This window comes from Mesorhizobium sp. M0621 (genome assembly GCF_040320745.1).
Lineage (GTDB): Bacteria > Pseudomonadota > Alphaproteobacteria > Rhizobiales > Rhizobiaceae > Mesorhizobium.
Genome location: NZ_JAMYQF010000003.1, coordinates 1 through 112,984, shown reverse-complemented (window position 1 = coordinate 112,984; position 112,984 = coordinate 1). Strand labels below are relative to the sequence as shown.

General features: G+C 63.4%; 110 protein-coding genes (1 of these 110 cut by a window edge). 42 read left to right on the top strand and 68 right to left on the bottom strand.

The window, feature by feature from the left end; genetic code table 11:
* From NKI38_RS03285 to NKI38_RS03225, 13 genes are all read right to left on the bottom strand, one after another.
* Nucleotides 1-81, bottom strand: partial view of an NfeD family protein gene (locus NKI38_RS03285; protein ID WP_352654741.1) — the 5' portion only. The gene continues 384 nt to the left of window position 1, outside the view; only the first 81 of its 465 coding nucleotides appear in the window; its start codon is at nt 79-81; the stop codon falls past the left edge of the window.
* Between the two features lie 77 nt (nt 82-158).
* Nucleotides 159-1,109, bottom strand: a complete 951-nt coding sequence (locus NKI38_RS03280) for an SPFH domain-containing protein (protein ID WP_352654739.1) — start codon at nt 1,107-1,109, stop codon at nt 159-161.
* An 88-nt stretch (nt 1,110-1,197) separates the two neighbouring features.
* Nucleotides 1,198-2,442 (bottom strand): NAD(P)/FAD-dependent oxidoreductase, encoded by a 1,245-nt coding sequence (locus NKI38_RS03275; RefSeq protein ID WP_352654737.1) that lies wholly within the window; start codon nt 2,440-2,442, stop codon nt 1,198-1,200.
* A gap of 154 nt (nt 2,443-2,596) precedes the next feature.
* Nucleotides 2,597-3,661, bottom strand: a complete 1,065-nt coding sequence (hemH, locus tag NKI38_RS03270) for a ferrochelatase (protein ID WP_352654735.1) — start codon at nt 3,659-3,661, stop codon at nt 2,597-2,599.
* Nucleotides 3,662-3,797: 136 nt separating this feature from the next.
* Entirely contained in the window at nt 3,798-5,795 is a 1,998-nt protein-coding gene (locus NKI38_RS03265; protein ID WP_352654733.1) for a 5'-nucleotidase C-terminal domain-containing protein, read from the bottom strand.
* Between the two features lie 189 nt (nt 5,796-5,984).
* Entirely contained in the window at nt 5,985-6,362 is a 378-nt protein-coding gene (omp10, locus tag NKI38_RS03260) for an outer membrane lipoprotein Omp10 (protein ID WP_352654731.1), read from the bottom strand.
* A gap of 187 nt (nt 6,363-6,549) precedes the next feature.
* Nucleotides 6,550-7,995, bottom strand: a complete 1,446-nt coding sequence (locus tag NKI38_RS03255) for a homospermidine synthase (RefSeq protein WP_352654729.1) — start codon at nt 7,993-7,995, stop codon at nt 6,550-6,552.
* Between the two features lie 129 nt (nt 7,996-8,124).
* Nucleotides 8,125-9,063: a heme-dependent oxidative N-demethylase family protein gene (locus NKI38_RS03250; protein WP_352654727.1), complete on the bottom strand. Its 939-nt coding sequence runs from the start codon at nt 9,061-9,063 to the stop codon at nt 8,125-8,127.
* On the bottom strand, nt 9,060-9,347 hold the full coding sequence (locus NKI38_RS03245; RefSeq protein ID WP_352654725.1) for a YciI family protein: 288 nt from the start codon (nt 9,345-9,347) through the stop codon (nt 9,060-9,062). Before NKI38_RS03245 ends, NKI38_RS03250 begins: the two co-directional genes overlap by 4 nt.
* Nucleotides 9,348-9,361: 14 nt before the next feature.
* Complete coding sequence (locus NKI38_RS03240; protein ID WP_352654723.1) at nt 9,362-10,024, bottom strand: aminotransferase class IV family protein; 663 nt, start codon at nt 10,022-10,024, stop codon at nt 9,362-9,364.
* Nucleotides 9,973-11,118, bottom strand: a complete 1,146-nt coding sequence (locus NKI38_RS03235) for an aminodeoxychorismate synthase component I (RefSeq protein WP_352654721.1) — start codon at nt 11,116-11,118, stop codon at nt 9,973-9,975. Before NKI38_RS03235 ends, NKI38_RS03240 begins: the two co-directional genes overlap by 52 nt.
* A gap of 213 nt (nt 11,119-11,331) precedes the next feature.
* On the bottom strand, nt 11,332-12,066 hold the full coding sequence (locus NKI38_RS03230; protein ID WP_352654719.1) for a helix-hairpin-helix domain-containing protein: 735 nt from the start codon (nt 12,064-12,066) through the stop codon (nt 11,332-11,334).
* 367 nt (nt 12,067-12,433) lie between these two features.
* Nucleotides 12,434-14,266: a M3 family oligoendopeptidase gene (locus NKI38_RS03225; RefSeq protein WP_352654717.1), complete on the bottom strand. Its 1,833-nt coding sequence runs from the start codon at nt 14,264-14,266 to the stop codon at nt 12,434-12,436.
* A gap of 191 nt (nt 14,267-14,457) precedes the next feature.
* On the opposite strand from NKI38_RS03225, the gene NKI38_RS03220 reads away from it, so the two are divergent.
* Both NKI38_RS03220 and NKI38_RS03215 read left to right on the top strand, forming a co-directional pair.
* Nucleotides 14,458-15,993 carry a sigma-54-dependent transcriptional regulator gene (locus NKI38_RS03220; protein ID WP_352654715.1) on the top strand — a complete coding sequence of 512 codons (1,536 nt, stop codon included), beginning with the start codon at nt 14,458-14,460 and terminating at the stop codon, nt 15,991-15,993.
* Nucleotides 15,994-16,361: 368 nt separating this feature from the next.
* Nucleotides 16,362-18,191 (top strand): peptidoglycan L,D-endopeptidase MepK, encoded by a 1,830-nt coding sequence (locus tag NKI38_RS03215; RefSeq protein WP_352654713.1) that lies wholly within the window; start codon nt 16,362-16,364, stop codon nt 18,189-18,191.
* 114 nt (nt 18,192-18,305) lie between these two features.
* Here NKI38_RS03215 and NKI38_RS03210 read toward each other — a convergent pair whose 3' ends face one another.
* The gene (locus tag NKI38_RS03210; protein WP_352654711.1) at nt 18,306-18,944 is read right to left on the bottom strand and encodes a 2-dehydro-3-deoxy-phosphogluconate aldolase; all 639 of its coding nucleotides are present in this window, start codon (nt 18,942-18,944) and stop codon (nt 18,306-18,308) included.
* A gap of 256 nt (nt 18,945-19,200) precedes the next feature.
* Here NKI38_RS03210 and trhO point away from each other — a divergent pair, with 256 nt between their 5' ends.
* The 3 genes from trhO to NKI38_RS03195 all read left to right on the top strand — a co-directional run bounded on the left by trhO (nt 19,201) and on the right by NKI38_RS03195 (nt 22,043).
* Complete coding sequence (trhO, locus tag NKI38_RS03205) at nt 19,201-20,121, top strand: oxygen-dependent tRNA uridine(34) hydroxylase TrhO (RefSeq protein ID WP_352654709.1); 921 nt, start codon at nt 19,201-19,203, stop codon at nt 20,119-20,121.
* 124 nt (nt 20,122-20,245) lie between these two features.
* Nucleotides 20,246-20,980 (top strand): tellurite resistance TerB family protein, encoded by a 735-nt coding sequence (locus NKI38_RS03200; RefSeq protein WP_352654708.1) that lies wholly within the window; start codon nt 20,246-20,248, stop codon nt 20,978-20,980.
* Between the two features lie 307 nt (nt 20,981-21,287).
* Nucleotides 21,288-22,043, top strand: coding sequence for an SDR family oxidoreductase (locus tag NKI38_RS03195; protein ID WP_352654706.1), 756 nt, complete (start codon nt 21,288-21,290; stop codon nt 22,041-22,043).
* On the opposite strand, the gene NKI38_RS03190 is transcribed toward NKI38_RS03195, so the two are convergent.
* Entirely contained in the window at nt 22,044-22,418 is a 375-nt protein-coding gene (locus NKI38_RS03190; protein WP_352654705.1) for a YciI family protein, read from the bottom strand.
* A 151-nt stretch (nt 22,419-22,569) separates the two neighbouring features.
* Nucleotides 22,570-23,754, bottom strand: coding sequence for a pyridoxal phosphate-dependent aminotransferase (locus NKI38_RS03185; RefSeq protein ID WP_352654703.1), 1,185 nt, complete (start codon nt 23,752-23,754; stop codon nt 22,570-22,572).
* A gap of 83 nt (nt 23,755-23,837) precedes the next feature.
* On the opposite strand from NKI38_RS03185, the gene NKI38_RS03180 reads away from it, so the two are divergent.
* From NKI38_RS03180 to denD, 4 genes are all read left to right on the top strand, one after another.
* On the top strand, nt 23,838-24,524 hold the full coding sequence (locus NKI38_RS03180; protein ID WP_352654701.1) for a GNAT family N-acetyltransferase: 687 nt from the start codon (nt 23,838-23,840) through the stop codon (nt 24,522-24,524).
* A gap of 27 nt (nt 24,525-24,551) precedes the next feature.
* Nucleotides 24,552-25,529 (top strand): cation diffusion facilitator family transporter, encoded by a 978-nt coding sequence (locus tag NKI38_RS03175; protein WP_352654699.1) that lies wholly within the window; start codon nt 24,552-24,554, stop codon nt 25,527-25,529.
* Between the two features lie 81 nt (nt 25,530-25,610).
* On the top strand, nt 25,611-25,823 hold the full coding sequence (locus NKI38_RS03170; RefSeq protein ID WP_352654697.1) for a hypothetical protein: 213 nt from the start codon (nt 25,611-25,613) through the stop codon (nt 25,821-25,823).
* A gap of 16 nt (nt 25,824-25,839) precedes the next feature.
* On the top strand, nt 25,840-26,817 hold the full coding sequence (gene denD, locus NKI38_RS03165) for a D-erythronate dehydrogenase (RefSeq protein WP_352654696.1): 978 nt from the start codon (nt 25,840-25,842) through the stop codon (nt 26,815-26,817).
* 25 nt (nt 26,818-26,842) lie between these two features.
* On the opposite strand, the gene NKI38_RS03160 is transcribed toward denD, so the two are convergent.
* The 4 genes from NKI38_RS03160 to NKI38_RS03145 all read right to left on the bottom strand — a co-directional run bounded on the left by NKI38_RS03160 (nt 26,843) and on the right by NKI38_RS03145 (nt 30,857).
* The gene (locus tag NKI38_RS03160) at nt 26,843-28,006 is read right to left on the bottom strand and encodes a nickel/cobalt transporter (protein ID WP_352654694.1); all 1,164 of its coding nucleotides are present in this window, start codon (nt 28,004-28,006) and stop codon (nt 26,843-26,845) included.
* Complete coding sequence (locus NKI38_RS03155; protein WP_109659327.1) at nt 28,003-28,671, bottom strand: DUF1007 family protein; 669 nt, start codon at nt 28,669-28,671, stop codon at nt 28,003-28,005. The genes NKI38_RS03160 and NKI38_RS03155 overlap by 4 nt, the downstream gene beginning before the upstream one ends.
* Before the next feature lie 87 nt (nt 28,672-28,758).
* Nucleotides 28,759-29,658 carry a LysR family transcriptional regulator gene (locus NKI38_RS03150; protein WP_352632633.1) on the bottom strand — a complete coding sequence of 300 codons (900 nt, stop codon included), beginning with the start codon at nt 29,656-29,658 and terminating at the stop codon, nt 28,759-28,761.
* Between the two features lie 2 nt (nt 29,659-29,660).
* Nucleotides 29,661-30,857, bottom strand: coding sequence for an amidase (locus tag NKI38_RS03145; protein ID WP_352654692.1), 1,197 nt, complete (start codon nt 30,855-30,857; stop codon nt 29,661-29,663).
* Nucleotides 30,858-31,396: 539 nt separating this feature from the next.
* Here NKI38_RS03145 and odc2 point away from each other — a divergent pair.
* Nucleotides 31,397-32,530, top strand: coding sequence for an ornithine/lysine decarboxylase (odc2, locus tag NKI38_RS03140; RefSeq protein WP_027038225.1), 1,134 nt, complete (start codon nt 31,397-31,399; stop codon nt 32,528-32,530).
* Between the two features lie 96 nt (nt 32,531-32,626).
* Nucleotides 32,627-33,196, top strand: a complete 570-nt coding sequence (locus NKI38_RS03135; RefSeq protein ID WP_352654691.1) for a GNAT family N-acetyltransferase — start codon at nt 32,627-32,629, stop codon at nt 33,194-33,196.
* Nucleotides 33,197-33,279: 83 nt separating this feature from the next.
* On the opposite strand, the gene NKI38_RS03130 is transcribed toward NKI38_RS03135, so the two are convergent.
* From NKI38_RS03130 to NKI38_RS03110, 5 genes are all read right to left on the bottom strand, one after another.
* Entirely contained in the window at nt 33,280-33,564 is a 285-nt protein-coding gene (locus NKI38_RS03130; protein WP_027144782.1) for an SCP2 sterol-binding domain-containing protein, read from the bottom strand.
* A gap of 198 nt (nt 33,565-33,762) precedes the next feature.
* Entirely contained in the window at nt 33,763-34,278 is a 516-nt protein-coding gene (locus tag NKI38_RS03125) for a hypothetical protein (protein ID WP_352632637.1), read from the bottom strand.
* 85 nt (nt 34,279-34,363) lie between these two features.
* Nucleotides 34,364-34,789, bottom strand: coding sequence for a hypothetical protein (locus tag NKI38_RS03120; protein ID WP_352654689.1), 426 nt, complete (start codon nt 34,787-34,789; stop codon nt 34,364-34,366).
* 100 nt (nt 34,790-34,889) lie between these two features.
* On the bottom strand, nt 34,890-35,501 hold the full coding sequence (locus tag NKI38_RS03115) for a rod-binding protein (protein WP_352654688.1): 612 nt from the start codon (nt 35,499-35,501) through the stop codon (nt 34,890-34,892).
* Nucleotides 35,502-35,583: 82 nt separating this feature from the next.
* Nucleotides 35,584-37,566, bottom strand: a complete 1,983-nt coding sequence (locus NKI38_RS03110; RefSeq protein WP_352654686.1) for a BTAD domain-containing putative transcriptional regulator — start codon at nt 37,564-37,566, stop codon at nt 35,584-35,586.
* A 155-nt stretch (nt 37,567-37,721) separates the two neighbouring features.
* Between NKI38_RS03110 and NKI38_RS03105 the strand changes: the two genes are divergently transcribed.
* Genes NKI38_RS03105 through NKI38_RS03095 form a run of 3 tightly spaced genes read left to right on the top strand, consistent with a single transcriptional unit; the run spans nt 37,722 to nt 39,716 of the window.
* A complete protein-coding gene (locus NKI38_RS03105; protein ID WP_352654684.1) occupies nt 37,722-38,717 on the top strand; it encodes a DMT family transporter in 996 nt (331 codons plus the stop codon).
* Nucleotides 38,701-38,832 (top strand): hypothetical protein, encoded by a 132-nt coding sequence (locus NKI38_RS03100; RefSeq protein ID WP_352654682.1) that lies wholly within the window; start codon nt 38,701-38,703, stop codon nt 38,830-38,832. The genes NKI38_RS03105 and NKI38_RS03100 overlap by 17 nt, the downstream gene beginning before the upstream one ends.
* A gap of 26 nt (nt 38,833-38,858) precedes the next feature.
* Entirely contained in the window at nt 38,859-39,716 is an 858-nt protein-coding gene (locus NKI38_RS03095; protein ID WP_352654680.1) for a DUF1194 domain-containing protein, read from the top strand.
* A 283-nt stretch (nt 39,717-39,999) separates the two neighbouring features.
* Here NKI38_RS03095 and NKI38_RS03090 read toward each other — a convergent pair whose 3' ends face one another.
* Nucleotides 40,000-40,923: an AraC family transcriptional regulator gene (locus NKI38_RS03090; protein WP_352654678.1), complete on the bottom strand. Its 924-nt coding sequence runs from the start codon at nt 40,921-40,923 to the stop codon at nt 40,000-40,002.
* Between the two features lie 546 nt (nt 40,924-41,469).
* Between NKI38_RS03090 and NKI38_RS03085 the strand changes: the two genes are divergently transcribed.
* Together NKI38_RS03085 and NKI38_RS03080 are read left to right on the top strand one after the other, a co-directional pair.
* A complete protein-coding gene (locus NKI38_RS03085) occupies nt 41,470-42,552 on the top strand; it encodes a methyltransferase (RefSeq protein ID WP_352654676.1) in 1,083 nt (360 codons plus the stop codon).
* Nucleotides 42,553-42,572: 20 nt separating this feature from the next.
* The gene (locus NKI38_RS03080; RefSeq protein WP_352654674.1) at nt 42,573-43,130 is read left to right on the top strand and encodes a c-type cytochrome; all 558 of its coding nucleotides are present in this window, start codon (nt 42,573-42,575) and stop codon (nt 43,128-43,130) included.
* 188 nt (nt 43,131-43,318) lie between these two features.
* On the opposite strand, the gene NKI38_RS03075 is transcribed toward NKI38_RS03080, so the two are convergent.
* Genes NKI38_RS03075 through flhA form a run of 3 tightly spaced genes read right to left on the bottom strand, consistent with a single transcriptional unit; the run spans nt 43,319 to nt 46,541 of the window.
* Nucleotides 43,319-43,702 carry a hypothetical protein gene (locus NKI38_RS03075; protein ID WP_352654672.1) on the bottom strand — a complete coding sequence of 128 codons (384 nt, stop codon included), beginning with the start codon at nt 43,700-43,702 and terminating at the stop codon, nt 43,319-43,321.
* A 2-nt stretch (nt 43,703-43,704) separates the two neighbouring features.
* On the bottom strand, nt 43,705-44,457 hold the full coding sequence (fliR, locus tag NKI38_RS03070; RefSeq protein ID WP_352654671.1) for a flagellar biosynthetic protein FliR: 753 nt from the start codon (nt 44,455-44,457) through the stop codon (nt 43,705-43,707).
* Complete coding sequence (gene flhA, locus NKI38_RS03065; protein WP_352654669.1) at nt 44,454-46,541, bottom strand: flagellar biosynthesis protein FlhA; 2,088 nt, start codon at nt 46,539-46,541, stop codon at nt 44,454-44,456. The genes fliR and flhA overlap by 4 nt, the downstream gene beginning before the upstream one ends.
* Before the next feature lie 148 nt (nt 46,542-46,689).
* On the opposite strand from flhA, the gene NKI38_RS03060 reads away from it, so the two are divergent.
* Nucleotides 46,690-46,989 carry a putative quinol monooxygenase gene (locus NKI38_RS03060; protein ID WP_352654667.1) on the top strand — a complete coding sequence of 100 codons (300 nt, stop codon included), beginning with the start codon at nt 46,690-46,692 and terminating at the stop codon, nt 46,987-46,989.
* Nucleotides 46,990-47,101: 112 nt separating this feature from the next.
* Complete coding sequence (locus NKI38_RS03055) at nt 47,102-48,883, top strand: chloride channel protein (RefSeq protein WP_352654665.1); 1,782 nt, start codon at nt 47,102-47,104, stop codon at nt 48,881-48,883.
* 46 nt (nt 48,884-48,929) lie between these two features.
* Here NKI38_RS03055 and NKI38_RS03050 read toward each other — a convergent pair whose 3' ends face one another.
* The 31 genes from NKI38_RS03050 to NKI38_RS02900 all read right to left on the bottom strand — a co-directional run bounded on the left by NKI38_RS03050 (nt 48,930) and on the right by NKI38_RS02900 (nt 76,906).
* Nucleotides 48,930-50,573 carry an MFS transporter gene (locus tag NKI38_RS03050; protein WP_352654663.1) on the bottom strand — a complete coding sequence of 548 codons (1,644 nt, stop codon included), beginning with the start codon at nt 50,571-50,573 and terminating at the stop codon, nt 48,930-48,932.
* Nucleotides 50,574-50,820: 247 nt separating this feature from the next.
* Nucleotides 50,821-51,087 carry a flagellar biosynthesis protein FliQ gene (fliQ, locus tag NKI38_RS03045; RefSeq protein ID WP_023761707.1) on the bottom strand — a complete coding sequence of 89 codons (267 nt, stop codon included), beginning with the start codon at nt 51,085-51,087 and terminating at the stop codon, nt 50,821-50,823.
* Between the two features lie 24 nt (nt 51,088-51,111).
* Nucleotides 51,112-51,519, bottom strand: coding sequence for a flagellar hook assembly protein FlgD (gene flgD, locus NKI38_RS03040; protein WP_352632652.1), 408 nt, complete (start codon nt 51,517-51,519; stop codon nt 51,112-51,114).
* Nucleotides 51,519-51,962 carry a flagellar biosynthesis repressor FlbT gene (gene flbT / locus NKI38_RS03035; RefSeq protein ID WP_352654661.1) on the bottom strand — a complete coding sequence of 148 codons (444 nt, stop codon included), beginning with the start codon at nt 51,960-51,962 and terminating at the stop codon, nt 51,519-51,521. The genes flgD and flbT overlap by 1 nt, the downstream gene beginning before the upstream one ends.
* Nucleotides 51,959-52,306: a flagellar biosynthesis regulator FlaF gene (gene flaF / locus NKI38_RS03030; RefSeq protein WP_352632654.1), complete on the bottom strand. Its 348-nt coding sequence runs from the start codon at nt 52,304-52,306 to the stop codon at nt 51,959-51,961. The genes flbT and flaF overlap by 4 nt, the downstream gene beginning before the upstream one ends.
* A gap of 31 nt (nt 52,307-52,337) precedes the next feature.
* Nucleotides 52,338-53,381 carry a flagellar hook-associated family protein gene (locus tag NKI38_RS03025; RefSeq protein WP_352654659.1) on the bottom strand — a complete coding sequence of 348 codons (1,044 nt, stop codon included), beginning with the start codon at nt 53,379-53,381 and terminating at the stop codon, nt 52,338-52,340.
* Nucleotides 53,382-53,384: 3 nt separating this feature from the next.
* Nucleotides 53,385-54,839 (bottom strand): flagellar hook-associated protein FlgK, encoded by a 1,455-nt coding sequence (flgK, locus tag NKI38_RS03020; RefSeq protein WP_352654657.1) that lies wholly within the window; start codon nt 54,837-54,839, stop codon nt 53,385-53,387.
* A 27-nt stretch (nt 54,840-54,866) separates the two neighbouring features.
* Nucleotides 54,867-56,126: a flagellar hook protein FlgE gene (locus NKI38_RS03015; protein ID WP_352654656.1), complete on the bottom strand. Its 1,260-nt coding sequence runs from the start codon at nt 56,124-56,126 to the stop codon at nt 54,867-54,869.
* A gap of 79 nt (nt 56,127-56,205) precedes the next feature.
* Nucleotides 56,206-56,874, bottom strand: a complete 669-nt coding sequence (locus NKI38_RS03010) for a response regulator transcription factor (RefSeq protein WP_352632692.1) — start codon at nt 56,872-56,874, stop codon at nt 56,206-56,208.
* 221 nt (nt 56,875-57,095) lie between these two features.
* Nucleotides 57,096-57,683, bottom strand: a complete 588-nt coding sequence (locus tag NKI38_RS03005) for a transglycosylase SLT domain-containing protein (RefSeq protein WP_352654654.1) — start codon at nt 57,681-57,683, stop codon at nt 57,096-57,098.
* Nucleotides 57,613-58,992 carry a flagellar hook-length control protein FliK gene (gene fliK, locus NKI38_RS03000; RefSeq protein ID WP_352654652.1) on the bottom strand — a complete coding sequence of 460 codons (1,380 nt, stop codon included), beginning with the start codon at nt 58,990-58,992 and terminating at the stop codon, nt 57,613-57,615. The genes NKI38_RS03005 and fliK overlap by 71 nt, the downstream gene beginning before the upstream one ends.
* Nucleotides 58,989-60,371, bottom strand: a complete 1,383-nt coding sequence (locus tag NKI38_RS02995; RefSeq protein ID WP_352654650.1) for a MotC family chemotaxis protein — start codon at nt 60,369-60,371, stop codon at nt 58,989-58,991. Before NKI38_RS02995 ends, fliK begins: the two co-directional genes overlap by 4 nt.
* The gene (locus NKI38_RS02990; protein ID WP_352654648.1) at nt 60,368-61,708 is read right to left on the bottom strand and encodes a MotB family protein; all 1,341 of its coding nucleotides are present in this window, start codon (nt 61,706-61,708) and stop codon (nt 60,368-60,370) included. Before NKI38_RS02990 ends, NKI38_RS02995 begins: the two co-directional genes overlap by 4 nt.
* Nucleotides 61,705-62,331 (bottom strand): hypothetical protein, encoded by a 627-nt coding sequence (locus tag NKI38_RS02985; RefSeq protein ID WP_352632662.1) that lies wholly within the window; start codon nt 62,329-62,331, stop codon nt 61,705-61,707. Before NKI38_RS02985 ends, NKI38_RS02990 begins: the two co-directional genes overlap by 4 nt.
* Before the next feature lie 3 nt (nt 62,332-62,334).
* Entirely contained in the window at nt 62,335-63,981 is a 1,647-nt protein-coding gene (gene fliF, locus NKI38_RS02980) for a flagellar basal-body MS-ring/collar protein FliF (RefSeq protein WP_352654646.1), read from the bottom strand.
* Nucleotides 63,982-64,110: 129 nt separating this feature from the next.
* Nucleotides 64,111-65,175, bottom strand: a complete 1,065-nt coding sequence (locus NKI38_RS02975) for a flagellin N-terminal helical domain-containing protein (protein WP_352632664.1) — start codon at nt 65,173-65,175, stop codon at nt 64,111-64,113.
* 265 nt (nt 65,176-65,440) lie between these two features.
* The gene (locus NKI38_RS02970) at nt 65,441-66,427 is read right to left on the bottom strand and encodes a flagellin N-terminal helical domain-containing protein (protein WP_352632665.1); all 987 of its coding nucleotides are present in this window, start codon (nt 66,425-66,427) and stop codon (nt 65,441-65,443) included.
* Nucleotides 66,428-66,662: 235 nt separating this feature from the next.
* Nucleotides 66,663-67,394 carry a flagellar type III secretion system pore protein FliP gene (gene fliP, locus NKI38_RS02965; RefSeq protein WP_352632666.1) on the bottom strand — a complete coding sequence of 244 codons (732 nt, stop codon included), beginning with the start codon at nt 67,392-67,394 and terminating at the stop codon, nt 66,663-66,665.
* Nucleotides 67,391-67,885: a flagellar basal body-associated FliL family protein gene (locus NKI38_RS02960; protein WP_352654644.1), complete on the bottom strand. Its 495-nt coding sequence runs from the start codon at nt 67,883-67,885 to the stop codon at nt 67,391-67,393. The genes fliP and NKI38_RS02960 overlap by 4 nt, the downstream gene beginning before the upstream one ends.
* 19 nt (nt 67,886-67,904) lie before the next feature.
* Nucleotides 67,905-68,615, bottom strand: coding sequence for a flagellar basal body L-ring protein FlgH (gene flgH / locus NKI38_RS02955; RefSeq protein WP_352654642.1), 711 nt, complete (start codon nt 68,613-68,615; stop codon nt 67,905-67,907).
* Complete coding sequence (locus NKI38_RS02950; protein WP_352654641.1) at nt 68,612-69,193, bottom strand: MotE family protein; 582 nt, start codon at nt 69,191-69,193, stop codon at nt 68,612-68,614. Before NKI38_RS02950 ends, flgH begins: the two co-directional genes overlap by 4 nt.
* Nucleotides 69,194-69,202: 9 nt before the next feature.
* The gene (locus NKI38_RS02945; RefSeq protein ID WP_352654639.1) at nt 69,203-70,444 is read right to left on the bottom strand and encodes a flagellar basal body P-ring protein FlgI; all 1,242 of its coding nucleotides are present in this window, start codon (nt 70,442-70,444) and stop codon (nt 69,203-69,205) included.
* Complete coding sequence (flgA, locus tag NKI38_RS02940; RefSeq protein ID WP_352654637.1) at nt 70,441-70,980, bottom strand: flagellar basal body P-ring formation chaperone FlgA; 540 nt, start codon at nt 70,978-70,980, stop codon at nt 70,441-70,443. Before flgA ends, NKI38_RS02945 begins: the two co-directional genes overlap by 4 nt.
* Nucleotides 70,981-70,983: 3 nt before the next feature.
* Entirely contained in the window at nt 70,984-71,772 is a 789-nt protein-coding gene (flgG, locus tag NKI38_RS02935) for a flagellar basal-body rod protein FlgG (protein ID WP_013529795.1), read from the bottom strand.
* A gap of 11 nt (nt 71,773-71,783) precedes the next feature.
* Entirely contained in the window at nt 71,784-72,104 is a 321-nt protein-coding gene (fliE, locus tag NKI38_RS02930; protein WP_352654635.1) for a flagellar hook-basal body complex protein FliE, read from the bottom strand.
* Complete coding sequence (gene flgC / locus NKI38_RS02925; protein ID WP_352632673.1) at nt 72,104-72,520, bottom strand: flagellar basal body rod protein FlgC; 417 nt, start codon at nt 72,518-72,520, stop codon at nt 72,104-72,106. Before flgC ends, fliE begins: the two co-directional genes overlap by 1 nt.
* Nucleotides 72,521-72,522: 2 nt before the next feature.
* Nucleotides 72,523-72,903 carry a flagellar basal body rod protein FlgB gene (flgB, locus tag NKI38_RS02920; RefSeq protein WP_109659404.1) on the bottom strand — a complete coding sequence of 127 codons (381 nt, stop codon included), beginning with the start codon at nt 72,901-72,903 and terminating at the stop codon, nt 72,523-72,525.
* An 80-nt stretch (nt 72,904-72,983) separates the two neighbouring features.
* Nucleotides 72,984-73,661: a hypothetical protein gene (locus NKI38_RS02915; RefSeq protein WP_352654633.1), complete on the bottom strand. Its 678-nt coding sequence runs from the start codon at nt 73,659-73,661 to the stop codon at nt 72,984-72,986.
* A complete protein-coding gene (gene fliI, locus NKI38_RS02910) occupies nt 73,648-75,051 on the bottom strand; it encodes a flagellar protein export ATPase FliI (RefSeq protein ID WP_352654631.1) in 1,404 nt (467 codons plus the stop codon). The genes NKI38_RS02915 and fliI overlap by 14 nt, the downstream gene beginning before the upstream one ends.
* A gap of 3 nt (nt 75,052-75,054) precedes the next feature.
* Nucleotides 75,055-75,777 carry a flagellar basal-body rod protein FlgF gene (gene flgF, locus NKI38_RS02905; protein WP_352654629.1) on the bottom strand — a complete coding sequence of 241 codons (723 nt, stop codon included), beginning with the start codon at nt 75,775-75,777 and terminating at the stop codon, nt 75,055-75,057.
* Between the two features lie 7 nt (nt 75,778-75,784).
* Complete coding sequence (locus NKI38_RS02900) at nt 75,785-76,906, bottom strand: DUF1217 domain-containing protein (protein WP_352654627.1); 1,122 nt, start codon at nt 76,904-76,906, stop codon at nt 75,785-75,787.
* A 148-nt stretch (nt 76,907-77,054) separates the two neighbouring features.
* Between NKI38_RS02900 and motA the strand changes: the two genes are divergently transcribed.
* From motA to NKI38_RS02870, 6 genes are read left to right on the top strand one after another with little or no spacing between them, the layout of a single operon-like run.
* The gene (motA, locus tag NKI38_RS02895; RefSeq protein WP_352632678.1) at nt 77,055-77,930 is read left to right on the top strand and encodes a flagellar motor stator protein MotA; all 876 of its coding nucleotides are present in this window, start codon (nt 77,055-77,057) and stop codon (nt 77,928-77,930) included.
* Nucleotides 77,931-77,962: 32 nt separating this feature from the next.
* Nucleotides 77,963-78,910, top strand: a complete 948-nt coding sequence (locus tag NKI38_RS02890; protein WP_352654625.1) for a FliM/FliN family flagellar motor switch protein — start codon at nt 77,963-77,965, stop codon at nt 78,908-78,910.
* Between the two features lie 17 nt (nt 78,911-78,927).
* Nucleotides 78,928-79,314 carry a flagellar motor switch protein FliN gene (gene fliN / locus NKI38_RS02885; RefSeq protein ID WP_023761675.1) on the top strand — a complete coding sequence of 129 codons (387 nt, stop codon included), beginning with the start codon at nt 78,928-78,930 and terminating at the stop codon, nt 79,312-79,314.
* Nucleotides 79,315-79,357: 43 nt separating this feature from the next.
* The gene (locus tag NKI38_RS02880) at nt 79,358-80,368 is read left to right on the top strand and encodes a flagellar motor switch protein FliG (protein ID WP_352632680.1); all 1,011 of its coding nucleotides are present in this window, start codon (nt 79,358-79,360) and stop codon (nt 80,366-80,368) included.
* A 9-nt stretch (nt 80,369-80,377) separates the two neighbouring features.
* Nucleotides 80,378-81,460, top strand: coding sequence for a flagellar biosynthesis protein FlhB (flhB, locus tag NKI38_RS02875; protein WP_352654624.1), 1,083 nt, complete (start codon nt 80,378-80,380; stop codon nt 81,458-81,460).
* Entirely contained in the window at nt 81,457-81,933 is a 477-nt protein-coding gene (locus NKI38_RS02870; protein ID WP_352654622.1) for a BspJ family T4SS effector nucleomodulin, read from the top strand. Before flhB ends, NKI38_RS02870 begins: the two co-directional genes overlap by 4 nt.
* Nucleotides 81,934-81,938: 5 nt before the next feature.
* Here NKI38_RS02870 and NKI38_RS02865 read toward each other — a convergent pair whose 3' ends face one another.
* A complete protein-coding gene (locus tag NKI38_RS02865) occupies nt 81,939-82,709 on the bottom strand; it encodes a helix-turn-helix transcriptional regulator (RefSeq protein ID WP_352654621.1) in 771 nt (256 codons plus the stop codon).
* Nucleotides 82,706-83,416 (bottom strand): helix-turn-helix transcriptional regulator, encoded by a 711-nt coding sequence (locus NKI38_RS02860; protein ID WP_352654619.1) that lies wholly within the window; start codon nt 83,414-83,416, stop codon nt 82,706-82,708. The genes NKI38_RS02865 and NKI38_RS02860 overlap by 4 nt, the downstream gene beginning before the upstream one ends.
* A gap of 589 nt (nt 83,417-84,005) precedes the next feature.
* Here NKI38_RS02860 and NKI38_RS02855 point away from each other — a divergent pair.
* Nucleotides 84,006-85,199: a TMEM43 family protein gene (locus NKI38_RS02855; protein WP_352654618.1), complete on the top strand. Its 1,194-nt coding sequence runs from the start codon at nt 84,006-84,008 to the stop codon at nt 85,197-85,199.
* A gap of 39 nt (nt 85,200-85,238) precedes the next feature.
* Here the strand turns inward: NKI38_RS02855 and NKI38_RS02850 are convergent, their stop codons facing one another.
* Both NKI38_RS02850 and NKI38_RS02845 read right to left on the bottom strand, forming a co-directional pair.
* The gene (locus tag NKI38_RS02850; RefSeq protein WP_352654616.1) at nt 85,239-86,270 is read right to left on the bottom strand and encodes a histone deacetylase family protein; all 1,032 of its coding nucleotides are present in this window, start codon (nt 86,268-86,270) and stop codon (nt 85,239-85,241) included.
* A gap of 23 nt (nt 86,271-86,293) precedes the next feature.
* Nucleotides 86,294-87,052: a TetR/AcrR family transcriptional regulator gene (locus NKI38_RS02845; RefSeq protein ID WP_352654614.1), complete on the bottom strand. Its 759-nt coding sequence runs from the start codon at nt 87,050-87,052 to the stop codon at nt 86,294-86,296.
* A 151-nt stretch (nt 87,053-87,203) separates the two neighbouring features.
* Between NKI38_RS02845 and NKI38_RS02840 the strand changes: the two genes are divergently transcribed.
* The 8 genes from NKI38_RS02840 (at nt 87,204) to NKI38_RS02805 (ending at nt 97,842) form a co-directional block, all read left to right on the top strand.
* Nucleotides 87,204-88,904: an amidohydrolase gene (locus tag NKI38_RS02840; protein ID WP_352654612.1), complete on the top strand. Its 1,701-nt coding sequence runs from the start codon at nt 87,204-87,206 to the stop codon at nt 88,902-88,904.
* 141 nt (nt 88,905-89,045) lie between these two features.
* The gene (locus NKI38_RS02835; RefSeq protein ID WP_352654610.1) at nt 89,046-90,140 is read left to right on the top strand and encodes an ABC transporter ATP-binding protein; all 1,095 of its coding nucleotides are present in this window, start codon (nt 89,046-89,048) and stop codon (nt 90,138-90,140) included.
* Between the two features lie 2 nt (nt 90,141-90,142).
* Nucleotides 90,143-91,063 (top strand): ABC transporter permease, encoded by a 921-nt coding sequence (locus tag NKI38_RS02830; protein WP_352654609.1) that lies wholly within the window; start codon nt 90,143-90,145, stop codon nt 91,061-91,063.
* Nucleotides 91,056-91,856: an ABC transporter permease gene (locus NKI38_RS02825; protein ID WP_352654607.1), complete on the top strand. Its 801-nt coding sequence runs from the start codon at nt 91,056-91,058 to the stop codon at nt 91,854-91,856. Before NKI38_RS02830 ends, NKI38_RS02825 begins: the two co-directional genes overlap by 8 nt.
* Before the next feature lie 22 nt (nt 91,857-91,878).
* Nucleotides 91,879-92,913, top strand: coding sequence for an ABC transporter substrate-binding protein (locus NKI38_RS02820; protein ID WP_352654606.1), 1,035 nt, complete (start codon nt 91,879-91,881; stop codon nt 92,911-92,913).
* Between the two features lie 69 nt (nt 92,914-92,982).
* Nucleotides 92,983-94,179 carry a serine hydrolase domain-containing protein gene (locus tag NKI38_RS02815; RefSeq protein ID WP_352654604.1) on the top strand — a complete coding sequence of 399 codons (1,197 nt, stop codon included), beginning with the start codon at nt 92,983-92,985 and terminating at the stop codon, nt 94,177-94,179.
* A gap of 31 nt (nt 94,180-94,210) precedes the next feature.
* Entirely contained in the window at nt 94,211-95,392 is a 1,182-nt protein-coding gene (locus NKI38_RS02810) for a serine hydrolase domain-containing protein (RefSeq protein WP_352654602.1), read from the top strand.
* Nucleotides 95,393-95,517: 125 nt separating this feature from the next.
* Nucleotides 95,518-97,842 carry a Tex family protein gene (locus NKI38_RS02805; RefSeq protein ID WP_352654600.1) on the top strand — a complete coding sequence of 775 codons (2,325 nt, stop codon included), beginning with the start codon at nt 95,518-95,520 and terminating at the stop codon, nt 97,840-97,842.
* 61 nt (nt 97,843-97,903) lie between these two features.
* On the opposite strand, the gene NKI38_RS02800 is transcribed toward NKI38_RS02805, so the two are convergent.
* Genes NKI38_RS02800 through NKI38_RS02790 form a run of 3 tightly spaced genes read right to left on the bottom strand, consistent with a single transcriptional unit; the run spans nt 97,904 to nt 99,413 of the window.
* The gene (locus NKI38_RS02800; RefSeq protein ID WP_352654598.1) at nt 97,904-98,206 is read right to left on the bottom strand and encodes a type II toxin-antitoxin system RelE/ParE family toxin; all 303 of its coding nucleotides are present in this window, start codon (nt 98,204-98,206) and stop codon (nt 97,904-97,906) included.
* A 3-nt stretch (nt 98,207-98,209) separates the two neighbouring features.
* On the bottom strand, nt 98,210-98,464 hold the full coding sequence (locus tag NKI38_RS02795; RefSeq protein ID WP_352654596.1) for a type II toxin-antitoxin system ParD family antitoxin: 255 nt from the start codon (nt 98,462-98,464) through the stop codon (nt 98,210-98,212).
* 52 nt (nt 98,465-98,516) lie between these two features.
* A complete protein-coding gene (locus NKI38_RS02790; RefSeq protein WP_352654594.1) occupies nt 98,517-99,413 on the bottom strand; it encodes a LysR family transcriptional regulator in 897 nt (298 codons plus the stop codon).
* A 157-nt stretch (nt 99,414-99,570) separates the two neighbouring features.
* On the opposite strand from NKI38_RS02790, the gene NKI38_RS02785 reads away from it, so the two are divergent.
* From NKI38_RS02785 to NKI38_RS02745, 9 genes are all read left to right on the top strand, one after another.
* Nucleotides 99,571-100,767, top strand: coding sequence for an acyl-CoA dehydrogenase (locus tag NKI38_RS02785; protein ID WP_352654592.1), 1,197 nt, complete (start codon nt 99,571-99,573; stop codon nt 100,765-100,767).
* A gap of 112 nt (nt 100,768-100,879) precedes the next feature.
* The gene (locus NKI38_RS02780; protein WP_352654590.1) at nt 100,880-104,239 is read left to right on the top strand and encodes a transglutaminase family protein; all 3,360 of its coding nucleotides are present in this window, start codon (nt 100,880-100,882) and stop codon (nt 104,237-104,239) included.
* Between the two features lie 6 nt (nt 104,240-104,245).
* Nucleotides 104,246-106,657 carry a circularly permuted type 2 ATP-grasp protein gene (locus NKI38_RS02775; RefSeq protein WP_352654588.1) on the top strand — a complete coding sequence of 804 codons (2,412 nt, stop codon included), beginning with the start codon at nt 104,246-104,248 and terminating at the stop codon, nt 106,655-106,657.
* A 3-nt stretch (nt 106,658-106,660) separates the two neighbouring features.
* Complete coding sequence (locus NKI38_RS02770) at nt 106,661-107,545, top strand: transglutaminase family protein (protein WP_352654586.1); 885 nt, start codon at nt 106,661-106,663, stop codon at nt 107,543-107,545.
* A 99-nt stretch (nt 107,546-107,644) separates the two neighbouring features.
* A complete protein-coding gene (locus NKI38_RS02765) occupies nt 107,645-108,751 on the top strand; it encodes a DNA topoisomerase IB (protein ID WP_352654584.1) in 1,107 nt (368 codons plus the stop codon).
* Between the two features lie 108 nt (nt 108,752-108,859).
* Nucleotides 108,860-109,234: a YciI family protein gene (locus tag NKI38_RS02760; RefSeq protein ID WP_352654582.1), complete on the top strand. Its 375-nt coding sequence runs from the start codon at nt 108,860-108,862 to the stop codon at nt 109,232-109,234.
* The gene (locus tag NKI38_RS02755) at nt 109,231-110,505 is read left to right on the top strand and encodes an RNA polymerase sigma factor (protein WP_352634884.1); all 1,275 of its coding nucleotides are present in this window, start codon (nt 109,231-109,233) and stop codon (nt 110,503-110,505) included. The genes NKI38_RS02760 and NKI38_RS02755 overlap by 4 nt, the downstream gene beginning before the upstream one ends.
* Nucleotides 110,506-110,689: 184 nt before the next feature.
* The gene (gene amaB / locus NKI38_RS02750; protein WP_352654580.1) at nt 110,690-112,204 is read left to right on the top strand and encodes an L-piperidine-6-carboxylate dehydrogenase; all 1,515 of its coding nucleotides are present in this window, start codon (nt 110,690-110,692) and stop codon (nt 112,202-112,204) included.
* Nucleotides 112,205-112,366: 162 nt separating this feature from the next.
* Nucleotides 112,367-112,627, top strand: coding sequence for a hypothetical protein (locus NKI38_RS02745; RefSeq protein WP_352654579.1), 261 nt, complete (start codon nt 112,367-112,369; stop codon nt 112,625-112,627).
* A 4-nt stretch (nt 112,628-112,631) separates the two neighbouring features.
* Here NKI38_RS02745 and NKI38_RS02740 read toward each other — a convergent pair whose 3' ends face one another.
* Nucleotides 112,632-112,838, bottom strand: a complete 207-nt coding sequence (locus NKI38_RS02740) for a hypothetical protein (RefSeq protein ID WP_352654578.1) — start codon at nt 112,836-112,838, stop codon at nt 112,632-112,634.
* Nucleotides 112,839-112,984 lie beyond the last annotated feature (146 nt).

Here is a 112,984-nt window from a genome sequence, read left to right as displayed (position 1 = left end):
GATGATTTCCATCACCAGCAGGGCGAAGCCGAGAACCATCCAGTTCCACGGGCCAAGTTCGGAAATGATGCGGTCGATCATGGGCGTTTTTCTTCTTTTTTGAGCATGACCTTTTCCGAAAGCCGGCTTCCAGTTTTCGGGGTCATGCTCCTACGATCTCAGTTATCGGTCGGGCGAACGACTGGCGGGCGCGCGGCCTGCCTTTGCGCGCCGGTCATGCCTTCGCTGCGGAAAACCTCCTTGGCGATCTCGCCAATGCCGCCGAGCGAACCGATCAGCGACGACGCCTCGAAGGGCATCAGCACGATCTTGCTGTTGGTGGCCGTGCCGATCTTGCCCAGCGCCTCGGTGTATTTCTGGGCGACGAAGTAATTCAGCGCCTGCACGTCGCCCTTGGAAATTGCTTCTGAGACCACCTGCGTGGCGCGAGCTTCCGCCTCAGCCGAACGTTCGCGCGCCTCGGCGTCGCGGAAGGCGGCTTCCTTGCGGCCTTCGGCTTCGAGGATCTGCGACTGCTTGAGACCTTCGGCGGCAAGGATCTGCGCGCGCTTGTTGCGCTCCGCGGTCATTTGACGGCCCATCGATTCGATGAGGTTGGCCGGCGGGTTGATGTCCTTGATCTCGACGCGGGTGATCTTGATGCCCCACGGATGCGCTGCTTCATCGACGACGCGCAGCAGGCGCTCGTTGATGGCGTCGCGATTCGACAGAAGCTCGTCGAGGTCCATCGAACCCATGACAGTGCGGATGTTGGTCATCGTCAGGTTGAGGATGGCGTTCTGCAGGCCGGCAACCTGATAGGCGGCCTGCGCCGCATTGAGGATCTGGTAAAAGGCGATGCCGTCGACACCGACGATGGCGTTGTCGCGAGTGATGATTTCCTGGCTCGGAACGTCGAGCACCTGCTCCATCATGTTCATCTTGGCGCCGATGCGATCGACGAACGGGAAAATGAAATTGAGGCCTGGGCTCAGTGTCTTGGTGTAACGGCCAAAGCGCTCCACCGTATAATTGTAGCCTTGCGGGATTGTCCTGATGCCTTTGATCAGAAGCACCAATACCAGAAGGGCAAGTGCACCAACCGCAATATCGAAACCACTGAAATCCATTTGGCTCTCCCTCAGACGAAGGCCGCACAAGCCATTCTCGCGCAGCCGACTTCACCAAAGGCTTAAGTGTATTTCAGATGCGTTACAATCAGGTGATGATGGATTGTTTGCAAGCTTGCATCCTGCGGTTGAAGGCAAGCAACCTCGCATCCGCGTCGTCCAGCCCGTCGATCGAGGCCGAGACAATCTCGGAAGCAATCTGCGAGAAGGTGATGCCATTGCCGCCGTAGCCCATCACTGCATGGATGCGAGGGTGCCTGGGAATGGCACCGATATAAGGCAGGCCGGTGGTCGTGGTGCCGAAAGAACCGGTCCAGGCGAATTCAGGCCTGGTGTCGAGATGCGGAAATATCAGGCTAAGTTTTTCGGCGATGCGTGCGCTCTTGTCGCTGATCAACTCGTCGCGCCGCGCCTCGTCGAAAAAATCCTCATCCTCGCCGCCGCAGATGACCCTGCCGTCGGTAGTCGCCCTGACATAGAGGTAAGGGTCCGACGCCTCCCAGATGAAGGCTGCCTGCGGCCAGATCTTTCGCGATTGCGGTCGTGTCGCGATCGCCCATGTCGAGACGATCTGGTGGACTGCTGCCGGCACGATATCGACGAACTCGTAGCCGGTGGCCAGAATTACGTGTTGCGCGGTGATGGTCGGGCCACCCCTGGTCGCGACGACAACCGCGTCGGCACTGTCCTCGATCGCCGTCGCTTCGGCCGGAGCGTAGAAACGTGCCTTGCGCTCCACGGCCTTGAGCAACAAGCCGGCCGTCAGCTTGCGCGGGTCGAGTGCGATGTTGCCGTGGCTGAGGATGGCGCCGTCACGATCGATGCCGAATATCTCCGCCAGCGGCGCTGATGTGAGATAGGTCGCGCCGATGCCTGCTTGCCGCCGTGCCTCGGCCTCGTCGCGCAGTCCCGATGGCCCGAGCAAGGTGCCGGTCAGATAGAGCGACGGGGTGCGGCTCAGGCCACAATTGACGCCGAGTTCGGCAATGCGAGCGGCAAGGTTAGAAACGGCAAGCCGCGAGCGTCGCCAGGCCTGCTCCGCCGAGGTTTTGCCGATCATCTTCGAAAGCGTCGAAAGCGGCTGGTCGAGTTCGAATTGCACCAGCGCGGTGGTTGCGGACGTCGATCCTTTCAGCGGGCCGCGGCGGTCGATGCAGATCACCGCATGGCCTTGCGCCGTTAGTGCCTCCGCCATCATGGCGCCGCTGATGCCCATGCCGACGATCAGCACATCTGTCTTGACGTCCCGGATCAGGCTGTCCGTCGGCACCGCAGGCGCGCGATAGGCGGACCAGACTGGCCGGCCAGTTCTGAGATCGAGCTTGCGGGGCATCGAATTCTCCGGAGGGCGCGCCTTAACGCCCCGGAGCTTGTGTTGTTCCGGTTCAGAGCGGCCCACCGCTTCACGGATGCGGCGAGCCGCTCTAACTCTTGTTTGAAGCAATTCCGGGCGGAAAACCGTTTTACACTTTTCCTGGAATTGCCCCCTAGACCCAGCCGGACAGTTCGCGCCGCACCATCGCTTCGATCACCGCCATGCCCTCGGCGCTGTCGTTGAGGCAAGGGATATGGGCGAAGTTCTTGCCGCCGGCGTGATGAAAGGTCTCGGCCGCCTCGCGGCCGATCTCGTCCAGCGTCTCGATGCAGTCGACGGAAAAGCCGGGATTGACGATGGCGATCGACTTGACGCCGTCCTGCGCGAGTTTTTCCACCGTCTTGTCAGTATAGGGCTGCAGCCATTCCTGCGCGCCGAAGCGCGACTGGAAGGTGATGATCAGTTTCTTGTCATCCCAGCCAAGCCGTTCGCGCAGCAGCCGCGTCGTCTTCTGGCAATGGCAATGATAGGGGTCGCCCTTCTCGAAATAGGGTTTTGGAATGCCGTGATAGGAGGTGATGACCACCTCCGGCTCGAAGTCCAGCGTCGCCAGATGCCGTTCGATCGAGCGCGCCAGCGCTTCGATGTAGACCGGTTCGTCATAGTAGGGCGGCACGCTGCGGACGGCCGGTGCGCGGCGCATTTTCATCAGCGCGCGAAACAGCTGGTCGTTGGCTGTTGCCGTGGTCGTCGCTGAATATTGCGGATAGAGCGGGAAGGAAAGAATGCGGTCGCAGCCCTGGTCGACCAGACGCTGGGCAATGCTGGCGGTTGAAGGGTTGCCGTAGCGCATCGCCCAGTCGACGACGATATCAGGCAGGTCGCTCAGCGCTTCGGCCAGCTTTTCGGCCTGGGCGCGGGTATAGGTGCGCAGCGGCGACTCATTCTTTTCCCGGTTCCAGATCCGTGCGTAGTTGGCGCCCGACTTCTTGGGCCGCCTGGTGAGCACAAGGCCATAGAGGATCGGATACCATATTGCCCTGTTGAGTTCGATGACGCGCGGGTCGGACAGGAATTCACGGAGATATCGCCACATCGGCTTGAAGTCGGTGCCATCAGGCGTGCCCAGATTGACCAGCATGATGCCGATCTTGCCCGTCTTGGCCGGCGGATGTCCGGCGGGCAACGGGCCGAGCGCTTTCGCGGCCTTGGGATCGACAGGGGTGGAAAGCGTCATAAGGGTTCTCCGGGAGACGCGAACCTAACCATCTAGCGCGCGCTTTCAATGCAGCGTCTGGCCGCACCTTAGCTCGAAAACAGGACGCCCGCCCGGTTTCTCGGGCGGGCGGTGTCTTTCAGGCATCGAAGCGATGTTATTTCGGCGGGATGGTCAGCGTTGCGCCGACCGGAAGCCGGCGCGGCTCATAGCCCTTGTTGGCGCCCGAAATGACTTTCCACCTGGTGCCATCGCCATAGGCCTTCACCGCCAGATCCCAGTAGGTATCCCCGGCAACGATGATATGGCTGCTTTCAGCTGACGCGGCCTCGGCGGGCTTTGCCGGTTCGGCCGGTGCCGCCGGGGCAGGAGCCGGTGCTGCTTCAGCCGGTTTTGCTGGCTCGGCCGGTGCGGCAGGCGCCGTCTCTGTCGATACGGCCGGCGGTGTGTTGGCGATATCACCCGAGTTGGCCGGAAGTTCAGGCATTGCCGGGGCCGCTTCCGCAGGCTTGGCTGGTTCGGCCGCGGGTGCCGCCGCGACGGTCGCCGCGATCTCGGTGATGCGACCGTCGAGCTTCGGCGTGTACGGCCGGTGGGTGCCGAGATAGTCGGCAACCACCTGTTCAAGACCGGGACCGTAATCGTAGGCGTTCTTCGCCTTGTCAGCGAAGATCTTGTAGCCGTCGCCGCCCTGGCGGACATAATTGTTGGTGGCGACCAGATAGTCCTTGTCCGGATTGAGCGGCGTCCAGGCGCCGCCTTCCATGACCTCGACCGACTTGACGCGGCCGGCATTGGGCGCGGCGGACTTGTCGAAGGAATATTTCAGGCCGGCGACCTGCGGGAAGCGCCCGGCGCCGTCCTCGACCTGGCTGAGTCCGCTCTCGAGGCCAGCCACCAGGTCCTTACCGGAAATCTGGAAGGTCGCCAGCGTGTTCTGGAACGGCAGCACGGTCAGCACCTCGCCCATGGTCACGATGCCCTTGTCGATCGAGGCGCGCAGGCCGCCGCCATTGGAGATGACGATCTCGACACCCTGTCCCTTGACGCGGTCGAGGATGGCGTCGGAGACGAGGTTGCCCATCGCGCATTCGCGGGTGCGGCAGCTCTCGCGGCTGCCGTCGATCACGTCGGTGGTCTCGGCGACTTCCTTATTCTTCAGCGCTTCGATCGGCGCGCCAAGCTCCTTGATACGGGCGAGCACGGCCGGGTCGGGCGTGATCGACTTGTCAAGATAGATTGGGTCGCCGCTGGCCGATTTGACGACGCCATTGTCGTCGAACACCACCTTGAACTCGCCGAGATATTTCGAATAGGACGCCGCCTGCACGACCGGCACCTTGTAGCCGTCCGGGTTGTCGACCATCGTCGGGTAGGGGCCTTCCGCCTTCGGGTCGGTGTTCGACAGCAGCGAATGGCTATGGCCGCCGACGACGACATCGATGCCCGGGATCTTGGCGATGACGTCACGCTCGCGCTTGTAGCCGATATGGGTCACGGCGATGATCTTGTTGACGCCCTCTCCCCTCAGCTTCTCGACTTCAGCGGTGATCGACTTGACGTCGTCCTCGATGGCGACATTGGGGCCGGGGGAGGCGAGGTCCGGGGTGTCGTTGGTGATCGCGCCGATGATGCCGATCTTCTGGCCGCCGACCTCGACGACAACAGACGGCTTGACGCGGTCGCCGAGCTTGGATTGCGCGTTGGCCTTCACATTGGCACCCAGCACCGGGAACTTGATCATGTCGAGGAACGGCGCCAGGGCGACTTCGCCGTCGTCGAATTCATGGTTGCCGAGCGCCATGGCGTCGAACTTCATCTGGTTGAGGAATTCGCCTTCGACCTTGCCCTTGTAGGTCGTGTAGAACAGCGAGCCCTGGAAATTGTCGCCGGCGCTGAGCAGCAGCACATTCTGGCCTTCCAGCTTCTTGCGCTCCTGGGCGATAGCGGTGATCAGCCTGCCCGCGCCGCCGATGCACTCACCCTTGGTCTCCTCGTCGGCCGAGCAGGTCGATTCATATTTGTTGTTGCCCTCGATGCGGCTGTGCCAGTCGTTGATGTGCAGGATGTTCAGTGTGTAGTCGGCAAAGGATGCGCCGGCCGACAGGCCGAGGGCTGAGGCGGACAGGGCGGCAATGGCAGCAAGCTTCTTCATCTTCGTCTCCCGGAAAGCTGATCAGAGGCCTTTAACGCTCTTGCTTGACTGGAACATAACAGTCGGCGCTTTGACCTATGTTCCCATCGCGTTCCGGATGACGCAAGCGGAATTCCGGAACCTTTGCCGGCATAAAAAAGGACGGCAGCCAACCGGCCGCCGTCCTCAGGCAAGCGAATGCTCGCTGGTTCAGACGCGCCGGGTCAGCACGAAATTCTGGCCGCTGGAGCTGGTGCAGTTGAGCTGGCTTGTCGACACCATCAGGCAGTTGAAGCTGACCGCCGTCTGGCGGATCAGCGACGTGCCGTTGATCTGCACCGACGTGGCGCCGGTCATCGTGTAGCTGCCATCGGCGAGCTTCTGGCCTGTGTCGGTGGCGACGGTCGTGAAGGTGCCGCCGGCGAAGGTCGAAAGGCCGGTGCCCTTGGCGTCGATCCAGGAGCCTTCAACGCCTTTCGGCGACGCCGCCATTGGCGGCTGATCAGGGCCGCTGGTCGCACAGGCAGCGAGCACTGCCGCAATGGCCCCCGCCAAACTCATAGAAAGAACTTTGCGCGCAATAGTCATGTGAAAATCCTCTCCTCTCGCATCGGCCGAAAAATCGGAATCGATTTTCGGAAAGCACGATGCGCGCATCCAAGTTTCCAGAGCGTACGCCGTGCCTTCAAACGGGCACGTGTCGCTCTCGTCCGCATCCCTTCAATCGCCCGATTTCCGGGCGATTGCAAGGCAATGGGGCCTATGGAACGCACCGCTATCGAACGAGGATGTTGCGGAATTGCCACGGGTCGTCCCGGTCGAGGTCTTCCGGGAACAGACCGGGGCGGTTATCGAGCGGCGTCCAGTCGGTGTAGTGGCCCTTGACCGGTCCGAGATACTGGGACTGCACGTCCAGGCAGCGCTTGTAATCCATCTCGTCGGCCTCGACGATGCCAGCCTCGGGATTCTCCAGCGCCCAGACCATGCCCGAGAGCACCGCCGAGGTGACCTGCATGCCGGTGGCGTTCTGGTAGGGCGCCAGTTTGCGTGCCTCGGCCAGCGACAGCTGCGAGCCGTACCAGTAGGCGTTCTTGTCGTGGCCATAGAGCAGCACGCCGAGCTCGTCGACACCGTCGACCAGCTCGTTCTCGTCGAGCACGTGGTGCACGGGCTGAGGCTTGCCGGCGGCGCCGAACATCTCGTCCAGCGACAGCACCGCGTCATTGCAGGGATGATAGGCATAGTGGCAGGTCGGGCGGTACTGAACCTTGCCCTTCTTGGAGCGCACGGTGAAGAAGTCGGCGATCGAGATCGCCTCGTTGTGCGTGACCAGGAAGCCGTACTGCGGCCCTGGCGTCGGGCACCATGAGCGCACGCGCGTGTTGGCGCCGGGTTGCTCCAGGTAGATCGCGGCCTTCGAACCATGCTTGTGCTTCTTGGCGTTCTTCGGCATCCATTTCTCATGCGTGCCCCAGCCGAGTTCGGCGGGCTGCAGACCCTCGGAGATGAAGCCCTCGACCGACCATGTGTTCCAGAACACATCCATCGGCTTCGGCTTCTTGGCGCGCTGGGTGTCACGTTCGGCGATGTGGATGCCCTTGACGCCGGCCTTCTTCATCAGCTTGGCCCAGCCCTCGCGGTCGTCCTGCGCCGGCTCTGAAAACTCGAGGCCGAGATCGGTGGCGAGATTGACCAGCGCCTGCTTGACGAACCACGAGACCATGCCGGGGTTGGCGCCGCAGGTGGAGACAGCCGTTGGGCCGCCGGGCTTGTCGTGCTTTTCCTTGAGCAGCGATTCGCGCAGCGCGTAGTTGGTGCGGCTGGCGTTGTCGGCCTTGGCGTCGAAATAGAAGCCGAGCCATGGCTCGACGACGGTGTCGATGTAGAGCACGCCGAGCTTGCGGCAGAGCCGCATCAGGTCCACCGAACCGGTATCGACCGACAGGTTGATACAAAAACCCTGGCCGTCGCCCCCGGTCAGAAGCGGCGTCAAGAGCTTCTTGTAGTTCTTCTCGGTAACCGCTTCCTGCATGAAGGTGATGCCGCGCTCGTCGAGCAGCTTGCGGTCGGTGTCGCGTGGGTCGATGACCGTCATGCGAGACGTGTCGAACTTGAAATGGCGTTCGATCATCGGCAGCGTTCCCCGGCCGATCGAACCAAAGCCGATCATCACGACAGGGCCGGTGATTTCACCGTAAACGGGCCAGTTTTCAGTCGCCATTTTATCGAACACTCCTTCAAAACCCAGGAAACCGGGAAAAACGCACACAAAACCGGGCATCTTTGCCCGGCGGCCATGCGCTACATCACAGATCATTGTCACAAACCAGCGAAAAGCGCCAACCAGCGACTAGCCGTCATTGGCCATGTGGTTAAGGACCGACATCAGCCGATCGCGGTCTGCGGTCAGGCCCTTGTAGTCGAGCTGGGCGAGATCGAGCGCTTCGAGCTGGGCGGCGAAAGACACCGCCAGCTTCGCCCGATCCGGGTGCCGGGCGAGCACGGCGAGAGGGTCGAGATGGATGCGAATGGTGAACAGGATATCGCGTGCAACTGGCAGTTTTCGCAGGGTTTGCCGTTCGACGCGGATGAAGGCGTGGGCGTTGATGTCGCCATCGGAAAAGCGCGACGGCCGGTTGGTGGCGCGGTCGATGCGCTGCAGGTCGGAGAGCGGATGGTAGAGCGCGTTATCAGACTGGATCGACCAGTTGTAGCGCTCGACGGCCTGCCCCTGGAGGCCATCGAACATGCGGTTGATCAGCTCGGCCGGACGCGTGCCCGGGCCGAAACCCGGCACCGGCGCGTGGATATCCTGCAGCGGCTTGCCGAACTTTTCCTGGAGCGACCAGGACGAGGGAAAGCACAGCGAGCCGGCGACCAGCCGCCAGCCATTGTCGCTGCGACGCATCAGGACCAAGTCTTCCTGTACCAGCAGCGAGGCGGCGACAAGCGGGGCATCCTCGAAACCGGAAGGGTGGGTGGGATGGTTCGCGGCGCCCATGACCTCCAGGTCCGCGCCGATGCGCCGATAGGTTTCGGGGTACCGCTCCAGCAGATGCGCGCGGAGCAGATCGAGCACTTCCTGCTGGGCGTCCCGCGTGCCGTCCTCCCCGACGAAAACGCGCTCGGGGATTTTGGCATAGAGCCGGCGTTTCTCGGCGAGATACGGCAGCAGATGGTCGTCGACCTCGATCCAGTCCGCCGGATCGAGCGGTTTCAGCCCGATGCTGAAGAGTTTCGAAGAGCCGTCATAGGGCGTGTGGGTGGGCAGCGCCTTGGCCAAGCTCATGCTTCCTTGAACTGCTCGAGGCCGGCGGCGGTCATCCTCGCCAGGAATTCGGTGACATCATAGTCGGCCGCGCCTGCCTTGGCGAAAGGGTCGGCGGCCAGCCTGGCGTCGAGCGCCTCGCGCGGACATTGCGCGATGATGATGCCGCCAGTCCTCGGCTTCTTCGGCCCGGAGGCAACGAAGATGCCGTCCGCGTAGCAGGCCTTCAGCCACTCGACATGCGCGGCCTGGAGTTGGTCGATCTCGGTCACCGGCACCTTGTAGTTCAGCGAAACGACGAACATCGTTATGGACCCTCTCAGGCAAGTTTGGCCGGAATCAGTCCGCGCAGCGAATTGCCGACGAACAGCGCCCTGGCAGATTTCAGATCGTCCAAGCTGTAGATCGCTTCACGGGCGCGGCCTTCATCCAGAAGCTCGGCGCGCAATACGCCAGGCAGCAGGCCGCAGTCGAGCCGGGGCGTCGCCAGCATGCCGTCGCCAAGATCGGCAAAGACGTTGGTGATGGTGCCTTCACAGATTTCGCCGCGCTCGTTGGCCAGGATCACCTCGTCGGCCTGGGTGATAAGATATTCAGCGCGGGCATGCGTGTAGAGCTGCCGCCGGCTGGTCTTGTGGCGCAGCAGCGTATCGTGCGAATCGAGCCTCGTTCGCGCCAGCCGCAGCGTCCAGACCTTGTCGGCGGCGAGCGGTTCGTAGGGTTGTGCCGAGGTGGTCGCCTCGCCGTTGCGGGAGAGAGCGAGGCGGGTGCGCAGGGCAATGCCGGACCCGCTAACCGCATCGCCCAGCACGTCGCCGATCGTCTGCGGATCATAGCGGAAGCCGAGTTCCGCCGCCGAATCATAGAGGCGGGCGAGATGGCGATCGAAGCGCTGGAAGCCCGAGCTGGGTTCCCAGCGCATGGTCTCGATCAGCTGGAAATCGGCGGTGTTCCCGTCGCGAAGCGCGCTTTCAGCAGACACTCCTGATACTCCTCCTGCGCCGTCGAATCGAAGACCACGCCGCCTCCGACATTGTAGATGGCCTCGCCGCCGGAAAAGAGCGAGATGGTGCGGATCGCCACGGAAAAGCGCATCGTGCCACCGGGCGCGATCCAGCCGATGGCGCCGCAATAGACGTCGCGGGGCGTGCCTTCCAGATCGTGCAGGATTTCCATGGCGCGGATTTTTGGCGCGCCGGTGATCGAGCCGCAAGGAAACAGCGCCGCGAAGATCTGGCGGATCGAGAGACCCGGCAGCAGTTTTGCCCTGACGTCGCTCACCATCTGATGGACGGTCGGATAGGTTTCGATGCGGAACAGCGCTGGCACGTCGAGCGTGCCGACCTCGCTGATCAGCGAGATATCGTTGCGCAGGAGATCGACGATCATCCGGTTTTCGGCCTGGTTCTTCTCGTCGTTGCGCAGGAAGATCTTCTGCCGTTCGTCCTCGGCCTTGGTGGCGCCGCGCGGTGCCGTGCCCTTCATCGGATGCGTCTCGATCATGCCCCCGGCGTCGATCTCGAAGAACAGTTCGGGCGAGCGCGACAGCACAATGGGTTCACCGAGCGCGACCAGCGCGCCATATTTCACCGGTTGGCGTTCGGTCAGCGCATCGAAGGCGGCCAGCGGGTCACCCGACCACTGCGCATGCACCGGAAAGGTCAAATTGCCCTGGTAGCAATCGCCCTGCCTGATGTGCTGGTGCAGCCGCGAGAACCGCTTCTCGTATTCCTCGGGCGACCAGGTTGCCCGGGCGTCGAAGATCGGACCATTGGTCGCCACGGTATTGCGTGGCGGCACCGCCTCTTCGACCGGCGCATCGAAAACTCCAAGGCACACGAGTGGAGCGCGGCGCCCGTCCGGAAGCAAGGGAACGAGTTTTGGCTCGAGCAGATACCCCGCCTCATAGGAGAAATAGCCGGCAAGCCATTTGCCGGCATCGTGCGCGGCTTGCGCTGCTTCCAGCGCCGGCAGGAAATCCTTTGCCTCATGCGCCACGATGACATCGACCGGCCGGTCGAAAACGAGCTGGCGCGCGGTTTCGTCGTTGCGGAAAATGGCGGCGGGCAGGGACATGGGCACCGGATGCTGCGGTCAATGAAGCCGTCGACCGCTCTATATGGGGGGCCGCTCGCGCGCAATCGAGGGAACGGCACGCTGCCACTCAAAGCCGACCTTTGGGCCGACCTTGGGGCCGACCTGCAGGCTACCTCCGCGTCGATATTGCCGGCCAAAAACAAACGGCGGCGCCCAGGGCACCGCCGTTTGCAACAATAGTGCCTCTGCCGCTCAGGTGTTGCTGGCGGTTCCAGCTGTCGGAAACTGCTTGGCGAATTCCTTTTCGTTGCCGGCGGCGAGCAGCTTGGCCTGCTCGATCCAGCGCTCGCGTGCGATGCGGCCGTCAAAATTCATCACGTCCTCGATCCGCTTGACATCGGCTGCTGTCCAGCTGGCGATCTGGGCGAAGCTGGTGACGCCTTGCGCCTTGAGCAGCTTCTCGTTGACCGGCCCAATGCCGATCAGCCGGCGCAGATTGTCGGGCTTGCCGGATGCTGGCTTGGCCGGTGCCGGTGCAGCTTTCTTGGCCGCTGCGGGCTTGCTCGTCGCGGATTTGGCTGGAGCCGAGGCTTTAGCGGTGGCGGGTTTCGCCGCCGGCTTGGCGGTGACCGCCTTCGCTGCGGCCGGTTTGGCCGGCGCGGGTTTTGCGGCGGCGGATTTGGCCGTCGCGGAAGTCGACATCAGGGCTGCGGACGCCTGGCCCGCCGGCTTTGCCGCGCTGCTCCCGGCAACGGGCGTTGCCTGCGCGTCGCGCAGCCGGCGCTCGAGGTCGGCGCGGGTCTTGCCGCATGCATCAAGTTCACCGGTCAGCCGGTCGCTGTCGGCGCGCAGCCTGTCGCGCTCGCTGCGTGTGCGATCGACGTCGCCACGCAAGCTGTCGAGCTCACCGCGCAGGCGTCCCCAGAGGAACCAGCCCACCAGCACGCCTACCAGGAACGCCAGGAGCATGTAGAAAAAAGTGCCCATTGTCTCTCTCCAGTCAGATCCGTCTGCCGCGGCATGGGTCCATGACCTCGGCGAAGGATTACTCGATGGTGGTCCGCGGTTCGCAGAACAGCCGGCTTCGGTGGAGCTGTCGGCGATCGGCTTTTTGCTTGCCCATGGCCAACGGCCGTTGTCGCGTTCGCCTGAGCGCCACGGCCGGCTGAGATTTTTCCTCGCCGATCCGCATGCGCTCCGGCTGAGCTTGGAGCGAAGGCTATCATAGAGCTTTTGGAAAGCTATCGGAAAACTTCGGTGGAGAGTACTTCAAGAACAGATATTTAGGGCGATAGTACAGCTATCCCAACATGCATTCCGGCTAAACTGTTCGGCGACGCCTGCGGGATGTGTTTCAGGCGTCGAGCGCTTCCAGCTCGTCGATCAGGCCGCTGATGACACCAAGCCCGATCTGCCAGAAGGCGGGATCGGTGGCATCCAGGCCGAAGGGCGCCAGAAGCTCGGAATGATGCTTGGTACCGCCGGCGCGCAGCATTTCGAAATACTTGTCCTGAAAGCCGCGCTCGGCGTTCTGGTAGACGGCGTAGAGCGAATTCACCAGGCAGTCGCCGAAAGCATAGGCATAGACATAGAAAGGCGAATGGATGAAGTGCGGGATGTAGGTCCAGAACACCTCGTAGCCTTCGCGCAGCTTGATCGCCGGACCCAGACTTTCGGCCTGCACTTCGAGCCAGAACTGGCCGAGCCTGTCGGAGGTCAGCTCGCCGTTCTTGCGTTCGGCATGCACCTTGCGCTCGAATTCATAGAAGGCGATTTGGCGCACGACCGTGTTGATCATGTCCTCGACCTTCTGGGCGAGCATGGCCTTGCGCTCGCGCCTGTCGGTGGTCTGGTCGAGCAGCGAGCGAAAGGTCAGCATCTCGCCGAAGACGGACGCCGTCTCGGCCAGCGTCAGTGGCGTCGAGGCCATCAACGCTCCCTGGCCGCTGGCCAGCACCTGATGCACGCCGTGGCCAAGTTCGTGCGCCAGCGTCATCACATCGCGCGGCTTGCCCATGTAATTGAGCAGCACATAGGGATGCGCCGACGGCACGGTCGGATGCGCGAAGGCGCCGGGCGACTTACCCGGACGCACCGGCGCGTCGATCCAGTTGCGGTCGAAGAAGGTTCGCGCGATCTCCGCCATGTCGGGCGAAAAACGCTGATAGGCGGACAGCACGGTGTTCCTGGCTTCATCCCAGCCGATAATCGCCTGGGGCGTATCCGGCAACGGCGCGTTGCGATCCCAGTGGTTCATCACATCCATGCCCAGCCAGCGCGCCTTCATCGCGTAGTAGCGATGCGACAGGCGCGGATAGGCGTCGCGAACGGCGGACGCCAGGGCATCCACCACGCTGCGCTCGACGCGGTTGGCGAGATGGCGTGAATCGGCGATGTCCTCGAAACCGCGCCAGCGGTCGGATATTTCCTTGTCCTTGGCCAGCGTGTTGGTGATCAGCGTGAAGGTGCGCAAATTCTTGCGGAAGGTCGTGGCCAGCGCCTCGGACGCCCGGCGGCGCACCTCGCCATCGGCGTCCTGCAGGCGGTTCAGTGCCGGCTCCAGCGTCAATTCCTCGCCGTCGATGTCGAAGCGAAGGTCGGTCATCGTCTCATCGAACAGGCGGTTCCAGGCGCCGCGCCCGGTGATCGATTTTTCGTGGAAGAGCTGCTCGACACGGTCCTCGAGCTGGTAGGGCTTGTCCTTGCGCAGATCGAGCACCCACGGCCTGTAATGGCCGAACGCGGGATCGCCGGCGAGCGCGCCTTCGATGGCGGCATCGTCGATCAGGTTGAGTTCGAGCGCGAAGAACAGAAGGTGCGCGCTGGCGTCGGTCATCTTCTCCTGGATGTCGCCATAGAGCTTGGCGCGCTGCGGGTCGGCGGTGTTGCCGGCATAAACCAGCCCCGCATAGGAGACGATGCGGCCGATCAGTTCCTCCAGGGCCTCGTAGGCGACAAGCGCCTCGCCCAGCCTGCCGGCGCTGCCGCGCTCGGCCTCGGCGGCCAGCGTGCCCTTCCAGCGGTTCTCGAAGCTGATTGCATCGGTGGCCGCCTTGGCGATATCGCGCTTCAGTTCCGGCGCGTCCATGCCGGCATAGAGGTCGGCAAGATTCCATTCCGGCAGGTCGCCAAGCTCGGCCGCGCCCTGGCCGGACGCTGGCGCCGCAAGCTGCCGAACAGAAACCATGTGCCCAGAAACTATGGGCCCAGAAACCATGTGCATTGCCGACACCTTCCGTAGCCAAAGATTCAAGGGGAAACGAGAAGCCGGTCAAATCCTAAGGAATTCATTCACCGGGTTTTTTGAAACCTTATTTAGAACCCTGTGCCAAGATGGTCCACAGGGCAGAATTCCTCGGGCGGGCAGTCATACCAGTCATGACAGGTTCCATACTCATAGTCGATGACGATCCCGTGCAGCGCCGGCTGCTCGAAGCGGCGGTGACGCGGTTCGGTTATAGTGCCATCGTCGTCGACGGCGGCGCGGCGGCTCTCGATGTCCTCGACGGGCCCAGCGCCCGCGAGGTTTCGGTGGTCATCCTCGATCTGGTCATGCCCGGTCTCGACGGCATCGGCGTGCTGAAGGCGATGCGCGAGCGTGACATAAATGTCCCGACCATCGTGCAGACCGCTCAGGGCGGCATCGAGACCGTGGTCTCGGCGATGCGCCACGGCGCCTTCGATTTCGTCGTCAAGCCGGCGTCTCCCGACAGGCTGCAGGCGTCGATCGGCAATGCGCTCAAGGTCGAGGCCGTCGAGGGCGAGGTCAAACGCACGTCGCGCCGACGCAACGGCCTTCTGACCTTCAAGGATATGATCACGCGCAGCCCGGCCATGGACAGGGTGATCCGCCTCGGCCAGAAAGCGGCGGCATCCAACATCCCGATTCTGATCGAGGGCGAGTCCGGCGTCGGCAAGGAGCTGGTGGCGCGCGCCATCCAGGGCAGCGGCGACCGCCGCTCGAAACCCTTCGTCACCGTCAATTGCGGCGCCATTCCCGACAATCTGGTCGAATCGATCCTGTTCGGCCACGAGAAGGGTTCGTTCACCGGCGCGACCGACAAGCACACCGGAAAATTCGTCGAAGCGCATTCGGGAACGCTGTTTCTCGACGAGATCGGCGACCTGCCGCTCGACGTCCAGGTCAAGCTGCTGCGCGCCGTGCAGGACGGCGAGGTCGACCCGGTCGGCGGACGCTCGACCGTCAGGGTCGACATCAGGCTGATTTCGGCGACGCACCGCAACCTCCTGCAGCAGGTCAAGGACGGCAAGTTCCGCGAAGATCTGTTCTATCGGCTGAACGTCTACCCGATCTTCGTGCCGCCGCTGCGCGACCGCCGCGACGACATCCCCTATCTGGTCACCCATTTCATGGACAAGGTCGCGCCGGCCGACCCGCGTCATCGCCTGCAAGGCATTTCGGCCGCAGCGCTTGCCGTGCTGCAAGCCTATGACTGGCCTGGAAACATCCGGCAGCTCGAAAATGCCGTCTTCCGGGCCTCGGTGCTTTGCGAAGGCGATGTGCTGACCACGGAGGACTTCCCGCAGATCCGGGCGCAGGTGGAAGGCACTGTCAATCTCGACACCGACGGTGGTGCGCTGTCGCCGTCCCTGCCTTTGGATGGGCGAGAAGAAGTAGCCGTGCCCGGCGAGGGAAGCCCGGCAACCGAACCCGATTCGCCGGCCAGGCTGCAGCCCCGCTTCGGCACGTTGCGGGCGCTCGACGAACGCGGCAATGTGCGTGCGCTGGCCGATGTCGAACTCGAGATGATCAAGCTCGCCATCGATCACTACAACGGCCAGATGAGCGAAGTCGCCCGCCGACTCGGCATCGGCCGCTCGACGCTTTACCGCAAGCTCAAGGAATACGGCATCGACCCCGAAACCGGCCGCGTCGACCGGCTCGCTTCCTGAGGCACAAGGCCGGCGCCAGCTTGCAATGCCACAACAGCCCGTATACCGGGCCCTTGGTGGATTGTGGCGAGCCTATGGACAGCTCTGTTCACGCATTAAGGCTAACGGTAACAGATCGTGTTCCGGGCGAAGGCGGAAACATGATCTAAACCAGCGGTTTACCAAGAAACCCTGTGCACAATTTTTGACGGGATATCGCCACGGTGTTACCGCATTTCGGCTTCAATAAGCGATGATTAACCATTAGGATCGATATTCGGATGTGATAACGACACATCCGTTTGGGCAAATCCGGGGACAAACGGCAGCCTGCAAGGCCTTTTGATTTGAACAGAATCGAACGACACATAAACGGGCGGCATTATCACGTGAGCGTCTGGCCGAAGTGGCTGGCAGCGTTGATTGTCGCATTTGGTTTTGTTGCCGCGGCTGCGACCGGAGCCAGCGCCGAAACACGTTCGCTGAAGCTCTATCACCTCCACACCCACGAGAAGGCCGAGATCGTCTACAAGCGCAACGGCCGCTACGTCCCGGAGGGTCTCAGGAAGATCAACATCATTCTGCGCGACTGGCGTCGCAACGAGCCGACCAAGATGGATCCGCGTCTGCTCGATCTGGTCTGGGAAGCGTATCGGGAAGCTGGCGCCACGGACTACATCCAGGTTGTCTGCGGCTATCGCTCGCCGTCGACGAATTCGATGCTGCGCAGCCGCAGCCGGGGCGTCGCCGAGAAGAGCCAGCACATGCTCGGCAAGGCGATGGACTTCTACATTCCCGGCGTGCCGCTGAAGAAGCTGCGCAACATCGGTCTCAAGATGCAGGGCGGCGGCGTCGGCTACTATCCGTCCTCCGGTTCGCCGTTCGTCCATATGGATGTCGGCAATGTGCGCCACTGGCCCGGTATCAGCCGCCAGGAACTGGTCAGCCTGTTCCCCAATGGCAAGACGCTGCATGTGCCGAGCGACGGCAGGCCGCTGCCCGGCTTTGAGCAGGCGCTCGCCTCCTACAAGGCGCGCAAGGGTTCGGGCTCGCCGGCCATCGAGTTGGCCAGCGCCGGTGGCAGCGGCAAGAAATCAGGCGGGTTCCTGTCGGCCTTTTTTGGCGGCGGCGACGACGAGGCCGACGACAGCGCCGATGTCGAGACCGCTTCGGCTGCGCCTCCGCCCAAGGCGAGAAACCTGAAGCCGGCCGTGGCAGCCAAGGCCAGCAACCTTCCGGGCATCGCCATCGTGGCGCCGGAGAACGCGCAGCGCGCCGAAATTCCGCAGATTGCCGACGAGCAGGCTCCGGAGCCGGAACAGGACACGCCGGAGACGATCATCGCGGCATTGCCGGCACGCAGCATTCCGTTGCCTGATTTCGCACCGCGGCCGAAAGCCGATGTCGGCGCGCAGCCGCCTGAGAACGTTCCTTTTGCGATGGCGGATGCGACAGCCACCACCGAGCAGGCCGTGGCGACAGCACATGCGCCGGCGACCGTTCCTTTCGGCATGGCCGATGCAACGGCTTCGGCTGATCCGGCCCAAATTGCCGTCAACAACGTACCGTTGCCGACTTGGCGCCCCGAAACTTCGCTGCCGGCCGCTCTGGCTGCGCCGCCCAGCAAGGATGTGCTGATGGCGCTGGCCGATACGGCTGAGCACGGCAAGACCGCGACCGATGCGTTCTCGGTGCTGCCGACGGCGCGCCCCGAGATGGCCAGGCCGGACGCTGTCAAGGCCGTGCTCGACGAGGCCAATGCCCAGGTCGGCGCGGCCGACGAATATCAGATTGCTTCCTTGTCCGAGTCCGAGCCGCGTTCGGCGTTCAACGATCCGTCGGGCACTGATGCCGCATCGCCGCGCGACGCTGTCGTTGCCCGCCCGGCCGGCTCCGATCCGGCCGCCGCGATCGGCGCCGGCGTGAAGACGACCCGCAAGGAATCGAGGGCTACGGCCCGTGACCTGAAGCCAGGCCCCAAGGCGATGGTGGTTGCCGCAGCACCTCAGGCCGCCCGCTGGGCGCTGACCAGCGGCGAGAATGTCGCCGCTGTTTCAAGTTCCACGACGGCGCCGGGCTACGCCTACAATATCGTGCACACGCCGCCGAGCGAGGTCTACACGGCCGGTTTCCAGCCAGGCAACGATGTGGCCGATGCCAACCGCTTCACCGGCAACGCGGTCAAGTTCCTGTCGGTCGCACGCTTCCAGACGAAGTAACGGACCGATCAATCGACAAAGCCGCGCCGGGCAACCAGCGCGGCTTTTTGTTGCGCGGCAAGGCGCGGCCACACTGCGACGCAAGTCGGCCGGGTTATTTCATGCCGCGAAGCCTTATTTCGCGAGCTCGCTCGCCGCGCGCGCTAGGGCTTCGATCTCGTCCCATTTGCCGGCCTTGACCAAATCGTCCGGCGCCACCCAGGAGCCGCCGACGCAGACGACGTTGGGCAGGCTGAGATAATCGGCCGCGTTCTTGCCGGTGATGCCGCCGGTCGGGCAGAATTTCACATCGGCCAGCGGCGAGGCGAAGGCCTTCAGCGAAGCGATGCCGCCCGACTGTTCGGCCGGGAAGAATTTCAAGAAACGCAAGCCGGCTTCCCGCGCCGCCATGATCTCGCCTGGCGTGACGGCGCCGGGCAGCAGCGGAACATCGCTGTCGGCGGCTGCCGCCAGAAGCTCGCGGGTGATGCCGGGGCTGACTATGAATCGCGAGCCTGCGCTCGCTGCCTCTTCGAACTGCCTGATATCGAGAATGGTGCCGGCGCCAACGACGGCCTCCTCGACCTCACCAGCCACCCGCCGGATCGCTTCCAGTGCATCGGCGGTCCTCAGCGTAATCTCGATTGCCGGCAGGCCGCCGCGTGCCAGGGCGCGTGCCAGCGGCACGGCGTCGGCGACATCAGAGATCTTCAGCACCGGTATGACCGGCTGGCCGTTGAGGAGCGACAGGAGGTTTTCGGTCTTGCTGGGCATCTGTCTCTCCGTATCCTAGTGCATGTCGCCCAAAGTGACCCGGTTTTGGGAAACGACATGCATAAAACAAAGACCTAAAGCGCATCGCATGAATTCGTTTCGGCGCGACGCGCTTTAGGACAATTCAACCGATTAGCAGACGGGTGTTTTTCTGTCCATGAAACGAAGCGTGTCGCGATGTCACGCGCAGTCGACGCTTGCCGGGATTCCGGCTCTGCCTTGAATCGGCTTGCGTGAGCGTTTAGTGGCTTCGGCAATGATATCACTTCTGCCCTTTCGCGTCGCCGCGCTCTACCGGTTTGCCCGGCTCGACGCCTTCGAGGAGCTGCGCGCGCCGCTCGCTGCCTTCTGTTGTGGGCGCGGCATCAAGGGCACGCTGCTTCTGGCGCATGAAGGCATCAACGGCACCGTCGCCGGCAGCGAAACGGCGATTGCCGAACTGATCGAGTATCTCGAAGCCATCGAAGGGCTCGCCGGCCTCGAGGTCAAATACAGCGTAGCCGCGGAAATGCCGTTCCATCGCATGAAGGTGCGGCTGAAGCGCGAGATCGTCACCATGGGTGTCGCGGATATCGATCCGGCGACGAGCGCCGGCACCTATGTCGCGCCGGCCGACTGGAACGCGCTGATTTCCGAACCCGATACAATCGTTATCGACACGCGCAACGCCTATGAGGTGTCGATCGGCACTTTCAGGGGCGCGATCGATCCGGCAACGGCGAGCTTTCGCGAGTTCCCCGCCTGGGTGGAAGCACACCGGGCGGAACTCGAAGGCCGTAAGGTCGCGATGTTCTGCACCGGCGGCATACGCTGCGAAAAGGCGACCGCCTATGTCAAATCGCTCGGCTTCGAGGACGTGTTCCACCTCAAGGGCGGCATCCTCAAATACCTCGAGGAGGTTCCGTCCGAACAGAGCCTGTGGCAAGGCGAGTGCTTCGTCTTCGACGAACGGGTTTCGGTGTCGCACGGCCTTGCCGAGGGCGAGGCTGAACTCTGCCGCGCCTGCCGCCACCCGCTGACGCCGAGCGACCTGACGTCGCCCAAATTTGCCGCCGGTGTTTCGTGCCCGCATTGCTTCGATGCGCGTTCAAACGAGGACCGCCAGCGTTATGCCGAGCGTCAGCGGCAGGTCGAGCTTGCGCGGGCGCGGGGCAGGGACCCGCACATCGGATCCTAGGTTGGCGCTGTTATCGACAGCTGCGGCAAAGCGACGGTTTGTCATTGTAATGCAAGGGTTCGGGACCTACGTCTTCGACGTTCGAAACCTGCCCGTTCGGCCGGGCAAATCCTGGAGGCATTGAATGTTCGATCCCAAGAAGCTTCTCGACGATCTGCTCGGTTCGCAAATCCCCGGCACCAGCGGCACCGTTCGCGACAAGGCGGGTCAGGCAGTGCAGATGGCCAAGGACAATCCGCTGGCCGCCGGCGCGCTCGCTGCAGTGCTGCTCGGAACCGGTGCCGGCCGCCAGGTGACGGGCACCGCGGTGAAGCTCGGTGGATTGGCCGCGATCGGTGGCCTCGCCTACAAGGCCTACCAGAACTACAAGGCCGGCAATGCACCGGCCGAGGCGCCGGCCGCCGAGCCGGAACTGTTGCCGCCGCCCAAGGACACCGCCTTCCACCCATCGCAGGCACCGCAAGGCGAGGATGAATTCACCCTCATCCTGGTGCGGGCGATGATCTCGGCAGCAAAGGCCGACGGCCATATCGACGATGACGAGCGCCAGAAGATCGCCGGCAAGTTGAGCCTTTCGGGAATTGGCTCCGATGCCGAAAAATTCCTGATGGCGGAGCTGGCGAGTCCGCTTGACCTCGACGCGCTGGTGGCCGGCGCCCAGACCGATGCGCAGAAGCTCGAACTCTACACCGCATCGCGCCTGACCATCGATCCCGACACACGTGCCGAGCGCGGCTACCTCGACCTGCTGGCCGGCCGGCTTGGCCTGCCGGATGCGCTGGTCGATCATGTCGAGGCGACGGTTTCGGCAGCCAAGGTGCCGGCCAAGGCCGGAACTTCACCCAATCCGCGCTGGTAGGCCAAAACGGCACAGGCTGCCTGTTTCGCGTTAACCTTTCGTTAACCCAGCAAGCGCATCATTCTAACCAGTCGGATCGGCTTTCCTCCTCCCAAGCCCGGTTCAGATCAGGGCGGTCGCCAATGACCGCCCTTTTTGTCGGCACGATCTGGTCGCCTGAGCATGATCTCCAGCAAAATCGGATCCCAATTTCGGATCATGCTTTGTGCTTCGGCTTGCCATCGCCGCCGTCATTTGCGATGCCTTTGCTTCTTGCGCAAACCCGGAAAATAGTGCGAGCGCGCGTCATTGCCGGAGGACAACAGCCATGATCGTAAAAAGAACCGCCATCGTCACCGGCGCCGGCACCGGCATCGGCAAGAGCGTCGCCACGGCGCTGCTCAAGGCCGGCTGGAACACGGTGTTCTGCGGGCGCCGCAAGTCGGTGCTGGATGCCGCGGTCGCCGAAGTTGGCCGCACCGATGCCAAGGCATTGGCGGTTGCCTGCGATATCAGCAGGCCCAGTGAGGTCGATGATCTGTTCGAGACGGTGGCGGCGGCCTTCGGTCGCGTCGACCTGCTCTTCAACAATGCCGGCATGGGCTACAAATCGACGCTGATCGACGAGATCCCGATCGAGGTGTGGAACGATATCGTCGGCGTCAATCTCACCGGTTCGTTCCTGTGCGCCCGCGCCGCCTTTGGCGCCATGCGCAAGCAGCGGCCGATGGGCGGCCGCATCATCAACAATGGCTCGGTGTCGGCCTACGCGCCGCGTCCGGGCTCCGTGCCTTACACCGCGACCAAGCACGCCATCACCGGATTGACGAAGACGTTGGCGCTCGACGGAAGACCCTATGACATCGCCTGCGGTCAGATCGACATCGGCAATGCGCTGACCGACATGGCACAGCCGATGACGGTCGGCGTGCCGCAGGCCAACGGCTTGATCGCCGCCGAGCCTGTGATGGACGTTCAGCGCGTTGCCGACGCCGTCGTCCACATGGCCAGCCTGCCGCTCGACGCCAACGTGCTGTTCATGACGGTGATGGCGACCAAGATGCCGTTTGTGGGGCGTGGGTAGTTATTTCCCGGCCAACGGCCCGCCCGGAAGGTAGAGCGCGACGGGACGGATCTCGTAGACGGCGGTCGGATTGACGCGGCGAAAGTCGCGCGCGATGGCGATCACATCGTCGCGCGTCGCGCAGTCGACGATATAGAGACCGAGAAGCTGTTCCTTGGTCTCGGCGAATGGCCCGTCAATGACGGTTCCCTCGCCTGGCCCGCGCAAAGTGAAGGCGGATTGTGTCGCCCCAAGCCGCGCCGAAGGTCCGAGGCTGCCGTCGGCGTAGAGCCCATCATGTATCTTGAGCAAGTCGGCCATCAGAGCGGCATCTTCCTGCGGCGTCAGCGCCTTGATGGCATCTTCCACGTGATAGGCAAGGATTGCATAGAACATCTGAGGCACCCGCTTCGATCCTGATCCAGGGGAGCGTAGCTGTTCCCAGCACGCACGCCCAGCCCTGGCCGTGCGTCTCCGGACGGATCATGACACCATCATGGTCGCCAGTCGCAACAACCGGAAAGAGCCCATCGGCGCGCTGTGACGCTCATTTCGCCAGGAATGCTCCGATCCGCTCCAGCGCGCGCAAAATGTTCTCCTCGGAATTGGCGTAGGAGAGCCTGATATAGCCTTCGCCGAGAATGCCGAAATCGGGGCCGCCGATGAGCGCCACGCCGGCCTCGTCGAGCAGCGCCGAAGCTAGCTTCTTTGCTTTCCAGCCGGTCTTCGAGACGTTGGGGAAAGCATAGAACGCGCCCTTGGGCGTGATGCAGGAAATGTTGGGCAGGGCGTTCAATCCCTCGACAACGATCTTCCTGCGGCGGTCGAAGGCGCGCATCATTTTGTCGACATCGTCCTGCGGGCCGTCGATTGCCGCGATGCCGGCAAACTGGCTCGGGGCGTTGACGCAGGACCAGCAATTGACCGCCAGCTTGCGCACCTTGTCGTAGAGATGGGCACCCTCGTCGCCATTTGGCCAGATCGACCAGCCCATGCGCCAGCCGGTCATCGCCCAGGTCTTCGACCAGCCATTGAGCACGATCAGCCGGTCGCGGATCTCGGGAAAGCCAAGCAGAGAGCAATGCGTCTCGCCGTCATAGGTCATCACGTCGTAGATCTCGTCGGAGAGGATGGCGACCTGCGGATGCGCCTCCAGACCCTGGACCAGTTTCTCGATCTCGGCGCGCGGCGTGACGCCGCCGGTCGGATTGGCGGGCGAATTGAGGATCAACAGCCTGGTCTTGGAGGTGATCAGCGCCAGCGTCTCCTCGGCGGAGAAGGCAAAGCCGTTTTCCTCGCGCATCGGCACTGGAATAGGTGCTGCACCGGTGAACTCGATCATAGAGCGATAGATGGGGAAGCCAGGGTCCGGATAGAGGATCTCGGCGCCAGGCTCGCCGAACATCAGGATCGCTGCGAACATGGTCGGCTTGCCGCCGGGCAGGATCATCACCGCTTCGGGCGACACCTCGACGCCGGTGGTGGTCAGCGTGCGCCGCACCACCGCCTCGCGCGTCGCCAGCAGGCCATTGGCCGGCGTGTAGCCGTGATGGCCGTCGCGTAGCGCCTTGATCGCCGCCTCGACGATGTGCTGCGGCGTCTTGAAGTCGGGCTGGCCGATGCCGAGATTGACGATGTCGCGGCCTTGTTGGGCCAGTGCTGTGGCCCTCGCGAGCACGGCAAAGGCGTTTTCTTCGCCGAGACGGTCGAAGGCCGAAATCGTGTGGAGCATTTTTCCCGTCCGTGTGGTTCTTGCTGTTGGGTCGCGTTTTTGTGAGCCTCAGGCCGCAAAAGTCAAACGGATTGGAGCTTTCGGTGTCGGAAAATCTCAAAGACTGGCAACCGCGCCCGCGGCCCGAACGCAAGGCCATCGACGGCCGGTATGTCCGGCTTGAACCGCTGAGCGCCGCAAAACATGGCGATGGCCTGTATGAGGCGTCGTCCGTGTCCGATGTCGATGGGCGCTTCGCCTGGCTGCCCGACTATCCGCCGGAGACCCGTGCCGCCTTCCAGCCATGGCTGGACAAGGTGGAGGCCAGCGAGGATCCGCTGTTCTTCACGGTCATCGACAAGGCCAGCGGCAAGGTCGCCGGACGCCAGACGCTGATGCGCATCGATCCGGCCTACGGCGTCATCGAGATCGGCAACATCTATTGGGGGCCACTCATCTCGCGTAAGCCGGGAGCGACCGAAGCGCAGTTCCTGTTCATGAAATACATCTTCGACGAGCTTGGCTATCGCCGCTACGAATGGAAGTGCAACAACCGCAATGAGCCATCGAAGCGGGCTGCCGAACGGTTCGGCTTCAAGTTCGAGGGCATTTTCCGCCAGCATCTCATCGTCAAGGGTGAAAACCGCGATACGGCATGGTATTCGATAATCGACAAGGAGTGGCCGGCCTTGCGCAAGGCCTATGAGGCGTGGCTCGATCCGGCCAATTTCGATGGCGACGGCCAGCAGAAGCGACGGCTTGAGGATTTTCGCGCGCAGTTCGGTGCGTGAGATCAGGCGCGTAACGGGAGTTTGCCATTGGCCCACACCCACGATCATAGCGGGCATGATCACATTGGGCACGATCATGGGCCGGGTCATGTGCATGGCTCGACCGACAAGAAACGCGTGCTTATCGCGGCCTGCCTGACCGGCGGCTTCATGGTCGCTGAAGCGATCGGCGGCATCCTCACCGGGTCGTTGGCGCTGCTGGCCGATGCCGGCCACATGCTCGCCGATGCGATCGCGCTCGGCCTTGCCTGGTATGCGTTTCATCTTGCCGGGCGTCCGGCGACCGTTCGCCTCACCTACGGCTTCGGCCGGGTCAAGACGCTGGTGGCCTATACCAACGGCATCGCCATCTTCGTCATCGCGCTATGGATCGTCTACGAGGCCTGGGGGCGCCTGCAGGCGCCGGCACCGGTGCTTGGCGGGCCGATGCTGGTGGTGGCGATCCTCGGCCTGCTGGTCAATATCGGTTCGTTCTTCGTGCTGCATGGCGGCGATCGCGAAAACCTGAACATGCGTGGCGCCATCCTGCATGTGCTGGGCGACCTGCTTGGCTCGGCCGCGGCCATCGCTGCCGCGCTGGTCATCCTGGCGACCGGCTGGACGCCGATAGACCCGATCCTGTCGGTCCTTGTCTCGCTGCTGATCCTGTATACGGCATGGTCGCTGATGCGCGCAGCCGCCCATGTCCTGCTTGAGGGCGTGCCGCCCAGCCTCGACCGCGATCTCATAGCCAGGGATATCGAGGCGACGATCCAGGGCGTGCGCGAAGTGCATCACATGCATGTCTGGTCGCTCGACGGCACCAGCAACATGGCGACGCTGCATGCCTGCCTCGACGAGGGCGTCGACGCGCACCAGGCGGTCAGCGCCGTCAAGAAGCGGCTTGCCAGCGAGCACGGCATCAGCCATGCCACCGTGGAACCGGAATTCGGACAGTGCGCCGACGATGGCGACGACCACGACCACGGGCATGAAGCGGCCGCGTATCACGACCACCATCACTAGGACCGATCGATTGGTCGTCCTGCCTTAGGAGTTCCAAACCTTGAAAACCAGCTTGATGAACGCCCACTGCCCGGACGCGGCGTGATGGATCGCGACACCAGGAATGCGGCCATCGCAGCGGTGTGGATCATGCTTCTGTTCGGCATCGGCGCCTACTATCTGCCGACCATGATGCTGGCGCTTGGCAGCCTTTCGACCGTGCTGGCCGGCGCCTTTGGCATCGTCTTCGTGCTGGCGTTCTTCTCGGTGTTCTGGCTGCGGGCCCGCAACCAGCGCAAAAACCAGGGTAAATAGGCAAGGGATTTTCGACATGCGCATTCTGATCACCGGCGCCGCAGGCATGGTCGGCCGCAAGCTCATCGCCCGGCTGGCCAAGGACGGCACACTGCGCGGCGGCAAGATCACCGCGCTCGACCTGCACGATATCGTGCCGCCGCAGGCACCTGTCATGGACGGGGTCAGCGTCACCCTCCACACCGGCGATCTTGCCGAGGCGGGTGCCACCGAGCGCCTGGTCGCGTCGCGGCCCGATGTCGTCTTCCATCTCGCCGGCATCGTATCCGGCGAGGCGGAGGCGAACTTCGATCTCGGCTACCGTGTCAATCTCGATGGCACCCGCGCCCTGTTCGATGCCATTCGCCTGGCGGGCTTTGCACCGCGCGTCGTCTTCACCTCGTCGATCGCGGTGTTCGGCGCGCCGTTCCCGGATGTCATTCCGGATGACTTCCATCCGACGCCGCTGACCTCCTACGGCACCCAGAAGCAGATGAGCGAAGCGCTGCTGGCCGACTATTCCAGGCGCGGTTTCTTCGACGGCATCGGCATCAGGCTGCCGACCATCTGCGTGCGGCCAGGCAAGCCGAACAAAGCGGCGTCGGGCTTCTTTTCCGGCATCATCCGCGAGCCCTTGAGCGGCCACGAGGCGATCCTGCCGGTGCCGCGCTCCGTCGTGCACACCCACGCCAGCCCGCGTTCGGCGGTCAATTTCCTGATCCATGCGGCGGAGATCGATGGCGCCGCTGTCGGACCGCGCCGCAATCTGACGATGCCCGGCGTCGCCGTCACCGTTGGCGAGCAGATCGAGGCGCTGGAACGCATCGCCGGGCCGAAGGTGGCAAGCCTGATCCGCGAGGAGCCGGACGAGACGATCTGGGCGATCGTCAAGGGTTGGCCGACCCGGTTCGAGGCGCGGCGGTCGAGGGAACTCGGCTTTGTCGCCGAAAAGAGTTTTGATGAGATCATCCGCGCTCACATCGAGGACGAACTCGGCGGCAAGATCGCGAGTTAAACCTACAGCACTACGGCGGGGAAAATCACCCGCCTGATGTCAGGCTCGCCGACAGCAGCAACAGTCCGAACAGGAAGACGAAGGCCGCGCCGCCGATCTCGACGATCGAGTGGATGCGGTTGCCCATGCGGCCGTCGCCGGCGAAATACACCGCCCAGTTCTTGGCGGTCACCGCGAGTGTGGCCAGGGCCGAAACGGTGATCGCGGTGCCCAGCGACATTGCCAGAACCGACAGCAGGCCGCCCAGCCAAAGTCCGTTGAGCAGGGCGAAGCTGAGCACGATCAGCGCGCCGGAGCAGGGACGAATGCCGACAGCGGCCACGGCCGACCAAGCCGTGCGCCAGTCGAAGCGGTCGCCCGACAGCAACGCCGGATCGGGTGCATGCGAATGGCCGCAGGTGTCGCAGACCTCGCCTGCCGCGTGATGCGCATGACCGTGTTTGCCATGATCATGATCGTGCGCATCGTGATCATGCGAATGGCCATGCGCATGGTCGTGATTGTCATGCGTGTGCAGGGCGTGCGAATGGGCATGTGCCGAATGGTCATGGGCTGCATGCGAATGGCCGGCATGAGAATGGCCAGCATGAGCCGCCGACAGGCTGTAGGCGGGGCCTTTGCCAAACAGGCGCAGGACGGCGGGGCCGAGCTTGCGCCACAGCAGCCAGGCGCCAAACAGGGTGACGAAGACAAAGCTCATGATTTCCATGAACCAGGCCGCGTCTGTCATCGACACTGAGGTGCCGCGCAGGACGAAATAGGCGACCCCCATCACCGCGATCGCCGTCAGGCCCTGCAGCAGCGCCGAGACGAAGGACAGCAGGATGCCGCGCCGCAGCGCCACTTCGTTGGCCACCATGTAGGACGAGATCACCGCCTTGCCGTGGCCGGGGCCGGCGGCATGGAAGATGCCGTAGGCGAAGGACAGGCCGACGAGTATCCAAATCTTGCTGCCGTCCTGCCGCATCGCCTTCATCGCGGTCGCCAGCGCGCGGTAGAATTCCTGCTGCCTGAGATTGATCCACATCAGGATGTGGGCGAAGGGGCCGGTGGTGGGCGCCATGCCGTCATTGACGCCGATGCCGAGCGAACTCTGGGCATGGGCGGCGTTGGCAAAATGCATCATGGCGACAGTGACGGCCAACAGGCCAAATGCCAAACGCAGGGACGGTTTCGTCACCGGCTTCATCCTTCTGGCTGACAGGTCAGTTCGAGCTTGGTGGCAAAGATCTTGCTCATGTCGGTGCCTGTCGGATCGTTGAAGAAGGCATCGGTGAGCGTCTTCTGGTTTTCCTTGATCGCTTCGTCCGGGTCCGGACGGATCACCTTGCTGGTGCAGTTCGACGGCAGGCCTTCAACCGTGATGTTGGAATCCTCGGTGAAGTCGATCGCCGTGTAGAAGGTCGGATCGTAGACGCCGATATCGATCTTGCCGTTGAGCTTGATCGGTACCTTCGGCTCGGATTCGAACAGGATGATCAGCTGGTCGTTGTCGAAATTGGCCATCAGATGCGGCGGCGGCGTCATCGCCACGTCCTTGCCGTCGACGGTGACGAGCTGGAAGTAATTGAACTCGGCCAGCGAGGCATGGACGGTGTCGGCGACCTCCTTCAACTCCTTGTCGTCGAGCTTCAGGTCGGAGTTCTTGTCGAACTCCATCATCACCGTCGAGGAAAACAGATCGTCGAAGCGCCAGAGGTGACGCAGGGCTTTCACACTTTGGTGATCCGGGGAGAGGATCACATCAAGGCGGGCTTCGGCGAAGACGTGCGGGTGCACCTCAGCCGGTCCGGTGGCGGCGAATGTCGCCGCCAAGGCCGAAGCCAGCATGATTGCGTGCCGTTTCAGGTGCATTCTCGGTCGCGATTCCATTGGCCTCGGAAAGATGTCGAGAGTTATCAGAAAGGGGGCGAAATTGGGACCGGACGCGGCCGAAGTGGGTCAGGCAACCTCACGCGTCCTGAACCACTGCACCAGGAAGTCGACGAAAACGCGGACCTTGGCCGGCAGATAGCGGCGGTGCGGGTAGACGGCGAAGATGCCGCCGCCCGATAGGATGCGGTCATCCATCACCGCCACCAGCTGGCCGCTGGCGAGGTCGGGCGCGGCAATGAAATCCGGCAAGACGGTGAACCCCAATCCGGCCACGGCCGCGGCTCGCGCCGTCATCGGGCTGTTGACCTCGACTGGACCCGACACCGAAACGCTCACCGGATCGCCATTATCGCCCTTGAACGGCCAGTTGTTCAGGCCGCGGCCATTGGTGTCGACGATGCAGGGCATGCGGCTGAGATCCTGCGGCCGTGTCGGCATGCCATGCTTGGCTATCAGTTCCGGGGAGCCGCATAGCTTTATCGAAAACGGCGCCAGCCGCCTGGCGATCAGCGACGAGTTCTCCAGCCGCGAGATGCGCACCGCGAGGTCGAAGCCTTCCTCGACCAGATCGACGAAGCGGTCGTCGAGTTGGATGTCGAGCACGATGTCGGGATGCTGCTTGGCGAAATCGATCAGCGACTGGCCGATCGGTGCATCGGCGAAGGTGCGCGGCGCCGACAGCTTGATCCGGCCGCGCACGTCGCCGGAGGATTCGCGCACGGCGTCGGCCAGGCTGTCGACCTCGCGCACGATCTCCGAGGCGCGCCGGTAATAGGTGTGGCCTGCTTCGGTCATGGAGAACTGGCGCGTGGTACGGTTGAGCAGCAGCGCACCGAGCTCGTCCTCCAGTTCGCGCACATATTTCGACAGCAATGCCTTGGAGCGGCCGATCTTGCGTGCCGCCGCCGAAAAGCCCTCGGCCTCGACCACGTCGATGAAGGCACGCATGCGGGTCAGTGTGTCCATGGTCAGGCCTTTCGTGCGGCGTCGAGAAGTCTCCGGCCGAGCCGTATCAGGGCAATGTCGCTGCCGGAAGGGCCAAGCAGCGACAGGCCGAACGGGGCGCCGGCGACCGAGCCGATGGGCAAGGTGATCTGTGGAAAGCCGGACAGGCCGGCCAGGCACAGAAGCTGGAGCGCCCGTTCGCGATAGGCCTGGAACTGCTCCGGCGTACTGTCCACGTATGGCGCCGGGCCCGGAACCGTAGGCAGGATAAGGAACCCGTCCTTGCCGAGCAGGGCGCCCAGTTCGCCGCGAAACGTCAGCCGGCGCCCCTTCTCGGCCTGCGCTGTTTTGTCGTCGACGGCACGGCCAAAGCCGAAACGTTCTTCGACACCGGGACCGAGCTGGCGCTCGCCACTGGTGATCCATTCGCCATGCACCGCCCAGGCCTCCCTGGCCTGCAGCCGGCGAAAGCACCAGTAGAGTTCATCGGGAGACGAGGTGAAGCGCACTGCCGGCGTCGCCGTAGCGCCGAACACCGCACTCGCCAGCGCCTTCATTCCGGCATATTCGGCAAGCGCCGGACGAGCAACCAGTGCGTCCAGCCATTCCAGCGCCAGCGGGCGGTCCAATGTGTGCTGGTGCGGGTCGCGACCGAGCAGCAGCTTGCCGACGGTCTCGTAGGTCTCGATGTCGTCGGCGAACCAGCCGAACGTGTCGAAGCTCGGCGCCAGCTCCATCGTGCCATCGAGCGAAATGCGCCCATGCGTGGTGCGCAGCCCGATCAGACCGCAAAAGCTCGCCGGGGCGCGGATAGAGCCGCCGGTGTCGGAGCCGGTGGCAATCTCGGCCAGCCTGCCCGCCACCGCCGCCGCCGACCCTGATGACGAGCCGCCGGTGACGCGGTCGGGCGCTGCCGGGTTCACCGGAAACGAAAAATGCGCATTCTGACCGAACAGCGCGAAGGCAAGTTCGTCGGTCTGGGTCTTGCCGACGAAGCGCGCGCCGGCATCGAGAATCACCTGCACGGCCGGTGCCGTGCGCGAGGCGGCGTGGCTGTCAGTGAATTTCTGCAAGTTGCCGCAACCGGTGCGGTAGCCGGCGACGTCGTAGATGTCCTTGACGGCCAGCCGCAGGCCGGCCAGCGGGCCCAGCTCGGCATGTGCGACCGGCATCTGGCGAAGATCGAGAAAGGCGTTGAGAGGGCCGTGCGTGCCTGTCATCGTTCGATATCCGGATACGGTTGCCGCAACATCGTTCGATGTCAGAAATTTTACAACCTGGGATACGATTTTTATTGATTGTGACGGCAACCAGCCATATATCGCGCTTGCCCAAAGTCGCACGTGCCTGTGGGTGTCCGCCGATCCTCGAATGGTGAGGGAAATCGGTAAGGTAACTGGAGCCAACCCCTCCAGTCGGTCTAGCGGCCAACCGCCAGCCCGAGGACACCTTGAAGCAACGACGGTGCGGGCCTTTCTGGTTCTCTGCCGGTTGTCCAAAGACCGGGGTTACTGAAGAGGCACACCTTCATTGCCGGCAGTGCGGACGGGTCTCCCATCCAAGCCAAGGCAGACAAAGCGAATCGAGGCCGGGCAAGGCCAAGGTTCACCGCCGCGAGACGGCGCTTCATGGTTCCGGGGTCTCCACCGGCTGGTTCCATGGATTTCCGTCCCGCCTTTGTCCACCGCGTGTTCGCGAGGCTGACAGCCCGCGTCCGCAGCCTTATTGCGCGCCGAAAGGCGCTGATGGAGAGACCCCGATGGCTACCCAGCGCATCCTTGACTTCCTCGCCACCCGACGTCCGTCCGGCCCTTGCCTCGTCGTCGACCTCGATGTCGTGCGCGACAATTTCCGCGCCTTCGAGAAGGCGCTGCCCGATTCGAAAATCTACTATGCGGTGAAAGCGAACCCGGCGCCGGAAATCCTGCGCCTGCTTGCTGCGATGGGCTCATCCTTCGACACCGCTTCCGTTGCCGAAGTCGAGATGGCGATGGACGCCGGTGCGCCGGCGGACCGCATCTCCTTCGGCAACACCATCAAGAAGGAGCGTGACATCGCACGCGCCTACCAGCTCGGCATCCGCCTGTTCGCCGTCGATTGCGTCGAAGAGGTCGAGAAAATCGCCCGCGTCGCTCCCGGCGCGCGCGTGTTCTGCCGCGTGCTGACCGACGGCGAGGGCGCCGAGTGGCCGCTGTCGCGCAAGTTCGGCTGTGTGCCGGCGATGGCCGTCGACGTGCTGCGCCACGCCAAGGGGCTTGGCCTAGACGCCTATGGCGTGTCGTTCCATGTCGGCTCGCAGCAGACCGACCTGACCGCCTGGGACCGCGCGCTGGCGGACGCCAAGGTGGTGTTCGCGACGCTCGCCGAGGAAGGCATCGTCTTGAAGATGGTCAATATGGGCGGCGGTTTCCCGACGCGCTACCTGCGTGACGTGCCGGCCGCCCAGGCCTATGGCCAGGCGATCTTCTCGGCGCTGCGCAAGCATTTCGGCAATGCGCTTCCCGAGACCATCATCGAGCCGGGCCGTGGCATGGTTGGCAACGCCGGCGTCATCAAGTCGGAAGTCGTGCTGATCTCGAAGAAGGCCGCCAACGACAATGTGCGCTGGGTGTTCCTCGACATCGGCAAGTTCGGCGGTCTGGCCGAGACGATGGACGAGGCGATCCGCTACCCGATCGTCACCGCGCATGACGGCACGGAGACCGCACCTTGCGTGCTCGCCGGCCCGACCTGCGATTCGGCCGATGTGATGTACGAGAAGACGCCGTATCCGCTGCCGCTGTCGCTGACGATCGGCGATGAGGTGCTGATCGAAGGCACCGGCGCCTACACGACCACTTACTCGGCGGTCGCTTTCAACGGCTTCGAGCCTCTCCGATCCTACGTGATCTGACGGTTCGAAAGAACCGATCAGATCATCCCAGGTGGGCGTCTGTCGTCCACCCGGGCTCGCCTGTGGAACAATCTCCGCTCGCCAGGGATGACGGAAATGGAAATGTCAGTTGAAATCGTGGGCCACGCACCGGCCTTTGTGATGGTCGCCGAAACCGCTGCCGATGTCGCGGCGCGCGAGGCGTTGCTCGATCGGGCCATGGGGCCGAAGCGGCGGAAGAAATCGTCGGAGAAGCTGCGGCTTGGCCGGCGGCCTTCGGAAGGCCTGGCCTTCGTTGCCCGCGATGCGGCGGGCGGCGTCGCCGGCACCGTGCGGCTGTGGGATGTGCGGTTGGGCGAGGGCGGCCCGGCAGCGCTACTGCTTGGCCCGCTCGCCGTCGATCCGTCGCTCAAGAGTGTCGGCATCGGCTCGGCGCTGATGCGCCACGCCATCGCCGAGGCGGCGCGTCTTGGCCATGCCGCGATCCTGCTGGTCGGCGATGCGCCCTATTACGCACGCTTCGGATTCTCGGCCGCCAGGACCGGTTCGCTTGCCATGCCGGGGCCCTATGAGCGGCACCGCCTGCTGGCGCTGGAACTGGTGGAAGGCACGCTGGACGGCGTCGAAGGCACGCTGAAGGCGGCAGGGCGCAAGCTGAAGGCGCAGGAACTGAATTCGGCGGCCTGATGCCTCAAGCCGCCTGAAGCGGCGCATCTTCATTCAAAACAATACGCCGCCCATCGGGCGGCGTTTTGTGTGACCGAAAGTGGTCAGCCGATCAGCTGGCTGAGCGCCATGGCGACGGTCATGTCGCCTTCGACCTTTATCTTGCCGGTCATGAAGGCCATGGTCGGGTTCAGGTCGCCGGCGATCAGCGAATCCAGGTCGTCGAGCGAGAGCTTGATGGTGCAGTCGGCGGGCGCATCGGTGGTCGAAACGGTCGCGCCGTCGATGACGATGACGCCGTCGCTGCCGGTGTCGAATTTCACGGAACGATCGAACCCGCTGCTTGCCACGCGCGACTTGATCTTCTCGGCAATCTCCTGAACGCTCACGCTGTTCTCCTTGTCTGGTTGCATCTGTCTCGCAACGGCGCTTCGATCCAGCCGAAGCCCATGCCGCGGTTTCGCGATCACGGTCGCTGCCGCATATAGCTTTGGGTTGACGTTTACGTCAACGCGGATTCCGGCGGCTGGTTCCTGCCCTGGCGGCAGGTGAGGCTCGATGTGATCGGGGCCTATGAGCAGGGCAACTCAGTGTTCCTTGAACGCCTTGGTCATTTCCGCCGCGGTCTCGCTTTTCTTGCGGCGCAGCCAGTTGTCGCGGATTTCGTCCTTCGACAGGAAATTGACCTGATCGATCAGAACCTCATGCACCAAAGGGGTGCCGACACGCGTGTTGACGGTATCGCGGATCGCGGCGCGGAAGGCATCGAGATCAATCGTCGCCTCCTTGGTGAAGTCGATCTGCGGATTGGAATAGAGGTAGGAATAGACCTGGTCGGTGATCAGCGCTTCCGCCGGAATGGACAGCTTCTTTATCTGCTCGGGTTCGACCGTGTAGACTAGCTTGGTCAGAAAGTAGCCGCCGATCTGGGAATCGCGGATCAACGGCACCGAAATGATGTCGGTCTTGACGTAGTCGAGGCCGCCCAGCATCGGCTTCGGCGTTTCGCCGACGCCACGCTCACCGGCCGCCTGGAACGAATAGAACACGGCGCCCAGCGTGGCGGCGCAGATCCAGACGGCGATGGCGATGACCTTGATCATCGGGCCCTGTCATTCCCTTGCGATGGCGCCATGACGCTGCCCTGTTGCCTGATCAGCCTCACTGATGTGTCCTTTGTGCCCGACATCATGCCTTTGCCCAGCCGAATTCGCCGGCCGAATAGGTGCCATCGGTTTCCGCGCGCTGGATGGCGTGCCGCAGCAGGCTGGCGACTTCATTGACAGCGCTGAGGTGCGCCAGGATCGCCGCCTCGTTTTTCGCCAGCTTCTGGCGCAGCCGGGTCAGGCCCTCGCGGTGCTGTTCGAGGAATTCGGCTTCGCTGCCGCCCTTCATGGCGCGGGTCAGCTCATAGAGATAGCGGCTCTTGCGGGCGTTCGATGCCTTGAGATCATAGTTGGTGGCGTTGCGGATGCCGGCCGTCTCTTCCTCGACCACTTCCTCGATACGGCCGATGATGGCGGCGAGATTGCCAGGCCGCGCGAAGGGGATCGGCGCTTCCGACGCGGTCGTGCGTGCTGGCAGGTTGGCGGTGAATTCCGAAAAGTCGGCCATGAGAAATCCCGGTCTGGTTAGATTGAACTCGGATACGCACTATCTGCTTGGTTGAGCGGGATCTTTCCCAAAACCGGGTTTCCGGTTCCGGGGCTATGCCCTAGATCTTGATATCTGTCTTGACGGTGGTCTCGTCACCGGTGATCGACCGCGCCGCCCTGCGCTGCAATTCGTGGACCAGCGAGGCCGACAGGCTGTTCTGTTGATCGATCTCGGTCTTTTCCGGCCCGCCCGAAACCGGACCCACCGGCACGATGCGCTTGCCCTCGACATAGTGGTCGGCGAGCATCGACTTGGCGATGCCGATGCCGCCGCGTTCGGCCATCACGTCGGCCACGCGCTCGGCAAGCTGCGATTTCCACATGTCGCCGGCCAGCCCCTTGCCGTAGACGCCTTCGGTGTCCTTGGGCAGCATGTTCTGGATGAAGGTCTGCAGCACCATCGCCTCGAACTTCTTGAATTTCTTGGCGGGATCGGTTGCGGCGGCTGCCTTGTCGGCAGTGGCGCGCGACAGGATCGAGCCGGCATCGACCGAAGCGGCGCCGTCGACCGAAAACGCGCCCGCAGCACTACTGGCCCGCTTCGTCAGCGCGGCACGGGCGGCCTCGATGTCCGTCGGGTCGACGGCTCGAGCCACATCCATAACGATGTCGCTGGGTGGAGAAATCGCCAAGAAAGTCCGCCTTTTGTCGGTTTTCCTTAGCCAGACCATGCCTCAGCAAGCTTGTGGCAGGCTTGCCAAGCGGCAGGCTTGATCTGGTTTCTCCGGATCCCGGTCGCGTAGTCAGGTTCCACTAGGACGCAGGAAGGCCAGCCCTCGACAGCATTTCAAGGAATCTCGCGTGATGATGATCCTTCACATAGCGCGGCACAAAACCGGGGCAGACATTACCCAGGTTGAGATGCGGAAGTTGCGACAGGCAATGATGAATGGCCCGCGAGGCCTCTTCGTTGTTTCCGGTTGCCGACGCGGCAGCAGCCCAGTAGAGGGCGCCGCGAACGAATCCCGGCTTTGTCCTGACCACCCTGCGGGCGGCTTCGAGCGCCCGCCGATCGTCTCCGCCGGCGAACAGTGCAACAGCCAGGCCATGGTGACGCCAGAAGTCGATGACGTCATGCGTTCCGAGCCGGATTGCCTCGTTGGCTTCACGCACTGCTTCACCGACCTGTCCGCGCAACGCAAAGAGCATCGAAATGTCGCCATGGCCGGTCGGATAGCTCGGGTTGAGGCTGATCGCATGTTGGCACTCGGCGATCGCCTCGTCGATGCGACCGGAACTTTCGAGAGCGAATGACAGGATGCAGCGGGCAATTTCGTCGTCAGGCACTGCCCGTACCGCTGCTTCCGCAAGCTCGACCGCACGCTCGATCTGCCCTGGCTCCCGGGGCAGCGAGCCAAACGCCACGCCCATGGAAATTACGATCGAGAGCGTTCGCTTCGCACGAGCGTTGTCGGGAGCTATCGCGACAGCCTTCTCGGCAAGCTCTATCCCGACCAACAGCGAATCCCGGGTCATTTCAAAATATTTCATGAGAGCTTCGTTCACCAACCTGCGCACTTCCGGGGGACCGGGCGGGCTCTTGTCGCGGACTTTCCAGTTGGTCAGTTGAAGGTCGAGGATCACGGCCAGAACGACCGATTGTGCGATCCTGTCCTGGAATTCGAGCGCGTTCTCGGAGTGGCCGTCGAACTTCTGGGCCCAGACATTATGGCCGCTGGCGGCATCGACAAGCTGGATGTTCACCCTCAACCCATTGCCGGATCTCTGGACGCTGCCGCTGAGCACATATTGCGCCCGGAGCATTCCCGGGATTTTGGTTTCTTCGGCAGGGCCGTTCTTCTCCACGGGTGGAAATGCGGAAAGCACGATATAGTCGGCGACCTCGGAGAGGGCCGTGGTGATGTCCTGGACCAGTCCCTTGGCGAAAAAATCGTCGCCTTGCTTTCCGGTCAGATTGATGAAGTCGGCAACGCTGATCGATGGGTGCCCGAGGCGCTGGCTGGCTGGAACCGTATTTGCCGACTGCACATTTGACGCCGTGGCGACGGCAGACAGCACGGATTGCCAAAGCGCTCGCGTCTGCGGGCCAACGTCGACGCCGAGATCCTTCTTCAGCATGCTTCTACAGGCCTCGTATGTCCTAATCGCCCTGTCGTGTTGACCACATGCGAGTAGCAATTCCATCTTGAGCCGGTAGGATTCTTCCCGCGTCGGCTCCATGGCCAGAACACGATCGACCAGGATGACCCCGGTTTCCGCGTCGACGAGGCGGGCCAATTTTTCGAAGGCCTCGAGTGCGCGGCTCAGCAGCCTGTCGCGTTCGGATGCGACCCAGTCATCGAACCCACTGCTTCCCAGATAAAGCCCGTCGAGGAATGGCCCGGTGTAGTTCGCCAGAGCCTTTTCGAGTTCCTGCACGGAACGGGCCGAGAGGCCTGCTTCGAATTCCTCCACGTCAACCCGAACCGCGTCTGGCGCGAGGCCGATTAGGTCCCCGCGGGAATGGATAAGATCCACACCTGCGCGCGACAGATCCCGACGCAGGACGCTGAGCGTTTGCCGCAGGCTGTTGCGCGAGTGTTCGCCATCGCTGTCACCCCAAAACAGATCAGCCAGTCTCTCCCGTGTCGCCACCATGCCTGGACACCGGGCCAGATAGGCAACGATCGCAGGACCTCTTTTCCCTGTCAGCCGGAGCGGATCCGCCGATCCATTTTCGATCCGGAAACCACCGAAGAGTGAGATTATATTGGCGCCGCTGCCCTCATTTTGCATTTGCTCTTCCAGCCTGACGAAATTCTAACTCAAAACTAACGCTTCGGAACTCTAGCGCCCCGCACTCAAGCGCTGTCGTGACGCAAGGTCAATTAGCCTTCGCTGAATTAGGGCCAACCGAGTCAGCAACAGGCTTTGGCTCGAGGGGGTGGCGGGTGTCCAAGACTAGAGCCAATTTGCTGCTGCTGTTTGCAGCCGCTTTGTGGGGCCTCGGCAATGTCGCGCAAAAGACGGTGCTTTTTCATCTCGACCCGCTGAGTGCCGTCGGCCTGCGCTGCCTGATCGGTGGGCTGCTTGTGCTGCCTTTCGTCTTGACCGAAAGGCGACCGCCCGCCGGGCCGGGCTATCTTTCCAGCCTGGCCAGGGTGGGCGTTCTGTTTGCCGTCTCCATCACGCTTCAGCAGCTTTGCTATCTCGGCGCCACGGTCACGAATGCAAGCTTCCTGGTGAGCACGGCAACGGTGATGACACCACTGGCCGCCTGGCTGCTCATCGGCGAACGTCCGACAGCGAGCCTTACCGCTGCCGCCGGGCTGACCGTGATCGGTGCCATGCTCTTGTCCGGCGGGATCGCCGGTCTCAGCAGCGGCGATCTTACCGCCATCCTGTCGGCTGCCTGCTATGCGCTCTGGATGGTCGAGCTTGGCCGCCACATGCAAGCCCATGCGCGGCCGTTCACTGCCGCGGCGACACAGTTCCTCGGCGCCGCCGCCTTTGCCCTGCCGCTCGGGGCACTGCAAGGCAACCTGTCGCTGGCCGCTGCACTTGCGGCCGGCCCGGAACTCGCAGTCCTCGGCGTGTTCTCCACCGCAATCGCATTCGGCATGCAGATTGCCGCCCAGCGCTTCACCCCGGCCAGTCATGCCGCCGTGATCGTCAGTGCCGAAAGCGTCTTCGGGGCGTTGGGCGCGGCGATCTTCCTCGGCGAACGGAACTCACCCGCGGGCGCACTGGGTGCCGCGATCATTCTCGGCGCGATCCTGTCCGTCGCAATGTCGAACCGAACGCCGCAGGCACGCACGCCCTTGCTGGCCGGTCCGATTCCCTTCGACGCGGCGTCTGCCTTTGCGGCTGTGCCTGCGGCCTGGGCGGGGAATCGTTCCGCCCTCAATTCAGGTCCAGTGGAGGAATGCGATGACCCTTGCCGGTGAAGCGAATTTGTTCCCAACCCGACCGCCGCCCGGCATGGCGCCGACCGCTTCGATCGACCCGTCGGCGGTCGCCGTGTCGATGGCGACCGGACGTGTCGCGAGGCCGCTGCGATGACCGCGCGGGCTGAGATGGAGAATAACATGTTGGGAAGTGTGCATCAGGACGCAGCGGCCTCCTTTCGCGGGCAGGTGCGTGCGACACGCAGGGGCATTCCGACACCGCCGACAGAGCGATCGGCCGGAGGGCCGGCAAAGCGTGCCGGCTCATTCTTGATGCTGGCGGGGACACTTGCAGCTTCGGTGTTTTGGGGACCGCAGGCACACGCAGCCAAGGTTGATGTTGCCGTTGTATTCGCTGTCGACTTCTCGTCCTCGATCGATCCAGAGATTGCCGATTTACAGCGCAAGGGTCATGCTGCGGCGCTCACTTCGCCAGAGATCATCGCGGCCATCACGCGGAACTACGTTGGCTGCATCAGTGTGGCCTACTTTGAATGGTCGAGTCCCGGGCACACACGCATTGTGCTGCCGTGGACAAGCATCTGCGGGCTGGAGGATGCCAGAGCGGCCGCGTCGGTGATCAGCAAGAAAGGCGATACAGGCTTCACCCGTAGAGGGCGAAGAGGAACATCCGTTTCCTCAGCCATCGACGTTGGAAGTCTGCTGCTCGACCAGTTTCCCGGAAAAGCGGCCAAGAAAGTAATCGACATCTCTTCCAATGGTGAGAACAACGACGGACTTCCTGTTCAACCGAGCAGGCTGAACGCCATTGCCAAGGGGTACACGATCAACGCGATCGCCATTCCAACGCAAGATGAGAATCCCGATCGACCGTTGGCATCCTATTTTGCCAAATCGGTCATTGGCGGTTCCCAAGCCTTCGTCATAACGCCGAAGGGGCCAAACGACTACGCCATGGCCCTTCGCCGCAAGCTGGTCACTGAAGTAAGCATGGACGTCGGCCGGCAATTCCCGCAGCAGGCGGATGGGCGCTTTTAGCAACCGCAATTCCGGACATTGAGAGGATTGGCTCGATGGATTTGGGGCCACATCCATAACGATGTCGCTGGGTGGAGAAATCGCCAAGAAAGTCCGCCTTTTGTCGGTCTTCCTTAGCCAGACAATGCCTCAACAAGCTTGTGGCAGGCTTGCGCGGGAGAGAGGCGGGGATGCGGTGTGTGGATCGGGTGTGTGATACGCGCCACGAGGGCAGATTTCCTACCGTCGCCTTTGGGCCGTATACAGTCGGTCCGGTTCGGTACGAATTCAGCGATAAGCTGCTTCAAAGATTCTCAATCCCGACGCGCTCGACCAGGGACCGATCATGAACGCAGCGGCCAAATTGGCGCGGAGTCAGTCCGGTTACCTCTCGGAAGCGGGCGGAAAAGTGGCTCTGGCTGCCAAAGCCGCAGGCATGTGCCACGTCGGACAACGGAGTCTTTCCTGCTGCAATAAGCCGCTTGGCACGCTCGGTACGTCTCCGCAACACGTAGCGATAGGGGCCAAAGCCCGTCGAGCGTTTGAAGGCGCGGGCGAAGTGATAGGGGCTCAGACCGGCCACGGCAGCCAGGTCCTCAATCGTCAGGTCCTGCTTCAGATGGGCTTCGACATACTCCTGCAACCGCCGCAGAACGACTGGCGCCAAACCCCCACGGATGAAGAGCGCTCTCGGTGGGCGTTTGCTGCAGCGGACCGCGAGATAGGTGGTCAGCATTTCGCCGGCCTGCGTTATGGCGATGCGGTCAGCCGGCTCCTCCCACGACAGCGGCAGCACCGTGGAGCGGATTATGTGTTCGAGCGACGGGTCGCGTTGGAGGCCCTCTTCGCGCAGCCTTATCAGGCTGGGGTCGGCATCGAGCGTCTCCACCACCCGGGCTTCAAACACCGGCGTCGGGATGTAGAAGTGGAGCAGCCGGCCTTTCCCGGCAGCCTCCCATGCGGTCGGTGCGCCCGCCGGCACAACCCAGAGGCTGCTTTCGCCATGGATGGGGTCGTAGCTGCGTCCGCGCAGCCGGCGAAAGCCCGCACCCTCGGCGACCCAAAAACTGAGCGTATGGTGATTGGCCGGGTTGTAGCGGTAATGCCCGCGTCCCTCCCGCTCCCAGAGCGCGGCCGCCAAGCCCTCCCCGAAGCGTGCCGAGGCCCGCAAAGGAACACCCGACTGCTGCAAATGGTTGAAGATGGCGTAGTCCTGCAATCGCAACATGCCAATCAGGTAAACAAAATCTGCCGACCATCAAGACCGCTGTCCATTCCGCAGCAAGATCAGAACAAAACCCGGAGCTTTTGGGCTGACAGCGCCGCAGTGCCTGCGCTATGCGTCGACTGGCGGAGGGCTTCGCAAAGCGAGGCAAGAACATGCGGTTACTTGACGACGCAATTGCTATGCTTGGCGGCGAAGCTGAACACCGCCGACGAACTGGCCGGCGGGCCGCAAACCTCCGAGGAACTCGGACGGATGGCTGGAAATGGGAGGCTGAAATGCCTCGCGCGGAAACTCGCGTCGATCACTCGTCGAGAGTGCGACTGCTTGGATTGAAAACCACAGCGACTGCAATTGCAGCTCTCAGGACTTGGCAACGGACCGTCTCAAGACGGCGAACGATCGCGAATTTGACCGCCGATCAGTTGAGAGACATCGGTCATGCCGAGGCCCCCGCGCCTGTGCTTGAAGTCAAGGCAGGTCTGATCACGAACCTGATATCGGCAAGGTAGACGCGGTGTTCGAACGCACTCTGAAAGGGAGATGATCATGGTCAGTCAGCTTTCGCGGACAGCGCGTCCGGCCAACCATGCAAACGTTCAGCCGATTGCCGCCACGCCGGAGCTTCCTTCCGCCGTCCCGCTGATGGCGCTTTCGACCGGTTTCTGGGCCTTCAAGACTCTGGCCGCAGCACACGAGCTGGACCTCTTCAGCAGCCTTGCGGGCAGCGGCGGCACCACGGTTGCAGAGCTGGTGGAAGTGCTCGGCCTGCATCCACGCCCGGCCGAGATGCTGTTGACCGGCTGCGCTGCACTCGGGCTTCTGGAGAAAACGGACGGCCGCTATCGCAATACGCCGTTAAGCGAAGCCTATCTCGTGCGCGGGAAGCCGTATTACTTCGGCGGCTTCGTGCAGATGGCCGACAAGCGGCTCTACGCGGGCTGGGGAAGGCTTACAGAGGCGCTGCACACGAACCGGCCGACCACATGGGACCCGGCGGTGCAATCCTCGATCTTCGACGGCGAGGATCCGGTGATGCTGGCACTCTTCTGGGAAGCGATGCATTCGCTCTCCACGATGACCGCGCGCAAGCTCGGCGAAGCCGTGGATCTCAGTCGTTTCCGCCGCCTTCTCGACATCGGCGGCGGATCGGGCGCGTACGACATCGAGCTTTGCAAACAGTATGGGGCGCTACGCGCGACCGTATTTGAATTGCCGCATGTGGCTGCGATCGCCGCAGGAAAAATTGCCGAGGCCGGCTTGACCAACCGGATCGAAACCATAGGCGGCAGCTTCTTCGAACAGCTTCCCGGGGATCACGACGTGCATCTCCTGTCGATGATCCTGCACGATTGGGACGAGGCGAAGAACCGCGCCTTGCTGCGCCGGTCCTTCGAGGCTTTGCCGAGCGGCGGCGCAGTCGTCATCAGCGAGCTCCTCGTCAATGACGAAAAGACCGGGCCGGCGCCGGCCGCGCTGATGAGCCTCAACATGCTGATCGAGACGGAAGGGCGAAACTATACGCCGGCCGAATATTCGGCGTGGCTCGAGGAAGCCGGATTCCGGCAAATCGAGACGGTCTGGTTCGACGCACCCGCCGCGAACGGAGCCGTGATCGGCCGCAAGCCCTAGAGCCACGGACGGAGGAAAGCATGAGCATTCACGACTTCGGATCTGCCGCGGCGTGCGTGGCGTCGCAGGCGGCCAGGCGGGCGTTGCCCGCAGCGTTCACAGCGCTGGTGGCGGCGATCGGATCGTCGCCTGCCGGCGCGGCCGACCGCGAGCTGGTCGAACGGGGGAAATACCTGGTGACCATCGGGAACTGCACCGATTGCCACACGCCGGGACATTTCCTCGGCAAGCCGGACATGACGCGTCACCTCGGAGGCTCCGAGGTCGGCTTCGAGATCCCGGGGCTCGGGGTCTTCTACGGCCCCAACCTCACGCCCGACGAGGCGACGGGTCTCGGGCGCTGGAGTGAGCGTGATATCGTCACGGCAATCCGGACAGGCAAGCGCCCCGACGGACGCACGCTCGCGCCGATCATGCCGTGGGCTGCATTCGCGGAGCTCACCGATTCTGACGCCAAGGCGATCGCGGCCTATCTCAAGAGCCTGCCGCCGGTGAGCAACAAGGTCCCTGGACCGTTCGCCCCGGGCGAGGCGCCGACTTCGTTCGTGATGAAGATCGTGCCGCCAGCGAAGCAATAGGGCGCGTTGCAGGGCGGCGCCCGTCCCTTTACGCCTTTACGGCCCACGACTCGCGCGGAGTCGCCCCGGACGATTGCGCCAGTGCATTGCCATCGGCAGCTCGGGGGCCGAAAGCGAACAGACGGCTTCTGGCATCATGCGCGCTTCACCTCGGAGTGTCTGCTTCGAGTCATAAGCAAACTCCCCAACTACTCCTCGCCCCGCTTCTGCGCGATCAGGTCCAGCCGCTCGCGGTCGGAGCGTTCGCGTTCGTCGCGGTTGCGCACGTCCTTGTAGGCGCGCTCGACCATGTTGGTGCGCGCGGTCGCTGCGGCGATGAGGCTGGCTTCCTGCTTTGCGCTTGCCAGGTTCGCCTCCTGGCGCACGACCGCCTGGGCAATGCGGCGGTGGTACAGATCGGGGAACAGGCCGGAAAGCGAATCGGCCTGGTCGAAATGTCCGACCAGATCGCGGGCTTCGGCCTCGGCGGCGCTGGCTGCCGCAAGGAAGGTGGCGTGACGGGTTTCGTGCAGCGCCTTCAGCTGCTCCTGCACCTTGACCAGTTTCCTGAGGCGGTCCTTGCGCGTGCTCATTTCTATCTCGCCAACGTCAGGTCGACAAAGCCGTCGACGAACAAAGACAGCATGGTTCCGATGGCAAAGTAGAAGATGATCATGCCGCCGGCGATGATGAAGGGCTGGGAGATGAAATAGATCGGGATCTGCGGGGTCAGCTTGTTGACGAAGCCGATCGTCAGATTGACGAGAATGGCATAGGCGACGAACGGGCTGCCGAGGCGGATGACCAGGAAGAACGTGTCCGACACCGTGTCGGTGACATCGATCAGTGCGGCCTGGGGATTGAAGAAGATGTTGACCGGCGCGACGGTGTAGGAGGAAACCAGCGCGCGCACGATCTCGTGGTCGAAGTCGAACACGAACAGCATCAGTAGCGCCGAGAACGAGATGATGGCGGCAAGGGCCGCCTGGGGTTCGGGCTCTTCGATTGCCGGTCCGCCGGTGCCGCCATAGCCGATCAGCATGGCGATGGCCGAGCCCATGAAGCGCAGGGCTTCCATGTAGAGCCTAGTCATGGCGCCGATCAGACCGCCGACCAGAAGTTCCGAGATGATCATCGGCACCAGGATCTGCGGGCGAGGGTCGACGAACGGAAAGATCTTGTCCCACAAGAAGGCGAGCAGGCCGCCGGTGGCGGCGACCGCCACGAACAACCTGACCTGCACCGGAATGCGGGCGCTGGACAGGCCCGGCATCAGCATGAAGCAGGCGCCGATGCGGCAAAAGGCGAGGAACGCCGCGATGACGACGCCTTGCGAAAGCACGCTCACGATATGGTTCCGAGCACCCTGATCTCGACGCCCTTGGCGATTTCGACGTGGCTGAGCACCGGCAGCGTGGTGAACAGCCGCTCGATGATCATGCGCACATAGGGGCGGGCATCGGGCGCGGTGACCAGCACGAAACGCTCGCCGGCTTCGAGAAATTTCTTGATCGCCTTGGTCGCGTCCTGGCCGAACTCTTCCAACTGGCGCGGGTCGATGTCGAACTCGCGCACCTCGCCCTTGGCGTCGCGCTTGAGGCTCTGGTGAAAGGCGAGGTCCCAGCGGTTGCCGAGGCGCAGCACCTTCAGCACGCCGCCCTCGGAGAGGTCGCCGCAGATCTGCTGTGCCATGCGGATGCGGACATGCTCGACGATCTGCTCCGTGCGGCGCACATGCGGCGCGATCTCGGCGATCGCCTCGATGATCAGGTGCAGATTGCGGATCGAGACGCGCTCGGCGAGCAGCAGCTTCAGCACCGCCTGCAGGCCGGGATAGGAGATGTGCGTGGTGCAGATCTCGTCGGCGAGCTTGCGATATTCCTGGTCCTGCCGTTCGAGCAGCGCCTTCATGTCCTTGTAGGACAGAAGCTGCGGCAGGTTGTTGCGGATGACCTCGGAGAGATGGGTGAGCAGCACGGACATGTTGTCGGCGAAGGTGTAGTTCTCGCGCTTCAGATCCTCGGCGAAGGCTTCGACCACCGAATAGGCGCGCATGCCGAAGGCCGGCTCGCGGATTTCCTCGCCCGGTATTTCGGGGACGTCGCGGTTGCCGAGCAGCACCATGATCTCGCCGACGCGCATCTGGTATTCGGCGACCACGGTGCCGTGCACCTTGATCTGGTAGCTCTTCGGCGGGATGGCGAAATCGTCGGCGACACGCACTTCCGGAACGACGAAGCCATATTGGGTGGCGAATTTCTTGCGCATCTTCCCCATGCGGAAGACCAGTTCCTGATGCGACGTCAGCAGCCTTGTCGACAGCTGCTTGCCGATCAAAAGCTCGATCTCGGCGGTAGCGAGCGAGGCCTTGACCGAATTCTTCTCCTCCTCGACCTTGGTCGCCTTTTCCTGATCCTTGATCGCTTCGGCTTCGGCGAGGACGCGGTTGGCGCGCATCGGGATGATGTAGCCGAGGCCGGCCATGCCAGCGGCGAGCGCAAAGAACGGAAACAGTGGCAGGCCGGGCATCAGGCCCAGCAGCACCAACAGCGATGCCGCCACGTACAGCGCGCGCGGGTGGGCGCCGAGCTGGCCGAACACCGCCTGGTTGGTCGAGCCGCGGGTGCCGCCCTTCGAGACGAGCAGACCGGCGGCGAGCGACACGATCAGCGCCGGGATCTGGGTGACGAGGCCGTCGCCGACCGACAGCTTGATGAACACGTCGGCGGCTTCGCCCATGCCCATGCCGTGCCTGATGTAGCCGATGGCGATGCCGCCGACGATGTTAATGGCGGTGATGATGAGGCCGGCGATGGCGTCGCCGCGGACGAATTTCGAGGCACCGTCCATCGAGCCGAAGAAGGAGGACTCTTCCTCCAGTTCGCGACGCCGAAGCTGTGCGGTCTTGTCGTCGATCATGCCGGCAGAGAGGTCGGCGTCGATCGACATCTGCTTGCCGGGGATGGCGTCGAGGGTGAAGCGGGCGCCGACCTCGGCGATACGGGTGGCGCCCTTGGTGATGACGATGAAGTTCACCACGATCAGGATCATGAAGACGATGAGGCCGATGACGAAGTCGCTGGCCATCACCAGCTTGGAGAAGCCGGCGATGACATAGCCGGCGGCGTGCGTGCCCTCATTGCCATGCGACAGGATCATGCGTGTAGTGGCTATGTTGAGCGATAGCCTGAGCATGGTGGCGATCAGCAGCACGGTCGGGAACGACGAGAAATCGAGCGGCCGCTGGATCCACAGTGCCACCATCAGGATCAGCACCGAAAGCGCGATCGAGAAGGCGAGGCCGATGTCGATGAGAAAGGCCGGGATCGGCAGGAACAGCACGGCCAGGATGATGACGATGCCGATGGCGAAGAAGACGTCGCGACCGTTCTTGGCCACCGCGCCGGGCTGAATGCTTTCGCTGATCGCCATGTCGTCCCCAAAATTGCAAGCCTGCCGAGCGCGCGACAGCCCTGTGAGGGTAGCCCGCCAAGCTTGCGCGAGGGTGGGAGACTGGCTAGTTCAAACGATCATGCGCGGGTGGCCGTGCGGGCCGGCTTCGCAAAGAAAGGGAAAACGCATGCTTCTGATCATCGGCACCATTCGCCTGCCGCCAAACAAATTGGAGGAAGCGAAGCCCGCCATGGAACGCATGGTTTCCGGCAGCCGCGCGGAACCCGGTTGTATCGAATATTCCTACGCGCAGGATGTCTTCGACGCCGGACTCATCCGGGTCACAGAAGTCTGGAGCGACAGGGCAGCGTTGGACGCGCATTTCCGCTCGCCGCACATTGCGGACTGGCGTGCGAGTTGGGCGGCACTTGGCATCGGCGAGCGCCACCTCGTGCTCTATGAAGCCGGCGAGCACAGGCCGACCTGATCGGTCTGCCATAATGGCACCTCCTCTGTCGCCATTGTGGTTGCCATGCCGTGCCGCCGGGCGTATCAGGCGGGCTTTCCACTGCCTTTTGTGATATCGGCGAGCCGCCCCGGTGCTTTCCAGAAACCACAGCGAAGTCTACGCCCGCCGGCTGCGCGCGGTGCTGATCAGGTCGCTGCCGCTGCTAGAGGCGCGCGGCATAGCGGTCGTCATCCTCGCCGGAATCGTCGGGGCAATGGCGGGCATCCTGGTCACGGCGATGAGCCAGATCGTGCAGGACCTGCACGGGCTGTTGTTCGGCGTCCAGCCCGGCGGCCGGCTTTCCGGCATGTTCTCGCTTGCCAATCCGATGCAGGCGCTGGTGCCGGCGATCGGCGGCATCCTGCTTGGGCTGACGGTGATCTGGCTCCGGATACGGAAATTCCGCACGCCGATCGACCCGATCGAAGCCAACGCGCTCTATGGCGGGCGCATGTCGTTGACCGACACCTTCATCATCGCCGGCCAGACGATGATCTCCAGCGGCTTTGGTGCGTCGGTCGGGCTGGAGGCCGGCTACACGCAGGTCGGGTCCGGCCTGGCGTCACGGCTGGCGCGCTTCTTCAGGCTGCGCCGCAACGATGTCCGCATCCTGGTCGGCTGTGGTGCGGCCGGCGCCATAGCGGCCGCCTTCGATGCACCGCTGACCGGCGCCTTCTATGGCTTCGAACTGATTATCGGCATCTACTCGGTCGCCAATGTCGCGCCGGTCATGACAGCCGCGATATCAGCCTCGCTGGCCGCCGAGATGTTCGGCGGCGTGCCGTTTCCGCTCGAGCTTTCGGGCCTGCCGGCGCTCACCGCCAGCCAGTACGTGCCGTTCCTGCTGCTTGGCCTGCTCGGCGGGGCCGTCGCGATCGCCATCATGCATCTGGTGACGCTTATCGAACGCGGCTTTGCCAAGCTGTCGATCGATGCGTCGCTGCGCCCCGTCATCGGCGGCGTCATCGTCGGCTTGTTGGGGCTGATCACGCCGCAGGTCTTGTCCAGCGGCCACGGCGCGCTGCATCGCGAATTCTCGATGAACTACGGGCTGGCCGTCGTGGCCAGCGTCTTCGTGCTCAAGCTGGCGGCATCGGCGGTCTCGCTGGGTTCGGGCTTTCGCGGCGGGCTGTTCTTCGCCTCGCTGTTCCTCGGTGCGCTGCTCGGCAAGGCATTTGCGGACGTGATGGTCGTCGTCTCGCCGGCTACGGGCATCGACCCTGCGGTCGCCGCCGTCGTCGGCATGACGTCGCTCGCCGTGGGCGTCGTCGGCGGCCCGCTGACGATGACCTTCCTGGCGCTGGAATCGACCCGCGACCTGACGCTGACCGGTGTCGTGCTGGCGGCCTCGATCATGTCGGCCATCCTGGTGCGCGAAACCTTTGGCTACTCCTTCTCGACATGGCGCTTCCATCTGCGCGGCGAGACCATCCGCAGCGCCCACGACGTCGGCTGGATGCGCAGCCTCACCGTCGGCTCGATGATGCGCAAGGATATCAAGACCATCCATGCCTCGACGACGCTGGCGGCCTTCCGCAAGGAAGTGCCGCTCGGCTCGGCCCAGCGCGTCATCGCCGTCGACGCGGGCGACCATTATGTCGGCGTGCTGATCGTCGCCGAACTGCATAGCGATCTCTCCGATGGCGAGGTGCCGGTGCGCGATCTCGCCAAATACAAGGACGCGGTGCTGGTGCCGAGCATGAACGTGCAGGCCGCCGCCGAAACCTTTCAGCGTGCCGGCGCTGAAGAACTCGCCGTTGTCGAGGATTTCACCGACCACATCGTGCTGGGGCTGTTGACCGAAGGCCATCTGATGCGGCGCTATGCCGAGGAACTCGACAAGGCACGTAGGGACCTGTCGGGCGAGGGGTAGCGGAAGCCAAGCTGGATGCCAGAGAGGGCAGGCGCGGTTGCGAGGCCTAATGCTCGATCGGCCCCTTGGCCATCACAAGAGCCGTGCCGGCGGTCGTCGGACGCTCGATCATGCGCCGCACGCGCGGCGGCTCGTCGCCGCTGTGCAGCGCCCGCACGCGCTCGCCGATGACGGCGTCGGCATGGGTGATGCGTCCATTGTGGCGCACATATTCGATCCAGGTTGGCGTGTGATAATGCTCGATCCAGATCGCCGGATTTTCCAGGTCACGCGCCAGTGTCCAGTTGCGGGCGCCGTCACGGCGGCGGATGCGGCCGCGTTCGGCCATGGTGGCGAGGAACTCCTGCACGTCCTCGTCGCGGATGATGTATTCGATCATGATGGCGATCGGCCCGCTGCGCGGCTTCAGGTCGAGCGCGAGGTGTGGTTCCCTGAAGCGGTTGAGCGGGTCGAGGTTGAGCACCTGCTGTTGCGGCAGCGGCAACAGCAGGCCGATGGCGCCGCCGGCCAGCATGGCGATACTGGCGGCGATCAGCGCGGTTTCGGCGCCATGCGCATCGGCGACGACGCCCCAGATCCAGCTGCCGAATGCGATGCCACCGAAGGTCGCGGTCTGATAGACTGACAGCACCCGGCCGACCACCCAGCGCGGTGTCGCCATCTGTACCGTGACGTTGAAATGCGACAGTGCGATCACCCAGCAGGCGCCACCGACAAGCAGGCCGAGCGACGTCTGCCAGGCATGATGGCTGACGGCGGCATTGAAAGCGCAGACGGCAAAGCCGGCGAAGGCTGAGCGCACCATCGTCTCGCTGGACAGCAGCTGCCGCAACCGCACGCTGATCAGCGCGCCGCCGACCGCGCCGATGCCGAAGGCGCCGAGCATGATGCCGTAAGTCAGCGCGTCGCCCTTGACGACATCGCGTGCCACCAACGGCAGCAATGCCAGCACAGCACCTGCGCTGAAGCCGAAAGCGGCACCCCTGACCAGCACCTTGCCGATGTTGGGCGACATGGCGACATAGCGCAGGCCGGCGCCCATGGCGGCACCCAGCGACTCGCGCGGCAAGGTCGATACCGGCACGTCCGGCTTCCAGCGGGCCAGCACGACGATCAGGCCGATATAGCTCACCGCGTTCGCCGCGAAGGCGGCCGCTGCGCCGGCCGCGGCGACGATGATGCCGCCGATCGCCGGGCCAACACTGCGCGTCAGATTAAAGCCCAGGGAATTGAGCGCGACGGCGGCCGGCACCTTGTTGCGAGGGACGATGTCGCCGACGGAGGCCTGCCATGACGGGCTGTTGAGCGCGGTGCCGCTGTCGATCAGGAAGGTGAAGGCAAGCAGCGTCCACGGCGTGATCAGGCCCGAATAGGTGAACAGGGTCAGAAGTACCGAGACGACCAGCATGAAGGTCTGGGCGACCAGCATCACCTTGCGCCGGTCGAAACTGTCGGCGATGGCGCCGGCCACGAGCGCAAACAGCATGATCGGCAAGGTGGTCGAAGCCTGGACCAGGGCTACCTGATAGGGCGAGGTGGCGATCGTGGTCATCATCCAGGCGGCGCCGACGCCCTGGATCAGGCCACCGAAATTGGAGACGAGACTTGCGCCCCATACGGCGCGGAAGATGCCGTGCCGGAACGGCGCCAGCGCCGAGACGCTCTCGCTGTCCGGCTTTTCGTCAATCATCGGGGGTTCCTGCCATGTCGTGCCGATTCGTCAGACGATCCGTTTGCTCAGACCGTTTGCCGAAAGTAGGGCATGGCGCCGCAAAGGGCGAATGTCTTTCGAAAAAGCCCATGGTCCAACAATGGGATAGAGGAGGTCCACGCCCTGTCTCCCGGCATGCCCGGTGCGGTTAGGGTCGGCGGACATCTGTCTTCTGTCTTCGCGCAATGCGGACGGCATGTCGCGGCACACTTTCCTGGAACTGGCTTCAGAACCCGTTCTGGATGCGCTCGAAGATGACGTTGGTGAAGGCCGATATCTGGCTGCCGATGAAGGGGCCGGTCAGCGCCACCACCAGCATGATGGCGACGATCTTCGGAACGAAGGTCAAGGTGATCTCCTGGACCTGCGTCAGCGCCTGGATGAGGGCGATGCCGATGCCGACCACCATGGCGACCAGCACTACCGGGGCGGACGCGGTCAGCACCGTCCACACCGCGTACTGGACGATGTCGAGAGCGTCGGCCTCGTTCATGGGACTGGCTCTCTGTCGAAAGCGTCAGCTCGCTGCCTTGACCGAGACTCCCGGGCCGACCGCGACTTCGGTGCCATTCTGCAGCACCGCGATGAGACCGCTGCTGGCAAGGCGCACCGACGCCACCGTGCCCGTCGTCTTGCCGTCGGCGGACGTTATCGAGCGCCCGATCAGCGCGTCGGCCTGCGACAGCGCCGACGACTGCATGATCTGGTCGAGCTTGGTGTTGCTTTGCACCGATTGCTCGACCTGCGAGAAGGTGGCGAGCTGGGCGACGTACTGCGTCGAGTCCATCGGCTTGGTCGGATCCTGGTTCTTCATCTCGGCGATCAGAAGCTTAAGGAAGGACTGGTAGTCGACCGCGGTCTTCGAAGTCGACGCGGTAGCCTGGTTGGCGCCGGTCGGTATCGTCGTCGTCATGTCCACATTCATTAGTATCGTGCTCCCACAGCCAGCGGGCGCTCGGCACCCGGAACGTCGTCATTGCCACCCAGCGCGCGGCGTTCGAGCGGATAAAGCGCACGGATCGCCTTCAGCGCCTCGTAGATATGATCCTCACCGACCATGCGGTCGATCTGTTTCAGCGCGCCGCAGATCTGGGTGTCCTCGAAGCTTGCCAAAAGCAGCGGCAGCGAACGGCGGAACATGTCGCGCGCGGCGGCCGCGCCGGCCGGGTTCATCAGCATGACCTGCAGGATGAAATACAGCTGCTTGAGAGGCGTCGAGGCATCTTCGGCCTGGATCACGTGGCTTTCGAGCAGGAACTGTACGTCGTTCATCAATTCGACCGTGACCTTGCGGTCGACACGGATGACGGCGCCGTTGATGTAGATCTTTTCGTTCGGCTTGAGCGATATCTTCAGCGTGTTGGTCATTGAATGCCGTCCCTGATGATCTGGGACACTTCGATCAGCCCTTCGAAATTGTTGGTGCGGCCCTGGCGAACGTCTTCCGCCTCGCGCAGCAGCCACAGGCCGATGGAAATCAGGTTGGCGCGCAGTTCCTTGGGCAGGGCGTTGTCGCTGGAGCCGAGATCCTCGACGAAGGCGGTCCAGACGCGGTTGGTGAAATGCAGCGCCTCGATCGCTTCCATCGAACCGTGGCCCGCCGCCGCCGCCGCCGCCAGCATGTCGATCGAGCGGGTCAAGAGTTCGCGCTCACGGTCCTTCGCGTCGGCAACGGAGGTGCTCTGGATGTCGGCGTAGGAGAATTGGTACATCGTTGGGGCTCTACCGTTCCGTTTAGAGTTGTCAGGTCAGGTAATTCAACAGGCTGAGTTGCTGCAGGCGCGCGGTCAGCGCGAAGGATGTTTCGATGTGCTGTGTCAGGTCGGCGACCCGGGTCGCGGCTTCTGCCGGATCGACGGCTTCCAGATCGAGAATGTGCCGTTCGAAAAGATCGACCTGCGTTTTCATGCGGTCATTTGCATCAGAAACCCGCTTCTGGACGATGCCGGTCTCGGACTGAACCTGGGCAATGCCGCTCAGCGCTTCGCCGACGATTGCCGTCGAGCGGCTGACGACCGTATTCTTCGCCGCCTGGCTGATGTTGCTGGACATCAGGCTGGAGACCATGGCTGCGGCCATTGCGAGCTTTTGAATGCCGTCGCTGTTGGCGCTGGTCGAGGTCGGCGTGGTTTCGTTGAGGGCGATGCGGCTGACGATCTGCTGGTCGGTGGCATTCGACCAGTTGCCTTGCCAGCCCGCGCCCATGAATTGCGGGACGACGTCGTTGGTGATGAAATCGTCCATCTGGGCGGCGGTGATGTCGGCCGCGAGCGGGTCGTCCTGGGTGAAACCAAAATTGGCGACGAAGGAAGCATCGAACGCCGCCTTGGCGGGCGAGCCGGCGGCGGTGAAGTCGTTGATCGGCTTGACGTCGGTATTGGTGCCGGCGAACAGGTATTCGCCATTGACGCTGGTGTTGAGGATCGAGGTCAGCTGCTGGATGGTCGCCTTGCCGGAGGATTGGGTGAGATTGTTGGAAGAATCGCTTGATGAAGCGGTGGTCAGGGCGGACAGAAAGGTCTGCGCTGCGCTGGACAGCTGACTAAGCGAGGTCTGCGTCGAGGAGAGCCGGGCGCCGACCAGGCCGTTTGAATCGATGATGACATTGAGCCGGTCGAGATCGCGCGAGAATGTGACGGACTGGGCTGTGCGCCCCCCGAGAGCCAGGCCGACATCGGCGACCCTGCCGGTCGAGGCTTCCTTCGTGACTTTGACAAGTTCTGCCTGCATGCGCATCTGCTGGGAGCGCATCGCGTTCGATATGGCCGCTGACGAGACTGAAGTCATGGATTATCCCACCGCGTTGAGCAAGGCAGTCAGCATGTCGTCGACGGTTTTCATCATCCGGGCCGATGCCTGATAGGTGTGTTCGAGGTCGAGCAGCAGCGACATTTCCTGGTCGACATTGACGTCGGTTGCGTTGGACAGCGCCTCGGCGCTGCGCGAGGCCAGCGCTTCCTTGGCGTCGGAAGCGGTCGACGCCTGCTGACGCACGCCCTCGAACCAGCCGATCGAATTGGCGGCGTAGTCGGAAACGCTGGACGTTGCCGAAACCCCCGCGGCGGGGTCGAAAGTCATCGGCTGGTCGAGCCGGTCGCCATAGGCAACCAGAAGGGTGGAATAGGACGCGCCGCCGCCGGTGTTGGCGACATAGGCGGCACCATTGGCGCCGCCGTCACGCAGCAACGTCGGATTGCCACCGCTGCTCGGGTCCATCGCCGCATTGACGCTGATGGACGCGGCAAGGCCGTTGACCAGCGTGCCCGCGGCCGGGATGGCCGGCGCGCCCGACCAGGTGAACAGGCCGGTTTTGTTAGGCTGCGATGGCGCCGTTTCGGCAAAGGCGGTGATCAGGCCGCGCGCGGTCTCGTCGAGCTGGCTCTGCATGGTCGAGGCGACGCCGTCGCGCAATTGCAGCAGGCCGGCGAGTGTGCCGCTGGCGCTGGTGTTACCGCCGGCTCCCGCCGAGATCGGCACATTGTCGATATAGACGGCATTGCCGGCGGCACCCGCGGTATAGCCGGCCGACGCTGCGAAGGTGACCGTGCGCGGTATCGTCTCGAACAAAGTCGTGCCGTCGCCGGTGGTGATGACCATGTCATTGTCGCCACGCGTGAAGGTCGACACCGGGACATAGTTCGAAATCTTCTTCAAAAGCGCGTCGCGCTGGTCGAGCGCGTCGGAAACGTCGGTGCCGGAACGGGTTCCGGACATGACCGCGGTGTTGGCATCCTGGAACTGGCTGAGCAGCGAGTTCAGGTCGTCGACCGCCGTGGCGATCTGGCCGTCGGTCTGGGTGCGGAAATCCTGGACGGCCTTGGAGCCCTCATTGAGCGAGCGCACGACCTGTTTGGCTGCGTCGATGACGCTGGCGCCGAGGTTCTGGTTGGACGGCGAGGTGGCGTAGAGCTGCAGCGCCTGCTGCAGGTTGCCGATAGCGGTCGAGGGCGAGGACGCATTGTCGACGCCGTTGACCGCAACGCCCAGCTGATCCATGCCGCTGTAGAGCGCGTTCTGGCCGCTCCAGGTAGACAGCGCGGCGAGGTTCTGGCGGAACAAAAGGTCGTTGGTGGCGCGCTGGATATCGACCGAACGCGCGCCCGGCGCCGTGCTGGTGACGACGGCCTGGCGGCGCGAATAGTCCGGATTGGAGGCGTCGGCGACGTTGCGCGAGACGACGCTGGTCTGTCGCGCGGTGTTCATAAGCGCCGACTGGGCGATACTCAATGCGGTAGACAGTGACATGCGCGTCTTTCGCGGGCGGTGCCCGTCTTATCTCTTCAGGTTGACAAGGACGTCCATCAGATCGGAACCGGTCTGGAAGACTTTCGAATTGGCGGTGTAGCTGCGCTGCGCCGCGATCATGTTGGTCAGTTCTTCGGCGATATCGACATTGGAATTCTCGAGTGCGCCGGAGATGATGGAGCCGAGCTTGCCCTCATTGGCAAAGCCGACACGGACCGCGCCGGATTCGGTGCCCTGCGAGTAGACATTGCCGGGTAGTGCGGTGAGCTGGTCCGGGCTCTGCACGTCGGCTAGCGGAATCTTGTAGAGCGGCTTGGTGGAACCGTCCTTGTACTGGGCGTAGATGGTGCCGTCCTTGCTGATCTGGACCTTGTCGATGGTGCTCGGCGCGTTGCCGTTGACCTGGGCGTCGGAAACGGTGAAGCCGGTGCCGAGCTGGGTCAGCGCCGACAAGTCGAGTTTGAGGGTGGCGCCGTTCGGTACGGGGAATGAAACGCTGGTGGGCGTGCCGGTGAGCTTGCCGGTGGTGGTATCGAAGGTCAGGTTGGCCGAGCCCAGAAAGCCGCCGGCGGTATAGGGGAACGATGTTCCGGGCGTGGCCTTCGACTGATCGAAGACCGCCACCTGCCAGGTGCCGGTGCCGGTGTTGGTGAAGTAGACGTCGAGCAGCTTCTTGTTGCCGAGATTGTCATAGGCGACCATCGAGGACTTCGACGTGTATTGCGCGCCCGCAGCATTGGCGGCGGGCAGGTTGGCGGTCGCGACCGGTGTCGCGCCTGCCGGCAGGTTGCCGGCATAGCTAGCGTCGGTGCTCGGCGTTGCGGTCATTCCCTGGTCGGAGATGACAACCGGAACCAATCCCTCGAAGCCGTTGACCGTCGCTGCCGGCACACCGTTCTCGTAGCTATAGGCCATCAGCTGGAAGCCGGCCGAGTTGACCAGCCTGCCCTGCCCATCCGGAACGAAGGCGCCGGCGCGGGTCAGGTAGGGCGTACCGCTCGGATCCTGAACGACAAAGAAGCCATCGCCGCTGACGGCTAGGTCGGAGACCGAGGTCGTGTACTGAAGGACGCCTGGATCGCTGACCGCCTGACGGATCGTCGTGGTGACGCCGCCGGAATTGTAGGCGCCGCCCGTCGACGGCATGACCAGCGTCGAAAATTCGGCGGAGGACCGCTTGTAACCGGTGGTGTCGGAATTGGCGATGTTGTCGGCGACCGTCGATAGGCGGTTCGCCTGCGCGTTCATGCCGGAAACGCCGGTTCGCATCATTCCGTAAAGGCTCATCGAAACGTCTCCGCTGTGTCCATGCCACTGGCGACGAGGCTACGCGTGTTTTCTTGCGCGAGGCTGGCGCGGCGCTGCATCAGAAGACGAGCCGGTAGCCAAGGAAACGCTTGGAATCGATCGGGTCGGTGCCCAGCTTTTCGCGCAGCTTCTTGCGCAGTTTGCTGATGTGGCTTTCCACCACGTTCTCCTCGACCTCTTCATCGAAGATGCCGTAGATGGCATTGAAAACCTGGGTCTTGGTGACGCGACGCCCGCGATTGCTCGCCAGATATTCGAGGATGCGGCGCTCACGGCGCGGCAGGGGCAAGGGCTGACCATCGATCTCGGGGTCGCGCCCGTCCATGAAGATGCGCATGGCGCCGATCTCGGTGTAGGCGACGTCTTCCTGGGCGCGGCGGCGGATGGCGGTGATACGGGCCAGGATCTCGCGGATGTGGACGGGCTTGCGAATGACGTCGTCGACGCCGCTCTCGAACAACCGCAGCGTGTTCTCCAGCGAATGCTGTTCGCTGAGCGCAATGACCGGAGCGCCGGTGCGGTCGCGGATCTGGCGGGGAGAGATGGAGCCTTCGCGGCAGTCGCCGATGAGGAAGGCTCGGACCGAGCGCAGATCGGTGTCGGCGGCCGAGCTCACCCACTCACCGAACTCGCCGGACGCAAAGCCCGCACAGGCGATGCCTTCACGATCGAAAAGTGAGTTGTATCCCTCTGTTACGAGCTCGCGCTCGTCAACGATAACAATCATCGGCCCCGCCTTCCGAATCAAATCATTTGCCCGTGAAGAGAGGCGTATCCGCTGGCGAGAATCCTGAACAACCGTCATTTCTTGTAGCTAGTTTCTTGGGAGTCTGGAATCGTATCGGTTGCATTAGCGTGCAGCCAGATATGTTTTCGGGGGCAAGTTTTGACCAAGTGAACCGACAATTCCGGGTTGTGCGGTTGCTTTATTAGAAGCGAAAAATACGCTTATGGGTTGCAGAAGCCGCGGGCGTTCGCGGTCCATTTTCCAAAGCCGGTAGCGACCATGTTGGCAATGACACGGCAGACATAGATCTTCTGCGCCGGATCGTTGTCGGGACCGGCATGATAGCGGGCGACGGCCATCGACCAGGTCTCGTGACGGGCATGAAGGCTGGCCAGGAAGCGCGCCGCATAGTCGACGTTCTGACGTGGGTCGAGCATGTCCTCGACGCTGCGAAAATGCGACGCGTGGTAGTGGTGATTGATCTGCATGCAGCCCAGATCGATCAGCGTCTTGCCCTCGCGCCGCGCATTGGCGAAAGCGGCAAGGGCCTCGGTCCGGCTCCTCGGGAAGACTGCTTTTCCCTCTATATTCAAGGCGTTGGGCTGAAGGCTTCCCTTGTTGCCGGTCTCCGTCAAGCCAACCGCATAGAGGATGCCGGCGGGCACGCCATAGCGATCGGCGGCGCGCAGGATCTCCGGCTCGCAAGGGTTGTTAGCGGCTGCGGCAGCGCTTGCCGCGCTAGATAAAGATATCGCCGCCAGCGCGCTCGCGAGAAGGCGAAGTGCCGCGGCCGTAGTCCTGCGCGTCATCGTTGCGTTTCCCTGCGGATTGCTGACCCGGTTGCTGGCTGCCCGCTCCACCATTGCCGCCGCCCGAATTCCCCGGCTGGAAAGATGATGGATCGCGGCCTGCTGCCGCCGGCAAAGGGGCGGTTGCATCGGCGCGGGTTGCGGCTGGAATTGCTACTGAAGGTTGCAAGATTGTGACCTTGTCAACCTCGAAGCCGAGCCCGCGCAGCGATTTGATGATGGCCTCGCTGTCGGCGGACAGCCGACGGTAAGCTTCGTGCGTTTCAGGCTTCAGCTCAATCGAAAGTTGTTCTCCGGAGAGGCGGAGATGGGCAGTCACCATGCCGAGTTCGGCGGGATGAAGTTCGATCTTCAACACATGTGTCGGAACGGCAACAGGGCTGGCCAGCTGGGCGGCCGCGGATGAGACCGAAAGCGCCTTTTGCGGGCCGCTTTCGGCGGCTATGGCGTTGATCACATTGAGGGCTGCCTGGCTGACGGGACTCTGCGGCGGTGCGGGAAAGCTCTGTTCGGACACCACGTCCATGCGCGCGGACAGGGACTGTTTTCCCGCTTCGGGCCGTATCGCGGACTGGACGTCCTCGATGCTTTTCATCGCCGGCTCGACGTGCTTCGACTGTACGCCGGGCACGTCGGCAGCCGGGGCGTCCGGCAGCTTCAGGGCCGCCACGGTATTGTCGCGTTTCGGCGCGCTGGAGGCAGCGCCTGGCGGTTGACTGTCGAGTTCCGTCAGAGGCCCGTCGACGATCGAGGCCTGCTCTGGCTTCGACACGGTGTCGAGAGCCTCGCGTCCGGCCGTAGACTTCGACCGGTAGGTCTTTGGCAGTGGAGCCTGCCCGCCGAGTGCCGGGTCCGACGGGCTCTCGCCGGATGCCGCGTCGCGCCCGGATGCCTTGGCCGTTGTCGAGAAATGGCGCAGGTCATGAAACGCGATCAGCAGCGGCAGGTCGTCCTGAAGCGGCACGGCATCGGCGTCCGGCGCCGTCTCTTCGGCGTCGGCTTCGTCCTTGTGCGCCTTTGCTTCCAGGCCGTCCTTGCCGATTTTCACGGTCTGCGCTTTGGCTGAGATAACCTTTTCAGGCTCGGCCTTGCCGCCATGCCCGGCAAGGCCGGCGGCGAGCTTGCCCCAACGCTGCTCGCGCGATCCCGCCTCGGTCGTCGGCTGCCGTTCAGGGCGAGCAGGCGCCGTGTCGCCGCGCAGCATCTTGCCGAAACCGGCGTCATCGTTCCTGCCATTCGCGGCAGGTTGATCCGACGTCGCGCGCGCGGAGGCAAATCCCGGCAAGGCCGAGCCGAGGCTAGTGGTCATTTGGGGGCGGCTCCAAGCATCTGGTCGATCAGGTCGAGCTGTCGACGTGTTCTGGTCATGGCGGCGTCGGTCGGATCGGCGGGCTCCGGCCCGGCAGCGGGCGCCGGTGCCGCGGCCGGCATGACGGTCGCTGCGCCGGCGGATGCGGCTGCAACCGCCGGCGCGTCCGGCGCATTTGTGGCTGGTCCGCCGGAGGCCGCAGTGACGGAAGGTTGTTCCGAGATCGCGCCTTCGACCGGTGGCAGTCCGCTGTCATCGGTGCCTTGCGCCGTGGCGATCTCGGGCACCGGAGGTTGCTCGGCCGCAGCAGGGACAGGCTTTTCCTCGGGAAGGGCGGCTGGCGGCGCGACGACTTCGCCGGCAATGGCCTGCGCGGCGTCGAGCAAGGCGCGGTCGCCTTCCGACAACCTGCCGCGGTCGATCTTGCCGAGCCTGGCGCGGACGTCCTCGATGGTGCCCGAGGTGACGGTGGAAAGGCTGGCATAGAGCAGGGCGCGTGGGTCGTCCTGGTTGGTGTTGCCGTTACGACCCTGCTCGGCCCGCGCCGAAGCGAAGGCCGACAGGTCGTTCAGGCCGTCGATCGCGGCGCGGCGGGCAATGCGCAGATAGATCACTTTCTCGCGTTCGGGATCCATCATCGAGGTGATGTCGGCGAGCTTGTCCTGGCTGATCGACATGTGCAGCGCGATGACGCCGGAGACGAAAGAGTCGGCGAACTGGCTGGCATAGGGCGAATAGAGGTAGCGCTCGACATACTGGGTGGAAGCAAGCGCAAAGCGTGCCGCATCACCTTGCGCGACCGCAATGCCGACCGAACGGCGAAGTGCTGCTTCCTCGACCAGCGTGCCGGGGCTGAGCAATCTTGCCTCATCGAGCAGACCGAGTGCGGCCGCCGGCTGGTCGCCGGCAAGCAGCGAGCCTTTGACCAGGGCAAGGAAAGCGCCGAGATCGGGAGGCAGCGCCATCGGATCTATCGGCCTCAAGGCTTCGATCGCCTCGCCGGGCCGGCCGTTGAGGTAGTCGATCACCCCCTTGGCTATGGCAAGGCTTTGCGGGTCGGTCGTGGCGCGCGACGTGGCGGCCTCGACGGTCACCGGGTTGCCGCCGCTCATGCCGTAGACAAGCAGGGCGCGAAAGTTCTTTGGGTCCTTGTAGTCCTCGGCATCCGCCGCGCGCAGGCGCGCATCCGCCATCTCCAGCAGCTTGGCCTGCATCGGCAGGGCGGCATGATCACCGGCGGCTATGCGGTCCTGGATGAGCTGCAGCGAGCGCACCAACTGATACGGCTGCAGCGCATCCTGGGCGAAGCCGGCCGACGGATGTCCGCCGGCCAGCAGCAACAGGCCAATCAGCCGGCTGGTGACGGCCGCTCGCCTCATCCGCCGGTCGCCATCAGGATTTCGATGCGGCGGTTCACGGCCGCCAATGGATCCGCGGGGTCCTTCGGCTGGCGGTCGGCGAAGCCGGCGACCTCGGTGATGCGACGTTCGTCGACGCCGCCACGCACGAGCATGTAGTAGGCGGAATGCGCGCGCGCCGTCGACAGTCGCCAATTGTCGTAGCTGTCGCTGCGGAACGGCCGGGCATCGGTGTGGCCGTTGATGCTGATGGTACCCTTCTGGCTGTTGACGATGCGGCCGATCTTTTCCATCGCCAGCACAAGTTCGCGGCGCGGCAGCGCCGAGCCGACCTCGAACATGCCGAAGTCGAACTGGTCGGTGATCGAGATGACGACGCCCTTGTCGGTGGCTTCGACCGAGACGCCGTCGTGCAGCTTGTCGCCGGGTTTGAAGGCATCGGCCAGCTGCCGCTTGACATCGGCCGCGGCCTTGATGGCGGCGGCGGTCGGCGCCTTCTCCTCGGTGTCGGGCTTGGCGGCCTCTTGCGCGTCGGGCTCGGCCTTGGCCGCGTCCGTGGTTTTTGTCTCGTTTGGCTTGGTGTCGCCGGCCTTGGCCATTGCCGTGGCGGGGTTCGCGGCCTGCTTGCCGGTTGCGTCCTTGGCCAGCGGCTCCAGCGGTGCGGCCGCGACAGGCGGCACGGCTTTGACTTTGAGCGCTTGCGTTTCGGCGGTCTTGTCGCCGGGCTTGGCCGGATCGCCCTCGATCCTGGTGCGTTCGGCACTAGCCTCGGCGCCGGGCGCCGCCACCTGCTGCGACCAGAAATCAGGCTCGAAGGGATCGCGATAGGAGGCGCCGCCAGAGGCGCCTGTCGCCGGGCCGGCGGCCTGCACGCCGCCGTCGCCCTTCTGGCTGACATTCTGCATGACACCGGTGTCGGTGGCGATTTCCGAAAGCACCGCGTAGGGATCGGCGAACAGATGCTCGTCGGAGTGTTCCGCCTGCGGGAGTTCTTGCTTGTCCTGTTTGCGGTCCGCCGAGCCATCGCCGTCCTGGCCGGCCTTGTTGGTCGCCTTTTGCGGATTGTCGGCCGTCGTCCCGATCGCGCGCGGACCGTCGCCGAGGTCCTCCAGGCCCTTTCGGCTCGAATTGCGGTCTACCAGCTTGACCGGGTTGAAGTAGCTGGCGACGGCTGCCTTGGTCTGTTCGTTGGCGGCGTTGATCAGCCACATGACCAGGAAGAAACACATCATGGCCGTCATGAAGTCGGCAAAGGCGATCTTCCAGACGCCGCCATGGTGGGCCTCGTCGTGGTCGTCATGACCGCGCCGCACGATGATGATTTCGTGGGGTGTGTGTCCAGCCTCGGCGACGCTCATGCCAGGACCTCTGAAAGGGTCGTCGACCATTCGGCCATTCGCGTCTCGAACACCGCTTCGTCGATGGCGACGGTGAGGTCGAAGCCCGGTGCCTCGACGAAGTCGAGATTGGCGGTGCGGGGCCCGAGCGATGCCTTCAGTGTCTCGAACAGCGAGAGCGGCCCGCGCACGACGATGCGCACCGCTTCGGCATCGCCGACCGCCTCGCGTATCGCGCTGGCGAGCACCTCGATCGAGCGTTTCTGCAGATCGTCGCTGACGATGCCGCCGATGATGCGGGCGACCGTGGTGGCGACAAGCCCGGTCACACGCGCCTCCATGGCATCGATGCGCAACGAGACCGCCTTGCCGACATCGTCGCCGAGGCTTTCGAGAAATACCCTTGCTTCCTCTGCATGGGCCTGGCGTTCGGCTTCAAGCGCGGCTTCATGCGCGATCGACAGGCGTGTCTCGAGCGCCGCCTCGGCCTGGACGACCGCTTCCGCGATCAGCGTGCCGATATCTGCTTGCGGGGCAGGCGTCTCGGGTTTGTGTTGGGGATCGACTGCTGCCCGGGGCTGACCGGCACGTTGCGTGCGGGTACCGAAATCAGGCAGAAGGTCGAAGAGGGCTGCGGAGACCATGGTTTATACCGCGACTTCCTGGGCAGCCCATTTGCGCAGGATCTGCGCGGTGCGTTCCTCGTTGAGGTCGACCATTCGGGCAAGCCGATCCTGCGGCGCCGGCCTGATCTTCTGGCGAAGATCGTCGAGCGGTGTGGGACCTGGGCGCGAGCCGGGCAAGGCGGCAACCGTGGCACTCTCGGCGGCGGTCGTGGCTTCCGGCGTCGGCAGCGAGCGCTGGACATCATCGAAGCTGGGGCCTGACAGAGCCGGTGACGCCTTTGCCGTCAGCGCCGACGCCATCGGCCTCAGGCCAAAGAAGGCGACCAGGAACACCACGACGATGAAGGCCCCGGCGTTGATCAAAGTGCCGGCGTGCTGGCCGATGGAATCGAGCATTCCAGCCTCCGGGATCGCCTCGCCATCCAGCCCGTCGATGAACTCGACTGCCGAGACGTCGATGACGTCGCCGCGCTTTTCGTCCAGGCCGGTGGCGGAGGTCACCATCTTCTGGATGTCGGCGACACGCTTGGCAATCTGCTCCGGGGTGGCGTCCTTGCCAAGGATGGCCGTCAGCCGCTGCTGGTTGACGACGACGGCGATCGACATCTTGGTGACGCTGTAGCCGTTGGAGACGGTGGCGATCTTCTTCGAATTGATCTCGTAATTGGTGATCTCTTCCTTGCGGTCGTTCTGCGAGGAGGATTGCGGACCATCGGTGGCGGTTGCCTGGGCCTCGGGCAGGTTCTGCTCGACGCTTGCCGGGGTGGAGGCCTGCTTCTGATTGTTGTTTTCGTTGGCGCGCACCGACTGCACCGAGCGCTCGACGCGGGAGTTCGGATCGAAAATGGTTTCTTCGGTCTGACGGGTGTCGGTGTTGACCTCGGCCTTGACGCTGGCGCGGAAGTTGTCGGGGCCAAGATAGGCCGTCAGCGCGCGGCGGATGTTGTCGCCGATCTGCGCCTCGACGGTCTGCTCGACGCCGAGCGTACGGGCGGCGCTGGTGTTGGAGGGATCATCGCCCGCGGCCAGCAGATTGCCGCTGGAATCGAGCACCGTCACCTTGTCGGCCGACAGGCCGGGGACGGCGGCGGCTACGAGATGGCGGATCGACATAGCGCTCTTCTCGGCGTCGATGCCGGCGTAGCGGATGACCACCGAGGCGGAAGGCTGCTGCTCATCGCGGCGGAAATTGGCGCGTTCGGACATGACGATGTGGACGCGCGCCGCCTTGATGCCCGATATCGACTGGATGGTGCGGGCGATCTCGCCTTCCAGCGCGCGCACGCGGGTGATCTGCTGCATGAAGGAGGTGAGGCCGAGCGAGCCGACATTGTCGAACAGTTCGTAGCCGGCATTGGCGCTCGTCGGCAGACCCTTTTCGGCAAGCAGCATGCGCGCCTGTGCGGTGGTGCCCGCCGGCACCAGCACGGAGGTCCCGTCGGCGCCAACGTCGAAGCCGATGCCGGCTTCGCCCAGCACCAGCCCGATCTGATTCACGTCGGCGCGGTCGAGCCCGACATAGAGCGTGTCGTAGGCGGGGCGGTTGAGATAGACCGAGGCGATGCCGATGACGCCCATCACCAGAACGGCGATGCCCGCCAGCATGGCAAGGCGCTTCACGCCAAACCCGCGGAGATTCGAGATGATGCTCTGGATCTGTTCCGGCACGGTTCAACGACTCCCAGCATGATTGTCCGCCGGAACAGTAGTCCTCGAAGCTTGTGCGAAAATGAAAGCGGGCCGCGCTTGCGGCGCGGCCCGTCAATCGAGCAGGGATCGCGCCGATGGCGCCCGCGATCAGCTCTTGAACAGCGACAGGATCGACTGCGAGGCGCTGTTGGCGATCGACAGCGCCTGGATGCCGAGCTGTTGCTGAACCTGCAGGGCCTGGAGGCGGGTCGATTCCTTGTTCATGTCGGCATCGACGAGCTGGCCGACGCCGCGGTCGATGGAATCGATCAAGCTCTGGGTGAAGGTCTTCTGCAGGTCGATGCTGCTCTTGGCCGAACCGAGGATGGTGGCGGAATCGGTCAACTGAGCCATGACCTTGTCGATCCTGGTCACCATCTGCGTGATGATGTCGTCGGTTACGCCGGCCGCCGTGATGTCGAGGTTGTAGGCGGAAATATTGTCGACCTTGGCGACTGCTCCCGCCGCCGTCTGGCCGGCGGCGTTTGCGGCGATGTCCGTTCCTCCGCCCGCGATCGAGGCCGTATAGGCGGTGTCATAGAGGGTCTGGGCGGCTCCCGTGGCATAAATGGAGGTCTGGCGATCGAGGGTGCCTTGGTTCTTGACGTCGGTGGCCAAGCCGTAGTCGAAAAGCTTGGTGCCCTCGACATCGATATTGATCGTTCCGATCGAGATGGCGCCGGATGAGGAGCGATTGAACGAGGACACGATTTGGGAGTCGGCCTGGACGCCATCGTTGGCGGCGGCGACCTGCTTGGAGGTCACCGCGAGGAAATTCGAGCCCGAGAAGGTCGCCGCATCGGCAAATGACTTCATCTGCGCCTGAAGCGCCTTGATCTCGGTCTGGGTTTTTGCCTTGGCGGCATCCGTTTGACCGACCATGGACAGCACCTTGGTCTTGATCTGGCCGATCGTCGTCAGCACATTGTTCATGCCGGTATAGGCGGTATCGACTTTCGAGGCGCCGAGGCCGAGTGCATCCTGCACCGTCGACAGGGCCTGGTTGTCCGAGCGCATCGTGGTGGCGATCGACCAATAGGCGGCGTTGTCCGAGGCCTGCGAGACCCGGTAGCCGGTCGATATGCGGGCCTGCGTCTGCTCGAGCGATTTGTTGGTGGCGCTGAGGCTTTGAAGTGCGGTTAACGCCGAAGCGTTGGTCATGATGCTCGCCAAGAAAGTCGCTCCTTCTCAAAAGCCGACATGCTCAGACATGCCGGATAGGCCTGTTCAACGGGTGGCATTCTGCCGAGAGGCCGATTCGCCAACTGTCGTAAGCTATTGGTTAACCATAACTAGCGCGGCATGGTTAACAGCCTGTTAAAAGCTGGCTTTTGAGAGTTAAGGAACGAGGATTGCGCGAGGCTGGAGCAAACGCAAATCGGGCCGCGCTTTTGGCGCGGCCCGATTTTTAGTGCGAACTGTGGTTGAGCGGAAGCGATTAGCCGCGGAAGAGCGACAGGATCGACTGCGAGGAACCGTTGGCGATCGACAGCGCCTGGATGCCGAGCTGCTGCTGGACCTGCAGCGCCTGCAGACGGGTCGATTCCTTGTTCATGTCGGCATCGACGAGCTGGCCGATACCGCGATCGATGGAGTCCATCAGGCTCGAGGTGAAGGTCTTCTGCAGGTCGATCGAGCTCTTGGCGGCGCCGAGCTTGGTGGCGGCGTTCGTCATATCCTTGAGTGCGGCATCGACGACGTTCATCATCTGCTGGATCTGGGTGTCGCTGGCGGCAACGCCGCCCACGGAGATGGCCAGGCCGGCGACCGAATAGGTGTCAGTGGCCGCCGCGGCAGCACCCAACGTCGGGGCCGAGGCGGTGGCGACGGCAGCGCCGGTGGTGCCGAGGCGGGCCGTGTCGAGGATGCCCTTGGCGGTCGGCGCGGCGCCGGCATCATAGAGCTTGATGCTTTCCACGTTGACGTCGATTGTCGAGATCGAAACCGCACCGGTGGCGCTGCGGTTGAAGGCCGAAACGATCTTGATGTCTGCCGCCGTGCCCGAAGCCGTGGACACCGACAGCATGTTGGTGCCGGAGAAAGTGGCGCCGTCGGCGTAGGCCTTCAACTGCTTCTGAAGAGCGGCGATTTCGACCTGGGTCTTTTCCTTGGCGGCGTCGGTCTGACCGTAGGAGCCGGTCAGCTTCTGCTGGATCGCGTTGATGGTGGTGATCGCGCTGTCCATGCCGGTGTAGGCGGTGTCGACCTTCGAGGCGCCGAGGCCGAGCGCGTCCGAAACGGTGGACATAGCCTGGTTGTCGGAACGCATCGTGGTGGCGATCGACCAGTAGGCGGCGTTGTCGGAAGCCTGCGAGACCTTGTAGCCGGTCGAGATGCGGGACTGGGTGGCTTCGAGATTCTTGTTGGTGGAGTTCAGGCTCTGCAGCGCCGTCAACGCGGCGGTGTTCGTCATGATGCTGGACATGGCTACTCGTACCTTGATTTTACAGGTGTTCTTTTTACATACCGGGCTTCCCGGTATGACGGTGCGGCATCATGCCCATGATCTCTGAAATCGATCACCCGCCATCTGCGAGCGAATATGCGGGCAAGTCCCTACCAAAGGGATAAACCGGACGGTTAATCGAAAATATATTGCTTGAAATTCCGCGCCTGACCAGCGAGGCAGCGACCAGTTGCCAGGGATACGTTGCCGGCGGTCAGTTGAACGAGCGCACCAGGCTGCCGACAAGCAGATTCCAGCCGTCGATCAGGACGAAGAACAGGATCTTGAACGGCAGCGACACCACCGTCGGCGGCAGCATCATCATGCCCATCGCCATGGTGATGGTGGCGACGATCAGGTCGATGACCAGGAATGGCAGCACGATCAGGAAGCCGATCTCGAAGCCGCGCCGGATCTCAGAGATCATGAAGGCGGGCACCAGGACACGCAGGTCGACAGTGTCGCGCGAAACGGTCTGGCCGCGCTCGCGGGCGAGATCGGCGAAGAGGTCGAAGTCCTTGTCGCGCACATTGCGCAGCATGAAGGTGCGGAACGGATCCGAAATCTTGTCGAAGGCTTCGGTCTGGGTGATCTGGTTGTCCATCAGCGGCTTGACGCCGGTGTTCCAGGCCTGATCGAAGGTCGGCGCCATGACATAAAAGGTCATGAACAGCGACAGTGAAATCAAAATGAGGTTTGCCGGCGTCGACTGCAAGCCGATGCCAGCGCGCAGGATCGAGAAGGCGATGACGAAGCGAGTGAAGCTCGTCACCATGATCAGCAGGCCCGGCGCCACCGACAGCACGGTCAGCAGGCCGAACATCTGGATGATGTAGCCGACGGTGGTGCCATCAGCCTTGCCGATGCCGCCTAGATCGAGCTGCTGGGCCGTCGCGACGGATGTGGCGGCGGCGATCATCGCCGTGGCGAGAAGGAACTTTCTCATTCGAGCAGCAATGTCCTGATGAGAACCTGTTTGGCGTGACCCTGGCTGCGGATCGAGGCGCGTTCCTCGAGATCGGCCTTCAGGTGCTGGTAGCCGCTGGCGCCCTCGATCTGATGCATCTTCAAGGTGCGCACCAGGGCCAGAAGATCCTGGTGGATGTCGTCCGACATTGCCTGTGGCTGCGGCCCGTCATAGACGACGGACACCTCCATTCTGATCCAGGTATCGGCAGGCGAGGCGATGTTGGTGGTGATCGGCGCCAGTACGACGAGCGTCGGTCCCACGCCTGGCTGCTCGGCCGCAGCCTGCTGCTCGGTCTTGCCTTGGTTCTCGGGCGCGACCGGCACCGTCGGCGGTGCGCCGACGCCCTTGAGGTACCCGCCGGACATCCAGCCCATGCCGATGGCGGCCGCCGTCACAACCAGCAGCATGCCAGCCTGGATGGCGAGCGAAGGACCCTTGCGCGACTGAACCTGTTCGACATTTGCCACGGTGCCGTGTTCCCCAATCCTAGAACGGAAGAACCTGGTCGAGAATCTGCTGGCCGTAGGCAGGTTGCTGGACCTCGGTGATGCGGCCGCGTCCGCCGTAGGAGATGCGGGCTTCGGCGATGCGTTCGTAGGGAATGGTGTTCTCGGCGCCGATATCGGCCGGCCGCACGATGCCGGCGAGTGTCAGCACCCTGAGCTCGGCGTTGACGCGCACTTCCTGCGACCCCTTGATCATCAAGTTGCCGTTCGGCAGGACATCGATGACGATGGCGGCGACATTGAGTTCCAGGGTTTCCGATCGCTTGATCTCGCCATCGGCCGTTGTGTCCGTGGTGGAGTTGAGAGAGCCAGCACCCTTGCCGGCGGTGCTGCCAACCTTGTCCCATTGCGCGCTGATGTCGAAACCGAGCTTGCGGTTGGCGGTGCGGCTCCTGTCGTTCTGGTTCTTGAAGTTGGCCCGGTCATTGATCTTGATCTTGACGGTCAGGATGTCGCCTTGGGACAGCGCCCGCGGGTCGGTGAACAACCGGCTCTGGCGGTCATCCCACAACGAGAATTTCCTGGGCGGCGCCGGCGGCGTTTCCGGATAGCGATAGAGGGAGCCGGAGCTGGCGTCGTCGATGCCGGAGCCGACCGGCGACAAAGCCGGCTCCCTGCCGACTTCCTTCAGGTTGGTTCCGCAACCGGACAGCATGGCGACCGCGCACAGGACGAGCATTTTGCGGATCATGACGGATCTACCCTTCGGGCTGCGCTGGCCATGATGCCGGTGAGCGTCGCCGCAGCCTTCTGGTCCATTTCGTTGAGGATGACGCTCGCCTTGCGTGAATCGAGCTTCATCAATATGGCCGCCGCCAGATCGGCGTTGACGATGGCCAGCCGCTCGGCAGCGGCGTCGGGTTTCATGCCGGCATAGATCTGGACGACGCCGTCTTCCGCCCGGGCCAGGAAAACCTCGCGCCGTTTCAGCCAGGTCTCGTATTCAGCTTTCTTTGCATCCAAGGCTTTCATGCGCTCGTCAATGCCGGCCTGGAGTTGCTTCAGTTCCTCAGCCTGCAAGACATAGCGGCGGTCGCGGGCGGCGTCGGCGATGTTGGAGCAGAAGCGCTCGATCTCGCTTTGGTCGGGTGCCTTTTCCCGCGTCAATTGCTGCGGCGTCGCCGCGACCGGTGCTCCCGGCAAGACCTGGCGGACCGTTTCCTCGCCGCGTGCGGCATCGTCGGCAAAGAGCAGAGCCGCGAGAACGGCGGTCGCGAGCAGAATCGCGCCGGGGCGATGTCTTTCATGGCGTGAGAAGGAGCGCGTCATCGGCATCGCCTATTGCAGAACCAGGTCGGCCTGCAGGGCGCCGGCCGATTTGATCCCCTGCAGAATGGCAATGATGCCGTCCGGCTTGACGCCGAGACGGTTGAGGCCGGAAACGAGGGTCTGGAGATCGGGTCCGTCAAGCACGGCGACGCTGGCATCGGGCCGGCTGGCTTCGATGGCGGTGAACGGTTCGACGGCGGTCTCGCCCTTGGAGAAGGGCTCGGGCTGGACAACGCGTGGTGCTTCGGTGATGCGCACGGTGAGCGTGCCGTGGCTGATGGCGACCCGCGAGATCTTGACGTCGTTGCCGATGACGATGGTGCCGGTGCGCTCGTCGATGACGACACGGGCCGGCGTGTCGGATTCGACCACCAGGTTCTCGATCTCGGCATAGAAGCGAGCCGCCGAAACACCCTTTGGCCTTCTGATCTGCACGGTGCGCGAATCGCGCTCGGCCGCCACCCGCATGCCGAAGCGCTGGCTGGTGTAGTCGTTGATGGCGTCGGCAATGCGGATCGCGGTCGAGAAATCGGGATTGCGCAGTTGCAGCGTCAGTGTCGCCTGGTCGTCGAACTCGGCCTGGACAGCTCGCTCGACGATGGCGCCATTCGGCACGCGGCCGGAGGTCGGCACGCCTTGCGTCAACTGCTCGGCCTGGCCCTTGGCGGTGAAGCCGGACACGATGACCGAGCCCTGACCGACGGCATAAATTTCGCCGTCCGCCGCTTTCAAAGGCGTCATGATCAGCGTGCCGCCGGAAAGCGAGGTCGCGTCGCCCATCGAGGAGACGTCGATGTCGATGCGGGCGCCCGACTGCACGTAGGGCGGCATGTTGGCGGTGACGATGACGGCGGCGACGTTCTTGGCGCGCGCGCGACCGCCTTCGGTGGCTATGCCGAGATTTTCGAGCATGGCGCGGATCGACTGTTCGGTGAACGGCGAGTTGCGCAGACTATCGCCCGAACCGGCAAGGCCGATGACCAGGCCGTAGCCGACCAACTGGTTGTCGCGCGAACTCTGCAGCTGGGCGATGTCCTTGATGCGCGACGCGACCTGGCCCGGCGGCAGCGAACTCGGCCCGGACGAAACCCGGAACATGCGGCTGGTGGCGGCCGGATCATATTCGGGATCGTCGTAGACGCCGCCATTCTTGGCGGCGAGCTCGCGCTTGGCCTTCGGCGTCAGGCCGTCGGCCAGCGCCGGCTGCAGGCCAATCACGGCGGCCAATATCAGGGCAAGGCCGCGCATCATGAAGCGCTGACCTGGATGGTTCCGTCCGCCATCACCGTGCCGGACAGGATCTTGCCGCTGTCGATGTTGCGAACCTTGACGAGGTCGCCCGCGGCACCTGGCTGCAACGTCACGGCGGTTGCCGAGATCGTCAGTCCGCCGGCGATGAAGAAGACCTGCACGGACGCACCCTGTTCGACCAGCCAGGCTTCGCGGATGGCGGTGGAAGGGATGTAGCGGCCGGGCAGCAGCGTGCGCTTGGCGATCTTGCCGTCGAGATCCTCGGCCCGTGTGACGACCGCGTCCGGCTTGTGCTTGCCGGCGATGAGGGTCACCTGTTTCAGGGCTGTGAGCCCGATGGTCTCGCCGGGATAGATGACCCGGTTGGGAATCAGCACCACCTCGCCGACAGGTTGATTGCTGGCGATCTGAGTGGCCGATTGGCTTGTCGATTGGTTTGTCGATTCCTGGGCAAAGGCCGGCATGCCGCCGGTCACCAGCGCAAGGACGAGCGCGGTGCGGCGAAATGCGGACAGGAGGCCGGGCGTCGACATCATGCGTTACCGGATGTTCTTGGAGACGACGGAGGCCATATCGTCGGCGGCCTGGATGACCTTGGAGTTCATCTCATAGGCGCGCTGCGCCGAGATCAACTCGGTGATTTCCTTGACCGGGTCGACGTTGGAGGCTTCGAGATAGCCCTGCTGGATGGTGGCGAAGCCGGGGTCGCCCGGGACACCGACATTCGCCGGCCCCGAAGCCGTGGTTTCCTGGAACAAATTGTCGCCGAGCGGCGCCAAGCCTGCCTCGTTGGCGAAGTTGGCGATCTGAAGCTGGCCAAGGTTCTGCAGGTCGGTCTGGCCGTCGATGCGGGCGAAGACCTGCCCCGTCTTGTTGACGATGACCTCGACGGCATCGACGGGGACGTTGATGGCCGGAATGACGGCAGCGCCATCGACCGTCACCAGCTGGCCGGTGGCGTTGGTGTTGAGCGCGCCGGCGCGGCTGTAGAGCGTGCCGCCGTCTGCACCCTCGATCTGGAACCAGCCCCTGCCGGTCAGCGCCAGGTCGAAACTGTTGCCGGTGCTGGTCAGTTCGCCCTGCGTGTGCACGTTGCGCACGGCCGTCGTCTTGACGCCGAGGCCGATCGAGACGCCCTCCGGCACCAGCGAGGCGTTGGAGCGGTTGGGCACACCCTGCGTGCGATCGACCTGATAGAGCAGGTCGGAAAATTCGGCACGGGCGCGCTTGTAGCCGGTGGTGTTGATGTTGGCGATGTTGTTGGCGATGACTTCCAGATTTGTCTGCTGGGCATTCATGCCGGTGGCGGCGATGGCGAGTGCTTTCATGGCGGGATTCCTCAGATGCCCATTCGACTGACTTCGAGATAGGCGGAAACCACCTTGTCGCGGATGGCGACGGCGGTCTGAAGCGCCTGCTGCGCGCTCATCACGGCGTCGACCACCTGACGGGTGTCGGCGTCGCCCCTGAGCGCCTGCATCGACACCTGCTCGGCATTCTGCAGCGTGCTGACGGTCTTGGAGGCCGCCTGGCTCAGCGCCTCGGCGAAGGAGGTGCCGACATTACCACCGGCCGTCGCGCCGCCCTGCAGCAGGCTTGTCACCGCGTCGTCACCGCCGATCGACGACTTGAACTGAAGGGCTCCGATACCGCTGATCATTACTGGTTCCTCATCAGGTCGATGGTCATGGAAATCAGGTCGCGCGCCTGCTTGACGACCTGAAGGTTGGCCTCGTAGGAGCGGTTGGCCTCGGTCATGTCGGCCATTTCGATCAGCACGTTGACGTTGGGCATCTTGACGTAGCCCTTCTCGTCGGCGGCCTCGTTGCCGGGCTGGAACTCGACCGGAAAGTCGCCTGGATCACGGTCGATCGAGTTCACTGCAACCGTCGAGCTGCCGGAGGTCCGGTCGAGTTCGGAGACGAAGCTGATGGTCTTGCGACGATAGGGGTCGGAGCCGGGCGCGGTGCCGGTCGACTGGGCGTTGGCGAGGTTTTCGGAAACGACGCGCAGGCGCTCCGATTGGGCGCCGAGGCCGGATGCTGCGACTTTGAGGGCTGCGGTGAGCGCGTCCATGGTCAGCTCTTAACCGCCATCATCATCATCGAATGGAACGCCTTGACGATCGCCGTGTTAAGCTCGAAGGAGCGGCGTACCTCGCCGGCCTTCAGCAATTGGTCTTCCAGCACGACCGAGTTCTTGGACGGCATGACGACGCCGTCATCTTCCTGCGGCTTGATGGTGAAGCCGGCATTGGTCGCGGCGTTGCCGAGATGGCCGGCCTGCGTGGCCTGCAGCGACACAGCGGTACGGTCGAGCACCTTTTCGAACGGCTCGACGTCGTTTGCCGTGTAGCCCGGCGTGTTGGCATTGGCGATGTTGCCGGCGACGGCGGACTGGCGCACGGCCAGCCACTGGGCTTGCTTGGCGGCGAGGTCGAAAAGGGAAACGGGCTCCATGGGAATCTCCGAGCAGGTACTCAGAGACTAGGCCGCGAGTCTTGCGCGGGCCTTGCGAACGACCAGAGGCCGGAGGGCTGTTATCGCGAAAGCTCGATCACCTGGTCGGTGCTGGTGACCATGACCCATTTGCCTTTGCGCTGCTCGATGGAAGACACCAGGCTGGAATCTGGCAGTATCGAGCCGCGCTGGACGATCCAGAGGCCGGCATCGTCCTCGATCATCGCGCGGCCATTGGCGACATGGACCATGCGAAATTTCGCGGCGTCGGCCGGAAAGGGTTGATCGTCGGGTGCCGACGCGGGATCGGCATTGTCCTGCACCGCTCCCGTGGCGAGCAGATCGAGATTGGCCGCGGGAACGTCCTTCGCCGTCAGCGGCGCACTGCGTTGGGCGACCACACCGCCGCCCGCCCGTCCCGAATTGGTTCCGGAGCCGCCGAACTTCATTGCCTGGACGCCAAACTGTTCCTGGTTGAAGAAGATGTACCAGGGAAACAGGGCGCAGATCAGCCCGAGCGTGATGCCGAGCGCTGCAATGACGACATCGCTGCGTCGGTCGGACTTTTTCTTCAGCCTGGGAAACTGCGCCTTTGGCGGCTGCGGCCATTCGTGCCCGGAAGACTGCTGCCATTTCCGCGGCGAAAACAGGTCGTTGATGGCCGAGTCGCGGCTGGCCTCGGTCTCCTGGGCGGCCTTGGCTTCGGCGATCATGTCGCGCAGGACGCGCTCGGTGTACTGGCGTTCAGTCTCCGGCATCGGCGTTCAACTTGCTCTTGAGGTGGCGGGCGAGGTCGGAGAACGGATCGGCTGACGGGCGGTCCTTCGGCGATTGCGTCAGCGCTTCGTAGATCAGCGGCACCTGGCGCACGGCAATATCGAGTTCGGCGTCGACACCGCCCTGATAGGCACCCAGCAGGCGGATATCGCGCGTGTCCTCGAAGCGCGAGATCATCGACTTCAGCCTTGTCACCAGCGCGCGCTGTTCGGTGCTCCAGGCCTTGCCGGCCAGCCGCGATATGGACGACAGCGGATTGACCGGCGGGTAGCGGCCCTGTTCGGCGATGCTACGATCGAGCACGACGTGACCGTCGAGGATGCCGCGCACGGAGTCGGCGACGGGGTCGTTGTGGTCGTCGCCGTCGACCAGCACGGAAATAATGGCTGTGATTGATCCTTTGCCTTCGGTGCCTGGTCCGGCGCGTTCAAGCAGCTTGGGCAGTTCGGTGAACACCGAAGCCGGATAGCCGCGGGCGATCGGCGGCTCGCCGGTTCCCGTCGCCACCTCGCGCAACGCGTGGGCGAAGCGGGTGATAGAGTCCAGCACCAGGAGCACGCGATGGCCCTGGTCGCGAAAATGCTCGGCGACGCGCATAGCGGTGTCCGGCGCGCGCCGGCGCATCATGGCGCTCTCGTCGCTGGTGGCGACGACGGCGACAGTCTTGGCCATGCTGTCGCCGATCGTGTCCTCCAGGAACTCGCGGACTTCGCGGCCGCGCTCGCCGATGAGCGCCACGACGACGGTGTCGAATGCGTCGGCGCCGGCAAGCATGGCGAGCAGCGTCGACTTGCCGACGCCAGAACCGGCGAAGACGCCCAGGCGCTGGCCGAAGCAGAGCGGCGTGAAGATGTCGATGACCTTGACGCCGGTCATGAAGGCGGTGCCGACACGCTGCCGCGACATGGCGCCGGGTGTCTTCTGGGCGCCGCTCGATGCATCGTCACCCCTGACGAGCGGCATGCCGCCATCGATCGCCCTGGTGAGCGCGTCGATGGTGCGGCCGCGCCACGAGGCATGCGGCGCCACCGCAAGCGGACCGCGGCGGAACACGGCATCGCCGATGCCGGCATCGGCACTGCGTTCGAAGGGGGCTACTACAACCTCGTCGCGGCTGATCTTGACGATCTCGCCGCGGCGCGTGCCGCCATGGCCGCGCTGCTCGACGATGTCGCCCAGCCTGGCGAAGTCGGAAAGGCCGTGCACCTTGTAGTGCGTGGGCGTGACTTCGGTGACGCGGCCGCCGCGCTTGAGCAGCGCCTCGGCGTCGGCGAAACGCCGCCATATGCGCTCCAACGCGGCAAGCCGGTCTTCCGGCCCCGGCTGGAGCTGTTTTTCGAGAGCGCGGATGGATGGCTGGCCGAGCGACATGGGCTATTTCGAGCCGAGCGTCTTGATCGCCTCGTCGGTGGAGGAGTCGGTCTGCCGCATCAGTGCGGCGGTGTTCTCGAAGGCGCGCTGGACCATGATCAGCCGGGTGATCTCCAGCACCGGATTGACGTTGGATTCTTCGAGAAATCCCTGGGCGACACCAATATTGGAGCGATCGGTGACAGGCTCGGGCGTACGCGCCGGAACGATGCCGGAATTGCCGTAGCGGACGAAATTCTCGCCTGGATCGAAATTGTAGAGGCCGATGGAGCCGACAAGCTGATCGTTCTGGCGCAGCGAACCGTCGGCCCCGGCCTTGGGCGGACCGTTGCGGGGGTCGAGTTGGATCGGCGAGCCGCCGGCGTCGAGCACCGGGTGACCCTCGATCGACATCAGCTCGCCGTTCTCGTTCATCGAAAAGCGCCCGTCACGGGTCATGACGGTGCCGACCGGCGTCTCTATGGCGAACCAGGCATCGCCCTGGATGGCGAAATCGAAGGGATTTCCGGTCTCGCTCAAAGCACCGTGGGCGCCGGAAAGATAGGTCTTGCCGGAGGACGCGAAGGACACCGATTTCTGCCCGGTGCCGGAGACGACGTCCTCGAACTTCACGCCGGTGGCGCGAAAGCCGATCGTCGAGGCGTTGGCAACGTTGTCGGCGATCGTGTCGAGGCGGCGCTCGAGCGCGATCTGCGAGGAAAGGGCGACGTAGAGGCTATCCCGCATGATGTTCTCAGAACCTCAGTTTCTGCATGGCCATCATCAGGTCGGTGGAGATGCCGACCGTGATCGGCTGCGCGAAGAGCACGCTGACCGAGGTCACGGCCGATGAGGTCGGGTTGTTGATCTCGTACATGCTGGTGAAGCGCGTCAGGAACTTGCCGAGCTTCTCGGGGTCGGAGAAATCCGAGATGTCGAGTTTCTGCTCGAACAGCTGCGCCTGCTTGTCGACATCGGCAGTGGCGAAGGAATCGGGCAGCCCGAGCACGGTGCGCACGACGGTGGCCAGCGCGGTGTCGGCCAGCACGTCGTACCAGCTGGTGATAGCCGATGCCTTGCGGTCGAAATACAACGCCAGCCGCACGCCCTGGTTGGTCTTGCCGGCGTCCTCTTCGAGGGTCTGGCGCATGTATTTGTCGACGGTAGGCTGCTGTGCCGGATTGATGGTGGTGGCCGCTTCGCCGTATTGTTCGAAGTTGAAGGCGGAGGCAAGTGCGGCGTAAGTTTTGTCCGTCATCTTGTTGGCGACGCTGCCAGGATCGCGGACGCCACTTTGCAGAACCCGCTTGATGAGGGCCTTGTCCTCCGTCGCCGAATCGAGACCGAATGACGCCAGCGCGTATGTGTAGAGCCGATTGTTCGACATCAGATCGTCGATCGACTTCACCTTGGTAATGTTGGCGAGATAGTATGTCGTCTCGCCTTTCACATAGTCCGAATTCGGATCGAGGCCGGCGATTTTCGCCTGGATGGCGTAGTTCTTGGTCACCATCTGCTGCGTCTTGTTGTAGGTGGTCGTATCGGCACCGTTGGCGGCGAAATTGAAGGCGCTGACGAAATCGGCGTAGCGCTTGTCGGTCAGCTTGTTGGCGAAGCTGTCGGGATCGGAGACGCCTTCCTTCAGTGCCTTGACCATGAAGGCCTTGGCGTAGGCCATGTCCTCGAGCCCGTAGGCCTTCATGGCATATTTGAACAAACGGTCATTCTTGACGAAATCGTCGATCGATTTCACCTTGGTGATGTTGGCGAGATAATATTTGGTGTCGCGATCAACCACAGGCTGCTGCTCGATCCTGTCGAGCGACTTTGAAATGTCCTTGGTGATGAGCTGGTAGCTGGTAAAGGTGTTAAGCAAAAGACGTGCCTCCGGCCGAAGCTATGTCGGGACAATACCCCTACTTCCTTGCGCGAAACTGAATCGGATCCAGTGGCTTCGATTCAAGCCTCACACAAGGCACGGGGGCTATCCCTTGCTCGCGATGTGAAATGCGGAAGGACCTGTCGTGGGCATTCTGATTGGACTGGTGGTGACGCTCGGCTGCGTCCTTGGCGGCTTCATGGCCATGGGCGGTCATCTTCGCGTGCTGATACAGCCATGGGAGGCCGTGATCATCTGTGGCGCGGCTTTTGGCACCTTTCTCGTCGCCAATCCGATGAAGACGGTCAAGGACACCGGCAAGGGCATTCTCGAAGCCTTCAGGCAGGCGGTGCCGAAGGAGCAGGACTATCTCGAAACGCTCGGCGTGCTGCACTCACTGATGCGCGAGTTGCGGTCGAAATCCCGCAGCGAGGTCGAGGCGCATATCGACAATCCGGAAGAGTCGGCGATTTTCCAAGCGTTTCCGACTGTGCTGCATAACCATGACCTGACACATTTTATCTGCGACTACTGCCGCATCATCATCATCGGCAACGCCCGCTCGCACGAGATCGAGGCGCTGATGGACGAAGAAATCCAGACCATCAAGTCCGACAAGATGAAGGCCTATCACGCGCTGGTGGCGGTGGGCGATGGCTTGCCGGCGCTCGGCATCGTCGCCGCCGTGCTCGGCGTGGTCAAGGCGATGGGCGCGCTCGACCAGTCGCCGGAAATCCTCGGCGGTCTGATTGGTGCCGCACTTGTCGGAACGTTCCTCGGCATCTTCCTGTCCTATTCGGTGGTCGGGCCTGTCGCCACCAAGATCAAGACGGTGCGTGAGAAGAAGAATCGCCTCTACATCATCGTCAAGCAGACGCTGCTGGCCTACATGAACGGTGCGCTGCCGCAGGTGGCGATCGAGTTCGGCCGCAAGACCATATCGTCGTATGAACGGCCGACGATCGACGCCGTCGAGCAGAGCACGATGAACACCGGCGCCGTCGAAAAGAAGGCCGCCTGAACGATGCGCGACAGAATGGTCCCACCACTGTCATGACCAGTCCAGGCAGCCCATCGGAAGCGCGTTCGCTGATCATCGAGCGCCTCGTCGGCGACAGCGGCGAGGCCGCGCAGGTCATCGATGCAGGCCGCGCCATGGCCGAGCGCGCTGTGCCGCTGCTGCAGAAAAGCCTGACTGGCGAACTTGGCGTTCCGGTCATTGTCGATCTCAAAGCGATCGAGATCAGCCGCGTACCCGAGGCGCGTTCCCGCGCCGGTGAGAATTTCGCGATGACCGTCGTTGCCTCGCCAGCGTCTTCCGATGCAGTGACCCTCGTCATCGATGGCGCCGCGATCGCCATCATGGTCTCGACGCTGTTTGGGGGTGACCCGGATATGCCGGTGTCGCCGATCGAGCGTGATCTGTCGCCGATCGAGACCGACGTCTCGACGATGGTGTTTCAGCAAGTCGCGCAGGCGCTGAACGGATCTGGTCGGCGCTCGCTTGAGCTACGGCTTCCGGCGCCGCGGGCGATGTCTGGCATGGAGGCCAAGCGACACGTGCTGCGCGACGGCGCCGCACTGCGCATCGTCCTCGGCATCTCGACGCCGGCCGACAGCGGCAGCATCACCGTGACGATGCCGCAGCGCATCGTGCTGGCCGGTCGGGACAGCGTTGCCGCCGTCAGCGAGAAGGATCAAAACGCCAGCTGGCGCGCGCGCTTTTCGGAAGAGGTTATGCGCTCAACGGTAGCGCTCGAAGCCACCATGCCGCTGGCCCGGCTGACGCTCGGCGACCTCGCCAACTTCGACGTCGGCCAAGTCATCGAATTCGAGGAAACGGCGCAATCCCAGGCGCGTCTCAGTGCCCACGGCAAGACGCTGTTCGTGTGCGAGTTCGGCAAACTGGGACAGAATTACACCGTCCGAATCAAGCATCCCTACGATGCAGGGCAGGACTTTATCGAAGCGCTGATGCCGGCTTCTGCCGGCCGCGCCTGACATTTGGAGACGATTTGATGGCCAAGACCAAGGTGGAAGCCGACCTCGACCAGCCGGACGAGCAGCTCGATCGTGCCATCGAAGAGTTGCGCGGGGTCCTGCACGAAGAGGAACAACGCCCAGACGCGGCGTTCAGGGCCGCTTCCGGCGCCAATTCGAGCGTCATCATGAACATCCCCGTCGATGTCCAGATCATCCTCGGCAGCACCGAGATGCCGGTCTCCGATCTGATGGCGCTGCAGAAGGGGTCGACGGTGGCACTCAATCGCCGTATCGGCGAACCCGTCGACGTCGTGGTCAACGGCCGCAAGATCGCGCGCGGCGAGATCACCGTGCTGGAGAGCGATCCGTCGCGCTTCGGCATCAGGCTGACCGAGATCATTGCCGGCACGAAGGGCGCCTAGATATGGATTGCGGAGCTTGCCGGTGGCAGCAGAGGCGAGTGGCATGACGACGCCGGTTACCTTGACCCGCGCGCAGAAAGCAGCCGCCATTCTGGTGGCGATGGGCAAGCCATCGGCCAGCCGCCTGTTGAAATTCTTCAAGCAGGAAGAACTGAAGGCGCTGATCGAGGGCGCCCGCCTGCTGCGGACGATTCCGCAAAGCGATCTCGAGCGAATCGTGGCCGAGTTCGAGGCCGAGTTCACCGAAGGGGCGGGATTGCTCGATTCCGCCGATAGGATGGACACCATCCTCAATGAGTCGCTGTCGCCCGAAGAGATGAGCGCGATCATGGGCGACAAGAGATTCGAGGTCGCCCCGGAAGGCCCGCCGCCGATCTGGCCAGAGCTCGAAAAGCTCGAACCGGCGCGGCTTGGCGCCTTCCTGGCCGGCGAGCATCCGCAGACCGCGGCCATGGTGCTGTCCAAGCTGGCGCCGCAGGTTGCGGCGAGCGTGCTGCTGACACTGACCAAGCCGATGCGTGGCGAAATCATCAAGCGCATGGTGACGATGGCCAATGTTCCGGACACCGCCAGCAAAATCGTCGAAAACCGGCTGCGCACCAGCGTGCTGGCGGAAACCTCGACCAAAGATACTTCTGCAGGGCAGGCGCGTGTCGCCAGCGTTCTCAACGAACTGGACAAGCCGCTGCTCGAGGAGGTCATGCAGGATCTGGAGGCTGCCGGCACGCCCGACCTCGATGGTGTGCGGGCCCGCCTGTTTGCCTTCGACGACCTGCCGCTGCTCACCCAGAAGGCACGGGTGCTGCTGTTCGACGGACTGTCGACCGAACTGGTCACGCTGGCCCTGCGCGGCGCGCAAGCGGGACTTGCCGAATCCGTGCTGTCGGCGATCGGCGCGCGGTCGCGGCGCATGATCGAAGCCGAACTCGGACAAGGTTCGGAAGGGATTCCTCTCGCCGATATCACAGCAGCACGCAAGACGATCGTGACGACGACGATCCGGCTGTCGCGCGAAGGCGCCTTCGAACTTCCGTCGACCCAAGACGCCGCCTAAAGCCGCGCCATGGCTGACGCGGTCGACAAGGATTCGAAAACCGAAGAGGCGACGGAAAAGAAGATCCGCGACACTGTCGAACAGGGCAAACTGCCCCATTCGCGGGAAACGGCGCTCCTTGCATCGTTCGTTGCCATACTGGTGTTCACCGTTTTCTACGCCAAGGACGCGATCATCGATCTCGGCATGTTCCTGTCGATGTTCCTGGAGAAGCCGGAAGCCTGGCCGATGGACACCGAGACCGATGTCATCGCGCTCTACAAGATCGTCCTCCTCGAAGTGGGTCGCGCCGTCCTGAGCCTGATGGTGCTGCTGACTGTCGCCGGTATCGGCGCCTCGGTGTTCCAGAACATGCCGCAATTCGTCGGCGAGCGGGTGCGGCCGCAACTGTCGCGTATCTCGATCGCCAAGGGCTGGAACAGGCTGTTCGGCATTCAGGGTTGGGTCGAGTTCCTGAAATCACTCGGTAAGGTCGGCTTTGCCATCGTCGTGCTGAGCTTCACTTTGTCGGAAGATCACCGCAAGCTGCTCGCCGGCATGATCACCAATCCGGTCGCTTTCGGACTCGTCATCCGCGGCATTGCCGTCGACATACTGGTGGCGATCGTCTTCGTCATGGGGCTGATCGCGGCGGTCGACATCGTCTGGTCGCGCTTCCACTGGAAGCAGGATCTGCGCATGAGCAAGCAGGAGGTCAAGGACGAGTTCAAACAGTCCGAAGGCGACCCCATCGTCAAGTCGCGGCTGCGCTCGCTGGCGCGTGACCGGGCGCGCAAGCGGATGATGACAGCGGTGCCGCGCGCGACGCTGATCATCGCCAACCCGACGCACTTCTCGATCGCGCTCAAGTACGTGCGCGACGAGGACTCGGCACCAATGGTGTTGGCCAAGGGCCAGGATCTGGTGGCGCTGAAAATCCGCGAGATCGCACGCGAAAACAACATCCCGATCTTCGAGGATGTGGCGCTCGCCCGCTCCATGTACAAGCAAGTTTCGGTCGATAGTGTGATCCCATCGCAATTCTACCAGGCCGTCGCCGAACTGGTGCGGATCGTCTACTCGAAAAAGGCTGAGCGCAGACAGATTTCATGAACCGTCAACCGCACGCAAAATCCCGCGAGATCATCGTTGCCAGCGCCATCGAGCAAGTGGTGGGGGAACTGAGGCTGATCGATGTCGCCGACTATATCGCCTTCATCCGGCTGGAGCATTTCGCGTGCCTGTCGGATCTGGTCGATTCAGCGGTGGAGCTGTTCTTCCTGCCAGGCACGCTGCGGCTCGGCCATGGCGGCGAGGCGCATGTCGACTGGAGCGGCAACCCGCGCATCGTGCTCGATCTGGAGCTGAGGCCGCCTGGCGTCACCGTCTATTTCCAACTGACGCTGAGCGAGAACGGCGCTTCGGTGGTGGTCAACTACGTGTCGTTCGAGAAGCCGGGCGAAGACCCGGAGCACAACACGGCGCTGCTCGAGGCGGTGATCGAACAGGCGCGTATCCGCAAGGTCGAGCCGCTGGCCTTTCGCGGAACATCGATCGCTTCCGACGGCCGCCGGCCAATCCTATAGTTGCCTTATTCGATCAGGCCAAGCCGCAGCGCCTTGGCAACGGCCTGGTTGCGGTTGACCGCGTTGAGCTTTTGGGTCGACTGGGTCAGATACTGGTTGGCGGTGTGCACCGACAGTTTCAGCAGCCGGGCGATCTCCTCGCTGGTGTTGCCATTGGCGGTCAGTTTCAGGCATTCGAGTTCGCGCTTGGAGATCGCGCGCGTCCTGCCGGCATCGCCAGGGCGGATGCGGGCGACGGCGGCGAACAGCGAGAAGCAGCGGGCGTGGATCTCGTAGAGCGCGTCCTGCGGCAAGGTGATCTCCGATCCGAGGAACACGACAAGGCCGCACTGCCCACGGTCGGCGTGGACGGGAAACGCGATGCCGCTGGTGCCGGGCGCCAGCGGCGCCATCTGCTCGGTCCAGGCGAGATTGCCGAACATCTCCGCCATGGCGGCGAGGCCATCGTCTGTCCACCAGCGCGGTTCGGTCGAGATGCGGGTGTGGCGCACGACCTCCTCGCCATTGGCGCCTGAAATGAATTTCGTCGCCACCGCAATGCCGGGGTAGTCGGAATCAAGGCAAGGGACGAGCCGTGCGCGTTCGGGCGAGGGGCTGACGAAGAACAGGCCAAAGGCGGAGGCGTTGATGTCGACAGCGATCCAGCGGCAGCGTCGCACGGCATCGGGAATGGTGACGGCGTGATGGGTTTCGGAGCCGAGCGAAAAGGCGCCGAACGGATTGCGCTGCTCGTTGAAAAGGGCTTCGGCAGCCTCCTTGATGTCGGCGTGTTTCAAATGATGCCGCTCCTGATCGCCGTGGCGATGGCCATCGCGCGGTTGCTGGCCGCGAACTTCTGGATGGCGTGGGTGATGTAGCTGTTGACGGTGTTGGAGGAGACGCCAAGGATAACGGCGACCTCGTCGGTGGTCTTGCCCTCGGAGACCCAGAACAGGCATTCGCGCTCGCGATCCGACAGCGGATCCTGCATGGCGGCGGCGGCAATCAATTGCGGGATATGCGAAAGCGCGTAGCAGCATTTCAGCTGCGCCCTCATCAGCGCCGGCTGGTCGATGCTTCCGGCGGTCGCCGCGGAGAACAGGGCGAACAGGCGCTGGCGGCCGACATTGAGGCGCAGCGAATAGATCTCGGCATGGCCAAGCACGTCGAGAAGGCGCGCTTCCTCACCGGTGATCAATCCGTCAGTCTCGGGCGCCTGGGATGCCACCAGAGCGATCGGACGGATGCCGGGCGCGACGGTGAGCGCGCCTTGTGCAAGCCCGGCGATCAGCCGCTTGCCGGTCAGCTCGATGGCGTCGAAAATCCAGTTGGACGAGACGATGCGCGCATCGTTGCGGTCCTGGTCATGGACGATCGCGACCAGCATATAGCTGTCGGCGCCGATCTCGGCGGTCAGTTGCATGAAAAAGCTGGTGAGATCGCCGCGCGACGTCAGGCGCGAGCCCAATGTGTCGGATTGAAGTAGCGCGGCGGGACTGCTCATTCTTGTTGCTTTTGGCCGGAATCGTTTCTGCTGTCCGGATGCTGGAAGCCAGCCGCCGAACCCGAATACGCATTACTTTGACGAAGACACACGCGTGGCGCAGGGCTGCGCCAACCAGATCCGAATCCATTCGGGGAACGCGAAGCCGTCCGCGTCTGGTGCCGGAAAAGCTCCGGAACAAGAGACTTTGGGTGGTCGCCGCGCCCCCCGAGGACCGGCTGATTCGGGTCTAATCTACCCGCAGTTGAATCCGACATCAAACGCGATTTGACAAAATCGAATCCGGTGGACTCACGTACGACTCAGAGGCGGACTCCAAGCCGTTTTTGCCGCCCTGACGCACCTGAAACGTCGGCACAAAAAAACCCGGACCTTGTTGCAAAGCTGCCGTATCGAAGACTGATCGATTCCGATAGTTTTCGCTGATCGACAGGGATGGGGCGTCCCTTCGATCCGACCGGGCGAGATGGGTAGCCCTTATTGGCGGCCATCGGCATGGGGCGGTACGCAGATCCACGCTGATTGATAGGTTCAATGCGCGGCCGCCGGCCGCGCACAAATTTTAGCACTAGTGGTTTCGGGGGAAACAATGAGCGATTCATTTCGGGAAGTAACATCCGTCTCGTGGTTCGGGCGGATCAAGCGCGCGGTCGGCGGGGTCGTCTTCGGCCTGCTTCTGGTCGTGCTGATGGTGATCGGGCTGTTCTGGAACGAGGGCCGCGCGGTGCAGACGGCACGCTCGCTGGCCGAAGGGGCCGGCGCCGTGGTTTCAGCCAGCGCTGACAGCGTCGATGCCGCCAATGACGGCAAATTGGTGCATGTCAGCGGCCCGGTGACGGCGGACAGTGGTCTCGCGGATCCGGATTTCGGCATTGCGGCGCAAGGGCTGCGGTTGTCGCGCGGCGTCGAGATGTATCAGTGGAAAGAGGAGTCCAAATCCGAGACCACGAAGAAGCTTGGCGGCGGCGAGGAGACGGTGACCACCTACAGCTATTCGAAGGTGTGGGACGACAGCCAGATCGACTCATCGGATTTCAAGAAGCCGGACGGCCACCAGAATCCGCCGATGGCGATCCACAGCCGGACCTTCCAGATTCCGGAGGGCAAGCTTGGCGCTTTCACGCTTGATCAGCCGGTGCTTGATCGCATCGAGGGCGACAAGGACTATTCGCTGTCGGCCGACCAGTCAGCCGCGATCAAGGCCGCCTATACAGGCGCCAGGCCGCTCAGCGTCGTTGACGGCAAGATCTATCTCGGCGCGGACACGACGACGCCGACGCTGGGCGACTACCGCATCGGCTATGAGCTGGCGCCGCTCGGCGTGATCAGCATCGTCGCGCGCCAGGCCGGCAGCCGGTTCGAGCCCTACCAGACAGAGGCGGGCGATGCGTTGCTGATGGTCGACGCCGGCACTGTCCCGGCCGACAAGATGTTCGCCGAGGCGGTCAGCGCAAACACGCTGATCACCTGGCTGCTGCGCGCCGCCGGCCTTTTGTTGCTGACGATCGGCTTTGGCCTGTTCCTCAGCCCGATCGGCGTGATCCTCGACGTCATCCCGTTCCTCGGCAGTATGGCGCGGATGGGAACCGGCATCATCGCCTTCTTCCTGGCGATCCTGGTCGGCACGACGACGATCGCCATTGCCTGGTTCTGGTATCGGCCGGTTCTGGCGGCGGGTATCCTTGCGGCCGGTGTCATCGCGGCGGCGGCGGTCTACTACTTCGGCCGCTCGCGCAAAGCAGTTGCGCCGGTTGCAGTGCCGAACACCGGAGCGGCAACCTAGGTCGAACGCCGAACGGCTACCGCCGTTCGGCGCTCATTCTTACCGATCCTCGAAACCGGTCAGCACGCCGACGGCGTTGACGCCGATCTCCTCGACGGCATAGCCGCCTTCCATGACGAACAGCGTCGGCAGGCCGAGCTTGGCGATGCGGCGGCCGATCTTTGGGTAGTCTGATGTTTTCAGCTTGAACTGGCTGATCGGGTCTTTCTCGAACGTATCGACACCGAGCGAGACGATGACGATATCCGGTGCATAAGCGGCAAGCTTGGCGCAAGCGTTCTCGAGCGAGGCGTTCCAGGCGTCCCAATCGGTGCCGAAGGGCATCGGATAATTGATGTTGAAGCCTTCGCCGGCACCGGCACCGCGTTCGTCGGCATGGCCGAGGAAGAACGGGTACTCGACAAGGGGATCGCCATGCAGGTTGAGCACCTGGACGTCGGCACGGTCATAGAAGATCTCCTGGGTGCCGTTGCCGTGGTGGTAGTCAACATCGAGGATCGAGATGCGTTTGGCACCCTGGTCGCGGAACCATTGCGCGGCGACGGCGGCGTTGTTGATGTAGCAATAGCCGCCCATGAAGCCGGCACCGGCATGGTGGCCGGGCGGACGGCAGAGCGCGAAGGCGGAAGCCTCGCCGTCCTTGACCAGGCCGGCGGCGGTCAGCGCCACGTCATAGGACGATTTGATCGCGGCCCATGTGCCTTCGACGAAGGTGGCACCGGCGTCGAAGGAATAGTAGCCGAGCAGGGCGTCGACGCGCTTCGGCGGCACGTCGCCGCGCAGGCCGCGCGTCGGCCAGGTGAAGGGCATCGCCGTGCCCGTCAGGCCGGCTTCCACCCATAGCGGCCAGACCGTCGGCAGGAAGTCGATATAGTCTGATTTGTGGATGCGCTTGGCGGCGGCGAGATCATGCTCGAGCGGCAGGACGATCGGCCCCAGTTTCTCGCTTTCGACCCGCGCCTTGATGAATTCGGCCCGCGAGGGCTTTTCGAAACCCGGAACGATGGCCGAGGTGACGAGTTCCATCTGGCCGGCATGGCCAGCATGAAGCGGCGAATAGACAGTCTTCATGAAATTCCTCTCGAAGTGCGAAGTCAGTCAAGGTTGAGATAGGGGCTCACCAAAGCGAGCCACATTCTTTCCACATCGTCCTCGATGAGGTCGTATGTCTTGCGGTCTCTTTTCAGCCCGACAAGCCGGCAGGCGTGCCCGACGTCCATCATCAGCACACCCAGCCGGCTGGCGATCTTGTCTTCAAGAGCCGGGTTCACATGCTGCAGCCAGGCGGCGTAGAGGGCGATGATCTGCTCGTCATATTCGTCCTGGATCGGCCTGAGGTCGGCATTGCCAGATATGGCCTCGATCACCGGCATCAGGGTGGCGTTTTCGAGATATATCCTGGAGGTATCGACGAAGAGCTTGCGCACTTCCCGCCGAAACTCTTCGCGGTTGGTGGGCGGGGCGGCCTTGATGCGCCTCGCGATGACCTCGGGAAAGGATGACAGCCAGCGCCGGGCGAGGTCCAGAAGAATGGCTTCCTTGTTGGGAAAGTATTGGTAGACCGAGCCGACCGACAAGCCTGCGCGCTGCGCAATAGCGAGCGTCGTCGGCGTCCTGGTTCCTTGCTCCCGCGTCAAGATCAGCGCCGCGTCGAGAATCCTGTCGACCACCTTGCTCGACCGTTGTTGCCGCGGCTGCTTGCGCGGTTCGAGCGCTATCCTGGTTTTGCGGTCGAGACTGCGCTTCACGGCTTGATGTCCTCGTTCCCCGCCCGGTCTCAACATGGGCAGAGCGTGCTGTCCACAATACATTCCAGATTCCGCATGTTGACAAACGCGAATAATCAGTCGCATTCTTTATCCCACGCTGCCTCTTGGGATGACAAGGGGAATTTCCAAGACAGCGCACTGGCATTCTTTTTCGTCCGTGGCGCCGCTCCGGTGGAGTGGCAGGTCGTTGGACAAGTCTGTCGGTCCAGTCAGTCGTCAAAAGCGCGGAGTCGCGATGTCTGTCACAGGTGCGGGGCACAATGCGGATCTGATCGTCATCAACGGTCGTGTGCAGACTATGGACGACGACAACCCCGCCGCCGAAGCCGTTGCCGTCAAGGACGGCGCCGTTGCCGTCAAGGACGGCGCCATCGTCGCCATCGGCAGCCGCGCCTCCATCGAAGAGCTCAGGGGACCGGCTACCAAGATCATCGACGCCAAGGGCGGCTCGGTCTTGCCGGGCTTCATCGAAGCCCACATGCATCTGTTTTCAGGCGGGGCAGAGCTTGCTCATCTCCAGCTTGTCGGGGTCCACGGCTTCGAGGCGCTGCAAAAGGCGATCCGCGACTATGCGCCGACGCGGCCTGATGCTCCGATGCTGGTCGGCCAGGGCGTTGACTACACCGTACTCGGCAACGAGCGGGTGACGCGCCATCACCTCGACGCCATTTTGCCTGATCGCCCGTTCTGTATGGCCGCGCCCGATCATCACACCATGTGGGCCAACACCAAGGCGCTGGAGATGGCCGGCATCCTGCACGGGCGCACGCTCGGTCCGGGCAATGAGATCGTCATAGGTGATGATGGTCTGGCCGCCGGTGAATTGCGCGAAGGCGAGGCCTTCGGCCCGGTGCTCGACCTTGCCGGCGAAAGCCGGGTGCGGCTGGGGCTGTCGACCGGCGGCGAGCCGGATCCGATGCCGACGGCGGCCGAGCGGGCCGCCGACCGCGATATCATGCGGCGCGGGCTCGCCTGGTGCGCGCGCCATGGCATCACCTCGATCCAGAACATGGATGGCAACCTCTATCAGCTTGAGCTGCTGGCCGAGATCGAAGCCGAGGAAGGCTTGCCCTGCCGCGTTCAGATCCCGTTCCACTACAAGAATTTCATGACGCTCGACATGCTCGACAAGGCATCTGATATGGCCGAACGCTACAACAGCGAATGGCTGTCGTCGGGCATGGTCAAGGTGTTCTACGATGGCGTGCTCGATTCCTGGACGGCTGTCATGGTCGAGCCCTATGCCGACCGGCCCGACTGGGTCGGCGAGCCTTTGTTCACGCCGCAACAATTCATCGACCTTGCCGTCGCGGTCGACAAGCGCGGGCTGCAGATCGCCGTGCATTCGATCGGTGACGGCGCGGTGCGCGCGGTGCTCGACGGTTATGAGGCGGCGCAGAAGGCGAACGGCAAGCGCGACAGCCGCCACCGGGTCGAGCACATCGAGGTCACCACCACATCAGACGTGCCGCGTTTCGCAGAACTCGGCGTCATCGCCTCCATGCAGCCGCCGCATCCGCCAGGCGCCATGGACTTTCCGCTGGAGCCGACGGTGTCGCGCATCGGGCCGTCGCGCTGGCCGCTGAGCTATGCCTGGCGAACACTGAAGAATGCCGGCGCGCATGTCGTCTTCGCATCGGATTGGCCGGTGTCGCCGATCGATCCGATCCTGGGCATTCAGGCGGCAGTGTTGCGCAAGCCGTGGGCAGAAAGCGACCCGGACCAGAGTTTCTCACTGCATGAAGCGATCGCCGGTTACACGGTCGAGGGCGCTTACGCCGAATTTGCCGAACGCCGCAAGGGCACGCTGAAGTCAGGCTACATGGCCGATCTGGTGGTTTTGTCGATGGATATCGAGAAAACCGCCCCGGCCGATCTGCACAAAGTCCGACCGGTGACGACGATTTGCGGCGGCAAGATCACCTATCAGGCCTGACTATGGCATGGGGCTTGCAGGCCTCGATGACTGACTGAACTGTGACCCAATGCCGGGCTTGCCAACCCACCGGCCATGTGGTCACATCGAACAGGGGAAGAACTCCGCCAGCAAGAGCGGGGTCAACAGTGAGGCGTAATCGTGCCGGACAAACCGGATCGGAATGCGATTGAAGTAGTAAATGTCAGCAAAATTTTTGGATCAGGTGAGGGGCAGGTCGCTGCCCTCGATACGGTCTCGGTATCCATCCGCGAGAACGAGTTCTTCACGTTGCTGGGCCCATCCGGCTGCGGCAAGACGACGTTGCTCAGGCTGATTGCCGGCTTCGACTTCCCAACCGCTGGTGAAATCCTGCTCTATGGCCAGGACATCGCCCTGCTGCCGCCGTTCAAGCGGCCGGTCAACACTGTTTTCCAGTCCTATGCGCTGTTCCCGCACATGACGGTCGCCGACAATATCGGCTTTGGCCTGGAAATGCTGGGCAAGCCGAAAGCCCAGATCAAGGCGCGCGTCGCCGAGATGCTGAAGCTGGTCAAGATGGAGGCACTCGCCGGCCGTCGCACCAGCCAGATCTCCGGCGGCCAGCAGCAGCGCGTGGCGCTGGCGCGGGCGCTCGCACCTCAGCCGAAAGTGCTGCTGCTCGACGAACCCTTGTCGGCGCTCGACTACAAGCTTCGCAAGGAGATGCAGATCGAATTGAAGCGGCTGCAGCACGAAACCGGCATCACCTTCATCTTCGTCACCCATGACCAGGAGGAAGCGCTGACCATGTCGGACCGCATCGCGGTGATGTCGTCCGGCAAGATCCTGCAGGTCGGTTCGCCCTGGGATATCTACGACAAGCCTGCCGAACGCTTCGTTGCCGACTTCATTGGCGAAACCAACTTCCTTACGGCCGCCATCAGCCAGATGGCCAACGGCAAGGCGCGCGCGACGCTCAAATCCGGAGCGACCATCGAGGCGACCGTGGCCCAAGGTTTCCAGCCTAAGGCCAACGCCACGGTCGTGGTTCGGCCCGAACACGCCAAGCTGACCAAGGGCAAGGGCGAATTGTCCGGAACAGTCGACAACATTGTCTATTTCGGCACCGACACCCACATCCATGTTCATCTCGAGAGCGGCGAACTCTTCACCGTACGCCAGCAGAACACGCGCAGCGCGGGTTGTGGTTTCGAGAAGGGCGACACGGTCGGCATCCTCATCGGCAGCGATGCCGCCCAGGTCCTGAAGGACTGACGATGGCGACCGCGGAAGAAGTCGCCAAGGCAGCGGAACGGCGCGATATCCGTGACCGCTGGCTTTTGTCAGCCCCGGCGCTGTTGACCATTTTTCTCGCCGCGACCGGCCCGTTGCTGATCGTGCTCGTCTACTCGTTCTTGACGCCAGGCTCCTATGGCGACGTGAAGTGGCAGTTCTCGCCGGAAGCATGGATAGCAGTGTTTCTGGAACGCGATATCTTTGACGATACGCTTTCGATTGCCGCCGCCCATGTCACCATCTTCCTGCGCTCCATCAAGCTCGCAGTGGTGACGACCATCGCCACCTTGGTGCTTGGCTTTCCGACCGCCTATTTCATGGCGACGCGCAGTGAAAAGACGCGCGATCTCTGGCTGTTCCTGATTACCATTCCGTTCTGGACCAACCTGCTGATCCGTACCTTCGCGGTGCTGCAGATCATCCGCAACGAAGGCATCATCAACACGATCCTGCTCAAGCTCGGCATCATCTCGGCGCCGATCCAGATCCTCTACACCGACACGGCGATACTGATCGGCATGGCCTATGTCTATCTGCCGCTGATGGTGCTGCCGATCTACGCCAGCATGGAGAAGCTCGATTTCCGCCTAGTCGAGGCGGGCTATGATCTCTACGCGACACGCTTCCAGGTGCTGCGGCGGATCATCTTTCCGCTGGTCAAGCCGGGTGTCATCGCCGGCTCGATCTTGGTCTTCATTCCGGCACTTGGTGCCTATGTGACGCCGAGCGTACTTGGCGGCGGCAAGAACATGATGCTGTCCAACCTCATCGAATTGCAGTTCGGGCAGGGCCGCAACTGGCCGCTCGGCTCGGCGCTGTCGATCGCCGTCATGATCATCGTCATGGTGGCGCTGCTTGCCTATGTGCGCAACGCCGGCAAGTCGGGGGTGCGACATGGCTAAGAACTTTTCCATCAAGCACCAGCCTGGGTTCACCGCGATCGCCGCGACCTGCTTTATCGTGCTCTATCTGCCGATCATCGTGCTGGTCATCTATGCCTTCAACGCGGCGAGCTCGACCTCCGAATGGGGCGGTTTTTCGCTGAAATGGTTCCAGTCGGCATGGCAGAACACGCAGGTCATCGATGCCACGCTGCGTTCCTTCCAGATCGGCTCCGTCGCTGCGGTGCTTTCCACCATCTTCGCCACCATGGCGGCGCTCGCCACCACGCGCACCGCACCCTATCCCGGTCTCACCTTCAAATATGCGGCGATCAACCAGCCGCTGATGGTGCCCGAGATCGTCACCGGCGTGGCGCTGCTGATCTTCTTCTCGCGCATCAAGATCTTCACCGGCTATTCCGGCATCGGCTATCTGATCGCCGCGCACACGGCGTTCTGTATTCCCTTCGCCTACCTGCCGATACGGGCGCGGCTTGAGAATATGGACCTGACACTGGAGCGTGCCGCCGCCGACCTCTACGCGACGCCATGGAAAGCCTTCCGCCGCATCACGCTGCCGCTTTTGTGGCCCGGCATCCTGGCCGGGTTGATGCTGGCCTTCGTCATTTCGCTCGACGATGTCGTCATCACAGAGTTCGTCAAATCGGGCGGCCAGGATACGTTGCCCACCTACATGCTCGGCCAGATCCGCCGCGGCATCACACCCGAGATCAACGCGATATCGACCGCCTTCCTGCTGCTTTCGGTCGCGATCGTCACGTTGTTTTTCTTCGTCAGCAGGAAACGAGACTGAACCGACAATGGGAGTTAGAACCATGAACTGGAAGACAACAGCAACCGCCATGGGGTTGGCATTGCTCGCTTCGACGAGCCTGGCTCGCGCCGACGGCGAACTGAACATCTACAATTGGGGCAACTACACCAGCCCCGACGTGATCAAGAAGTTCGAGGCCAAATACAACATCAAGGTGACCATCACCGACTATGATTCCAACGACACCGCACTCGCCAAGGTTCGCCAGGGCGGCACCGGTTTCGACATTGCGGTCCCGTCGCAAACCTACGTGCCGATCTGGATCAAGGAAGGCCTCGTCCAGGAGACCGATCCGGGCAAGATGGAGAACTTCAAGAATGTCGCGCCCGAGTGGGCCAATCCGGAATTCGACCCGGGCCGCAAATATTCGGTGCCGTGGGCTCTGGGCACGGTTGGTGTCGTCGTCAACACCGACGCCTACAAGGGACCGGCCGACAGCTGGGGCATCATCTTCAACGTCCCCGACGAGCTGAAGGGCAAGGTCAATGTCGTTCCCGAAATGAACGACGTCATCTTCGCTGCGATCAAATATGTCGGCGGACAGCAATGCACCACCGACAAGGAAGTGCTGAAGAAGGTGCGCGATACGCTCGTCGCGGCCAAGCCGAACTGGATCGCGATGGAGTACAATACCATCGAGAAGATGGGCGCCGGCGACTTCAAGGCGACCAGCGACTGGAACGGCTCGGCGCTGCGCCAGCGGCTGGCCAACCCGGCCATCCACTACAACTATCCGAAAGAAGGCTTTGGCCTGTGGAGCGACAACGTCGTCGTTCTGAAGGAAGCCAAGAACGTCGAGAACGCCAAGCTTTTCCAGAACTTCATCATGGACCCGGAAAATGCGGCAGGTCTCTCGGCCTTCCATCGCTATGCCAACGCTATCACCGGATCGGACAAGTACATGCCGGCAGACATGAAGGACGCGCCGGAAGTTGTCATCCCGGCAGCCGACAAGCCGCATGCCGAGTTGCAGCAGATGTGCTCACCGGAAATCCAGGAGATCTACACCAAGATCTGGACCGAACTGCAGAAGTAACTGCGTTTTCGACGGACCCGGCGGCGTGCGCCGCCGGGTCCGTTTTTACGTTCAAGGGGCTCGGCTGTCATGGAATCCTACCGCAACTCCGATCCGCGGCCGCCGATCATGCAGGGCTCGCCGCCCGCCATGGTGCCGCCGAAGCTCGACTGGGACCGGCCACCGTGGAACCGTTGGGCGTTCCAGCACATCCGCGAAATTCTACCGACCGCCGAAGTCTGGCGCGGCAATGGCCATCGCCACCGGTTTGAACGCGCCGAGGTCGATCTCAATGGGCTGGCGGTCGAAGACAGCGAGGGCAAGCCGACAACGCTCGCCGAGCTGCTCGACGAGACCTATACGGACGGCTTCCTGGTGCTCAAGGACGGCAAGGTTGCCTATGAGCGCTATTTCAACGGCATGGGCGAGCGCACGCTGCACCTGTCGCAGTCGATGGCGAAGTCCGTCACCGGTTCGGTGTTCGGCATACTGGCGGGACGCGGCCTGATCGATCCTGCCAAGCCGGTCACTGATTATTTGCCGGAACTCAGCTCCACCGGCTGGGCCGGGGCCAGCGTCCAGCATGTGCTGGACATGACCAGCGGCGTCCGCTTCTCCGAGGAATATACCGACCGCTATTCGGACATCGGCCAGGTCGATGTCGCCACGGGGTGGAAGCCGGTGCCGCCAGACAGCGATCCGGCCTTTCGCTGGCCCTCGCACATGTTCGAACTGATCCTGGGCTTGAAGGAAACGATCCGCCCGCATGGTGCTGCCTTCGAATACCGCTCGATCGAGACCGACGTGCTTGCCTTCATCATGGAACGGGTGACGGGCAAACGGCTGCCGCAGCTGGTTTCGGAAGAACTCTGGCAAAAGCTCGGCGCTGATGAAAGTGCCTGCTTCACGGTCGACAGCGCCGGCTATGCGGTGGCCGACGGCGGCTTCAACGCGACGCTGCGCGACTACGGCCGCTTTGGCCAGCTGATCGTCGACAATGGTGGCGGCGTCGTGCCGGCCGAATGGATCGAGGCGACACGCAACGGCGCGCATGGGCCGGATTTCAGCCCCAGCCTGCCGGAGGGCAGCTATCGCAACCAGTTCTGGATCGAGGACCCGCGCTCGCGCGCGCTGATGTGCCGCGGCGTGTTCGGGCAGATGATCCATATCGACTGGAACACCGGTATGGTCGTGGTGAAGCTTTCGACCTATCCGGATTTCAGCAATGTCGCCTATTCCGTTGCGACGCTGAAGGCCGTGCATGCCATCGCCGCTGCACTGAGCTGACCCCACAAGAAACGACCCGGAAGGAACGGCCATGACCGGCAAGACCGCGTTCGAGACCCGCTACGGCTTCCGTCGCAACGAGGTGCTACTCGCCAACTGGCGCGAGAACCCGTTCAACCGGTGGTCGTTCCAGAATCTCGGCGAACTGGTGCCAACCGCCCGCGTGGCGGCGGCACCGGCTGGTGTCGAGACGACGGTCCGGGACATGGGCGGCCTGCTTGACGAGAAGGTCACGATCGCCAGCGTGCCGGAGACGGTGGCTGAATTTCTCGGACGTTCGAGCACCGATGCGCTGACGGTGATGAAGGGCGGCAAGATCATCGGCGACTGGTTCGCTCCGCATATGGATTTCGGCGCCCGCCACATCATCTTTTCGATCAGCAAGTCGCTGACGGCGATCGTCGCCGGCATACTGGAAGGCGAGGGTGGGTTCGACCCAGAAGCGCCGGTGACGCATTACATTCCGGAAGCCGCCGGCTCGGCCTATGGCGATGCGAGCGTGCGGCATGTGCTCGACATGAGCGTCAGCCTTGATTTCGAGGAAGCCTATCTCGATCCGGAGAGCGCTTTCGCCCGCTATCGCCGCGCCACGCTGTGGAATCCTGGCGGCGGCACGGAGAGCCTGCGGGAATTCATCTTGACTCTGCAGCGCCTGGCCGAGCCGCATGGCCAGACCTTCCGCTACCGTTCGCCCAATTCCGACCTGCTCGGCCTGCTGCTCGAACGAGCATCCGGCCAGCGCTTCGCCGACCTGATGCGCGAGAAATTGTGGCTGCCGCTTGGCGCTATCAGCGAAGCCTCGATCGGCGTCGATATGGAAGGCACAGCGCGCACCGCCGGTGGCATTTCGGTGACGCCGCGTGATCTGGCGCGTGTCGGCGAGATGATGCGGCAAGGCGGCACGGCCAATGGCCGCCGCATCGTGCCGGAAGCCTGGGTGCGCGATACGGTTGCTACCGGCGGCAGTGCGGAAGCCTGGCAGCGAGGCACGATGCTGCCGCTGTTCCCGAACGGCCGTTACCGCAACAAATGGTACCAGACTGGACACGAGAACGGCGCCTATTGCGGCATCGGCATCCACGGCCAGTGGCTCTATGTTGACCCAAAGGCCGAAGTGGTGATCGCCAAGATGTCGTCGCAGCCGGAGCCGGTCGACGATCCGCTCGATGTCGAGATCGTCGCCTTCTTCGAGGCGCTGAGCCGCATGGTCTGAGCGCCTGGGTCGCCGCATTAGCATGCGCATTCCTGTGGACCCGCCGGGCTGATCAAAGCGCGGCGGTTGGCTGACCGAGCGTCTGCGCCTATGGTCGCCGCTCTTTCGACGAGGGCAGGAACGACATGGCATCCGACATCAAGCGCATTGCAGCCATCATCGCGGCCGAGATCGCCGCGCGGCCTGAACAGGCAGCGGCGGCGATCGGCTTGCTGGATGAGGGCGCGACGGTGCCATTCGTGGCGCGCTACCGCAAGGAAGTCACCGGCGGACTGGACGACACACAGTTGCGCGACCTTGCCGAACGGCTTGCCTATCTGCGCGAGCTCGATGCGCGTCGCGACACCATCCTTGGCTCCATCCGCGAGCAGGGCAAGCTGACCGCGGAACTCGAGGGCAAGATCGTCGCCGCCACGACCAAGGCGGAACTGGAAGACATCTATCTGCCCTACAAGCCCAAGCGACGCACCAAGGCCGAGATCGCCAGGGAGCGCGGGCTGGGACCATTGGCCGAAGCCATTCTTGCCGACCGTTCGCTCGTCCCGGCCGAACTGGCGCTGGCCTATGTCAGCGAAGAGGTGGCCGACGCCAAAGCCGCCCTCGATGGCGCGCGCGACATCCTGTCGGAACAGTTCGCCGAGAATGCCGATCTGGTCGGCAAACTGCGCACCCACATGAAGGAACGCGCCTTCATGCGGGCCAGGGTGGTCGACGGCAAGCAAGAGGCCGGCGCGAAATTCTCCGACTATTTCGACCATGTCGAGCGCTGGGCAAATGTGCCGAGCCATCGCGCGCTGGCCATGCTGCGCGGCCGCAACGAGGAAGTGCTGTCGCTCGACATCGAGGTCGATGCCGACGACACCTCCCCGGTGAAGCCGGTCGAACGGATGATCGCCAATGCCTATGCCATCGGCGGCAGCCTGCCGGGCGATCGCTGGCTGATGGAGGTCGCCGGCTGGACCTGGCGCATAAAGCTGTCGCTGCACCTGACGCTCGATTTGATGCGCGATCTGCGTGAACGGGCGGAAGAGGAAGCGATCCATGTCTTTGCCCGCAATTTGAAGGATTTGCTGCTCGCGGCCCCCGCCGGCTCGCGCGCCACGATGGGGCTCGACCCCGGCATCCGCACCGGCGTCAAGGTGGCGGTGGTCGATGGGACCGGCAAGGTGCTGACCACGACGACGGTCTATCCATTTCCGCCCAGGAACGATGTGCGCGGCACGCAGGCGGAACTCGCCAAGCTCATCCGCCTGCACAAGGTCGAGCTGATCTCGATCGGCAACGGCACCGGCAGTCGCGAGACGGAAAAGCTGGTGGCCGACATGCTGTCCGACATGCCGACAGATGGCGGGCCGAAACCGCTCAAGGTGATCGTCAGCGAAGCCGGTGCCTCGGTCTATTCGGCATCGGCGACGGCGGCAGCGGAATTCCCTGGCCTCGACGTGTCGCTGCGCGGCGCCGTGTCGATCGCGCGGCGGCTGCAGGATCCGCTGGCCGAACTGGTCAAGATCGAGCCAAAATCGATCGGCGTCGGCCAGTATCAGCACGATGTCGACCAGTACCGGCTCGGCCGTTCGCTGGAGGCGGTGGTGGAGGATGCCGTCAACGCCGTCGGCGTCGATCTCAACACCGCCTCGGCGCCGCTGCTGGCGCGCGTGTCTGGCCTTGGCGCATCGCTCGCGGACGCCATCGTTGCGCATCGCGATGCGACCGGCCCCTTCGCCAGCCGGAAGGACCTGCTGAAGGTGCCTCGGCTCGGGCCACGCGCCTTCGAGCAAAGCGCCGGCTTCCTGCGCATTGCCAATGGCAGCGAGCCGCTCGATGCCTCGTCGGTGCATCCCGAAGCTTATGGCGTGGCGAAGAAGATCGTCGCCGCCTGCGGGCGCGATGTCCGTTCGCTGATGGGAGACAGTGCAACACTGAAGGCGCTCGACCCGCGCGTCTTCGTCGATGAGCGTTTCGGCTTGCCAACGGTGCGCGATATCCTGGCGGAGCTGGAAAAGCCCGGCCGCGATCCGCGTCCCGGTTTCAAGACGGCGACCTTTGCCGACGGCATCGACGACATCAAGGATCTGAAGCCCGGCATGCTGCTGGAAGGCACGGTCACCAATGTCGCCGCCTTCGGCGCCTTCGTCGATATCGGCGTCCATCAGGACGGGCTGGTGCATGTCTCGCAACTGGCCGACCGGTTCATCAAGGACGCGCATGAAGTGGTCAAGGCAGGCGACGTGGTGAAGGTGCGTGTTGTGGACGTCGACATCAAGCGCAAGCGTATCGCGCTTTCGATGCGCAAGGATGGCGGCGAGGGTGGTGCATCGAAAGGTGGGCCGCGCGACAATGGCGGCGGCAGGCCGGCGCCGCGCTCGCCGGCACCTCAACGCCAACCGGAGCGGCCCGCACAGCAAGGCGCGTTCGGCGCGGCGCTGGCCGATGCCTTGAAGCGGAAATGACTATTCTGCGACCAGCCCCTTAGCACGTCCGCGTTTGATGAGATTCATGCGACGCGGGGGTTCAAGAATCATTGCGTCCCTCAAGAATGGCCGGGATGTCGCGGGCACCATGCAAAATGCGCTCGATACGCACGTCATCGCCATCGGCGGTGTAGAAGATCACATAGCGCTGAAATGCGATGGAGCGCAGGCCGGGCCATAGACTCAGCTGGGGAACGCCACCGCGTGGCGCGTTTGCAATGCGGCCACAGCGTTCCCTGAGCGCAGCTATGAAGCGTCGAGCCGCGGCGGGATTTTCAGCGAGGATGTAATCGCCGATCTCTTCGACGTCCTGCGCGGCGGCTGGCGCAAATATGACCGCCATTGTTCACGGCTTTCCGCCGCTGTATTTTGCTTCCAGTCGCTTAAACACCTGTTCGGCCGGGATGCCCGGGCCACTCTCCACGCCTTTTCGAATGTCCTCTCGTAGCGCCGCAAGCTTTGCCTCGCGCTGTTCTTCGCGCTCTTCCAGCAGGCGCAGGCTATCGCGCACAACTTCGCTGGCGCTGGCATAGCGGCCGCTCTCTACCAACTCGCGCACCAATGTCTCATAGCGGGGGCCGATGCTGTAACTTGCAGGCACGAGTTATCCTTCCTTTTATCCAATATTATCAATTTTTGATAAATCTGCCAAATCAAATCTGATGGCCTACATGCTTGACAAGCCAGTCGCGAAAGCTGGCGACCGGCGGATGGCCGCGCTTGTCGTGCGGCACGACGAGATAATAGGCACTGCGGCTTTGCATCGGCTGGCCGGGCGCCAGTACGAGCTGGCCGCGATGCAATTCGCCTGCGATGAGGATCAGCGGCAACAGCGCCACGCCGAGGCCAGCCATGCAGGCCTGGGCAGCGGTGCCTAACTGTTCGAATTGCATGCCGGGCCCGGTCGGCGCGCTCAGCCCCTGATGCTCGAACCATTCGGTCCAGGCGCCGGGCCGCGTCGCCATATGCAGCAGCGGCAGGCGGCCGATATCGGCCGGAGAGGCGATGGCGCGGCCGGTGAGGAATTCGGGCGACACCACCGGCGCCACCGTTTCGCGCACCAGAAGCGTCGCGTCCGCGTCCGGCCAGTCCGGCAGCCCGTAGTGGATGGCGGCGTCCAGCCTCTCCCTGGCGAAGTCGAAGCGACCGACGCGGGTGACGAAGTTGATGGTGATATCGGGATTGTTTTCGACGAAGTCGGGGATCATCGGCATAAGCCAGCGCGTGCCGAAGGTCGGCAATATGGCAAGGTTCAGGATGCCGCTATGCCGATTGCTCATTAATCCAAGCGCCGCGTCACGCAACTGGCCAAGGGCCGAGCGCACCGCCTCGGCGTAGATTTCCCCTGCCGTCGACAGCCTGACATTGCGGCTGTCGCGTTCGAACAGCCGGCGGCCGAACTGATCTTCCAGCAATTTAATCTGCCGGCTGACCGCGCCCTGCGTCAGATCCAGCTCCTGGGCAGCAGCGGTGAAGCTGCCGAGCCGGGCCACAGCCTCGAAGGCGGCAAGGGCGCTGATGTTGGGCAAAAGGCGGCGCTGGACATTCATGATCCATTACTAACGCTCATTGATCGGTGAAGCAATTTCGTTTGATTTTTTCGGGGCGCGGGCCGATAAGCCGGACCAAGATTTTGCTTCACGCATGTCGTCATCCCAAAACCGCTGGATACTTTTTGGGCGACGTGCATTGGTTTGGGAGAACGCCATGGCCGCCGACAAGAATGCATTCGTCTGGGAAGACCCGTTCCTGATCGAGGACCAGCTTTCGGAAGACGAGCGCATGGTGCGCGATGGTGCTGCGGGCTTTGCCGCCGACAGACTGGCGCCTCGAATCGAGGACGCCTATCTCAACGAGACCTTCGACACCGCGATCTTCCGCGAAATGGGCGAGGCCGGCCTGCTCGGCATCAACATTCCAGAGGAATTCGGCGGGCTCGGCGCCAACTATGTGACCTACGGGCTGGTCGCGCGGGAAGTCGAACGCGTTGACTCCGGCTATCGCTCGATGATGTCGGTGCAGTCGTCGCTGGTGATGTATCCGATCCATGCCTATGGCTCGGACGAACAGCGCAAGAAGTACCTGCCCAAGCTCGCAAGCGGCGAATGGATCGGCTGTTTCGGCCTGACCGAGCCGGATGCCGGCTCCGACCCGGGCGGCATGAAGACGCGCGCCGAGAAGACCGCGAACGGCTACAGGCTCTCCGGCTCCAAGATGTGGATTTCCAACGCGCCGGTCGCTGATGTGTTCGTCGTCTGGGCGAAGTTGAAGGGCGAGAACGGCAAGGACGAGATCCGCGGCTTTGTGCTGGAAAAGGGCATGAAGGGGCTTTCGGCGCCGACGATCGGTGGCAAGCTGTCGCTGCGGGCATCGATCACCGGCGAAGTGGTGATGGAAGGCGTCGAAGTCGGCGAGGATGCGCTGTTGCCCAACGCCAAGGGCCTTGGCGGCCCGTTCGGCTGCCTCAACCGGGCCCGCTACGGCATTTCCTGGGGCTCGATGGGTGCGGCGGAAGATTGCTGGCATCGCGCCCGCCAGTACGGCCTCGACCGCAAGCAGTTCGGCAAGCCGTTGGCCGGCACGCAGCTTTACCAGAAGAAGCTCGCCGACATGCAGACCGAGATAGCGCTTGGACTGCAGGCATCGTTGCGCGTCGGACGGTTGCTCGACGAAGGCAAGATGGCGCCGGAAATGATCTCGATCGTCAAGCGCAACAATTGCGGCAAGGCGCTCGACATCGCCCGCCAGGCCCGCGACATGCATGGCGGCAACGGCATCCAGATCGGCTACCACGTCATGCGCCACGCGCAGAACCTGGAGACGGTCAACACCTACGAGGGCACGCACGACGTGCATGCGCTGATCCTGGGACGGGCGCAGACGGGGATACAGGCGTTCTTCTGAGCCTTCGGTAGCTGCTTAAATTAGGTGCACCGCAACATCTCTGCTTGGAGAATGCCCGCCTGATGTGTCAGGGTTCAGCGAAATCATTTGAAACGCTGAATTCCGGGGCCCCATGGCAATTCTGGCAGCCGTCTACCACCTGACCCATTACAAGTACGACCGGCCGGTGGTTCTCGGGCCCCAGATCATCAGGCTGCAGCCTGCGCCGCATTCCCGCACCAAGGTGCTCAGCCATTCGCTCAAGGTCGAGCCGGCGAACCACTTCGTCAATTTGCAGCAGGACCCCTACGGCAACTTTCTTGCCCGCTTCGTCTTCCCCGAGCCGGTGACGGAGCTGAAGATCGAGGTCGACCTTGTCGCTGACATGACGGTCTACAATCCGTTCGACTTCTTCGTCGAGCCGTCGGCCGAGGCCTTCCCGTTCGAATACCCGGAAGAGATACGCGACGATCTCGCCATCTACCGGACGCCGGAGCCGGCCGGTCCGTTGCTTTCGGCCTTGCTCGGGACAATCGACCGCAGCGCGCCGAATACCGTCAATTTCCTCGTCGACCTCAATGCGCGGCTGCAGCGCGAGATCGCCTATATCGTGCGCATGGAGACCGGCGTGTTCTCGCCGGAGGAAACGCTGGCCGCCGCCAAGGGATCGTGCCGCGATTCGAGCTGGCTGCTGGTGCAGATCCTGCGCAATCTCGGCATCGCCGCGCGCTTCGTTTCCGGCTACCTGATCCAGCTCAAGCCCGATCTGGTTGCGCTGGACGGTCCAGCCGGAACCGCCGTCGACTTCACCGACCTGCATGCCTGGTGCGAGGTTTATCTTCCGGGCGCGGGCTGGATCGGCTTCGATCCGACCTCCGGCCTGCTAACCGGCGAAAGCCATGTGCCGCTGGCGGCAACGCCGCATTTCCGCAACGCAGCCCCGATTTCCGGCATGGCGAGCTTCGCCAATGTCGAATTCGGCTTCGAGATGCGGGTCGACCGCATCGCCGAGCATCCGCGCATCACCAAGCCGTTCTCGGATGAGAGCTGGCAGGCGCTCGACGCGCTGGGCAACAAGGTCGATGCAGCCCTTACGGCGGGGGACGTGCGGCTGACCATGGGCGGCGAGCCGACCTTCGTATCGATCGACGATTTCGAGTCGGCCGAGTGGAACACCGCCGCCGTCGGCCCGACCAAGCGCGAAAAGGCCGACGAACTGATCCGGAAACTGCGCGAGCGTTTCGCGCCCGGCGGCTTTCTCCACTATGGCCAGGGCAAATGGTATCCGGGCGAAAGCCTGCCGCGCTGGACCTTCTCGCTCTACTGGCGTACCGATGGCCAGCCGGTGTGGAGCGATCCGTCGCTGATCGCACGCGAAAAGAGCGAGGCCGATATCGGCCCCAAACAGGCCGAAAGCCTGCTCACCGCGATTGCCGGCGAACTCGGCATCGACAAGACCATGGTCAGCGAAGCCTATGAGGATCCGGCTGAGTGGCTGCTCAAGGAAGGCAAGCTGCCCGACAATGTCGATCCGTCCAACTCCAAGCTGGAGGACCCGGAAGAACGCAGCCGCATGGCGAAAGTGTTCGAACGCGGGCTGACCAAGCCGTCGGGTTACGTGTTGCCCGTGCAGCGCTGGAACAGCCAGGCGTCAGGGCCGCGCTGGCGCTCGGAAAAATGGCAGACGCGGCGCGGCCGGCTGTTCCTGGTGCCGGGCGATTCACCCGTCGGCTACCGCTTGCCGCTCGGCACGCTGCCTTATGTGCCGCCGGCGCAGTTCCCCTACATCGTGCCGGTCGATCCATCGCTGCCGCGGGGACCGCTGCCCGCGCGTGAAGCCATATTGCCGGGGACGGCGCCGGCCGAACTGGAAGGCGCCGACGAGATGGCGCGCCGCCAGCAGGCGGCGTCCTTCACGGCGGCGACCGGCCAGCAGGATCGCGTCGAACAGAAGATCACCGAGATTGGCGGCGCGGGGCGCCCCGCGCTTTCGGTCGAACCGCGCGACGGCCGGCTGTGCGTGTTCATGCCGCCAGTTGAAGCGCTTGAAGACTATCTCGAACTGGTTGCGGCGGCCGAGAACGCGGCAAAGGCGATCGGCCTTCCCGTGCATATCGAGGGCTACGGCCCGCCGCACGATCCGCGCCTCAACGTCATCCGCGTGGCGCCCGATCCCGGCGTCATCGAGGTCAACATCCATCCGGCGTCCAACTGGCAGGATTGCGTGGCGACGACAACAGCGATCTACGAGGAGGCGCGGCAGACACGGCTTGGTGCCGACAAGTTCATGATCGACGGCCGTCACACCGGCACCGGCGGCGGCAATCATGTCGTGGTCGGCGGCGCGACGCCCAACGACAGCCCGTTCCTGCGCCGGCCGGACCTGTTGAAGAGCCTAGTGCTGCAATGGCAGCGGCGTCCCTCGCTATCCTACCTGTTCTCGGGCCTGTTCATCGGCCCGACCAGCCAGGCGCCGCGCTTCGACGAGGCACGTCATGACTCGCTCTACGAGCTCGAGATCGCGATGGCGCAGGTGCCGCATCCGGACCAGGGCGCGGCACCCTTGCCGTGGCTGGTCGACCGACTGTTTCGCAATTTGTTGACCGACGTCACCGGAAATACGCACCGTTCGGAAATCTGTATCGACAAGCTGTTCTCGCCGGACGGACCCACCGGCCGGCTGGGTCTTGTCGAGTTCCGCGGTTTCGAGATGCCGCCCAATGCGCGTATGAGCCTGGCGCAGCAACTGCTTGTCAGGGCGATCATTGCCCGTGCGTGGAAGAGCCCGCTCGACGGCCGTTTCGTGCGCTGGGGCACCTCGCTGCATGACCGCTTCATGCTGCCGCACTATGTCTGGGCCGATTTTCTCGACGTGCTCGAGGACCTCCAGCTCAATGGCTTCGAATTCAGACCCGAATGGTTCGACGCTCAGCTCGAATTCCGCTTCCCGTTCTGCGGCGAGGTTCAGCATGCCGGCATCAAGCTGGAACTGCGGCAGGCGCTGGAGCCATGGCATGTCATGGGCGAGCAAGGCGCGATCGGCGGCACCGTGCGCTTCGTCGATTCCTCGGTCGAGCGGCTGCAGGTCAAGACCGAAGGTCTCAATCCGGAACGCCATGCGATCGTCTGCAACGGTCGCATCGTGCCGATGAAGGTCACCGACAACCGCGAAGTGGCGGTGGCGGGCGTCCGCTTCAAGGCCTGGCAACCGGCCTCCGGTCTGCATCCGGCACTGCCGGTCAACACGCCGCTGGTTTTCGATATCTATGACCGCTGGTCGGGCCGGGCGGTCGGCGGCTGCGTCTACCATGTCGCGCATCCGGGCGGGCGCAACTACGATACCTTCCCGGTCAACGGCAACGAGGCGGAGGCCCGGCGTCTCGCCCGCTTCGAACCGCGCGGCCATACGCCGTCCGCTTATGTGCTGCGTGAGGAACAACCCGCCGAAGATTTCCCGATGACCCTTGACCTTCGGCGGCCGGCAAGACTCTGATCAACGATGGCAAAGGGGAATCACAAGAGGGTACGCGGCAAGCCGCAGATCCACAGCCTGCTGGAGCACTACCAGCCGATCGACGGGGTCGTCGACGAGATGGTCGATCCATCAGGCAATCCCCGTCCGGCCTGGAAGTACTTTATCGAGGCGCTCGACGAACTGGGGCCTGAAAAGCTTGGCCAGCGTTTCGCCCGCGCCGACCAGTATCTGCGCGATGCCGGCGTCTACTACCGCGTCTATGACAAGGCCGGCGCCAATGAGCGCGAATGGCCGCTGGCGCATGTCCCGGTTCTCATCGAGGAGAGCGAGTGGGCGGCGATCAGCGCCGGCCTCGTGCAGCGCGCCGAACTGTTCGAGGAAACCATCGCCGATATCTACGGGCCGAACCGGCTGGTCGAGAAAGGCATCCTGCCGGCGGGATTGATCGCCGCCAGCCCCGAATATTTGCGGCCTGTCGTCGGCACCAAGCCAGCCGGCGGTCATTTCCTGCATTTCTGTGCCTTCGAACTCGGCCGCGGGCCTGACGGCCAATGGTGGGTGCTTGGCGACCGCACCCAGGCGCCGTCCGGCGCCGGCTTTGCGCTGGAGAACCGTGTCGCCACCACGCGCGCACTGTCCGATATCTATGGCGAGATGCATGTGCACCGCCTTGCCGGCTTCTTCCGCCGTTTTCGCGACGCGCTGATCGGTATGGCCAAGGAAACCGACGGCCGGGTCGCCATCCTGACGCCGGGGCCGCTCAACGAAACCTATTACGAACACGCCTACATCGCCCGCTACCTCGGCATCATGCTGCTCGAAGGCGAGGATCTGACCGTTTCCGGCGGCAGGCTGATGGTGCGCACGGTTTCCGGCCTGATGCCGATCAGTGTGTTGTGGCGGCGGCTCGACGCCGCCTTCGCCGATCCGCTCGAACTGCGCGCGGATTCGCAGATCGGCACGCCGGGCCTGGTCGAAGCGATCCGACAGGGCGCGGTTGCGACCGTCAATGCGCTGGGCTCGGGCCTGATGGAGACGCGCGCGCTGCTCGCGTTCCTGCCCAAGATTTCACGCGCCTTGCGGGGCGAGGAATTGTTGCTGCCAAGTGTCGCGACATGGTGGTGCGGGCAAGCGACCGAGCGCGCGCATGTGCTGGCCAACATCGACCGCATGGTGGTCGGCCCGGCGCTGTCGACGAGGCTGGCCTTCGAGGATGACGACCAGACGAAGCTTGGCTCAGCGCTGTCCGCCGGGGAGCGGGCGGAGCTTGTGTCGCGCATCGAACGCGATGGCGGCGACTTTGTTGGCCAGGAAGCAGTGACGCTTTCGACGACGCCCGTCTATGTCGGTGGCTGGCTGGAGCCGCGGCCGGCGAGCCTGCGCGTCTACCTGGCGCGAACACCCGAAGGCTGGACGGTGATGCCGGGGGGATTTGCCCGCGTCGGCCTGTCGCTCGACCCGACGGCGATCGCCATGCAGCGTGGCGGCCAGGCAGCGGATGTCTGGGTTGTCAGCGACAAACCGGTGGAGCGAGAGACGCTGCTGCCGCAAGAAGGCGACAGTTTCACCCGCACCAGGCCCGGCAGCCTGCCCAGCCGTGCGGCGGAGAACCTGACTTGGCTCGGACGCTACATCGAGCGCTCGGAAGACACGGTGCGTATCCTGCGCGCCTATCATGTGCGGCTGGCCGAGACGTCCGATCCGGACATGCCGCTGCTCGCCGACATCAGGGATTATCTCGAACCTTTCGGCATCGACGTCGAGACGGCGATCCCGTCAGGACTGATCGGTACGCTGGACAGTGCGGTCTACAGCGCCGGGCAGATCCGCGACCGCTTCTCGCCCGATGGCTGGCTGGCGCTGAAGGACCTGTCGAAGACCATCCATCAGTTCGCAACGACGGTGGCGCCGGGCGACGACGCGACCCGGGCGATGACGGTCATCCTGCGCAAGCTCGCCGGCTTTTCCGGCCTGCTGCACGAGAACATGTACCGCTTCGCCGGCTGGCGCTTTCTCGAGATCGGCCGCCGGCTGGAGCGCGGCATCCAGATCGCCCGCACTTTATCCCGGCTGACCAGCGCCAAGGCGCCGGACGGCGCGCTCGACATGATGCTGGAGATCGGCGACAGCGTGATGACCCACCGCCGGCAATATCCGGTGCAGGCCGGCCGGCGCACGGTGATCGATCTCTTGGCGCTCGACCCGCTCAATCCGCGCTCCATCCTGTTCCAGCTCGAAAGGCTGAAGGCCGAGATCGGCCTGTTGCCGTCGCTCGGCGGGGAGGGGCACATGTCGCCGGCGGCGAAGGAAATCCTGCAGCTCAACACCCAGATCGCCATCAAGGAGCCTTCGGACATGACGGCGAAGGCGCTGGACGATCTCGCCCACGAAATCGGCGGCCTCTACAACAGCCTCGCCAAAGCCTATTTCGGATAAAGCATGCTTTACGACATCAGGCTTCATCTGCATTACGACTATGCCGCGGCGGCCGGTGGCGGCCGCCATCAGATCCGTGTGCTGCCGTCGACGATATCCGGCGTTCAGCGCGTCATCGCCGCATCCCTGTCCTTTGCGCCGGCGCCCAACGAGCGTTCTGATTTTTCCGACTTCTTCGGCAACAACGTCACCTCGATCGCCTTCCGCGAGGCGCATGAGACGCTCGACATAAGGATGAGCGCACGCGTATCGGTGTCGCGGCCCGAGCCTGGGCTCGACGTGTCACCCGATATTAGCCGGCTCAGGCAGGAACTCGCCGCCGTGCGGTCGCTGGCACCTGATACACCGCACCATTTCCTGACGGCCAGCACTCATGCCGGCATTGATGCTGCGATCACCGGCTATGCGCGCGACAGCATCGGCGGCTCTGCCGCCGGCACGGCGATGAACCTGTGCAATCGCATCCATCGCGATTTCACCTACGACGGCGAAGCGACAACGGTGCGAACCCGGGCCAGCGATGCCTTCAAGCTGAAGCGCGGTGTCTGCCAGGATTTTTCGCACATCATGATCGCCGGCCTGCGCGGACTCGGCATTCCGGCCGGCTATGTCAGCGGCTTCCTGCGCACCATCCAGCCGAAGGGCAAACCCCGGCTGGAAGGCGCCGATGCCATGCATGCCTGGGTCAAGGTCTGGTGCGGTCGCGACGCCGGCTGGCAGGAATTCGATCCGACCAACGGCATGCGGGCCAGCAACGACCACATCACCGTCGGTTACGGCCGCGACTACTCGGACGTGGCACCGATCGTGGGCGTTCTCAAGACCACGGGGGGACAGGTCGGCGAGCAAGCTGTCGACGTCATCCCGGTCGTGCTCGAAAAGGCGTGAGCTTCGGGCCGGCGCTCTCGCCCGCCCCGGCTTTTCCGACCATGCGTGGAACCAGCAATCGGCCAGTGGCTTATCTACGGATATTTTCGTGGAGCTGACATGCTGCAGAAATCCGGATTGTCGCACAGCCGGTCGGCTGATGGAGACGCCGTGCCGAAAAATGGCACGCCGAAGAACGGGTCGCAAAGCTCGGCCGATCACGCGTCGCTTACCTATGTCAGTGATGCCGAGCCGGGTATCCGGCGGCTGAAGACAGGCAAGGGATTTTCCTACAAGGGGCCGGATGGGCGGCCCGTTGCCGATGCTACCAGGGCGCGTATCGAGGCAATCGTCATTCCGCCGGCCTGGACGGATGTGTGGATTTCGCCCGACGCCGACGGCCATATCCAGGCAACGGGCAGGGACCTGCGCGGACGCAAGCAATACCGCTACCATCCGCAATGGGCCGAAGAACGCGACGGCGCCAAATATTCGAGCCTTGTCGCCTTTGCCGAAAGCCTGCCAAAACTGCGGCGCAGGATCGACAACGATCTGCGCCGTCGTGGTCTGCCGCCCGAGCGTGTCGTCGCCGCGGTCGTCTGGCTGCTCGACAACACGATGATCCGGATCGGCAATGCCGCCTACGCCCGCGACAACAAGAGCTTCGGGCTGACCACGTTGCGCGACCGCCATGTCGATATCGTCGGTTCAAGCCTGCGGTTTGCCTTCCAGGGCAAGTCCGGCAAGGAATGGAAGCTGAAGCTGATCGACCGCCGGATCGCTGGAATCGTGCGCGGCGCGCAGGACCTGCCGGGCCAGAAGCTGTTCCAGTATCTCGATGAGGACGGCGGCAGGCGGCCGGTCCGCTCCGAGGACGTCAACCGCTATATCCGCGAGGCCGCCGGCGATGCGTTCAGTTCGAAGCATTTCCGCACATGGGGCGGCACCATCCATGCCGCGTCGCTGTTTGCACGGACGGAATTGCCGGAAAGCCAGGCACAGCAAAAGCGGGTGATGAACAGCGTCATCGACAAGGTTGCCGAGCGGCTGGGCAACACGCGTGCCGTCTGCCGCAAATGCTACATCCATCCGCAGGTCTTCGAAGCATGGTCAAAGGGGCGATTGCTGGACGAAATGGCGCAGGCCAACAGGTATAAGCGCTCGATCGATGGTCTGGACGACGAGGAAGCGCTCGTGCTGCGATGGCTGAAGCTGCACGAAAGCTGACCGGCAGCGACGGAGCGTCGCCAAATCCGCCGCCTCGGGATTTTTTTATCGACGCCGTGTCGGGATCGGTCTTACTGTTTCGTCCTTTGACAGAGAAAAGGACCAGCCATGCTCTACGCAATCCTCTGCTATGCTTCCGAAGATGTCGTCTGCTCCTGGAGCAAGGCACAGGACGACGAGGTCATGGCCAATCTCCTCGATGTCCAGGACAAGTATGCCAAGGCCGGCCGGCTTGGCCCGGTGGCGCGACTTTTGCCGACGACCGCGGCGACGACGCTGAGAAAGGTCAAGGGCGAAGCGGTCGTCATCGACGGTCCGTTTGCCGAGACCAAGGAACAATTCCTCGGCTTCTATACGCTCGAATGCGCCGATCTCGACGAGGCCGTGGAGTTCGCCCGCGAACTTTCCGAGGTCAATCCGAGCGGCGGCTCCTATGAGATACGGCCGGTCTCGGTCTTCAACCCCACCAAGGTTCCGGCATGACCGAACTTGCCTGGATCAGCTCTGCCATCAGCGCCGCCCGCCCGCAGGCGATGGGCGCGCTGCTGCGTTATTTCCGTGATCTCGACACGGCGGAGGAAGCTTTCCAGGATGCGTGCCTCAGGGCCATCAAGAACTGGCCGCAGAACGGGCCGCCGCGTGATCCCGCGGCCTGGCTGATCTTTGTCGGTCGCAACAGCGGCATCGATGCGGTGCGCAAGCGCGCCAAGCAGGCGCCGATGCCGGAGGAAGACCAGATCTCGGATCTGGAAGACGCCGAGAGCGATATCGCCGAGCGGCTGGACGGAGCGCATTATCGCGATGACATATTGCGGCTGCTGTTCATCTGCTGCCATCCCGATCTGCCGGCAACGCAGCAGATCGCGGTGGCGCTGCGGATTGTCTCGGGCCTTACCGTCAAGCAGATCGCGCGCGCCTTCCTGGTTGGCGAAAGCGCCATGGAGCAGCGCATCACCCGCGCCAAGGCGCGCATTGCGGACGCCGGCGTGCCGTTCGAGACGCCGGGCGCGGTCGAGCGGTCGGAACGGCTCGCCGCTGTCGCCGCCATGGTCTACCTGATCTTCAACGAAGGCTATTCGACCAATAGCGGCGAGGCGCCGGCCCGCGCACCGCTGTGCGAAGAGGCGATCCGGCTGGCGCGGCTGTTGCTGCGGCTGTTCCAGACCGAGCCGGAGATCATGGGGCTGACGGCGCTGTTGCTTCTGCAGCATGCGCGCGCACCGGCCCGTTTCGACGAGAGCGGCGAAATCGTGCTGCTCGAGGATCAGGATCGCGGCCTGTGGAGCCGCAAGATGATCGATGAGGGGCTGGCACTGGTCGACAAGGCGCTGCGCCATCGCAAGCCCGGCCCCTATCAGGTGCAGGCAGCCATTGCCGCGCTGCATGCACGGGCCGAGAAGGCCGAGGACACCGACTGGAACGAGATCGACCTGCTCTATCGCTTGCTCGAGCAGATGCAGCCATCACCGGTGATCACGCTCAACCGGGCTGTCGCGGTCTCGAAGGTGCGTGGTCCGGCAGAGGCCCTCGCCATGATCGAGCCGCTGGAAGAACGGCTTTCCGGCTATTTCCACTTCTTCGGCCTCAAGGGTGGCCTTCTGATGCAGCTTGACCGGGGGGAGGAGGCGCGTGTTGCCTTCGACCGCGCCATTGCGCTTGCCAACACAGCGGCGGAAGCCGCCCATATCCGCATGCATATCGACCGGCTGATGAAGGACGGTGCCGTTCGCGCACCGACGCAAAAGGCAAACTGAACGCCGTCTACCCGTCTGGCTCAATCGTGTCGCCAGGGCTTGGACCATGCCGGGGTGGCGATTCTTCCCTGAAACGAGTAATGCCACGCCATGACTGTGCCCGAAGTGCCGACCGGCACGCGGGCGACATGAGGCTTCGACCGACGTCATATGATTGATGGCGACGGATCTGAAAGGGACAAAAATGACGATAGCGACGGAAACGACGGAGCTTCTGACGAAACTGGGTGTGGCCAAGGAGGCACTTGTCGGCGGTGACCTGATGGTGCGCAGCCCGGTGACGGGCGAGCAGATCGCGGTGCTGAAGACGATCTCGCCCGCCGATGCAGCCAAAACCATCGATGCCGCGCACAAGGCCTTCCAGGCGTGGCGGATGGTGCCGGGCCCGCGCCGCGGCGAACTGGTGCGGTTGCTCGGCGAGGAGTTGCGCGCGCACAAGGCCGAGCTTGGCCGGCTGGTCTCGATCGAGGTCGGCAAGATCCCGTCCGAGGGGCTCGGCGAAGTGCAGGAGATGATCGACATCTGCGATTTCGCCGTCGGCCTCTCCCGGCAATTGTACGGCCTGACCATCGCCACCGAGCGCCCGGGCCATCGCATGATGGAAACCTGGCATCCGCTCGGCGTAGTCGGCGTCATTTCCGCCTTCAACTTCCCGGTCGCGGTGTGGTCGTGGAACGCAGCACTGGCGCTGGTCTGCGGCGACGCGGTGGTGTGGAAGCCGTCGGAGAAGACGCCGCTGACGGCACTTGCCTGCGAGGCTATCTTTGCACGCGCGGTAAAGCGCTTCGGTGCGGATGCACCTGAGGGACTGGCGCCCGTGCTGATCGGCGACCGTGCCGTCGGCGAGATTCTGGTCGACCATCCCAAGGTGCCGCTGGTATCGGCCACCGGTTCAACGCGGATGGGCCGCGATGTCGGCCCGCGCCTGGCCAAGCGCTTTGCGCGCGCGGTGCTGGAACTCGGCGGCAACAATGCCGGCATCGTCTGCCCAACCGCCGATCTCGACATGGCGCTGCGCGCGATTGCCTTTGGTGCGATGGGCACGGCGGGCCAGCGCTGCACGACGCTGCGGCGCCTGTTCGTGCATGACAGCGTCTACGACGCCCTGGTTCCACGTCTCAAGAAGGCTTACGAGAGCGTCTCGGTCGGCAATCCGCTGGAGACCTCTTCGCTGGTCGGGCCGTTGATCGACAAGGCGGCCTTCGATGCCATGCAGAAGGCGCTGAAGGAAGCCGCCGCCCACGGTGGCAAGGTGACCGGCGGCGCAAGGGTCGAGAATGGTCACCCGGATGCCTATTACGTGCATCCGGCGCTCGTCGAAATGCCCAAGCAGGTGGCCCCTGTAACGGAAGAAACCTTCGCGCCAATCCTCTATGTGATGAAATATTCGGATTTCGACACCGTGCTCGACGAGCACAATGCGGTGGGCGCCGGCCTGTCGTCGTCGATCTTCACCCGCGACCTGCAGGAGTCCGAGCGCTTCCTCGGTGTCGATGGGTCGGACTGCGGCATTGCCAATGTCAACATCGGCACCTCGGGCGCCGAGATCGGTGGTGCCTTTGGCGGCGAAAAGGAAACCGGCGGCGGCCGCGAGAGCGGCTCCGATGCGTGGAAGGCCTATATGCGGCGCGCCACCAACACGGTGAATTATTCCAAGGCGCTGCCGCTCGCCCAGGGCGTCTCGTTCGATATCGACTGACGAGGGGCCGGGGGGTTGGGTATCGGCGGTGTCGGCAGCTTTTGTGCCGGCAGCTTTTTCACGATAGGAATTTTTTCTTGACTCCGTGCCCTCAGCTATGGTACATATTTGTCCATGGTGCTGATTTGCGCCAGTGACCCGCCGCGCAGGTAGTGTCTCAGTTTGAAATTTGACGGCGCGCTTGTCGCGATCCGGGCCGAGCCGAACCCCTATATGCTTAGCGGAAAGCATCAGGAAGGCACAATGGAAACCGGCCAAATCAACGCGCTTGAAGAGCTCCGTAAGCTGCGCGACATAGTCCAGTCTACTGTGGATAGGGTTCAAGGTATGCGGCTCAAGCCGGCGGATCGGGCCGAGATTGAGGCGCGCAAAAAGATCATAAAAGAAATCGAACGTGACCTTCGCAAGTTCGAAGAGGAATAGCATATCAACCGGACCTAAAGGCCAGAAGCGCCCAGCCGACGTGATCGGCAATGCCGTCCGCGTCATGCGCATTGCCACAGGCGAGGAAGCCGACGACGTGATTGACGACGGCAAAGACCCTGCCGCCAAAGCGCTTGGCGCGAAGGGTGGAAAGAAGCGCCGAGAATATGACGCCAGAGCGGCGCGCTGAGATCGCCAGGAAGGCAGCCATTAAGCGTTGGACTCCAAAGGGCGGATAAAATAATTTGCTTGCTGGGGGAGCCAGGGGAATCGCTTCAGGTTAACGTTGATTTTTGACGGATGAGATTTTCGAGATAATCGGCGTTGAGATTGGCGAGTTTTCGTCGAACCTTGAGG

Excerpts from the sequence above, each read along its gene's own strand:
- NKI38_RS03280 (WP_352654739.1), bottom strand. The coding sequence starts at position 1,109 with ATGGATTTCAGTGGTTTCGATATTGCGGTTGGTGCACTTGCCCTTCTG.
- NKI38_RS03275 (WP_352654737.1), bottom strand. The coding sequence starts at position 2,442 with ATGCCCCGCAAGCTCGATCTCAGAACTGGCCGGCCAGTCTGGTCCGCC.
- hemH (WP_352654735.1), bottom strand. The coding sequence starts at position 3,661 with ATGACGCTTTCCACCCCTGTCGATCCCAAGGCCGCGAAAGCGCTCGGC.
- NKI38_RS03265 (WP_352654733.1), bottom strand. The coding sequence starts at position 5,795 with ATGAAGAAGCTTGCTGCCATTGCCGCCCTGTCCGCCTCAGCCCTCGGC.
- omp10 (WP_352654731.1), bottom strand. The coding sequence starts at position 6,362 with ATGACTATTGCGCGCAAAGTTCTTTCTATGAGTTTGGCGGGGGCCATT.
- NKI38_RS03255 (WP_352654729.1), bottom strand. The coding sequence starts at position 7,995 with ATGGCGACTGAAAACTGGCCCGTTTACGGTGAAATCACCGGCCCTGTC.
- NKI38_RS03250 (WP_352654727.1), bottom strand. The coding sequence starts at position 9,063 with ATGAGCTTGGCCAAGGCGCTGCCCACCCACACGCCCTATGACGGCTCT.
- NKI38_RS03245 (WP_352654725.1), bottom strand. The coding sequence starts at position 9,347 with ATGTTCGTCGTTTCGCTGAACTACAAGGTGCCGGTGACCGAGATCGAC.
- NKI38_RS03235 (WP_352654721.1), bottom strand. The coding sequence starts at position 11,118 with ATGTCCCTGCCCGCCGCCATTTTCCGCAACGACGAAACCGCGCGCCAG.
- NKI38_RS03230 (WP_352654719.1), bottom strand. The coding sequence starts at position 12,066 with ATGGGCACTTTTTTCTACATGCTCCTGGCGTTCCTGGTAGGCGTGCTG.
- NKI38_RS03225 (WP_352654717.1), bottom strand. The coding sequence starts at position 14,266 with ATGGTTTCTGTTCGGCAGCTTGCGGCGCCAGCGTCCGGCCAGGGCGCG.
- NKI38_RS03220 (WP_352654715.1), top strand. The coding sequence starts at position 14,458 with ATGACAGGTTCCATACTCATAGTCGATGACGATCCCGTGCAGCGCCGG.
- NKI38_RS03210 (WP_352654711.1), bottom strand. The coding sequence starts at position 18,944 with ATGCCCAGCAAGACCGAAAACCTCCTGTCGCTCCTCAACGGCCAGCCG.
- trhO (WP_352654709.1), top strand. The coding sequence starts at position 19,201 with ATGATATCACTTCTGCCCTTTCGCGTCGCCGCGCTCTACCGGTTTGCC.
- NKI38_RS03200 (WP_352654708.1), top strand. The coding sequence starts at position 20,246 with ATGTTCGATCCCAAGAAGCTTCTCGACGATCTGCTCGGTTCGCAAATC.
- NKI38_RS03195 (WP_352654706.1), top strand. The coding sequence starts at position 21,288 with ATGATCGTAAAAAGAACCGCCATCGTCACCGGCGCCGGCACCGGCATC.
- NKI38_RS03190 (WP_352654705.1), bottom strand. The coding sequence starts at position 22,418 with ATGTTCTATGCAATCCTTGCCTATCACGTGGAAGATGCCATCAAGGCG.
- NKI38_RS03185 (WP_352654703.1), bottom strand. The coding sequence starts at position 23,754 with ATGCTCCACACGATTTCGGCCTTCGACCGTCTCGGCGAAGAAAACGCC.
- denD (WP_352654696.1), top strand. The coding sequence starts at position 25,840 with ATGCGCATTCTGATCACCGGCGCCGCAGGCATGGTCGGCCGCAAGCTC.
- NKI38_RS03160 (WP_352654694.1), bottom strand. The coding sequence starts at position 28,006 with ATGAAGCCGGTGACGAAACCGTCCCTGCGTTTGGCATTTGGCCTGTTG.
- NKI38_RS03155 (WP_109659327.1), bottom strand. The coding sequence starts at position 28,671 with ATGCACCTGAAACGGCACGCAATCATGCTGGCTTCGGCCTTGGCGGCG.
- NKI38_RS03150 (WP_352632633.1), bottom strand. The coding sequence starts at position 29,658 with ATGGACACACTGACCCGCATGCGTGCCTTCATCGACGTGGTCGAGGCC.
- NKI38_RS03145 (WP_352654692.1), bottom strand. The coding sequence starts at position 30,857 with ATGACAGGCACGCACGGCCCTCTCAACGCCTTTCTCGATCTTCGCCAG.
- odc2 (WP_027038225.1), top strand. The coding sequence starts at position 31,397 with ATGGCTACCCAGCGCATCCTTGACTTCCTCGCCACCCGACGTCCGTCC.
- NKI38_RS03135 (WP_352654691.1), top strand. The coding sequence starts at position 32,627 with ATGGAAATGTCAGTTGAAATCGTGGGCCACGCACCGGCCTTTGTGATG.
- NKI38_RS03125 (WP_352632637.1), bottom strand. The coding sequence starts at position 34,278 with ATGATCAAGGTCATCGCCATCGCCGTCTGGATCTGCGCCGCCACGCTG.
- NKI38_RS03120 (WP_352654689.1), bottom strand. The coding sequence starts at position 34,789 with ATGGCCGACTTTTCGGAATTCACCGCCAACCTGCCAGCACGCACGACC.
- NKI38_RS03115 (WP_352654688.1), bottom strand. The coding sequence starts at position 35,501 with ATGGTCTGGCTAAGGAAAACCGACAAAAGGCGGACTTTCTTGGCGATT.
- NKI38_RS03110 (WP_352654686.1), bottom strand. The coding sequence starts at position 37,566 with ATGCAAAATGAGGGCAGCGGCGCCAATATAATCTCACTCTTCGGTGGT.
- NKI38_RS03100 (WP_352654682.1), top strand. The coding sequence starts at position 38,701 with ATGACCCTTGCCGGTGAAGCGAATTTGTTCCCAACCCGACCGCCGCCC.
- NKI38_RS03095 (WP_352654680.1), top strand. The coding sequence starts at position 38,859 with ATGTTGGGAAGTGTGCATCAGGACGCAGCGGCCTCCTTTCGCGGGCAG.
- NKI38_RS03090 (WP_352654678.1), bottom strand. The coding sequence starts at position 40,923 with ATGTTGCGATTGCAGGACTACGCCATCTTCAACCATTTGCAGCAGTCG.
- NKI38_RS03085 (WP_352654676.1), top strand. The coding sequence starts at position 41,470 with ATGGTCAGTCAGCTTTCGCGGACAGCGCGTCCGGCCAACCATGCAAAC.
- NKI38_RS03080 (WP_352654674.1), top strand. The coding sequence starts at position 42,573 with ATGAGCATTCACGACTTCGGATCTGCCGCGGCGTGCGTGGCGTCGCAG.
- NKI38_RS03075 (WP_352654672.1), bottom strand. The coding sequence starts at position 43,702 with ATGAGCACGCGCAAGGACCGCCTCAGGAAACTGGTCAAGGTGCAGGAG.
- flhA (WP_352654669.1), bottom strand. The coding sequence starts at position 46,541 with ATGGCGATCAGCGAAAGCATTCAGCCCGGCGCGGTGGCCAAGAACGGT.
- NKI38_RS03060 (WP_352654667.1), top strand. The coding sequence starts at position 46,690 with ATGCTTCTGATCATCGGCACCATTCGCCTGCCGCCAAACAAATTGGAG.
- NKI38_RS03050 (WP_352654663.1), bottom strand. The coding sequence starts at position 50,573 with ATGATTGACGAAAAGCCGGACAGCGAGAGCGTCTCGGCGCTGGCGCCG.
- fliQ (WP_023761707.1), bottom strand. The coding sequence starts at position 51,087 with ATGAACGAGGCCGACGCTCTCGACATCGTCCAGTACGCGGTGTGGACG.
- flgD (WP_352632652.1), bottom strand. The coding sequence starts at position 51,519 with ATGAATGTGGACATGACGACGACGATACCGACCGGCGCCAACCAGGCT.
- flbT (WP_352654661.1), bottom strand. The coding sequence starts at position 51,962 with ATGACCAACACGCTGAAGATATCGCTCAAGCCGAACGAAAAGATCTAC.
- flaF (WP_352632654.1), bottom strand. The coding sequence starts at position 52,306 with ATGTACCAATTCTCCTACGCCGACATCCAGAGCACCTCCGTTGCCGAC.
- NKI38_RS03025 (WP_352654659.1), bottom strand. The coding sequence starts at position 53,381 with ATGACTTCAGTCTCGTCAGCGGCCATATCGAACGCGATGCGCTCCCAG.
- flgK (WP_352654657.1), bottom strand. The coding sequence starts at position 54,839 with ATGTCACTGTCTACCGCATTGAGTATCGCCCAGTCGGCGCTTATGAAC.
- NKI38_RS03015 (WP_352654656.1), bottom strand. The coding sequence starts at position 56,126 with ATGAGCCTTTACGGAATGATGCGAACCGGCGTTTCCGGCATGAACGCG.
- NKI38_RS03010 (WP_352632692.1), bottom strand. The coding sequence starts at position 56,874 with ATGATTGTTATCGTTGACGAGCGCGAGCTCGTAACAGAGGGATACAAC.
- NKI38_RS03005 (WP_352654654.1), bottom strand. The coding sequence starts at position 57,683 with ATGACGCGCAGGACTACGGCCGCGGCACTTCGCCTTCTCGCGAGCGCG.
- fliK (WP_352654652.1), bottom strand. The coding sequence starts at position 58,992 with ATGACCACTAGCCTCGGCTCGGCCTTGCCGGGATTTGCCTCCGCGCGC.
- NKI38_RS02995 (WP_352654650.1), bottom strand. The coding sequence starts at position 60,371 with ATGAGGCGAGCGGCCGTCACCAGCCGGCTGATTGGCCTGTTGCTGCTG.
- NKI38_RS02990 (WP_352654648.1), bottom strand. The coding sequence starts at position 61,708 with ATGAGCGTCGCCGAGGCTGGACACACACCCCACGAAATCATCATCGTG.
- NKI38_RS02985 (WP_352632662.1), bottom strand. The coding sequence starts at position 62,331 with ATGGTCTCCGCAGCCCTCTTCGACCTTCTGCCTGATTTCGGTACCCGC.
- NKI38_RS02970 (WP_352632665.1), bottom strand. The coding sequence starts at position 66,427 with ATGTCCAGCATCATGACGAACACCGCCGCGTTGACGGCGCTGCAGAGC.
- fliP (WP_352632666.1), bottom strand. The coding sequence starts at position 67,394 with ATGAGAAAGTTCCTTCTCGCCACGGCGATGATCGCCGCCGCCACATCC.
- flgH (WP_352654642.1), bottom strand. The coding sequence starts at position 68,615 with ATGATCCGCAAAATGCTCGTCCTGTGCGCGGTCGCCATGCTGTCCGGT.
- NKI38_RS02950 (WP_352654641.1), bottom strand. The coding sequence starts at position 69,193 with ATGACGCGCTCCTTCTCACGCCATGAAAGACATCGCCCCGGCGCGATT.
- NKI38_RS02945 (WP_352654639.1), bottom strand. The coding sequence starts at position 70,444 with ATGATGCGCGGCCTTGCCCTGATATTGGCCGCCGTGATTGGCCTGCAG.
- flgA (WP_352654637.1), bottom strand. The coding sequence starts at position 70,980 with ATGATGTCGACGCCCGGCCTCCTGTCCGCATTTCGCCGCACCGCGCTC.
- flgG (WP_013529795.1), bottom strand. The coding sequence starts at position 71,772 with ATGAAAGCACTCGCCATCGCCGCCACCGGCATGAATGCCCAGCAGACA.
- fliE (WP_352654635.1), bottom strand. The coding sequence starts at position 72,104 with ATGATCAGCGGTATCGGAGCCCTTCAGTTCAAGTCGTCGATCGGCGGT.
- flgC (WP_352632673.1), bottom strand. The coding sequence starts at position 72,520 with ATGGACGCGCTCACCGCAGCCCTCAAAGTCGCAGCATCCGGCCTCGGC.
- flgB (WP_109659404.1), bottom strand. The coding sequence starts at position 72,903 with ATGGAGCCCGTTTCCCTTTTCGACCTCGCCGCCAAGCAAGCCCAGTGG.
- NKI38_RS02915 (WP_352654633.1), bottom strand. The coding sequence starts at position 73,661 with ATGCCGGAGACTGAACGCCAGTACACCGAGCGCGTCCTGCGCGACATG.
- fliI (WP_352654631.1), bottom strand. The coding sequence starts at position 75,051 with ATGTCGCTCGGCCAGCCATCCATCCGCGCTCTCGAAAAACAGCTCCAG.
- flgF (WP_352654629.1), bottom strand. The coding sequence starts at position 75,777 with ATGCGGGATAGCCTCTACGTCGCCCTTTCCTCGCAGATCGCGCTCGAG.
- NKI38_RS02890 (WP_352654625.1), top strand. The coding sequence starts at position 77,963 with ATGACCAGTCCAGGCAGCCCATCGGAAGCGCGTTCGCTGATCATCGAG.
- fliN (WP_023761675.1), top strand. The coding sequence starts at position 78,928 with ATGGCCAAGACCAAGGTGGAAGCCGACCTCGACCAGCCGGACGAGCAG.
- NKI38_RS02880 (WP_352632680.1), top strand. The coding sequence starts at position 79,358 with ATGACGACGCCGGTTACCTTGACCCGCGCGCAGAAAGCAGCCGCCATT.
- flhB (WP_352654624.1), top strand. The coding sequence starts at position 80,378 with ATGGCTGACGCGGTCGACAAGGATTCGAAAACCGAAGAGGCGACGGAA.
- NKI38_RS02870 (WP_352654622.1), top strand. The coding sequence starts at position 81,457 with ATGAACCGTCAACCGCACGCAAAATCCCGCGAGATCATCGTTGCCAGC.
- NKI38_RS02860 (WP_352654619.1), bottom strand. The coding sequence starts at position 83,416 with ATGAGCAGTCCCGCCGCGCTACTTCAATCCGACACATTGGGCTCGCGC.
- NKI38_RS02855 (WP_352654618.1), top strand. The coding sequence starts at position 84,006 with ATGAGCGATTCATTTCGGGAAGTAACATCCGTCTCGTGGTTCGGGCGG.
- NKI38_RS02850 (WP_352654616.1), bottom strand. The coding sequence starts at position 86,270 with ATGAAGACTGTCTATTCGCCGCTTCATGCTGGCCATGCCGGCCAGATG.
- NKI38_RS02845 (WP_352654614.1), bottom strand. The coding sequence starts at position 87,052 with ATGCGACTGATTATTCGCGTTTGTCAACATGCGGAATCTGGAATGTAT.
- NKI38_RS02840 (WP_352654612.1), top strand. The coding sequence starts at position 87,204 with ATGTCTGTCACAGGTGCGGGGCACAATGCGGATCTGATCGTCATCAAC.
- NKI38_RS02830 (WP_352654609.1), top strand. The coding sequence starts at position 90,143 with ATGGCGACCGCGGAAGAAGTCGCCAAGGCAGCGGAACGGCGCGATATC.
- NKI38_RS02825 (WP_352654607.1), top strand. The coding sequence starts at position 91,056 with ATGGCTAAGAACTTTTCCATCAAGCACCAGCCTGGGTTCACCGCGATC.
- NKI38_RS02820 (WP_352654606.1), top strand. The coding sequence starts at position 91,879 with ATGAACTGGAAGACAACAGCAACCGCCATGGGGTTGGCATTGCTCGCT.
- NKI38_RS02815 (WP_352654604.1), top strand. The coding sequence starts at position 92,983 with ATGGAATCCTACCGCAACTCCGATCCGCGGCCGCCGATCATGCAGGGC.
- NKI38_RS02810 (WP_352654602.1), top strand. The coding sequence starts at position 94,211 with ATGACCGGCAAGACCGCGTTCGAGACCCGCTACGGCTTCCGTCGCAAC.
- NKI38_RS02805 (WP_352654600.1), top strand. The coding sequence starts at position 95,518 with ATGGCATCCGACATCAAGCGCATTGCAGCCATCATCGCGGCCGAGATC.
- NKI38_RS02800 (WP_352654598.1), bottom strand. The coding sequence starts at position 98,206 with ATGGCGGTCATATTTGCGCCAGCCGCCGCGCAGGACGTCGAAGAGATC.
- NKI38_RS02790 (WP_352654594.1), bottom strand. The coding sequence starts at position 99,413 with ATGAATGTCCAGCGCCGCCTTTTGCCCAACATCAGCGCCCTTGCCGCC.
- NKI38_RS02785 (WP_352654592.1), top strand. The coding sequence starts at position 99,571 with ATGGCCGCCGACAAGAATGCATTCGTCTGGGAAGACCCGTTCCTGATC.
- NKI38_RS02780 (WP_352654590.1), top strand. The coding sequence starts at position 100,880 with ATGGCAATTCTGGCAGCCGTCTACCACCTGACCCATTACAAGTACGAC.
- NKI38_RS02775 (WP_352654588.1), top strand. The coding sequence starts at position 104,246 with ATGGCAAAGGGGAATCACAAGAGGGTACGCGGCAAGCCGCAGATCCAC.
- NKI38_RS02770 (WP_352654586.1), top strand. The coding sequence starts at position 106,661 with ATGCTTTACGACATCAGGCTTCATCTGCATTACGACTATGCCGCGGCG.
- NKI38_RS02765 (WP_352654584.1), top strand. The coding sequence starts at position 107,645 with ATGCTGCAGAAATCCGGATTGTCGCACAGCCGGTCGGCTGATGGAGAC.
- NKI38_RS02760 (WP_352654582.1), top strand. The coding sequence starts at position 108,860 with ATGCTCTACGCAATCCTCTGCTATGCTTCCGAAGATGTCGTCTGCTCC.
- NKI38_RS02755 (WP_352634884.1), top strand. The coding sequence starts at position 109,231 with ATGACCGAACTTGCCTGGATCAGCTCTGCCATCAGCGCCGCCCGCCCG.
- amaB (WP_352654580.1), top strand. The coding sequence starts at position 110,690 with ATGACGATAGCGACGGAAACGACGGAGCTTCTGACGAAACTGGGTGTG.
- NKI38_RS02740 (WP_352654578.1), bottom strand. The coding sequence starts at position 112,838 with ATGGCTGCCTTCCTGGCGATCTCAGCGCGCCGCTCTGGCGTCATATTC.